General features: G+C 49.5%; 111 protein-coding genes, 1 pseudogene and 1 other annotated feature (2 of these 113 only partly in view). Of the genes and pseudogenes, 46 read left to right on the top strand and 66 right to left on the bottom strand.

Translation table 11 applies throughout. The features are described from left to right. From WBL83_RS10975 to ttcA, 3 genes are all read left to right on the top strand, one after another. Positions 1-1,042: the 3' portion of a DUF2235 domain-containing protein gene (locus WBL83_RS10975; protein ID WP_424589170.1), read on the top strand. The gene continues 155 nt to the left of window position 1, outside the view; the window shows 1,042 of its 1,197 coding nt (coding positions 156-1,197); its start codon lies off the left edge, out of view; it ends in the stop codon at positions 1,040-1,042. A gap of 129 nt (positions 1,043-1,171) precedes the next feature. Then, positions 1,172-1,462, top strand: coding sequence for a Bor family protein (locus WBL83_RS10970; protein ID WP_424589169.1), 291 nt, complete (start codon positions 1,172-1,174; stop codon positions 1,460-1,462). A gap of 431 nt (positions 1,463-1,893) precedes the next feature. Then, positions 1,894-2,829, top strand: a complete 936-nt coding sequence (gene ttcA, locus WBL83_RS10965) for a tRNA 2-thiocytidine(32) synthetase TtcA (protein ID WP_424589168.1) — start codon at positions 1,894-1,896, stop codon at positions 2,827-2,829. 40 nt (positions 2,830-2,869) lie between these two features. On the opposite strand, the gene WBL83_RS10960 is transcribed toward ttcA, so the two are convergent. Next, positions 2,870-3,016 carry a hypothetical protein gene (locus WBL83_RS10960; protein ID WP_424589167.1) on the bottom strand — a complete coding sequence of 49 codons (147 nt, stop codon included), beginning with the start codon at positions 3,014-3,016 and terminating at the stop codon, positions 2,870-2,872. 284 nt (positions 3,017-3,300) lie between these two features. After that, entirely contained in the window at positions 3,301-4,284 is a 984-nt protein-coding gene (gene zntB, locus WBL83_RS10955; RefSeq protein ID WP_424589166.1) for a zinc transporter ZntB, read from the bottom strand. A 217-nt stretch (positions 4,285-4,501) separates the two neighbouring features. Here zntB and WBL83_RS10950 point away from each other — a divergent pair, with 217 nt between their 5' ends. Next, positions 4,502-5,596, top strand: coding sequence for a GGDEF domain-containing protein (locus WBL83_RS10950; RefSeq protein ID WP_424589373.1), 1,095 nt, complete (start codon positions 4,502-4,504; stop codon positions 5,594-5,596). Then, positions 5,529-5,702, top strand: a complete 174-nt coding sequence (locus tag WBL83_RS10945) for a YoaK family small membrane protein (RefSeq protein WP_424589165.1) — start codon at positions 5,529-5,531, stop codon at positions 5,700-5,702. The genes WBL83_RS10950 and WBL83_RS10945 overlap by 68 nt, the downstream gene beginning before the upstream one ends. Positions 5,703-5,781: 79 nt before the next feature. On the opposite strand, the gene WBL83_RS10940 is transcribed toward WBL83_RS10945, so the two are convergent. Next, complete coding sequence (locus WBL83_RS10940) at positions 5,782-7,401, bottom strand: peptide ABC transporter substrate-binding protein (protein ID WP_424589164.1); 1,620 nt, start codon at positions 7,399-7,401, stop codon at positions 5,782-5,784. Between the two features lie 300 nt (positions 7,402-7,701). On the opposite strand from WBL83_RS10940, the gene mpaA reads away from it, so the two are divergent. After that, positions 7,702-8,409 (top strand): murein tripeptide amidase MpaA, encoded by a 708-nt coding sequence (mpaA, locus tag WBL83_RS10935; RefSeq protein WP_424589163.1) that lies wholly within the window; start codon positions 7,702-7,704, stop codon positions 8,407-8,409. A 5-nt stretch (positions 8,410-8,414) separates the two neighbouring features. Here mpaA and ycjG read toward each other — a convergent pair whose 3' ends face one another. Further along, positions 8,415-9,380 carry an L-Ala-D/L-Glu epimerase gene (ycjG, locus tag WBL83_RS10930; protein WP_424589162.1) on the bottom strand — a complete coding sequence of 322 codons (966 nt, stop codon included), beginning with the start codon at positions 9,378-9,380 and terminating at the stop codon, positions 8,415-8,417. A gap of 141 nt (positions 9,381-9,521) precedes the next feature. Here ycjG and tpx point away from each other — a divergent pair, with 141 nt between their 5' ends. After that, positions 9,522-10,028, top strand: a complete 507-nt coding sequence (gene tpx / locus WBL83_RS10925; protein WP_424589161.1) for a thiol peroxidase — start codon at positions 9,522-9,524, stop codon at positions 10,026-10,028. A gap of 37 nt (positions 10,029-10,065) precedes the next feature. Here tpx and tyrR read toward each other — a convergent pair whose 3' ends face one another. The 3 genes from tyrR to WBL83_RS10910 all read right to left on the bottom strand — a co-directional run bounded on the left by tyrR (position 10,066) and on the right by WBL83_RS10910 (position 14,272). Further along, entirely contained in the window at positions 10,066-11,628 is a 1,563-nt protein-coding gene (gene tyrR / locus WBL83_RS10920; protein ID WP_424589160.1) for a transcriptional regulator TyrR, read from the bottom strand. Positions 11,629-11,816: 188 nt separating this feature from the next. Beyond that, positions 11,817-12,878 (bottom strand): TIGR01620 family protein, encoded by a 1,062-nt coding sequence (locus tag WBL83_RS10915; RefSeq protein ID WP_424589159.1) that lies wholly within the window; start codon positions 12,876-12,878, stop codon positions 11,817-11,819. Next, positions 12,875-14,272: a YcjX family protein gene (locus WBL83_RS10910; protein ID WP_424589158.1), complete on the bottom strand. Its 1,398-nt coding sequence runs from the start codon at positions 14,270-14,272 to the stop codon at positions 12,875-12,877. The genes WBL83_RS10915 and WBL83_RS10910 overlap by 4 nt, the downstream gene beginning before the upstream one ends. A gap of 182 nt (positions 14,273-14,454) precedes the next feature. Here WBL83_RS10910 and WBL83_RS10905 point away from each other — a divergent pair, with 182 nt between their 5' ends. Then, positions 14,455-15,465 carry a LacI family DNA-binding transcriptional regulator gene (locus tag WBL83_RS10905; protein WP_424589157.1) on the top strand — a complete coding sequence of 337 codons (1,011 nt, stop codon included), beginning with the start codon at positions 14,455-14,457 and terminating at the stop codon, positions 15,463-15,465. Between the two features lie 123 nt (positions 15,466-15,588). Here WBL83_RS10905 and WBL83_RS10900 read toward each other — a convergent pair whose 3' ends face one another. The 15 genes from WBL83_RS10900 to pspA form a co-directional block, all read right to left on the bottom strand. Then, a complete protein-coding gene (locus tag WBL83_RS10900) occupies positions 15,589-16,500 on the bottom strand; it encodes an OmpG family monomeric porin (RefSeq protein ID WP_424589156.1) in 912 nt (303 codons plus the stop codon). Positions 16,501-16,574: 74 nt separating this feature from the next. Next, positions 16,575-17,654 carry an ABC transporter ATP-binding protein gene (locus WBL83_RS10895; RefSeq protein WP_424589155.1) on the bottom strand — a complete coding sequence of 360 codons (1,080 nt, stop codon included), beginning with the start codon at positions 17,652-17,654 and terminating at the stop codon, positions 16,575-16,577. A gap of 15 nt (positions 17,655-17,669) precedes the next feature. Next, complete coding sequence (gene pgmB, locus WBL83_RS10890) at positions 17,670-18,347, bottom strand: beta-phosphoglucomutase (RefSeq protein WP_424589154.1); 678 nt, start codon at positions 18,345-18,347, stop codon at positions 17,670-17,672. Then, complete coding sequence (locus WBL83_RS10885) at positions 18,344-20,626, bottom strand: glycoside hydrolase family 65 protein (protein WP_424589153.1); 2,283 nt, start codon at positions 20,624-20,626, stop codon at positions 18,344-18,346. The genes pgmB and WBL83_RS10885 overlap by 4 nt, the downstream gene beginning before the upstream one ends. Further along, entirely contained in the window at positions 20,623-21,663 is a 1,041-nt protein-coding gene (locus tag WBL83_RS10880; protein WP_424589152.1) for a Gfo/Idh/MocA family protein, read from the bottom strand. The genes WBL83_RS10885 and WBL83_RS10880 overlap by 4 nt, the downstream gene beginning before the upstream one ends. Positions 21,664-21,676: 13 nt before the next feature. Beyond that, the gene (locus WBL83_RS10875) at positions 21,677-22,465 is read right to left on the bottom strand and encodes a sugar phosphate isomerase/epimerase family protein (RefSeq protein WP_424589151.1); all 789 of its coding nucleotides are present in this window, start codon (positions 22,463-22,465) and stop codon (positions 21,677-21,679) included. Between the two features lie 145 nt (positions 22,466-22,610). Next, positions 22,611-23,660 carry a zinc-dependent alcohol dehydrogenase gene (locus WBL83_RS10870; RefSeq protein ID WP_424589150.1) on the bottom strand — a complete coding sequence of 350 codons (1,050 nt, stop codon included), beginning with the start codon at positions 23,658-23,660 and terminating at the stop codon, positions 22,611-22,613. A 114-nt stretch (positions 23,661-23,774) separates the two neighbouring features. Continuing rightward, positions 23,775-24,620 (bottom strand): carbohydrate ABC transporter permease, encoded by an 846-nt coding sequence (locus WBL83_RS10865; protein WP_424589149.1) that lies wholly within the window; start codon positions 24,618-24,620, stop codon positions 23,775-23,777. After that, entirely contained in the window at positions 24,617-25,489 is an 873-nt protein-coding gene (locus WBL83_RS10860; protein ID WP_424589372.1) for a carbohydrate ABC transporter permease, read from the bottom strand. The genes WBL83_RS10865 and WBL83_RS10860 overlap by 4 nt, the downstream gene beginning before the upstream one ends. Before the next feature lie 20 nt (positions 25,490-25,509). Next, positions 25,510-26,802: an ABC transporter substrate-binding protein gene (locus WBL83_RS10855; RefSeq protein WP_424589148.1), complete on the bottom strand. Its 1,293-nt coding sequence runs from the start codon at positions 26,800-26,802 to the stop codon at positions 25,510-25,512. A gap of 15 nt (positions 26,803-26,817) precedes the next feature. Next, on the bottom strand, positions 26,818-28,503 hold the full coding sequence (locus WBL83_RS10850; RefSeq protein ID WP_424589147.1) for a sugar phosphorylase: 1,686 nt from the start codon (positions 28,501-28,503) through the stop codon (positions 26,818-26,820). A 189-nt stretch (positions 28,504-28,692) separates the two neighbouring features. After that, a complete protein-coding gene (pspD, locus tag WBL83_RS10845) occupies positions 28,693-28,923 on the bottom strand; it encodes a phage shock protein PspD (RefSeq protein ID WP_115628476.1) in 231 nt (76 codons plus the stop codon). A 148-nt stretch (positions 28,924-29,071) separates the two neighbouring features. Then, on the bottom strand, positions 29,072-29,431 hold the full coding sequence (pspC, locus tag WBL83_RS10840; protein WP_424589146.1) for an envelope stress response membrane protein PspC: 360 nt from the start codon (positions 29,429-29,431) through the stop codon (positions 29,072-29,074). After that, complete coding sequence (gene pspB, locus WBL83_RS10835) at positions 29,431-29,658, bottom strand: envelope stress response membrane protein PspB (protein ID WP_424589145.1); 228 nt, start codon at positions 29,656-29,658, stop codon at positions 29,431-29,433. Before pspB ends, pspC begins: the two co-directional genes overlap by 1 nt. A 61-nt stretch (positions 29,659-29,719) precedes the next feature. After that, positions 29,720-30,391 carry a phage shock protein PspA gene (gene pspA, locus WBL83_RS10830; RefSeq protein ID WP_424589144.1) on the bottom strand — a complete coding sequence of 224 codons (672 nt, stop codon included), beginning with the start codon at positions 30,389-30,391 and terminating at the stop codon, positions 29,720-29,722. A gap of 170 nt (positions 30,392-30,561) precedes the next feature. Here pspA and pspF point away from each other — a divergent pair, with 170 nt between their 5' ends. The 7 genes from pspF (at position 30,562) to sapF (ending at position 39,163) form a co-directional block, all read left to right on the top strand. After that, complete coding sequence (pspF, locus tag WBL83_RS10825; protein ID WP_424589143.1) at positions 30,562-31,560, top strand: phage shock protein operon transcriptional activator; 999 nt, start codon at positions 30,562-30,564, stop codon at positions 31,558-31,560. A gap of 215 nt (positions 31,561-31,775) precedes the next feature. Continuing rightward, positions 31,776-33,695 carry a tyrosine-protein phosphatase gene (locus WBL83_RS10820; protein ID WP_424589142.1) on the top strand — a complete coding sequence of 640 codons (1,920 nt, stop codon included), beginning with the start codon at positions 31,776-31,778 and terminating at the stop codon, positions 33,693-33,695. A gap of 178 nt (positions 33,696-33,873) precedes the next feature. Then, complete coding sequence (sapA, locus tag WBL83_RS10815) at positions 33,874-35,526, top strand: ABC transporter substrate-binding protein SapA (RefSeq protein ID WP_424589141.1); 1,653 nt, start codon at positions 33,874-33,876, stop codon at positions 35,524-35,526. After that, on the top strand, positions 35,523-36,488 hold the full coding sequence (sapB, locus tag WBL83_RS10810) for a putrescine export ABC transporter permease SapB (protein WP_424589140.1): 966 nt from the start codon (positions 35,523-35,525) through the stop codon (positions 36,486-36,488). The genes sapA and sapB overlap by 4 nt, the downstream gene beginning before the upstream one ends. Next, positions 36,475-37,365, top strand: coding sequence for a putrescine export ABC transporter permease SapC (sapC, locus tag WBL83_RS10805; protein WP_424589139.1), 891 nt, complete (start codon positions 36,475-36,477; stop codon positions 37,363-37,365). The genes sapB and sapC overlap by 14 nt, the downstream gene beginning before the upstream one ends. Then, positions 37,365-38,357 carry a putrescine export ABC transporter ATP-binding protein SapD gene (gene sapD / locus WBL83_RS10800; RefSeq protein WP_424589138.1) on the top strand — a complete coding sequence of 331 codons (993 nt, stop codon included), beginning with the start codon at positions 37,365-37,367 and terminating at the stop codon, positions 38,355-38,357. Before sapC ends, sapD begins: the two co-directional genes overlap by 1 nt. Further along, positions 38,357-39,163 (top strand): putrescine export ABC transporter ATP-binding protein SapF, encoded by an 807-nt coding sequence (gene sapF / locus WBL83_RS10795; protein WP_424589137.1) that lies wholly within the window; start codon positions 38,357-38,359, stop codon positions 39,161-39,163. The genes sapD and sapF overlap by 1 nt, the downstream gene beginning before the upstream one ends. Positions 39,164-39,211: 48 nt before the next feature. Here sapF and WBL83_RS10790 read toward each other — a convergent pair whose 3' ends face one another. Continuing rightward, positions 39,212-39,622, bottom strand: a complete 411-nt coding sequence (locus tag WBL83_RS10790; protein ID WP_424589136.1) for an SRPBCC domain-containing protein — start codon at positions 39,620-39,622, stop codon at positions 39,212-39,214. Between the two features lie 247 nt (positions 39,623-39,869). Here WBL83_RS10790 and fabI point away from each other — a divergent pair, with 247 nt between their 5' ends. From fabI to WBL83_RS10770, 4 genes are all read left to right on the top strand, one after another. Further along, complete coding sequence (gene fabI, locus WBL83_RS10785; RefSeq protein WP_064546403.1) at positions 39,870-40,661, top strand: enoyl-ACP reductase FabI; 792 nt, start codon at positions 39,870-39,872, stop codon at positions 40,659-40,661. Positions 40,662-40,934: 273 nt separating this feature from the next. Continuing rightward, the gene (locus tag WBL83_RS10780) at positions 40,935-42,092 is read left to right on the top strand and encodes a CMD domain-containing protein (protein WP_424589135.1); all 1,158 of its coding nucleotides are present in this window, start codon (positions 40,935-40,937) and stop codon (positions 42,090-42,092) included. 101 nt (positions 42,093-42,193) lie between these two features. Further along, a complete protein-coding gene (locus WBL83_RS10775; protein WP_424589134.1) occupies positions 42,194-44,128 on the top strand; it encodes an exoribonuclease II in 1,935 nt (644 codons plus the stop codon). Positions 44,129-44,423: 295 nt separating this feature from the next. Continuing rightward, a complete protein-coding gene (locus WBL83_RS10770; RefSeq protein WP_424589133.1) occupies positions 44,424-45,950 on the top strand; it encodes a sensor domain-containing diguanylate cyclase in 1,527 nt (508 codons plus the stop codon). Positions 45,951-46,136: 186 nt separating this feature from the next. Here the strand turns inward: WBL83_RS10770 and WBL83_RS10765 are convergent, their stop codons facing one another. The 3 genes from WBL83_RS10765 to WBL83_RS10755 all read right to left on the bottom strand — a co-directional run bounded on the left by WBL83_RS10765 (position 46,137) and on the right by WBL83_RS10755 (position 48,398). Further along, positions 46,137-47,411 carry a Y-family DNA polymerase gene (locus WBL83_RS10765; RefSeq protein ID WP_424589132.1) on the bottom strand — a complete coding sequence of 425 codons (1,275 nt, stop codon included), beginning with the start codon at positions 47,409-47,411 and terminating at the stop codon, positions 46,137-46,139. A gap of 2 nt (positions 47,412-47,413) precedes the next feature. Continuing rightward, positions 47,414-47,833, bottom strand: a complete 420-nt coding sequence (locus WBL83_RS10760; protein ID WP_424589131.1) for a translesion error-prone DNA polymerase V autoproteolytic subunit — start codon at positions 47,831-47,833, stop codon at positions 47,414-47,416. A gap of 217 nt (positions 47,834-48,050) precedes the next feature. Beyond that, complete coding sequence (locus WBL83_RS10755; RefSeq protein ID WP_424589130.1) at positions 48,051-48,398, bottom strand: hypothetical protein; 348 nt, start codon at positions 48,396-48,398, stop codon at positions 48,051-48,053. A gap of 249 nt (positions 48,399-48,647) precedes the next feature. Here WBL83_RS10755 and WBL83_RS10750 point away from each other — a divergent pair, with 249 nt between their 5' ends. After that, a complete protein-coding gene (locus WBL83_RS10750; protein WP_424589129.1) occupies positions 48,648-49,322 on the top strand; it encodes an SOS response-associated peptidase family protein in 675 nt (224 codons plus the stop codon). A gap of 53 nt (positions 49,323-49,375) precedes the next feature. Here the strand turns inward: WBL83_RS10750 and WBL83_RS10745 are convergent, their stop codons facing one another. The 4 genes and pseudogenes from WBL83_RS10745 to WBL83_RS10730 all read right to left on the bottom strand — a co-directional run bounded on the left by WBL83_RS10745 (position 49,376) and on the right by WBL83_RS10730 (position 51,680). Continuing rightward, complete coding sequence (locus WBL83_RS10745) at positions 49,376-49,768, bottom strand: cell envelope integrity TolA C-terminal domain-containing protein (RefSeq protein ID WP_424589128.1); 393 nt, start codon at positions 49,766-49,768, stop codon at positions 49,376-49,378. A gap of 178 nt (positions 49,769-49,946) precedes the next feature. Continuing rightward, entirely contained in the window at positions 49,947-50,510 is a 564-nt protein-coding gene (locus WBL83_RS10740) for a hypothetical protein (protein WP_424589127.1), read from the bottom strand. A 682-nt stretch (positions 50,511-51,192) separates the two neighbouring features. Then, positions 51,193-51,447 (bottom strand): annotated as a pseudogene (locus WBL83_RS10735) (DUF2213 domain-containing protein); the annotation flags it as partial. Positions 51,448-51,512: 65 nt separating this feature from the next. After that, on the bottom strand, positions 51,513-51,680 hold the full coding sequence (locus WBL83_RS10730) for a hypothetical protein (RefSeq protein ID WP_424589126.1): 168 nt from the start codon (positions 51,678-51,680) through the stop codon (positions 51,513-51,515). Positions 51,681-52,067: 387 nt separating this feature from the next. Between WBL83_RS10730 and WBL83_RS10725 the strand changes: the two genes are divergently transcribed. From WBL83_RS10725 to pdeR, 3 genes are all read left to right on the top strand, one after another. Then, on the top strand, positions 52,068-52,250 hold the full coding sequence (locus tag WBL83_RS10725) for a type II toxin-antitoxin system HicA family toxin (protein WP_424589125.1): 183 nt from the start codon (positions 52,068-52,070) through the stop codon (positions 52,248-52,250). A gap of 45 nt (positions 52,251-52,295) precedes the next feature. Beyond that, positions 52,296-52,727, top strand: coding sequence for a hypothetical protein (locus WBL83_RS10720; RefSeq protein ID WP_424589124.1), 432 nt, complete (start codon positions 52,296-52,298; stop codon positions 52,725-52,727). A 741-nt stretch (positions 52,728-53,468) separates the two neighbouring features. Then, entirely contained in the window at positions 53,469-55,460 is a 1,992-nt protein-coding gene (gene pdeR, locus WBL83_RS10715; RefSeq protein WP_424589123.1) for a cyclic di-GMP phosphodiesterase, read from the top strand. 50 nt (positions 55,461-55,510) lie between these two features. Here pdeR and WBL83_RS10710 read toward each other — a convergent pair whose 3' ends face one another. Continuing rightward, positions 55,511-55,894 carry a carboxymuconolactone decarboxylase family protein gene (locus WBL83_RS10710; protein WP_424589122.1) on the bottom strand — a complete coding sequence of 128 codons (384 nt, stop codon included), beginning with the start codon at positions 55,892-55,894 and terminating at the stop codon, positions 55,511-55,513. Positions 55,895-55,980: 86 nt separating this feature from the next. Here WBL83_RS10710 and WBL83_RS10705 point away from each other — a divergent pair, with 86 nt between their 5' ends. Continuing rightward, entirely contained in the window at positions 55,981-56,892 is a 912-nt protein-coding gene (locus tag WBL83_RS10705) for a LysR family transcriptional regulator (protein ID WP_424589121.1), read from the top strand. Positions 56,893-56,980: 88 nt separating this feature from the next. Here the strand turns inward: WBL83_RS10705 and WBL83_RS10700 are convergent, their stop codons facing one another. Next, positions 56,981-57,850, bottom strand: coding sequence for a crotonase/enoyl-CoA hydratase family protein (locus tag WBL83_RS10700; RefSeq protein ID WP_424589120.1), 870 nt, complete (start codon positions 57,848-57,850; stop codon positions 56,981-56,983). Positions 57,851-58,069: 219 nt separating this feature from the next. Here WBL83_RS10700 and WBL83_RS10695 point away from each other — a divergent pair, with 219 nt between their 5' ends. After that, complete coding sequence (locus WBL83_RS10695; RefSeq protein ID WP_424589119.1) at positions 58,070-58,252, top strand: hypothetical protein; 183 nt, start codon at positions 58,070-58,072, stop codon at positions 58,250-58,252. A gap of 28 nt (positions 58,253-58,280) precedes the next feature. Here WBL83_RS10695 and fsa read toward each other — a convergent pair whose 3' ends face one another. Then, positions 58,281-58,943 (bottom strand): fructose-6-phosphate aldolase, encoded by a 663-nt coding sequence (gene fsa, locus WBL83_RS10690; protein ID WP_424589118.1) that lies wholly within the window; start codon positions 58,941-58,943, stop codon positions 58,281-58,283. A gap of 132 nt (positions 58,944-59,075) precedes the next feature. Between fsa and WBL83_RS10685 the strand changes: the two genes are divergently transcribed. From WBL83_RS10685 to osmB, 4 genes are all read left to right on the top strand, one after another. Then, the gene (locus WBL83_RS10685; RefSeq protein WP_424589117.1) at positions 59,076-59,975 is read left to right on the top strand and encodes a glycyl-radical enzyme activating protein; all 900 of its coding nucleotides are present in this window, start codon (positions 59,076-59,078) and stop codon (positions 59,973-59,975) included. Between the two features lie 4 nt (positions 59,976-59,979). After that, on the top strand, positions 59,980-62,412 hold the full coding sequence (locus tag WBL83_RS10680) for a formate C-acetyltransferase/glycerol dehydratase family glycyl radical enzyme (protein ID WP_424589116.1): 2,433 nt from the start codon (positions 59,980-59,982) through the stop codon (positions 62,410-62,412). 43 nt (positions 62,413-62,455) lie between these two features. Continuing rightward, complete coding sequence (locus WBL83_RS10675; protein ID WP_424589115.1) at positions 62,456-63,214, top strand: DNA-binding transcriptional regulator YciT; 759 nt, start codon at positions 62,456-62,458, stop codon at positions 63,212-63,214. Between the two features lie 264 nt (positions 63,215-63,478). Next, positions 63,479-63,697 (top strand): osmotically-inducible lipoprotein OsmB, encoded by a 219-nt coding sequence (gene osmB, locus WBL83_RS10670; protein ID WP_424589114.1) that lies wholly within the window; start codon positions 63,479-63,481, stop codon positions 63,695-63,697. A gap of 131 nt (positions 63,698-63,828) precedes the next feature. Here osmB and yciH read toward each other — a convergent pair whose 3' ends face one another. From yciH to pgpB, 5 genes are all read right to left on the bottom strand, one after another. Next, on the bottom strand, positions 63,829-64,155 hold the full coding sequence (gene yciH / locus WBL83_RS10665) for a stress response translation initiation inhibitor YciH (RefSeq protein ID WP_424589371.1): 327 nt from the start codon (positions 64,153-64,155) through the stop codon (positions 63,829-63,831). Then, a complete protein-coding gene (pyrF, locus tag WBL83_RS10660; protein ID WP_424589113.1) occupies positions 64,155-64,892 on the bottom strand; it encodes an orotidine-5'-phosphate decarboxylase in 738 nt (245 codons plus the stop codon). Before pyrF ends, yciH begins: the two co-directional genes overlap by 1 nt. Positions 64,893-65,097: 205 nt before the next feature. Then, on the bottom strand, positions 65,098-66,267 hold the full coding sequence (gene lapB / locus WBL83_RS10655; protein WP_424589112.1) for a lipopolysaccharide assembly protein LapB: 1,170 nt from the start codon (positions 66,265-66,267) through the stop codon (positions 65,098-65,100). A 6-nt stretch (positions 66,268-66,273) separates the two neighbouring features. Continuing rightward, the gene (locus WBL83_RS10650; protein ID WP_424589111.1) at positions 66,274-66,579 is read right to left on the bottom strand and encodes a LapA family protein; all 306 of its coding nucleotides are present in this window, start codon (positions 66,577-66,579) and stop codon (positions 66,274-66,276) included. A gap of 171 nt (positions 66,580-66,750) precedes the next feature. Then, positions 66,751-67,515: a phosphatidylglycerophosphatase B gene (gene pgpB, locus WBL83_RS10645; RefSeq protein ID WP_424589110.1), complete on the bottom strand. Its 765-nt coding sequence runs from the start codon at positions 67,513-67,515 to the stop codon at positions 66,751-66,753. A 208-nt stretch (positions 67,516-67,723) separates the two neighbouring features. On the opposite strand from pgpB, the gene ribA reads away from it, so the two are divergent. Then, positions 67,724-68,317 carry a GTP cyclohydrolase II gene (gene ribA, locus WBL83_RS10640; RefSeq protein WP_424589109.1) on the top strand — a complete coding sequence of 198 codons (594 nt, stop codon included), beginning with the start codon at positions 67,724-67,726 and terminating at the stop codon, positions 68,315-68,317. Positions 68,318-68,353: 36 nt separating this feature from the next. Here ribA and acnA read toward each other — a convergent pair whose 3' ends face one another. The 6 genes from acnA to topA all read right to left on the bottom strand — a co-directional run bounded on the left by acnA (position 68,354) and on the right by topA (position 75,896). After that, complete coding sequence (acnA, locus tag WBL83_RS10635) at positions 68,354-71,029, bottom strand: aconitate hydratase AcnA (RefSeq protein WP_424589108.1); 2,676 nt, start codon at positions 71,027-71,029, stop codon at positions 68,354-68,356. A gap of 179 nt (positions 71,030-71,208) precedes the next feature. Beyond that, positions 71,209-71,307, bottom strand: a complete 99-nt coding sequence (gene ymiC, locus WBL83_RS10630; RefSeq protein ID WP_424589107.1) for a small membrane protein YmiC — start codon at positions 71,305-71,307, stop codon at positions 71,209-71,211. Positions 71,308-71,479: 172 nt separating this feature from the next. Continuing rightward, the gene (locus WBL83_RS10625; protein WP_424589106.1) at positions 71,480-71,650 is read right to left on the bottom strand and encodes a hypothetical protein; all 171 of its coding nucleotides are present in this window, start codon (positions 71,648-71,650) and stop codon (positions 71,480-71,482) included. A 2-nt stretch (positions 71,651-71,652) separates the two neighbouring features. Continuing rightward, on the bottom strand, positions 71,653-71,781 hold the full coding sequence (locus WBL83_RS10620) for a YmiA family putative membrane protein (protein ID WP_424589105.1): 129 nt from the start codon (positions 71,779-71,781) through the stop codon (positions 71,653-71,655). Between the two features lie 351 nt (positions 71,782-72,132). Beyond that, positions 72,133-73,107 (bottom strand): HTH-type transcriptional regulator CysB, encoded by a 975-nt coding sequence (gene cysB / locus WBL83_RS10615; RefSeq protein WP_064546360.1) that lies wholly within the window; start codon positions 73,105-73,107, stop codon positions 72,133-72,135. Between the two features lie 191 nt (positions 73,108-73,298). After that, positions 73,299-75,896 (bottom strand): type I DNA topoisomerase, encoded by a 2,598-nt coding sequence (gene topA, locus WBL83_RS10610; RefSeq protein ID WP_424589104.1) that lies wholly within the window; start codon positions 75,894-75,896, stop codon positions 73,299-73,301. Between the two features lie 400 nt (positions 75,897-76,296). On the opposite strand from topA, the gene WBL83_RS10605 reads away from it, so the two are divergent. Then, the gene (locus WBL83_RS10605; protein WP_183269380.1) at positions 76,297-76,548 is read left to right on the top strand and encodes a YciN family protein; all 252 of its coding nucleotides are present in this window, start codon (positions 76,297-76,299) and stop codon (positions 76,546-76,548) included. A 51-nt stretch (positions 76,549-76,599) separates the two neighbouring features. On the opposite strand, the gene sohB is transcribed toward WBL83_RS10605, so the two are convergent. Further along, complete coding sequence (sohB, locus tag WBL83_RS10600; RefSeq protein ID WP_424589103.1) at positions 76,600-77,649, bottom strand: protease SohB; 1,050 nt, start codon at positions 77,647-77,649, stop codon at positions 76,600-76,602. 271 nt (positions 77,650-77,920) lie between these two features. Between sohB and WBL83_RS10595 the strand changes: the two genes are divergently transcribed. Together WBL83_RS10595 and cobO are read left to right on the top strand one after the other, a co-directional pair. Next, the gene (locus WBL83_RS10595) at positions 77,921-78,682 is read left to right on the top strand and encodes a YciK family oxidoreductase (protein WP_424589102.1); all 762 of its coding nucleotides are present in this window, start codon (positions 77,921-77,923) and stop codon (positions 78,680-78,682) included. Beyond that, positions 78,679-79,269 carry a cob(I)yrinic acid a,c-diamide adenosyltransferase gene (gene cobO, locus WBL83_RS10590; protein WP_424589101.1) on the top strand — a complete coding sequence of 197 codons (591 nt, stop codon included), beginning with the start codon at positions 78,679-78,681 and terminating at the stop codon, positions 79,267-79,269. Before WBL83_RS10595 ends, cobO begins: the two co-directional genes overlap by 4 nt. Before the next feature lie 31 nt (positions 79,270-79,300). Here the strand turns inward: cobO and rluB are convergent, their stop codons facing one another. The 3 genes from rluB to rnm all read right to left on the bottom strand — a co-directional run bounded on the left by rluB (position 79,301) and on the right by rnm (position 81,920). Further along, positions 79,301-80,179, bottom strand: a complete 879-nt coding sequence (gene rluB, locus WBL83_RS10585) for a 23S rRNA pseudouridine(2605) synthase RluB (RefSeq protein ID WP_424589100.1) — start codon at positions 80,177-80,179, stop codon at positions 79,301-79,303. A 94-nt stretch (positions 80,180-80,273) separates the two neighbouring features. After that, a complete protein-coding gene (locus tag WBL83_RS10580) occupies positions 80,274-80,894 on the bottom strand; it encodes an L-threonylcarbamoyladenylate synthase (protein WP_424589099.1) in 621 nt (206 codons plus the stop codon). 153 nt (positions 80,895-81,047) lie between these two features. Further along, positions 81,048-81,920 carry an RNase RNM gene (rnm, locus tag WBL83_RS10575; protein WP_424589370.1) on the bottom strand — a complete coding sequence of 291 codons (873 nt, stop codon included), beginning with the start codon at positions 81,918-81,920 and terminating at the stop codon, positions 81,048-81,050. A gap of 138 nt (positions 81,921-82,058) precedes the next feature. After that, positions 82,059-82,154 (top strand) — a sequence feature (Trp leader region). 22 nt (positions 82,155-82,176) lie between these two features. Here rnm and WBL83_RS10570 point away from each other — a divergent pair. Genes WBL83_RS10570 through trpA form a run of 5 tightly spaced genes read left to right on the top strand, consistent with a single transcriptional unit; the run spans position 82,177 to position 88,709 of the window. Next, positions 82,177-83,739, top strand: a complete 1,563-nt coding sequence (locus tag WBL83_RS10570) for an anthranilate synthase component 1 (RefSeq protein WP_424589098.1) — start codon at positions 82,177-82,179, stop codon at positions 83,737-83,739. After that, the gene (gene trpD / locus WBL83_RS10565; RefSeq protein WP_424589097.1) at positions 83,739-85,334 is read left to right on the top strand and encodes a bifunctional anthranilate synthase glutamate amidotransferase component TrpG/anthranilate phosphoribosyltransferase TrpD; all 1,596 of its coding nucleotides are present in this window, start codon (positions 83,739-83,741) and stop codon (positions 85,332-85,334) included. The genes WBL83_RS10570 and trpD overlap by 1 nt, the downstream gene beginning before the upstream one ends. A 3-nt stretch (positions 85,335-85,337) precedes the next feature. Beyond that, positions 85,338-86,699, top strand: a complete 1,362-nt coding sequence (gene trpCF, locus WBL83_RS10560) for a bifunctional indole-3-glycerol-phosphate synthase TrpC/phosphoribosylanthranilate isomerase TrpF (RefSeq protein ID WP_424589096.1) — start codon at positions 85,338-85,340, stop codon at positions 86,697-86,699. Between the two features lie 7 nt (positions 86,700-86,706). Further along, the gene (gene trpB, locus WBL83_RS10555; RefSeq protein ID WP_424589369.1) at positions 86,707-87,900 is read left to right on the top strand and encodes a tryptophan synthase subunit beta; all 1,194 of its coding nucleotides are present in this window, start codon (positions 86,707-86,709) and stop codon (positions 87,898-87,900) included. Next, positions 87,900-88,709 carry a tryptophan synthase subunit alpha gene (gene trpA, locus WBL83_RS10550; protein ID WP_424589095.1) on the top strand — a complete coding sequence of 270 codons (810 nt, stop codon included), beginning with the start codon at positions 87,900-87,902 and terminating at the stop codon, positions 88,707-88,709. The genes trpB and trpA overlap by 1 nt, the downstream gene beginning before the upstream one ends. A gap of 635 nt (positions 88,710-89,344) precedes the next feature. On the opposite strand, the gene ompW is transcribed toward trpA, so the two are convergent. Then, a complete protein-coding gene (gene ompW, locus WBL83_RS10545; RefSeq protein WP_424589094.1) occupies positions 89,345-89,977 on the bottom strand; it encodes an outer membrane protein OmpW in 633 nt (210 codons plus the stop codon). A gap of 335 nt (positions 89,978-90,312) precedes the next feature. Beyond that, positions 90,313-91,209: a LysR family transcriptional regulator gene (locus tag WBL83_RS10540; RefSeq protein ID WP_424589093.1), complete on the bottom strand. Its 897-nt coding sequence runs from the start codon at positions 91,207-91,209 to the stop codon at positions 90,313-90,315. 117 nt (positions 91,210-91,326) lie between these two features. On the opposite strand from WBL83_RS10540, the gene WBL83_RS10535 reads away from it, so the two are divergent. The 3 genes from WBL83_RS10535 (at position 91,327) to WBL83_RS10525 (ending at position 94,347) form a co-directional block, all read left to right on the top strand. Then, on the top strand, positions 91,327-92,808 hold the full coding sequence (locus WBL83_RS10535; protein ID WP_424589092.1) for a UbiD family decarboxylase: 1,482 nt from the start codon (positions 91,327-91,329) through the stop codon (positions 92,806-92,808). Between the two features lie 198 nt (positions 92,809-93,006). After that, positions 93,007-93,750, top strand: coding sequence for a YciC family protein (locus WBL83_RS10530; protein WP_424589091.1), 744 nt, complete (start codon positions 93,007-93,009; stop codon positions 93,748-93,750). A 60-nt stretch (positions 93,751-93,810) separates the two neighbouring features. Beyond that, entirely contained in the window at positions 93,811-94,347 is a 537-nt protein-coding gene (locus WBL83_RS10525) for a septation protein A (RefSeq protein ID WP_424589090.1), read from the top strand. Positions 94,348-94,442: 95 nt separating this feature from the next. Here WBL83_RS10525 and WBL83_RS10520 read toward each other — a convergent pair whose 3' ends face one another. After that, positions 94,443-94,916, bottom strand: a complete 474-nt coding sequence (locus WBL83_RS10520; RefSeq protein ID WP_424589089.1) for a hypothetical protein — start codon at positions 94,914-94,916, stop codon at positions 94,443-94,445. A 107-nt stretch (positions 94,917-95,023) separates the two neighbouring features. Here WBL83_RS10520 and yciA point away from each other — a divergent pair, with 107 nt between their 5' ends. Continuing rightward, entirely contained in the window at positions 95,024-95,416 is a 393-nt protein-coding gene (yciA, locus tag WBL83_RS10515) for an acyl-CoA thioester hydrolase YciA (protein ID WP_424589088.1), read from the top strand. Between the two features lie 56 nt (positions 95,417-95,472). Here yciA and WBL83_RS10510 read toward each other — a convergent pair whose 3' ends face one another. The 6 genes from WBL83_RS10510 to WBL83_RS10485 form a co-directional block, all read right to left on the bottom strand. Next, positions 95,473-96,108 carry a helix-turn-helix transcriptional regulator gene (locus WBL83_RS10510; RefSeq protein ID WP_424589087.1) on the bottom strand — a complete coding sequence of 212 codons (636 nt, stop codon included), beginning with the start codon at positions 96,106-96,108 and terminating at the stop codon, positions 95,473-95,475. A gap of 151 nt (positions 96,109-96,259) precedes the next feature. Beyond that, the gene (locus tag WBL83_RS10505; protein WP_424589086.1) at positions 96,260-96,781 is read right to left on the bottom strand and encodes a fimbrial protein; all 522 of its coding nucleotides are present in this window, start codon (positions 96,779-96,781) and stop codon (positions 96,260-96,262) included. 56 nt (positions 96,782-96,837) lie between these two features. Continuing rightward, the gene (locus WBL83_RS10500) at positions 96,838-97,902 is read right to left on the bottom strand and encodes a fimbrial protein (RefSeq protein WP_424589085.1); all 1,065 of its coding nucleotides are present in this window, start codon (positions 97,900-97,902) and stop codon (positions 96,838-96,840) included. 27 nt (positions 97,903-97,929) lie between these two features. Continuing rightward, positions 97,930-100,443, bottom strand: coding sequence for a fimbria/pilus outer membrane usher protein (locus tag WBL83_RS10495; RefSeq protein ID WP_424589368.1), 2,514 nt, complete (start codon positions 100,441-100,443; stop codon positions 97,930-97,932). A 177-nt stretch (positions 100,444-100,620) separates the two neighbouring features. Beyond that, positions 100,621-101,298 carry a fimbrial biogenesis chaperone gene (locus WBL83_RS10490; protein WP_424589084.1) on the bottom strand — a complete coding sequence of 226 codons (678 nt, stop codon included), beginning with the start codon at positions 101,296-101,298 and terminating at the stop codon, positions 100,621-100,623. An 88-nt stretch (positions 101,299-101,386) separates the two neighbouring features. Further along, on the bottom strand, positions 101,387-101,914 hold the full coding sequence (locus WBL83_RS10485; RefSeq protein ID WP_424589083.1) for a fimbrial protein: 528 nt from the start codon (positions 101,912-101,914) through the stop codon (positions 101,387-101,389). 413 nt (positions 101,915-102,327) lie between these two features. Between WBL83_RS10485 and WBL83_RS10480 the strand changes: the two genes are divergently transcribed. Then, the gene (locus WBL83_RS10480) at positions 102,328-102,987 is read left to right on the top strand and encodes a helix-turn-helix domain-containing protein (protein WP_424589082.1); all 660 of its coding nucleotides are present in this window, start codon (positions 102,328-102,330) and stop codon (positions 102,985-102,987) included. A 136-nt stretch (positions 102,988-103,123) separates the two neighbouring features. Continuing rightward, complete coding sequence (locus WBL83_RS10475) at positions 103,124-103,738, top strand: helix-turn-helix domain-containing protein (protein ID WP_424589081.1); 615 nt, start codon at positions 103,124-103,126, stop codon at positions 103,736-103,738. Positions 103,739-103,809: 71 nt separating this feature from the next. On the opposite strand, the gene WBL83_RS10470 is transcribed toward WBL83_RS10475, so the two are convergent. The 6 genes from WBL83_RS10470 to WBL83_RS10445 all read right to left on the bottom strand — a co-directional run bounded on the left by WBL83_RS10470 (position 103,810) and on the right by WBL83_RS10445 (position 109,853). Beyond that, positions 103,810-104,385 (bottom strand): LuxR C-terminal-related transcriptional regulator, encoded by a 576-nt coding sequence (locus tag WBL83_RS10470; RefSeq protein ID WP_424589080.1) that lies wholly within the window; start codon positions 104,383-104,385, stop codon positions 103,810-103,812. An 89-nt stretch (positions 104,386-104,474) separates the two neighbouring features. Next, positions 104,475-104,996, bottom strand: a complete 522-nt coding sequence (locus WBL83_RS10465; RefSeq protein WP_424589079.1) for a fimbrial protein — start codon at positions 104,994-104,996, stop codon at positions 104,475-104,477. A gap of 13 nt (positions 104,997-105,009) precedes the next feature. Beyond that, positions 105,010-105,960 carry a fimbrial protein gene (locus WBL83_RS10460; protein WP_424589078.1) on the bottom strand — a complete coding sequence of 317 codons (951 nt, stop codon included), beginning with the start codon at positions 105,958-105,960 and terminating at the stop codon, positions 105,010-105,012. Between the two features lie 10 nt (positions 105,961-105,970). Further along, positions 105,971-108,505, bottom strand: a complete 2,535-nt coding sequence (locus tag WBL83_RS10455; RefSeq protein ID WP_424589077.1) for a fimbria/pilus outer membrane usher protein — start codon at positions 108,503-108,505, stop codon at positions 105,971-105,973. Positions 108,506-108,585: 80 nt separating this feature from the next. Then, positions 108,586-109,263, bottom strand: coding sequence for a fimbrial biogenesis chaperone (locus WBL83_RS10450; RefSeq protein WP_424589076.1), 678 nt, complete (start codon positions 109,261-109,263; stop codon positions 108,586-108,588). Between the two features lie 59 nt (positions 109,264-109,322). Beyond that, a complete protein-coding gene (locus tag WBL83_RS10445; protein WP_424589075.1) occupies positions 109,323-109,853 on the bottom strand; it encodes a fimbrial protein in 531 nt (176 codons plus the stop codon). A 407-nt stretch (positions 109,854-110,260) separates the two neighbouring features. Between WBL83_RS10445 and WBL83_RS10440 the strand changes: the two genes are divergently transcribed. Beyond that, positions 110,261-110,926 carry a helix-turn-helix domain-containing protein gene (locus WBL83_RS10440; RefSeq protein ID WP_424589074.1) on the top strand — a complete coding sequence of 222 codons (666 nt, stop codon included), beginning with the start codon at positions 110,261-110,263 and terminating at the stop codon, positions 110,924-110,926. Positions 110,927-111,058: 132 nt separating this feature from the next. Further along, on the top strand, positions 111,059-111,700 hold the full coding sequence (locus tag WBL83_RS10435) for a helix-turn-helix domain-containing protein (RefSeq protein ID WP_424589073.1): 642 nt from the start codon (positions 111,059-111,061) through the stop codon (positions 111,698-111,700). Between the two features lie 7 nt (positions 111,701-111,707). Here WBL83_RS10435 and dcp read toward each other — a convergent pair whose 3' ends face one another. From dcp to xdhB, 3 genes are all read right to left on the bottom strand, one after another. After that, positions 111,708-113,753, bottom strand: coding sequence for a peptidyl-dipeptidase Dcp (gene dcp / locus WBL83_RS10430; protein ID WP_424589072.1), 2,046 nt, complete (start codon positions 113,751-113,753; stop codon positions 111,708-111,710). Positions 113,754-114,020: 267 nt separating this feature from the next. Then, complete coding sequence (gene xdhC / locus WBL83_RS10425) at positions 114,021-114,794, bottom strand: xanthine dehydrogenase accessory protein XdhC (RefSeq protein ID WP_424589071.1); 774 nt, start codon at positions 114,792-114,794, stop codon at positions 114,021-114,023. Beyond that, positions 114,791-115,343, bottom strand: the end of a protein-coding gene (xdhB, locus tag WBL83_RS10420) for a xanthine dehydrogenase molybdopterin binding subunit (protein WP_424589070.1). It continues 1,793 nt past the right edge of the window; 553 of the gene's 2,346 nt are visible here — the last part of the coding sequence; its start codon lies off the right edge, out of view; its stop codon occupies positions 114,791-114,793. The genes xdhC and xdhB overlap by 4 nt, the downstream gene beginning before the upstream one ends.

Genomic DNA, 115,343 nt, shown 5'->3' with positions numbered 1-115,343 from the left:
GCAGGAAAAAATCGCCAAAACAAAATCTGGCGATGTTTATCAGGTGAGTAAATATCTGCATGGGGTCGGTGACTCTAATAACTGGCTAGAAAAAATACTGGGTGGCGTTTTCGGCGCAGGCATGGTTGAACGTATCGTGCGCGGTTATACCTTTATCAGCAGAAATTACCAAAAAGGAGACAAGATCTATCTGATTGGTTTTAGCCGCGGCGCGTATACGGTGCGAGCGCTTGCGGGCATGATTGGTAAATGTGGACTGCTGGATGCCACACAATACGACCTGAGCAATGATAAACAGGAAGCCTATCGACTTGGCACTGCCGTATGGAGAAGCTATCGGGAACATTCTGATGTGGATAGCAGTTTGTTGAATAAAATCATTCGTGATGCGCCCTACTTTCTGCACGATAAAATCGATCCTAAGAAGATGCTCTATTTTGTTCCCGTAGAAGCTGTGGCTGTCTGGGAAACCGTTGGGGCTTTAGGTATCCCCAGATATATGAATGATGAGCGCGTTGACGTTTATCGTTTTACTGATACCCGCCTCGGCGAACACGTGAAATATGGCAGACAGGCATTAGCCATTGATGAAATGCGGCGGGACTTTACCCCGACCTATTGGGATCAAAGAAAGAATATCGTCCAGGTGCTATTCCCCGGTATTCATGCTGATGTCGGTGGTGGTTATAGCAACGTGAATAATGGTAATGGTTTATCCAATGGTGCGTATTTATGGCTGCGGGATGAGCTGGTTAATCTGGGTTTAAAAATCCAGCCTGCCAACTGGGTGTCTGACTTCTGTGGGCAAATCCATTGCGAGTGGTACAAGATTAAGTATCCACTTGGAGTGCGTAAGTTTAAACGACCTGCATCGGCTGATCTGGCCATCCATCATTCAGCCATTTCCCGAATTAACCATCCTGACCCGTTACCTGTTCAGGACAGTAAAGGCCAATGGGGCATGCAAATTTATCGTCCGGCGTCGCTGATGCCATTTTTTGATAGCCAGTGGAAACCTGCAGCCGATATTTTCATTATATAGCGAGTAACCGCTGCTAAACGGTAGTGAAACGAGTGCGCGAAAATTCTCATATACACACGGTCAGGACTTCACAATCTTTTATTACAGTGCGAAGCTACGCGCAGTTCACATATAATAAATAGGGTTGTTATGAAAAAGTTAATGATGGCAGTTGTAGCAGCAGTGGCGTTATCAGGTTGTGCACAGCAAACCTTTTCAGTTAACAAAGATATTGCTGAAACTCCAAAACAAATCACGACGCATCACTTCTTTGTCAGCGGAATTGGCCAGGCTAAAACGGTTGATGCGGCAGCGGTGTGCGGTGGTGCTGATAAAGTGGTTCGTACCGAAGTTCAACAGACCTTTACCGATGGTCTTCTGAGTTTTGTGACTTTTGGTATTTATACCCCACGTGACGCACGCGTGTACTGCTCTAAATAAGTCATGTTGCCGGTGTCATTCACCGGCATTTCATTTACTACGATCAACAAATTAAAAATAGCCGTCCAGAATGACACCGCCAGACAATTATCCGATTTGCGTGACAACTCGATTCTCAAAAATATGGGCATTCAAATTAGCCAGCGTCACTCTGGTTATTCTGCTGCTCGTATGGCTAATGCTGCTTATTGATACCTGCGATCTTCCAGTACACCTTTCCACTTTCCTTGATAAAATTTAAGCGGCTGACTGAAGTTCCCAAATGAAGGGGTAAGGAAAACCGTGCTGCGGATGATGTGCCGACTCATTTGAAACGGCTTTTACTGCAATTCGTGCTGACATTCGTCGCCGCAATCCGTACCATACACGCCTCACCAACGTTGCTGGCCATGCCCCTGTGGTGCCCCTTTTAGAGTTAGAGTGCCAATTAAATGCAAGACACACAAGAAGTTACCAAGAAAGAGCAATACAACCTCAATAAATTACAGAAGCGCCTGCGTCGTAACGTGGGTGAAGCGATTGCTGATTACAATATGATTGAAGAAGGCGACCGCATCATGGTCTGCCTTTCTGGCGGCAAAGACAGCTACACCATGCTGGAAATTCTGCGCAATTTGCAGCAGAGCGCGCCAATCAACTTCAGCCTGGTTGCGGTTAACCTCGATCAGAAACAACCGGGGTTCCCAGAGCATATTCTGCCGCAATATCTGGAAAGCATTGGCGTTGAGTACAAAATCGTCGAAGAAAATACCTACAGCATTGTGAAAGATAAGATCCCTGAGGGCAAAACCACCTGTTCTCTGTGCTCTCGTTTACGCCGTGGCATTCTTTATCGCACAGCGACAGAGCTTGGCGCGACGAAAATCGCACTGGGTCATCACCGCGACGATATCCTCCAGACGCTGTTCCTCAACATGTTCTATGGCGGCAAGATGAAAGGCATGCCACCAAAACTGATGAGCGATGACGGCAAGCATATCGTGATTCGTCCGCTGGCTTATTGCCGCGAAAAAGACATTGAGCGTTTTGCTACTGCGCGCGAATACCCAATTATTCCGTGTAACTTGTGTGGATCGCAGCCGAACCTGCAACGTCAGGTGATTGGCGATATGCTGCGTGACTGGGATAAGCGCTATCCTGGCCGCATCGAAACCATGTTCAGCGCGATGCAAAACGTGGTGCCTTCGCACATGTGCGATACCGAACTGTTTGATTTCGCTGGCATTAAACACGGTGCAGAAGTTGTAGATGGCGGTGATTTAGCCTTTGACCGTGAAGAGTTGCCCATGCAGCCTGCAGGCTGGCAGCCAGAAGAAGATGACAACGAAGCGCCTTTGCAACGCCTCGATATTCTCGAAATCAAATAATCTTCGCATCCCTCTCTCAGACATTGAGAGAGGGAATCACCTACCTGAACGGCGGTGGATCAATAATCGGTTTTGGATCGGGGTCTACCGGGTCGGGAAGCGGTTGCGGTCTTGGAATCGGGTCTGGAACGGGTGCCGGTTCGCTCGGAAACGGATCACTCATCATTACGCGTCGATATACAGTCATTAATGCCTCCTGTAATACTCCCTTGAACATGTTCTTTAAGCATAGACCCGTCATCGTCCAAATTGCAGACAAAAAAAAGCCGACTTATAGTCGGCTCGTACGAATCAATTGTGCTATGCAGTAATTCTAAAAAAGGAAGTAAGACAATATGGAGCGCAACGCCCATCGCTTGACGTTGCATTCACCTGCGAGAGAGATATTGCCTTGAACCGACGTTCCATTTATTGACCTCGCTCAATTATCGCCGCCTTTTTTACTCCTGACACTGCATGAAATATGAAATTTTACAACCATTTACTACGATGTAACCACCAGGCAACACCGCCTATAAGAACCACCAACATGATGCAGAACATACTGAAACCAAAATGCCAGCCGCCGCCTGGGATACCGCCTAAATTCACGCCAAATAACCCGGTCAAAAATGTGCTGGGCAAAAAGACCATCGCCATCAATGACATGGTATAAGTGCGACGCCCCATTGCTTCTTGCATCACCTGCGCGATTTCATCGGTCATCACGGCGGTTCGGGCGATACAGGCATCGATCTCATCCAGCCCGCGCCCTAACCGGTCAGAAATATCCTGCATACGGCGGCGATGATCGTCGGTCATCCACGGTAAACGTTCGCTGGCAAGCCGCGCATAAACGTCACGCTGTGGTGCCATATAACGGCGCATCACGATGAGTTGCTTACGCAATAATGCGAGATAACCACGCGGCGGGATTTGCTGGTCCAGCAGGTTATCCTCAAGGTCGATGATTTTATCGTGCAGCTGTTCGATAAACTCACTGGCATGATCGGTCAACGCATCACACACATCCACCAGCCACGAACCGCTGTCGGTTGGGCCTGCGCCTTCTTTAAGATCGTTGACCACATCATCCAGAGCCAGCACCTGGCGCTGACGGGTTGAGACAATCAGCCGCTCATCGATATACAAACGCATGGCGACAAGTTGGTCCGGGCGTTCATCCGTGCTGCCGTTAATGCAGCGCAGCGTAATGAGCGTCCCCTCGCCTACACGCGACACACGCGGGCGTAAACTTTCCCCCGCCAGTGCATCACGCGCATAATTGGGCAGGACTGACGTTGTCGCAAGCCAGTTGGCACTGTCTCGATGGGTATAATTCAGATGCAACCAGGCAGGATGCTCAGCATCAATGGTGTCGTTATCCTCGATGGCATCAACACCGCCTTTACCATCCAACTGCCAGGCAAATACGGCATCCGGCACAATTAACTGATTTCCCTTGATGGTTTCCACAGCATTTCTCCACGTGCGACCATAATTCTGTTGTCAGTCTAGCCGTGTTCTTTTGTTATGTAACTCGGAAAAATAGGCAAACACGCTGAATTTGCTGGATAAAAAATGTTACATTTCTGTTGGTTTGTTAAATACAGTAATGCCATAGCGGCATACGGAGAATGAATTGCAAGAAAGACGTAAGGCTACCCCAGAAATAGACTTTCGCCTTAAGACCATGCGAAGCCGCGCGATAACCGTGAGTGGCCCATGGTTTCTATGGATTAACCTATTGTTCTGCCTTTTTATTTTAGGCCGTCACTATTTTACACCAGTACTGCCCATCGCTCGTATTACGCAGGCATTCCCAGAACTTGAAACAATCATGGGATTGATTCTCGCCATTGCATCGTCCGGTATTTTCATTTTGCGTATGGCATACGACCAGCAGGCGGAATGGCTGAGTAAATTCCTGCACGGCACCTTGCTGTGCATCAGCGCATTATGGGTCGGCTGTTTTTACATCCTGCTGGCCAGTGGCGATTCGCGCATTGTCTTTCCCTTCGCGGCATTACTGATTTTCACCGCGCTGATATCACTCTATTTTGACGGTCGCGTTCTGCTGAGTTTCACCCTGCCGATTTGGGTGGTGATTCTGGTGTGCAATTTTGTTTATCCGTCTGAACTGACGATGCTCAATGCGGTGCTTTACGTACTGCTGGCGAGTCTCTTTGAATCCGGACGCAGGATTTTACGCGGTTGGTTTGTGCTGGCTATTCATCGCGAGCAAGAAAATAGAGAGCTGATTAAACAGTTACAGAACCTGGCCAATCATGACCCGCTGACCGGGCTTGCCAACCGTCGTGCTTTCCATTTGCTGCTGGATAAAGCGTTACAACGTCACGAACAGTGCAACACGGCAGTGTCGATGATTATGCTGGATGTCGACTACTTCAAAAAATACAACGATCATTACGGTCATCAGGCGGGTGATGAATGTCTGGTGAAAATCGCAGAATGCCTTGAGGGAGCGACCCGGTCGTCACAGGATGTGGCGGCGCGTTTTGGCGGAGAAGAGTTTATTATGTTGCTGCCTGATGCCAACGAGCAGCAGGCTATTGAAGTGGCAAAACGGATACAGCAAAACATCGAGGCGCTGGCAATACACCACGCAGCGTCGCCGGTCGCACCTTATGTGACCCTAAGCCTGGGCATCACAAGTTTGATGCCTGGGATCACGGCAACGCGATTTATCGCGCAGGCTGATGCCGCGCTGTATTCAGCTAAAGAAGCGGGCCGCAATCAGTGGCAAATTTTTCAAACTGACAAATGAGATAAAAATGAAGATTGGTGTTCTGTTTCCTATTGCAATCATTGTTGCCGCGATTGTCTTCATCACCTGGTTTATTGTCGGCGGCTACGCTACATCTCCTTCCTGATAAGCATTTTACACACGCTAATCCGCCCTGTTGTTTGGGCGGATTAGCGTGGCTTCTTTCCTATTAGTGCGTTTCGATATTAGTGCGCTTCGATGTACATGGTACGGCTGTAGGCGACATCTTCCGGGTTATTAATCGGATAACCTTTCAACCATGGTTTGATTAAACGACCGTTGGTGTACTGATAAATCGGCGCGATCGGTGCCTGATCCTGAATGATTTTCTCGGCCTGGTTGTAGTCTTTATTACGCGCGGCATCCGTTGTTTCCTGGCTTGCCTGCTGCAGAATTTTGTCGTATTCCGGTGAGTTGAAGCGCGAGATATTACCGCTGTGAGTTGAAGTTAACAGCGACAGGAAGGTGGACGGTTCGTTGTAATCCCCGACCCACGACGCGCGAATCACATCGAAATTACCGGTATTACGGCTGTCGATATAGGTTTTCCACTCCTGGTTTTGCAGCTTCACATCCACACCCAGATTCTTCTTCCACATCGATGCTACTGCGATTGCAATCTTCTGATGGTTTTCCGAGGTGTTATACAGCAGCGTCAGATTAAGCGGTTTGTTGGGGCCATAACCGGCGGCTCGCAACAAGGTTTTCGCCTGGGCGTTAGCCTCTTCCTGGCTCATCTGCTCAAACGGAGATGTCTCGGGTTTAAAACCGGCAGTCACATCAGGGGTAAAGCGCCATGCGGGTTTCTCACCCGTTCCCAACACTTTATCCGCCATGATGTGGCGGTCAATGGACATGCTCAACGCCAGGCGCACGCGCGCATCCGCGGTTGGCCCTTTCTGCGTATTGAACGCGTAATAATAGGTGCCTAACTGCGGCGGGGTATAAACCTGGCCTGGAATGTCTTTGAGCAGTTTTTGATAGAGATTTTTCGGGAATGATTCGGTGATATCGATATCCCCGGCCAGGTAGCGTTTTGTCGCCGACGACTCCTGATTAATCGGAACAAATGTGACTTCCGTTATCACCGTCTTGCTGTTATTCCAGTAATTTTTGTTCTGCACCGCCACCAGTTTTTCGTTCACCACGCGATCCTTCAACGCGTACGCACCATTCCCTACCAGATTTCCCGGTTTGGTCCAGTCGTTACCGAATTTCTCAACCACCGCTTTTGGTACTGGATAGAACGAGAAGTTGGCGGTCAAATTGGGGAAGTAAGGCACCGGCTTATCTAATTGCACGCGCAATGTTCTGGCATCGACTGCGGTCACGCCCAACTTATCTGCGGGCATTTTCCCATCAATAATGGCCTGCGCATTGTTGATGCCAGCCAGTGCGGCAAACCAGGCAAATGGCGAAGTGTTTTTCGGATCAACCAAACGTTGCCAGCTATAAACGAAATCTTGTGCGGTGACCGGCGTTCCATCTGACCAACGCGCGTCATTACGTAAAGTAAACGTCCAGGTGCGGTTGTCATTGCTTTGCCATTTGGTTGCCACGCCAGGCTCTAACTGCCCCTTTTCATTTTGATTAACCAAACCTTCAAACAAATCGCGAATCACCTGAATTTCTGGCAAACCCACGGCTTTTACCGGATCCAGAGAAGCGGGTTCATCTTTGATATGACGCACCAGACTTTGGTCTGCAGCAAGTTTTGTCCCGGCAGGAACATCTGCGGCCCAGGAATGGGAAATAAGGCTGGCGGCAGCTAACGCGCAGCAAGTAGTCAAAAAACGCTTTTTCATTGTTTACCCTTATGAATAATTTTGATTGGGATAGCACTACGCTCGCGCCAGGGATAGACAAACAATGTAGCGCAATCAACTGTTTTGCCAATAACAAAAATAAATTACGTGATGAAAATCCCCTCTCAGCCGTAACACCGTTAGTTTAAGAACGAGATTTTGGCGATCTCTGCACCACAACACAGTTATCAGTCTGATGAATTTCACCACCGCGCTGACATAAGATTGTTTCAGATGAGTTTTTTTTAAATCACTGCTATTACTATCAACAATAAAAATCAAAGCGCTTTAAGGAACACTATGTCAGGCCACCGTCCACGGTCACAACGCGGCCATTTGCCTCACGGCTCCGAACGTTATGGGAAATCTGTTTTTGGCGCCCCGCTTATCTGGTTCCCGGCGACACCCAGCGAACAGCGCAGCGGTTTGATCATTGCAGGAACCCATGGCGATGAAAATGCGGCGATGGTCGCACTGTCCTGCGCGTTACGCACACTCGAGCCGGAACACCGCCGACACCATGTGATCCTTGCGGTGAACCCGGATGGTTGTCAGCTTGGTTTACGTGCCAATGCCAACGGCGTTGATTTAAATCGCAATTTCCCTGCGGCGAACTGGAAATCAGGCGAGACGGTTTATCGCTGGAACAGCAGCGCGGATGAACGTGATGTGGTGTTGTCCACTGGCAAAAAACCAGGCTCAGAGCCTGAAACGGCCGCCCTTTGCCAGTTGATTCATAGTTTGCAACCCGCATGGGTTGTCTCGTTCCATGATCCATTGGGATGTATTGAGGATCCCGATAACTCCCCACTGGGCGCATGGCTTGCCAAAGAGTTTGAGTTACCGCTGGTGACCAGTGTGGGATACGAAACGCCGGGTTCTTTTGGGAGCTGGTGCGCAGATTTGGATTTGCCATGCATTACCGCAGAATTCCCGCCCATCTCAGCTGACGAAGCGAGTGAGCGGTATCTGCATGCCATGATGGGTCTTTTACACTGGCGGAAGTAAAGTTATCAGGGATAAAGCTTGCCGGTTTCGAAGTGCAAACCCGGAGTGACATCCACTGCCAGCCAGGTTGGCCCGTCGAGATCAGCAAAACGCACCTTAGCTGCCAGCGGTAACGCGGCAGCTATCGCTCGCGAAGTACACAACATGCAGCCCAGCATCACATCAAATCCTTGCTCACGAGCCGCTTGCGTGAGTGCCAGCGCTTCCGTTAAGCCGCCAGTTTTATCCAGTTTCACATTGATCATGTCATAACGCCCTTTTAGCTCCACCAGGCTTTCGCGGGTGTGGCAGCTTTCATCGGCACAAATAGGCAACGGATGGATAAAGTTCGCCAGCGTGCTGTCCTGCCCGGCAGGTAAAGGTTGCTCAAGCATCGCCACATTCAGATCGGCCAACAGCTGGCAACGCGCCGCCAGCCCATCGCTATGCCACGCTTCGTTAGCATCCACAATTAGCACCGCCTCCGGCACTGCGGCACGAATCGCCACCATACGCTCGGTGATTAATCGATCATCAATTTTCACCTTTAGCAAGCGCGCGCCCTTATCCCACAATAATTTCGCTGCCACCGCCATTTGCTCAGGCTCCGCAATACTCACGGTCTGCGCAGTGGTGATTAACTCTGGCAGTTCAACACCGGCGGTATACGCCAGAGTTCGCTGACTGCGCCGGGCGGCTAAATCCCATAATGCGCTGTCGACGGCATTTCGCGCCGCACCCGCCGGGAGCAGTTCTTGTAATTGCTCACGCGTTAACGCCTTTTCGAGCTCGGGAATAATCGTCGTGATTTGTGCGAGTACCGACGCCACGCTTTCGCCATAACGCGGATACGGCGTGCACTCGCCCACGGCTTTAATACCATCTTCTTCAAGCTCTACCACCACAACGACAGCTTCGCTACGGGTGCCGCGAGAAATCACGAACGGTGTGTGTAGAGGCCATGCTTCTTGATAAACCTTAACTGTTCTCATTGTTTTTCCAGTGCGCCAGGTCATTGGCTGAGTATAGCCAGAGAACACTTTCACTTGCAGTATCAGTTTTTTATATTCAGACGAGGAATACTGACATACACTGTTCGCGGCGTTAATTATATGTAAAAAGGAAAATCAAACATGTCACAAATCGTTCATTTCCAGGGCAACCCTGTAGCGGTTGCAGGTCAGATCCCACAAGCTGGCAACAAAGCTGAAGCTTTTACTCTGGTAGCAAAAGATCTCTCTGATGTTGCACTGAGCCAGTTCGATGGAAAACGTAAAGTACTGAACATTTTCCCAAGCATCGATACCGGCGTATGTGCCGCTTCCGTGCGCAAATTCAACCAACTGGCTACTGAGATGGATAACACTGTTGTTCTGTGTGTTTCTGCCGATTTGCCATTTGCACAGTCTCGCTTCTGCGGCGCTGAAGGCCTGAGCAACGTGATTACGCTGTCTACTCTGCGTAACCCGGAATTCCAGCAGGCATATGGCGTGGGTATTGCTGAAGGCGCACTGAAAGGCCTGACTGCCCGTGCAGTTGTCGTGCTGAATGAAAATAATGAAGTGGTATTCAGCCAGTTAGTAAATGAAATTACTAACGAGCCAGATTATGCCGCAGCACTGGAAGCCCTTCAGGCTTAAGTGTGAATGCCCCCGAAAACCGGGGGCATTATTGTTATTACTCTTCTGTTTTTCTCTGGCTCAATCCATATTCACGCAATTTATTCGCAATCGCGGTATGCGAAACGCCGAGACGTTTTGCCAGCTTACGTGTACTTGGATAAGTGCGATAAAGCTGTGTTAAGACTGAACGCTCAAAGCGGCTGGTAATATCATCCAGCGAACCTTCCATCGCCTCTTCCCCCACCACCAAACTCGCGGTATCGAAATCAGGCAGTAGAATGTCTTGTGGACGAAGTTCATAACCTTCTAACTGCGTTAATGCGCGATAGATCGCATTTTTTAACTGCCGCACGTTGCCCGGCCAGCCGTAACGCGTGAGCACATTGCTCAAATCATTAGCCAGTTTAGGACGCGGCACCCCTTGCTCATCGGCGAATCGCGCCACAAACAGCTCAGTCAACGGCATGATGTCTTGCGGCCTGTCACGCAGCGGCGGCAGATTCAGTGTCAGGACGTTCAGGCGATAATAGAGATCTTCGCGGAACTCCCCTTTTTGCACCATCTCAATCAGGTTCTTCTGTGTGGCGCAAATCACGCGCACATCGACATGCACTTCATGTTCTTCACCCACGCGACGGAATGTTCCATCATTGAGGAAACGCAGTAATTTGGTCTGCATGCGCGGTGACATTTCGCCAATTTCATCCAGCAGAACGGAACCGCCGTTCGCCTGTTCGAAGAAGCCTTTTTTACCTTCCACGGCGTTAGCATAGGCACCTGGCGCATGACCAAACAGCTCGCTTTCAACCACGTCATCTGGCATCGAACCGCAATTGAGCGCCAGATAAGGTTTTTGCGCACGCGGGCTACCCAGATGGCAGGCATGAGCCAGCAGATCTTTACCGGTGCCGGTATCGCCCACAATCAGCAGCGGTGCGTTGAGCATCGCCAGTTTATGAGCCTGATCGACCACGTGGCGCATTTTCGGGCTGACAGCCACAATCTGGCTGAAAGCACTGACATCGGTATTAGAGAGATTTTGCAGCTGGCGACCCATGCGCACGGTGGAACGCAGCATCATGACTGCACCAACCAGCGACGTGCCATCGTTTTCGTTATCCAGATGAACCGGCGTGATTTCCATCAGGAAATTCTGCCCGTTAATCACCACATGTTCGGTATGTGACTCAACCGGCTCACTTTCAAGCCAGCGCATAAAGTTAAAACCGCTGACCAGGCTTGCTGCGTTATGGTTTCGCAGTTTGTCTTCGTTTTGCCCAAACAGGGCGCAGCTTGCCGGGTTCGCCATTTCAACTTTGCTTTTCATATCCAGCGAAAGGACAGGCTCTGGCAGCGCTTCAAGTAAAGCACTGAGCGCGCGGTGTTCACGTTCAGATGGCATCCACGGCACGGTACGTACGTCCGTCACCCCAGGAATACGGCGGATCTCAGCCATTAAGCTGCTGAACGTGTCAAAATCGAGGGTAGAAAAATTCAGGTAAATTCGCCCAATTGGATCAATTTCGATACCTCGCAAATCGATACTACGCAGCACTAGTAAATCAAGTAATTCTCGGGTCAGACCAAGGCGGTCCTCGCAAAAGACTTCCAGACGCATGGAGATGTCCTTCAATTGCAATAAGCGGAGTCATTGGGTGTGCCAATAATACTCCAGTCATATGTGGTGTGTCAGGAAAAGTTGACAGATATATGCAGTATTGCGGCGTAGGTCATGTTGGATGTCGTCACACTGATATGACCTACGAAAAACCACCGCAGGCCATTAGTGTAGCAACATCCACCAGTTTATTTGGATTGAACAGATGATTTACTCATCGCATCTTTGAGTTGAACCAGCAGTTGTTTACGGAAATCACCGAGTCGCGGTTTATCACCGTCAATCCACGGCAACGGCCGGCAGAGTTCCATCGCCTTGATACCCAAACGTGCGGTCAAGAGTCCTGCGCCAACGCCTTGTGCTGCGCGCGTGGAAAGTCGTGCCGCCAGATCCTGGCCAATCCAGTCCATACCGACTTCACGCACCAGTTCACTGGCACCCGCAAAAGCGATATTCAATAGCACCAGACGGAACAAGCGGATGCGGCTGAAATAACCCAGTTCGATACCGTACAACGTGGCGATGCGGTTAATCAGACGCAAGTTTCGCCAGGCGATAAACGCCATGTCTACCAGCGCCAGTGGGCTGACCGCAATCATTAAGGTCGACTCAGCAGCCGAACGGCTAATCTCCCGCCGCGCCTGGTTATCAAGAACGGGCTGCACCAGATGCGCGTACAGCTCAACCACTTCGCGATCGTTTTGCGTCTCGTGGATTGCCGCATACCAGCGTTGCAGTGCAGGATGGCCTTGATCAAGCCCGGCCTGACGCGCCAGTTTTTCACAAAATGCCCGGCCTTTTCCCATTCCGTGGCTATGCATCAAATCACGGGCTTCGTCGCGCTCTTCTGCTCGCTGGCGCAAGCGCCATAAACGTCGCCATTCAGTGGCTACCGAACCGACACCGGCGGCGATGATCAATCCGCCCGCTATTCCCCCGCCGAGTGCTATCCAGTCTTGCGTCACATAGGCGTTATGCGTCCATTGAATACCTTGCGCCACCACGCTGACACCAAAAAGCCCAAGCCCAACCTGAACCATACGCCGCCACAGGCTGCGTTTCGGATGTAATGCAGCTTCAATCACCGCTTCGGCTTGACCTTCGTCTTCCACTTCGTCGAGCGAGTTTAAGGCTGGAGTAAACTTTTCCGCTTCAGGTTCGCTAAAAGCGTGGGCTGCTTTAAAGCTCGGTTCTTTATCCACATCCAGTGGTTGCGCGAAATCGACACGCGGTTTTAATGGTTCGTTCATCGCAATTTATCCCCAATTAAAAACTCCAGTGCCGCGTCCATCCGAATGTGCGGCATTGGCCGATCGACATCCATGACTTGCGGGCGGAACTGTTCAAACTGAAAACCTTGTTTCTCCCAGAAGGTGCTGCCAGGTAAACGAGCCGGAACCTCGCCAGGATAAACCGTCAGCGGTACGCCATCACTCAAACGGTTACCGCGCAGCGCCGGAATTTGTTCTCCTTTCACATCAACCAGCCCGCTTTGCGTGGCCTGCACCGACGCCAGTCCCATGCAGTCCATGTCGATACCTTCGAACGCGGCATTTTGCCAGGCGTCCTGCACCAGTTGCTGAAGCAGCGCCACCATATTGGCATGCTGATCTACCGTGACGTGGTCAGCCTTGGTCGCGGCGAACAACAGCTTGTCGATAACCGGTGAAAACAGGCGACGGAACAAGGTGCGCTGGCCGTAATGGAAACTTTGCATCAGTTGCGTCAGTGCCAGACGCATATCGTTGAAGGCTTGCGGGCCGCTATTGAGCGGTTGCAGGCAATCCACGAGGACAATTTGCCGGTCGAAACGCAGGAAGTGATTTTTATAAAAACCCTTCACTACCTTTTCACAGTAGTAATCAAAACGTGCACGCAGCATGCCGATATTGGTAGTTTTATCGGCCTGAGCCAGTTTCGACTCCCCAACGGCATCCACATCTGGCCACGGGAAAAATTGCAGCGCTGGCGCACCCCCCATATCACCGGGTAACACAAAGCGGCCAGGCTGGATAAAGTGCAAACCTTCACGTTTACAGCGCAACAGATAGTCCGTCCAGGCTTCTGAAATCGCGGCAAGACGGTTTTCATCTGCGGGCGCAAGCGGATCCAATCCTTCGCATAATTTGCGCCATTGCGCTGACCATTCCGCACGATCGCCCTGCAATAGCCCCGTCATTTGACGTGACCAACTCAGGTAGTTTTGCGCCAGCATCGGCAAATCCAGCAGCCATTCACCTGGGTAGTCAACAATCTCCAGATATAAGGTCGAAGTATCTTTGAAATGGCGTAACAGCGAATCGTTCGAGCGATAACGCAGCGCAAGACGCATTTCGCTAACACCCCGCGTCGGCGTCGGCCAACTCGGCGGTGAGCCATAAAGCTGCGCCAGCCCTTCATCATAAGTAAAACGCTGGATACCTAAATCACGCTGCGGCACGCGTTTTACGCCAAGCAGACGTTCTTCGCGCACCGCGCTCAGTAACGGCAAACGCGCGCCGTTATGTACGCTCAGCAATTGATTCACCATCGCGGTGATAAATGCCGTCTTGCCGCTGCGGCTTAACCCGGTGACGGCAAGACGTAAATGTCTGTCCACGCCACGGTTCATCAGGGCATTTATTTCATTCTTGATTCTGTTCATATGCGTCCTGGTTGCACCTGTACGAAACTGTTATGGGGTAAGTAATGGGGGTAACTGGAGATAAATCAAAGGTAATGGCTCAATTTTACACCCTTTTTACACAGACACATCGCCAATAGACAGTGCGTTATACGTTCAGTAATATGCGTTATCTTTTGGCGCAGAACAGGACCGGTTCAGTCATGTCGCCCACCATTTATGATATTGCTCGTTTGGCGAATGTTTCCAAATCTACCGTATCGCGCGTATTAAATAAGCAGACTAATATTTCCCCGGAAGCGCTCGAGCGGGTTTTAAAAGCGATTGAAGAGCTGAATTACCAGCCTAATAAATTAGCCCGAGCCCTCACATCCTCGGGTTTTGACGCAATTATGGTTATCTCAACGCGCTCGACAAAGACCACGGCGGGAAATCCATTCTTCTCAGAAGTTCTGCATGCCATTACAGCGCGAGCGGAACAGGAAGGTTTTGACGTCATTTTGCAGACGTCTAAAAACAGCAAAGAAGACCTACAGAAGTGTGTCAGTAAAATTAAACAAAAAATGATTAAAGGCATTATTATGCTCAGTTCCCCTACTGACGAATCATTTTTTGAAGAGTTAGATCAGTACGCTATTCCGGTGGTGGTTATTGGAAAAGTGGATGGTGAGTTCAGGCATGTTTGTTCGGTGGATACCGATAATTATCACGACAGCATTGCGCTGACCGAAACATTACTGAATAAAGGTCATCGTAAAATAGCCTGCCTGCATGCACCACTCGATTATCATGTATCGGTAGACCGGCTCGCAGGATTTAAAGATTGCCTGAAAGAACACGACATCAACCTGCCGCAAGAGTGGATTGTGGATGGGGGTTATACCAATGAGACGGCACTTGAGGCTGCGCAAAAACTATTAAGTGCGCCAGAGTTACCTGAAGCGATATTTGCCACAGACAGTCTTAAATTAATGAGTATTTATCGTATTGCTCATGAAAAAGGCATCGCTATTCCGCAGCAACTTTCGGTAGTCGGTTACAGCAATGACATGCTGAGTTTTTTACTTTCACCCCCGCCGGGGGGAATTGAAGTGCCAACGCTGCAATTAGGCACGGCGGGCAGCGCCCTGTTATTTGATAAAATAACAGGGAAAATGGCTCCAGGCAGAACGATCATTCCAACCGTGATTACGTTGACTGACTCGATTACGTAAGCCTCTTCACAGGTTGGATAAGCGCAGCGTCATCTGACACCACTGGCGTAAATGGTGGATGACGCTATCGCTTACCCCCTACAAAACCAAATGGCAAACCTAATGCGACACAACGGGTGGGACTCAGAACCCGTAATTCACGCCAATCCCGGCATAGTGGAATTTGTCATCTGCACCTTCATCATGGTGTTCCCACTCGTAGGCGTATTCCAGCGTCATTGAAAGGCCATTCTGGAAATCATAGGCGTACAGCATGCCGAGGCGATTATAGTCGTGATCTTCGCGGTCAATATCGTCTGACCAGTCCCAGTTTGACCAGCGATCCAGACCGAGACGGGTGTAGGGTGTCAGCGTGGTATTGCCTAGTGAAATCGGCACGTAAGCGCGTATTTCCTGGGTTGAAAATTCGCCGTTATTTTTATCGCTGTCGGTATTAAATCCGCGCTCTAAATAGTAATTTGTACGTAACGAAACGGTTTCATTAATTTTCCAGGTAAACCCGGTTTCCGTTTCGACACGGCTGTCAGAATAACCTGTTTGGTCTAGATCGTTGTCAAAGCGGTAATACGCCAACCAGCCACTGAAACTCCAGTCATTGTTAATATTGATATTCCAGTCTGGCTGGAATTTGTAGCGTTGCGTATTAGCCGTTCCGTTATTTGAACCGTCATCATTTTTGAAATGATAACCATAATTACGAATGCCGCCAGTGAAACCCAGAGAACCTTTTTCGTTATCAATAAATTGATAGCGGATGTCCATTTCCGGGCGATTAAAATAGGTGCCGCGTGTAAAGTTGCTGTAGTCTGCTGAACCTTCCTGATACATGGTCAATGCTATTGTCCATGCTCCGTAACTGGCATTGAAGTAAACAGAAGGTTCGTATAAACCATCTTTATCATCCGCCTGCCCTTCAACGTTTTCAATTTCGTACATTGCGCCAATGTTATAATGCCACGCGTTGTCATCCGCTGCTTGTACGCAAGCCGTTCCTGCACAGGCGGCCAGCACCGTGCATTGCATCAGTTTTTTCATTGTGATGATCCTTGTCAAATATCAACTTAAGAAAATACCGGGAAGTCTATTCCCGGTGGGGTACAAAGTTTTAATTAGCTAATAGCGCATTCCGTTTCAGCATCAAAGAAATGGCTTTTGTTCATATCGAATGCGATTTTTATATTTTGAGCTGCCCGATAATCAACATCTGCACTGGCACGTAATGTCAGTTCATGCCCTCCGACTGTGGCGTACAACATAAACTCCGCACCGGTAAGTTCAGCCACAGTAATATGTGCATCAATTCCTTCACCTTGCGTTACTGCAATAATATCCTCCGGGCGAATACCTAATATCACTGGCTGATGCTGATAATTCCCGGCACACATAGCGGCATATTTATTGGCTGGAATCGGCAGTTTGAGTGTTTCCGTGACAAAACAACCGTTATCCAGCGTGCCACGAATAAAGTTCATCGATGGTGAACCGATAAATCCGGCGACAAACATATTTGCCGGATGGTTATAAACGGTTTTAGGCGCTCCCACCTGTTGGATAATTCCATCTTTCATGATCACAATACGTGTCGCCATTGTCATGGCCTCGGTCTGATCATGAGTGACATAAATCATGGTGGTATTTAACTTCTGATGCAGCTTGCTGATTTCTGCGCGCATCTGCACCCGTAGCCTTGCATCGAGGTTTGAAAGCGGTTCATCCATCAGGAAAACGCCCGCTTCCCGAACAATGGCTCGGCCAAGCGCCACACGCTGGCGCTGCCCGCCGGATAAGGCCGCCGGTTTGCGATCGAGATACGTTTTCAGCCCAAGAATGGACGCCGCCCACTGCACTCGTTCATCAATGACTTTGGTGTCCAGCTTCTGCATTTTCAGGCCAAACGCCATGTTGTCGTAGACCGACATATGCGGATAAAGCGCATAGTTCTGGAAAACCATCGCAATGCCGCGAGATTTTGCCGGCACATCATTCATGCAGACCCCGTCAATCAGCAGTTCTCCCCCGCTAATTTCTTCAAGCCCGGCAATCATGCGCAAGGTCGTTGATTTTCCACACCCTGAAGGCCCAACAAATACGATGAATTCTTTATCTTCAATTTCCAGTGTGAAATCTTTCACCACATGAACGTGGTTGTTATAAATCTTCTGAATGTGCTGCAACGAGAGTTGTGCCATCACTTGTTCCTTTTCTCACACAACATGTGCGCTGTGTTGGGTTAACCAGAATGTTTGCAGAAGCGGCCAGCTCAATTCCCCCGTTGAAGGCAGAAGCAAATCGGCGTGTTCAAGCTGTTTACCAATTCCCACCGAAAGCATGCCGCTTGCGTTAATCGCCTCGATACCCGCCTGTGCATCTTCAATACCGATACAGTGCACGGCACATACACCAAGCCCTGCACAGGCAGCGAGGAAAATTTCTGGATGGGGTTTTGAATGCTGGATTTGGCTGGCATCGGCGCAAAAGTCGAACTGTTCCTGAAGTCCCAACGCCTCAAGAATGCGCGGAGCGTTAAGCGATACAGAAGCCAGACCAACAGGCACGTTATTGCGATGGAGTTCTTCGAGTAACTCCGCAATACCCGGCAACACTGAATCAGGTTTTAACTGCTGCAAAGAGGCAACGTAGAGTGCGTTTTTGCGCGCAGCGAGTCTGATTCGCTCCTGCTGGTCAACATGCTGCTCAACCCCACCGACGCACAAAATTCGCGCCAGAGAGTCCATCCGGCTGATGCCTTTGAGCTGTTCATTAATCTGCTCGTCGATTTCGATACCAATCTCACTGGCGACTCGCTGCCAGGCGAGGAAATGCAGATGAGCGGTATCGGTAATCACGCCGTCTAAATCGAAAATCACCGCCTTAGGTTTCATTGCACAGCCCCTTTCGTGGTACCGCTCCCATGTGCGGGCGTGAAAAACCCGGCTAATGAAACGGTTTCGCCCCCAACAATAGAGAGACATTTATCCGCAACCCAGATTTCCAGCGGTTCATCTGATGACGTGGAAAGCGTCACGTGCTGGTGAGTGATCGTCAAATGAATGTGTACGCCTCGCCAGATAAACGGCAGCGATATGGATTGCCACGCCACGGGTAAACGTGGGTTCAGACGCAATTGGCCTTGTTCAACGGTGAGTCCGGCAAACCCCTGCACCGCCCCCAGCCAGATAGCCCCTGTTGCCGCAGCGTGAATACCGTCATCGCAACTGTGTGGATCGTCACCGAGATCGATAAGACAAGCCTGCTGCCAGAATTGATAAGCCTGTTCCAGGCGGCCACAACGCGCTGCAATCACTCCATGAATGGCTTTGCTGAGCGATGAGTCATGAATGGTGCGAGGCTCGTAATAGTCGAGATTAGCCTGCAGTTGCGCGGGAGAAAACAGCCACGGCAACATGTAAGTCAGCATCACCACATCGGCCTGTTTAAGGATCTGCATCTCGTTGACTTCAGCGCGCGAATAGTCGAGCAAAATCGCCTGAGTCCCCTGCTGAGCTTTGTAGTGCGTGAGATCGAGAGTCGGTTTACTCAGGAAACTATCGTCCTGGGCAATCAGGTTTTCAGGACTGGCTACGGGCAGCCAAATACGCTCAAGGAAATCATCGGCCTGACAGACGAAATCTGCGTCATGAATAGCGAATTGCTGCAAGTAATGCTTTGCGCGCTCGACATTGTGCCAGGCCAGATAGTTGGTATACGCATTGTTATCAATGTGTTCGGTGTACTCGTCCGGGCCGATAACATCGTGGAGTTCCAGCCTTCCGTTGATCTCTACAGCACGGCTAATCCAGAATCGCGCGGTTTCCAGTAACAGAGTCAGACCGCGTTCTCGCATAAATGTGTCATCGCGGGTGACCTGGTAATACGCATCCACCGCCCAGGCGATATCCGCCACAAGATGATGTTCAGCCAACGCCGACGCGACCTTCTGGCGTAAACCCGTGCGAATATTGATTGCCGCAAACTCGGGCGTTTCTTCCTCGCCAGACCACGCGCTTTCCCATGGGAATAATGCCCCCTGGAAACCATTTTTCTTCGCCTTTGCCTGCGCGCCAGGAAGATTGTGCCAGCGATAGCTCAATAACTGACGAGCGATCCCGGGCTGTGTGAGCATATGGAATGGTAACAGGAAGACTTCGGTATCCCAGAAGATGTGCCCTTTATAACCTTCCCCCGTCAGCCCTTTGGCCGCAATACTGCATCGCTCGCTGTGTGTCGGCGTCATGGCAAATTGATGATAGAGCGCGAAATCCAGTGCATGTTGATCCTCTGGATCCTCACTTTCGACCACAACGCGACTTTTTTGCCACCAGGAATCCCATTCTCTGGAAGATTCAGCCAGTAGTTGCTCGTAGCCTCGTTCAACGCACTGCACCAGCTTATTCAGCACCTGTTCGCTACAACTTTCAGCGTGATAATCTGCATCCAGTGAACTGGCAATCCAGTTAGTTTTTACCATTATAAAGGCGTCGCCTTTGGCGACTTTACCGCTGCAGTGCTGCGTCAGACGGCGATTCTTTGCATAGAAGCTGCTGCATGCGTTTGTTGGCAGTGCGCAAAAACTGCTGATGACCACTTCGTTGCTACCATCCAGCGTACGGTAACAGCCTTGCAGATAGCGTTGTTCGAATACCCGGACGCTGGTTTCATCCAGATGCTGGCGGCCAGAGTTAGTTTGCGTGGCGTCGATGCCGGTGCTGATTGTCACATTCGCATCATCATCAAGCGGCGTAATCGCAATCCGTGAACACAGCAACGAATGTTGTGCTGCGGATAAAAATCTTTGGCATTCAATCTGGTAACGCTTCTTGTTTGGCGCAAGCCACACAAGGCTACGGCGCAATTCCCCACAGCTAAAATCCAGATGGCGCTGGTAATCAACAATCGTGCCCGAAAGCAGCGTAAACAGTTCACCATCCAGTTCAATACGCATGTGCAGAACGTCCGGGAGATTCACCAGTTCTGTTGATTCCGCAGACGAACTCCGGTGGTAGAAACCGGCCAGATACATGCCACGAGTCTGCTCGGTGTAGGCTTCTTCATGACAGGCTCGCAACCCCAGATAACCGTTGCCCGCAGCCATCAGCGTGGCAAATTTATTCAGCGTATGGGGGTTGAATTGCGCTTCTTTCAGTCGCGTTAGAGTGCTCATAAATCGATGCTCGCTCCTGATTCCGCCGCGCAGTAGATTGCCGCGACCAGTTGCTGAATAAGATAGCCCTGCTCCGCATCAGCAATGCTGACGGGTGCACCAAGTACATGATCAATAAAGGCCTTCATGCTTTTGAAATGACGGTTATCATCTGCGGCCTCTCTTTGTGACAACGTCACCAATCGACCTGCATCATCCTGATAAATATGCGCCGGGAATAACGTCGCCCCGGCGTTATCCCCACAAAACTGCACGTTCATCACCGACTGTTGCTCAATATTCAGTGCAAAAGACGTTTCCAGGCGCAAAATACCGCCGTTATGAAACTCGATGGTGGCAAACAATGCATCTTCTACGGTGTAGGTTTTCGGGTCCCATTCGCCGAACTGGCCGTTATGTTTACGCGTGCCCAGTTTCTGAAATGAATGTGCCGACACGCGCCGAACAGCCGGAAAACCGAGTACATACATCGCCGCATCCAGCATATGAATGCCGATGTCGATTAACGGACCTCCACCCTGCAACTCTTTATTGGTGAAGACACCCCAGCCCGGAACCCCGCAGCGGCGCAATGCTTTCGCGTTGGTGACATAAATTTCACCAAGAGTGCCGGCGACTACTTGCTCACGCAGTAATTGGGTATCGGCCGCAAAACGGTGATGGAAATCATATGCCAGCACTTTTCCCGCAAGGCGCGCCGCATCACGCATTTCTGCCGCCTGCTCTGGCGACATGGCGGGTGGTTTTTCACACATAACATGGCAGCCGTTTTTCAACGCCTGCATCACATGCTGATGGTGGAAACGGTTTGGCGTGCAGACACTGACGATGTCGGGCTGGCACTGGCGAAGCATTTCCTCCATATCGTTAAACGCATACGGAATGCCCAGCCTGTCTGCAAATGACTGCGCGCGTTCAGTGTGGCTGTCCACGACAGCCACCATTTCAAGTTCATCCCGTGTCAGGTAATACGACGCATGTACGGTTTCCGCGACCTGCCCGGCACCGATAATTGCCACCCTGAGTTTTCGACTCATCTCACGTTGCCTCTTAGCAGGTACGCAAAAAATTCAGCGATTGCAGATAAGCCGCCGCCGGATCTTCAGCACGAATACGCCCTTCGTAGACGATGAACCCGTCATAGCCATCAGCACGAAGTTGCTCAAAGTGTTTTTTGAAATCGATGCTGCCGCTACCTGGCTGGTAACGATGGTTATCAGCAATATGTACGTGTCCAAGCAGATCGCGGTTGGCATGAAACGCCGTACTGATATCGTCTTCTTCAATATTCATGTGATAGAAGTCGCCGATAATTTGCGTGTGTTTGAGCTGATTTTCTTCGATATAAGAACGAGCATCCGCGAGGGTGTTGATCATATGATCCTGATAGCGGTTGAGCGGTTCCAGATAAACGGTGGTCCCGGTACGCGCTGTGACTTCATCGAGGAAACGCAGTGAATCACTGACGGCTTTACGATCCCCCGCCTGGCTGCGTGGTGAGTTCATTGGGGGTAACCGGTAAGTAAACATTCCCCAGGCTGCGGGGACTACAATGCCTTTCCCCCCCACTTCTGCGAGCGCTTCGAGAATACGCGCAATTTGTTGCAAGCCATTCAGACGGCGTTCTTCAATAAAATCGCCAATCCAGCCATCGTAGCCGCCACAAGCCGTGGTCACGGGTAACCCGGTTTCAGCAATTGCTGCTTTTACTGCCTGAACGTTTTCCACCAAGAGCTTGCCGTCGATTTCAAAACCGTCGAAGCCCATCGCTTTAATATATTTAAACTTTTCCAGAATATCTGCCGGGAAAAACGCCTGATTTTGAGTACCAATTTTCATGTTTTAAATCCTTAAAATGTTTCCCTACGTGTTTCGGGGGTGCAGGAAGGCGGCAAGAGAGTAAATCCCCCGGAGCTTACTCAAGTAAGTGACTGGGGGGCACGAACGCAGCCAACACACCTGCAACCTGAAAGACGACGGTAAATTAGAAAGTCACGCCCATCTTGATGCTCAAGTCAGGGTGCTGATCGACATATTTCATATAGCTCTCTGCGCTCTCATGGAAGGGCACAACGGGGTCAATCAGGTCTTCGCAATTCAGATAACCGTTCATCAGCAATTCCCAACAGGTTTCTTCAATACGTTTACGATCCCAGCGCGGGTAGTCCGGATTCGGTTCGCTGCTGCCACGGGAGAAGATTATTTTGGCGTTGTTGAAATGCGCCTCGCGCCCCAGATTGAAATCGTGGAACGGTTTAGCGAATGCGACGTAAGAGATGGTGCCGCCGTAAGCGATACCGCGCAGTGCGGCTTGCAGCGCCTGATCGTTACCACTGGTTTCGATGATGACGTCCGCGCCCAGCTTGTGAGTGATTTTTTTGATTTCCAGCCCGACGTCGGTGCCGATTGGGTTAAAGCAAAAATCTGCACCATGTTTCCTGGCGATTTCACAGCGATGTTCGATAGGATCGACACCGATAACCATGGATGCGCCTGCTTTCTTCGCCAGTTGAACGGCAATCTGACCGATGGCCCCCAACCCAACAACCACGACAAAATCTCCTACGCGCACATTGCCGTCACGCACGCCACTCATGGCGAACTGCGCCGGATCGTAGCAAACAGCGTTCTTCCAGCTCGCGCCGGCTGGCATTTTGCGCAGCTTGTAGTTGTTAAGCGCATTGGTAATAAAGGTTTCCTGCAACGGGCCGTAGGTGCAGACCTGGTCGCCGATTTGGTATTCAGTCACCTCTGTCCCGAGCTCGATGATTTCACCCACCACCATATTACCGAGCTGGAATTTACCGAATTCAATGCCGCGCGCGGCACCTTCTGCACGCGGTACAAACAGGTTCCACTCGGTGTTGAACTCTTCATCGATAAATGGGCTGGCCGCGCGGAAATCCACCACTTCCGTGCCATGCTTTGGTGCGCCGAATGCGACCTTAATTTTTACTTCATGAGCCTGTACCGGGCGATCTTCATATTCCACTAACTGGGCTACGCGCGGTGCGCTTGCGATTAACTTCTTCATTGCTCAACTCCAATGTTTAAATTTTGTGGGGGATGACGCTGCGCTTATCCACCCTACTAAGGCTACATATGATTTTCGTAGGTCGGATAAGCGCAAGCGCCATCCGACAAGTGTTCAACCTTTAACGCCACCCGCGGTCAGGCCACTTTTGATAAAGCGCTCGGAAAGTGCGTACATCACCACCACTGGCAGTGCGGTTACCAGCGAAGCCGCCATCATTCTTCCCCACACGTAATCCGGTGTGCTAAACAGCGTGCTTAACCCTACTGGCAGCGTGAAGTTTGCAGAGCTGGAGAGGAAAATTGAGGCAAAGAGATAGTCGTTCCACGCCACCATAAAGCAGTAGACGAACACTGAAACCAGTCCGGAAATCGCCAGCGGTACGGTGATATAAAAGATGATTTGCAGGCGGTTTAAACCGTCCATCATCGCCGCCTCTTCAATCTCATCGGGAATGGTGTCGAAGTAGCTTTTCAGCATGAAGACCGCGGTGGGCAGAGTCTGGGTAACCATGGTGATAATCAGTGCCAGTTCGGTGTCGTAAATCCCCAGTGCGGTAATGATTTTGAACAGGGGAACTACCAGCAAAATGCCGGAAAACATGTATACCGCATAGAAACTGGCGTTGATGGTCATGCGCCCTTTGAAGCGCAGTTTGGAGAGTGCATACGCGCCGAGAATGCCAATCAACACCGCAATTCCCGACGAAATCAGCGACACCACCAGGCTATTTTTGAAATACGTTAAAAACGGGAAAATAGTCGGGTTAAAAATGTCGATGTAGTGCTGCAAGGTCCACTCTTGCGGGAAGATGGTCGGATGTAGCGAAATCGCTTCTTTCGGGCTTTTAAATGAGGTCATCAGCATCACGAAGAACGGGAAAAGCGTGACCACCAGGAAGAGTGCCAGCCCACAGTAAAAGCCCGCGCGCCCTAACAATTTACGGTTATTTGCAGTCATTTGAGGTTCACCCGTTTTCTGGTCAGCAGGATCACTGCGAAGATGATGACGAACAGCACCACTGATATCGCGGCTGCTTTACCTAAGTCATTAAAGGCAAAGGCCGTTTTATAGAGATAGACGCCGAGAATGTTGACTTTGGTAGTCAATAGCCAGACATCGGCAAACATGTAGAACATCCAGATGGTGCGCAGCGTGATGACGGTCGCCAGCACCGGCATAATTGCCGGGAGGGTGACAATTTTGAATTTCTGCCAACCGTTCGCGCCGTCCATTTCAGCCGCCTCGTACAACGATTTATCGATAGTCTGTAAAATCGCCAGGAACGAGATAAATGCATACGGGAAGTAACGCCAGACGGCGAAAAGCACCACCAGGAAGAAACTGCTGCCAGGGTTGTCAAACCACAACGGTGCTTCGTCAAACATGTGTAGCACGTCCACGCCAAGGTAGTTCACGATCCCGTACCCGCTGTTGAACATGTATTTCCATGCAAATACCAACGAGATAGATGGCGTAACATAAGAAAGGATCACCAGTGAACGGGCCGTTTTGCGTAAACGAAATTCGCGGTTGAAAAACAGCGCTACGCCCAGCCCTAAACCCGTACTGCCCAGCACGACCAACGCGGTGTACCAGAAAGTGGTCCATAACGATTGCCAGAACGCTGCTTCGCTGAGGATATTGATGTAGTTTTCCAGCCCGATAAACCGCGAGCTGATGTTGGGGTTAAGCGGCAAGCGCAGAAAACTGATTTCGATGTTCGATAGCATCGGCCATGCCACTAATCCCCCCAGCAACACCAAGCTGGGGGCAAGCAACATCATGGCAAATGGCATATCAGAGCGGCCTGAGAACCACTTTTTCATCATGACTTATCCTGTAGGGTTCAGTGCTGCTTCATCAATTCGACAATGCGCTGTTGGCTGTTATCTAACGCCGGAACAGTGGCTTGCTTGCCGACCGTTACCTGGTTGACCATTTCACTTAAAATTGCGGAACCAGTGATATCGCCCATACGGGTAAAGTTTTTCTCCCCCACCGAACCAAACACCTGCACGTTGGGGAACTGGGCAATCAACTCGGCAGGCAAATCGCCGAAGGCTTTAATCACTTCGTTATTCTTGTAGCTATCGGTTTGTACTACCGCTTTGGTGACAGGTAACGCAGCGCCCGGAGACATCAAAACCCAATCGGCAGAGTTCTGAGCTTTTTCCATGTAGGAGACAAATTTCTGTGCCGCTTCTGTCTCTTCTTTGCTTTGGCCAGAAGTGATCGTCAGCGAGGTGATCATGCCGTACACCGCCGGGGATTTTTCTGTCGGTACCACGAAGCCGAGATCCTGTGGCGAACCGTCTTTATAGAAAGCAGGCAGAATGTAGGTGGAATAGACCGCCATTGGCGTGGTGCCATTCATGAAGGCGTCTTTGATTTCCATAACATCGTTGGAGCCCGGCATGGTGTACTGCGCGAGATCGCGATAATAGTTGAGCGAAGCCAGCATTGCTGGGGAGTTAACGGTGACTTTACCGTTGGCATCAAATACGTTTGCCCCGTTAGAGAGCGCAAATTGAGAGAAGGTTTGCTCCGTCATGACGCTTTCTGCGGTCGGTAAGGCAATGCCGTATTTCTTACTGGCACTGTTATTCATGGTGCGCGCCGCATTCAACAACTCCGTCCAGTTTTTCGGCTCACTCACCCCGGCCTTCGCCAGTGCGGATTTGCGATACCAGATACCGCCAAGCCAGGCACTGATGGGTGCGCCGGTGTAGGCGTTACCATCTTCAGTGCGCACCACGCGCAAAATGCCGTCATAGAAACTGTTTTCACCCACGCCTGAGATCACCGTTTTAATGGCGTCGCGGTCGATCAATTGCTCTTTATCCATGACTTTGGCGTAATCGTGGCTGACTTCGATAACTTCTGGCAATGAGCCAGAACGAGCCAGGGTGATCACTTTGGTGTTATAGGCATCCTCTTCAACAGGCACCTGTTTCACCGTGATTTGCGGGTTTTCCTGGGAGAAACGTTCAATCAATTTGCTGATAACGGCCTGGCGTTCCTGCTCTACTGACGAATGCATAAATTCAATCGTGATGTGTTGCGGATCGTCCTGTTTACAACCTGAGAGCAAAGCAGTGGCTACCAATGCTGTTAACAGCATTGTTTTTGATGTTTTCATGGTTATTCCCTTATATTAATAGCTAAGCCATAACACCTGGTAAGATTGCATTTCGTATGTTGCCTTTCCATTAATTTTCAGACCCGTCATTAAGTCCTCAAAATTATATTCAGGCAAAGTGACTGACTGCGTTTTATCTCTCATGTTAAACAAAGCGAGAATACGACTGCCATTTTCTGCGGTTCTTTTAATCTCTAACAGGCTGTCATTAATACTTTGCGTTTCAAAAGTGCTATCAGGATGGAATGCAGGCTGTTTTTTACGAACATTAATCAGGTGCGATAATTTTTGGTATACCTGCTCACGCAATGTATTTTCACCACGCAACTGGCTTTCAATTTCATCCAGCTCATACTTTTGACGGTTAATCGCCCGGTTATATCCGAGTTTTTCGACGCCAGCATAGTCGTTACGTGAACCAAGAATACTTTGCACATAAATAGCAGGCACACCCGGGAAGGAGAGTAAAATGGCATGAGCAAGAATAAAGCGAGCCAATCTTTCTTCATCACTGCTATCACGGCGATTAAGTGCATCCATATAGGTGACATTTATTTCATACGGACTACGCGTACCATCTGGATTATTTTTCCAGTTTACCAGCGCCCCTTCATCCTGGAGGTTATTCACCAGCTGTAAAATATCTTCCTCTGGCAATATCCCGCGCAACGGGTTGAGGCCAATACCATCATGCGATGCGAGGAAGTTAAACCAGGTCGTGTTGCCATGATTATCATCACCCAACGAATTGGCCCATTGGCTTAATACCCGGGCAGAACCGGTATGAATGGCATGGAGCACCAGCGGCGGTAGCGGGAACTGATACACCATCTGCGCTTCGTCATGACCGTTACCGAGATAGGAAATATTGTCCTGGTGCGGAACGTTAGTCTCGGTGATCAATACAGTTCCAGGTGCGACTTCATCGACCACGGCACGGAACAGCTTCACCAGTTGATGGGTTTTCTCAAGGTGAATACAGCGTGTTCCAGGGGTTTTCCACATGTAGCCCACGGCATCGAGACGAATATAATCCGCACCCTCTTTCAGATAGTGAAGCAACACATCGACCATCGCCAATAGCACCTGCGGGTTGGCAAAGTTTAGGTCGATTTGATCGTCACTGAAGGTGGTCCAAATATATTCTTGCGAACCATTTGCCAGTGTGAATGGCGAAAGTAAGGGTAACGCTCGCGGACGAGTGACAGCAGATAAATCAGTATTCGGATCGACCGAAATAAAGAAATTCTGATAATCAGGATTTCCCGCCAGATAGCCCTTAAACCAATTGCTTTTTGCCGATATATGATTACAAACAAAATCGAACATAAGCCGTGTTGATTTATTTAATTGCCTGATATCTTGCCAGTCACCACACTCAGGGCTGACCTGATGATAATCAATAACTGAGAAACCGTCATCAGACGACCATGGGTAAAAAGGCAATAAATGGATATGAGAGAATGTCTTATTTAGCCACTCATTATAAAAACCACTGAGGGTTTTTAAGGTTTTTTCATTTTTATGGTGAAATTGATCGGCGTAGGTAATTAACACCACATCAGTTTCATCCCATCCCTGCTTTCGCTTTTGCAGATGCCGACCTTTGCCCTGCCCGACCTTAGAAATAAATGCCTGCATGACAGATTCATCTAACTGACTGTCGTAAACGGATGAGAGCAATTCTATAATTTTTTTCATTTTGATTTTCCATGGGAGCGGTACCACGGAAAGCGAGACTACTCCCGGTTTATTTTTCTGTCAACGCAGTGGGAACTGAAGATTAATATTTGTGAGGTAACGCAAATTAAAATGAAACAGCAGAGGATGGAAAGGTAGAGAGGGGGAATGTTCCGCTCAAAAAAGAGCGGAACAGGCAGGCAAGGAGAATTACTTCACTGACGGGCTGCTGTAACGCGCTGAAACTTTGCGCAAAACTTTTGCCATCATGGGTTCAAGAATCAGTGCCAGCAGCATTTTCAGCGGGCGACGCGCTACAGATTTAACTGCCCAACCCGCGACGCCTGCGGGGCCATAACGCAGAGCCGTCAGCAGCACTAATTTGCCAACGATTTTCAGGCCTGGCTTCGCTTTGTTTGCAGCCGTCTGGAATTTGGACATGAAACCTCCGGTGAAACGGTTAAGGATATTAGGACAAAGCCTTTTCCCAGGTCGGATAAGCGTAGCGTCATCCGACAATTCGCGGAAAATGGTGGATGACGCTATCGCTTATCCACCCTACAACCCCCCCATCACTCTTTATCGAGCATTAAAGCTGGCGGAAACGGCTACGTAACGTGAAGGTATCAGAGGTTATATAGCGTTCCATGGAACGCAATCGCTGCTCACCCGCCGCTAATTCAGCATCGACTTCATCGAGCAAATCACGGCTGGTAGGTTGCGGCTTTACCTGATCAGCACCCGCAGGCATCGGATCAAGGATAAAAGTCAGTGCGATGTAGGCCACCATGACAAAAAAGAACAGGCCAAAAATCATCGCTAAAAAGGTAATGAGGCGTACCAGTTTCACTGGGACATCAAGGTATTGTGCAATACCTGCACACACCCCTTTCACCATCCCTTTTTCAGGGATACGCCACAATTTACGACCGGAAAATGAATTCACCATTATTTGTCTCTCCAGTTCGGATGTTCTGCATCCAGGATCTGCTCCAGCGCCTGAATACGTTCACGCATACGGCGTGCTTCGTCAGTCAGTTGTGCCAATCGCTGTTGTTCGCCCTGAGAAAGTTGCCCGCCATTTTCAGCGCGATTGTTGTAATGCAACCACAACCAGATGGGGGCGACAAACAACACAAAAATCGTTAACGGGATGGCAATAAAAAGCGCGCTCATGTGTACTCCTTACAAGTCTGGCACGACTGCGGCATTGCCGGGCAACGCCGCAGTGTGTTAATTATCCACGATCCTGGGTGTTCATTTTAGCTTTCAGCGCAGCCAGTTGTTCGCTGATTTCGTCATCTGCTTTCAGCTCTGCAAATTCTGTCGCGAGGCTTTTTTGTTTGCCGAAACCGTGGCTTTCCGCTTCAGACTCCATCTGATCAATACGGCGCTCGAAGGATTCAAATCGAGCCATCGCTTCGTCGATTTTGCCGCTGTCTAACTGACGACGCACATCACGTGAAGACGATGCCGCCTGATGACGCAGCGTGAGTGCTTGCTGGCGCGCGCGGGTTTCGCTGAGTTTGTTCTCAAGCTCGCCGATCTCTTTTTTCATACGCGCCAGAGTTTCATCGACATGCACCACTTCATCGTCCAGGGTGGCGATCAGGTCGGTCATTTTTTGTTTTTCAATCAATGCCGCACGTGCCAGATCTTCTTTATCTTTACGCAGTGCCAGCTCCGCTTTTTCCTGCCATTCGGCTTGCTGAGCGGTAGCCAGTTCTACACGGCGGGAAAGCTGTTTCTTTTCAGCCAACGCACGAGCCGATGTGGAGCGGACTTCAACCAGTGTGTCTTCCATTTCCTGAATCATCAGGCGTACCAGCTTCTGCGGATCTTCTGCTTTCTCAAGCAGTGAGTTGATGTTGGCATTCACGATGTCGGCAAAACGAGAAAAAATACCCATAATTCAATCCTCTTTAGTCATTATTTCAGGTGCCTGGCACCCTGCACAAAATACTTTCACGAAAACACTTTGCAAGCGGTGTGCCAACTTTTTATTTGTTTGATTTTAAAGAGAATGATTAAATTTGACTCATCTTGCATAACGGTTATAGTGGTTAAATTCACTAACTATTGGTTAATTTAATCATGGTAGATAGCAAAGATAACCTGATTGGCGAGGCAAACAGTTTTCTCGAAGTGCTGGAGCAAGTCTCGCGGCTGGCTCCCCTCGAAAAGCCCGTGTTAGTGATTGGCGAGCGCGGGACAGGTAAGGAGCTGATTGCTAACCGCCTTCACTTTTTGTCACGTCGTTGGCAAGGACCTTTTATTTCTCTTAACTGCGCAGCACTGAACGATAATCTGCTGGACTCCGAGCTTTTTGGCCATGAAGCCGGTGCCTTTACTGGCGCACAAAAACGCCATCCGGGGCGCTTTGAACGTGCCGATGGCGGCACGCTGTTTCTGGATGAACTGGCGACCGCGCCGATGATGGTGCAAGAAAAATTATTGCGCGTGGTGGAATACGGCGAGCTTGAACGTGTCGGTGGTAGCCAGCCGTTACAAGTGAATGTGCGTCTGGTTTGCGCGACCAACGCAGATCTGCCAAAACTTGCAGAAGAAGGGAAATTCCGCGCTGACTTGCTCGACCGCCTGGCATTTGATGTCGTCACACTGCCCCCCTTACGCGAGCGCCAGCCCGATATCATGTTGATGGCTGAGCATTTTGCGATTCAGATGTGTCGCGAGCTACAACTCCCGTTGTTCCCGGGTTTTACCGAAGACGCGCAGCAAACTCTGCTGAACTACGCCTGGCCGGGGAATATCCGCGAATTAAAAAACGTGGTGGAACGTTCAGTTTATCGCCATGGCACTAGCGACGAGCCGGTTGACGACGTCATTCTTGACCCGTTTGCACGGAAACCTGCACCTTCGGTGCCGCGTGAGGAATACCACCAGACTTTACCGATGGATCTACGTACCTGGCAAAACGAGCAAGAGAAAGCGCTGGTGGAACAAAGCCTGAAACAGGCGAAATACAGCCAACGTAAAGCCGCGGACCTGCTCGGGCTGACATACCATCAGTTACGCGCATTGCTTAAAAAACATCAGGTTGTGCAGACCGGGGAATAATAAAAATTAATGGCTGGCATCTCCCGCCAGCCATTATCTTTATCCTTTCGAAATATCCAAACGACTCACCTTCCCTCTCTGTTTCTCTGCTTTCAAAGAACTTTGTCAGCGCTTAATTAGCCTGCTTATCACTCCTTCGCTGAAGTTGAAACAAATCCTTAACAAAGTATCCCTACAATCAGCGCCGCTTCGTTTAACTCATTTAAGGATTGCTTTTGAAACTCACAAAAACCTACGCAGCAACAATTGTTTATCTCTTGTGCTGTGGCGCTCAGGCGGCCGATCTCACATTAAATACTCCGCGTTTGCAGGGCATGGATAATTTCCGTGATGTGGCAGGGACAACGACGGCCTATACCACCCGCAATGATGGCGTGATGCGTGAAGATGTGTTTTATCGTTCGAATGCGTTAACGCCGACGCCCGCCGATCTGGCCATTTTGAATACGTTGAATATCACCACCGTGGTGGATTTGCGTACCCCAGCAGAAATCGCCACCACACCCGATACCCTGCCTGGCGGCGCAAAATATATCAATGTCGACCTGATTGGTCAGTCCGGTAGCACCAGCAGCATTACCAGCTCACTGGCAGGAATGAATGCGGCAAGCGTGAATACCCTGATGGAAGACGGCGAGCGCAATTTCGTGACCAACAATTATGCACGTCAGGGGCTTTCGCAAGTGTTCCGGGAGCTGGCCGAAGCTGACGGTGCCGCTTTGTTCCACTGTACCGCTGGCAAAGACCGAACCGGCTGGACGGCAGCAATACTGCAATCAATAGCGGGCGTCGATTCCGCCACGATTATGCAAGATTACCTTGCCACCAATGAATATACCGCTGCCCGAATCAATGCCACCGTAGCAGCACTTCCGGCATCCATGGGCGAAACTTACCGCACGTTGATGGGGGTTCAGGCCAATTGGTTACAAGCGGGATTCGATCAAATTCTGATTAGCTATGGCAGCGTTGATAATTATTTGAAACAAGGTCTGGGTTTGGATCAGGCAACCCTTTATGTGCTTCGTGGGAAAATGGTGCGCTACGTGCAGCTACCCGGCCAGCAGTCCTTCAGCGGAAATGCCGCCGCAGGTGCTGCATTCCTGATAGCACTACAGGATTCCCCTCTTTCCGGGCGTTACACCGCTTATAACTATTTCCTGCAATCGGCCATCGACAGCGGTTCGCTGGGCGGCATGGAGAAGCGCATTGGTGGGCAAGTTCATGCGGATGCGCAAAGTTATCTGTTGCGTGGGGCCTCGCAAATCAATGACAAAATCGCCCCCTGGACCTCTGGCGATCAACTGGCAGTCGGTGATGCAACGGTCTGGATGAGCGGAATGGACGGTTATCTCGGCACTAATGGCAGTGACGCGCATAGCAGCAGTAATGAACATTCTGCGGGCGCAATTGTCGGCAGTACCTGGCGCCTGCACCAACAAGCATCGATAAACGGCGGCGTGGGCTACAGCCATGGGCAAGTCAGCAGCAATGGGGATGAAGTCAAAACCAACTCGACATTTATCACCCTCGGCGGCCGCTACGCGTTACACAATTTGCAAGATGGGCTGTACGGCAGCTTGCAGGGTAATGCTGGATATATTGATTACCAGAGCGATCGCCGCCCCGGTGAAGGTTTTGATACCGCCACAGGCGACAGCAGTGGTCAGTTCTATAGTGCACGGGCAAATATCGGTTGGCGGGTTCCGGGGGTTGTGACCTTTGATCCCAGCCTGGGTGTGCAAGTCACGCATCTGCATATGGACGATATTCAGGAAACCGGCAGCGAAGTGGCAATGGATGTGGATGGCAGCAACGAGACGCAAACCAGTCTCGTAAGCAATCTGGATATCAACCTGAAGCCATTCACACCGGGAAACTGGACGCTGATCCCAGGTCTGAATGTCGGTTATGAACGCTTACTCAGCGATGCACAATCCACTTCGCACGGTACGCTTTATGGCATCGGCATTGACCAGGTGTCGGCGTTTAACAGTGACAACCTGTATAAAGCAGGAATTAATCTGAGTGCAGCAACGGGCAATGTCACTCTTGGCGCAGGCGTCAATGTGCTGGCAGCAGACCACAGCAGCACCGGTTTTAACGCAATGATTAGCGCAAGCGTGGCATTCTGAGTCGCATAAATTCGGCCTTCTGTTCATCGATGGAAGGCCGTAACGCCGCAAAAAACAGCATTTCATTACCTTTTTTACTGGCATTGTTTATAAAAAAAGCAAAATAGCCTGACATATTTTGGGAAGGCTTCAAGAGTACGATACACTTTGCCTATCACCCGTGAAAACTCAAAAACTTATGCGCGCAATTGTATCTTCCCTGTTACTGGCAGTTAGCTGCCTGAGTGGCGTAGCTTTTGCTGCACCACCGGCGGCAACACCTGTCCCAAAGCCAGCAGATATCCGTAACAGCGGATTTGTTTATTGTGTCAGCGGTCAGGTCAACACCTTTAATCCGCAGATGGCGAGCGGCGGTTTGACGGTAGACACCCTTGCCGCACAGTTATATGACCGCTTATTAGACGTCGATCCTTATACTTATCGCCTGGTACCAGAGTTAGCTGAGAGCTGGGAAGTGCTGGATAACGGCGCTACTTACCGCTTCCATCTGCGCCCAAACGTTCAGTTCCAGACTACCCCCTGGTTTAAACCGACCCGCGCACTCAATGCCGATGATGTGGTGTTCAGCTTCCAGCGTGTTTTTAACCGCGACCATCCATGGCACAACGTCAACGGCGGCAATTACCCCTATTTTGACAGTCTTCAGTTCCCGGATTCGGTAAAAAGTATCCGTAAGCTGGACAGCAACACGGTTGAGTTCCGCCTTGAGAAACCCGATGCCTCGTTCCTGTGGCATATGGCGACGCATTACGCTTCAGTAATGTCTGCGGAATACGCCGCACAACTGACTAAATCCGATCGCAAAGAGATGATGGACCGCGAACCGGTGGGTACCGGCCCGTTCCAGATCAGCGAATATCGTTCCGGGCAATATATTCGCCTCGCGCGTCACCCTAAATTCTGGCGCGGCGTACCGTTAATGCCGCAAGTGGTGTTGGATTTGGGCTCAGGTGGTACCGGGCGTTTATCAAAGCTTATTACCGGCGAATGCGATGTGCTCGCCTATCCTGCCGCCAGTCAGTTGACGATTTTGCGTGATGACCCGCGCCTGCGTCTGACTTTGCGTCCGGGGATGAACATCGCTTATCTGGCATTCAATACCAATAAAGCGCCACTAAATAACCCGGAAGTACGCCATGCGCTGGCACTGGCGATTAACAACCAGCGCCTGATGCAGTCGATTTACTACGGCACCGCTGAAACTGCCGCTTCTATTTTGCCGCGCGCATCATGGGCCTATGACAGCGACTCCAAAATCACCGAATACAATCCCACCAAAGCTCGTCAGCAATTAAAAGCACTGGGGCTGAATAATCTGGAATTGCGCTTGTGGGTGCCAACCAGTTCGCAGGCGTGGAACCCAAGTCCGTTAAAAACTGCGGAACTTATCCAGGCGGATATGGCGCAAATTGGCGTGAAGGTGATTATCGTGCCGGTCGAAGGTCGCTTCCAGGAAGCGCGATTAATGGACATGAATCACGATCTGACCCTCGCGGGTTGGGCTACGGACAGTAATGACCCGGATAGCTTTTTCCGCCCGATGCTAAGTTGCGCGGCGATCCGTTCGCAGACCAACTATGCTCGCTGGTGTGATCCTAAATTTGATGAAGTGCTGCAAAAAGCGTTGTCTTCTCAGCAACTGGCGTCACGCATCGAGGCTTATCGCGAAGCGCAGGATATTCTGGCTGAACAGTTGCCGGTGCTGCCTCTGGCTTCCTCGCTGCGCCTGCAAGCCTATCGCTACGACATTAAAGGGCTGGTGCTAAGTCCATTTGGTAACGCATCGTTTGCGGGTGTTTCCCGTGAAAATGTTGAGGTGAAAAAACCATGATCATCTATACCTTGCGCCGCCTGCTGTTATTGCTGGTGACGTTGTTTTTTCTGACCTTTATTGGCTTTAGCCTCAACTACTTTACCCCGCACGCGCCATTACAAGGTGCGTCGCTGTGGAACGCTTGGGTGTTCTGGTTTGAGAGTATCCTGCACTGGGATTTCGGCGTTTCGAGTATTAATGGTCAGTCGATTAACGAACAGTTGAGTCTCGTATTCCCGGCGACGATGGAACTCTGTTTGCTGGCGTTTGGCCTGGCCCTGCTCATCGGTATCCCGGTGGGGATGCTGGCCGGCATCATGCATAACAAATGGCAGGATAAGCTTATCAGTGCGCTGGCGCTGGTCGGTTTTTCAATTCCGGTATTCTGGTTTGCGCTACTGCTGACGATGTTTTTCTCCCTGACGTTAGGCTGGTTGCCTGTCTCAGGACGTTTCGACTTGCTCTACGAAGTGAAGTCGGTAACCGGTTTTGCCCTGGTGGACGCGTGGTTGTCTGACTCGCCGTATCGTGACGAAATGATCCTGAGTGCCATACGCCATATGATTTTACCGGTCGCGACGCTTGCCGTGGCTCCTACTACTGAAGTGGTGCGCTTAATGCGCCTGAGCACCATTGATGTGTTCGACCAAAACTACATTAAAGCTGCGGCAACGCGTGGCTTATCACGCCTGACGATTCTCCATCGCCATGTGCTGCACAATGCGCTACCACCGGTTATTCCACGCCTGGGTTTGCAGTTTTCAACCATGTTAACTCTGGCGATGATCACCGAAGTGGTGTTCAGCTGGCCTGGGCTTGGACGCTGGCTTATTAATGCGATCCGTCAACAAGACTACACCGCCATTTCTGCGGGCGTCATGGTCATTGGTTCACTGGTTATCATCGTGAACGTTATCTCCGATATTTTGGGTGCTATGGCTAACCCACTGACACATAAGGAATGGTATGCCTTACGATAGCGTCTATCGCGAGAAGCGACCGCCGAGTACGCTGCGACTGACCTGGCGAAAATTTTACGGCGACACCACAGCAATGATTGGCCTGTATGGTTGCGGGGCACTGGTGCTGTTGTGTGTGTTTGGCAGTGTTTTTGCACCTTATGGTATCGATCAGCAATTCCTCGGTTATCAATTGTTGCCGCCGTCGTGGTCACGTTATGGCGATGTTTCGTTCTTCCTCGGGACGGATGACCTGGGGCGCGATGTATTAAGCCGCCTGTTAAGCGGTGCCGCGCCTACCGTCGGTGGTGCGTTTGTTGTGACGCTTGCCGCCGCCGTGTTCGGGATCATTCTGGGTGTCTTTGCGGGTTCCACACATGGCCTGCGATCGGCGGTGCTCAACCACATTCTGGATACGTTGTTATCGATTCCGACCCTATTGCTGGCAATTATCGTGGTGGCGTTTGTCGGGCCGCATCTGGTCCACGCCATGTTCGCGGTGTGGCTGGCGTTATTGCCACGCATGGTGCGTTCGGTCTACAGCGCCGTGCATGACGAGCTGGAAAAAGATTACGTGGTGGCCGCTCGTCTGGATGGCGCTTCCACGCTCAATATCCTGTGGTTTGCGGTGATGCCCAATACCGCCTCTATCCTGATTACTGAAATCACCCGCGCGCTGTCCATGGCGATTCTGGATATTGCAGCACTCGGTTTTCTCGATTTGGGCGCGCAGCTTCCGTCGCCTGAATGGGGCGCGATGTTGGGTGATGCACTTGAGCTGATTTATGTGGCGCCCTGGACCGTGATGCTGCCCGGCGTGGCTATAATGATCAGTGTGTTGCTGGTCAACTTGTTGGGCGATGGATTACGCCGCGCAATCAATGCGGGGGTGCAATAATGCCATTACTGGATATCCGAAATCTCACCATCGAATTTATGACTTCCGATGGTTGGGTCAAGGCCGTTGACCGCGTCAGTATGACACTCAACGAAGGGGAAATCCGCGGTCTGGTCGGCGAATCAGGTTCGGGTAAAAGCCTGATTGCGAAAGCCATTTGTGGCGTCACCAAAGACAACTGGCGTGTTACCGCTGACCGTATGCGGTTTGATGACATCGACCTGTTACGTCTGAGCGGACGAGAGCGCCGCCGTCTGGTTGGTCACAACGTTTCGATGATCTTCCAGGAGCCTCAATCGTGTCTTGACCCGTCAGAACGCGTCGGGCGCCAGCTGATGCAAAACATCCCTGGCTGGACGTTTAAAGGCCGTTGGTGGAAACGTTTTGGCTGGCGTAAACGCCGTGCCATCGAACTGTTGCACCGCGTGGGAATTAAAGACCATAAAGATGCGATGCGCAGTTATCCCTACGAACTGACGGACGGCGAGTGTCAGAAGGTGATGATCGCCATTGCGCTGGCAAACCAGCCGCGTTTGTTGATTGCCGATGAGCCGACAAACGCCATGGAGCCGACCACGCAATTGCAGATTTTCAAATTGCTGACCCGCCTGAATCAATACAACAACACCACGATTTTACTGATAAGCCATGACTTGCAGATGTTGAGCAAATGGGCGGACAGAATCAACGTCATGTATTGTGGGCAAACGGTGGAAAGTGCACCCAGCGAAGAACTGATCACCACCCCGCACCACCCTTATACGCAGGCGCTCATCCGTGCTATTCCTGACTTTGGTAGCTCAATGCCGCACAAAAGCCGCCTGAATACCATGCCAGGTGCCATCCCGTTGCTGGAACATTTGCCGATGGGGTGTCGACTCGGGCCACGTTGCCCTTATGCGCAACGTGAATGTATTGAAACGCCGCGTCTGACAGGGGCTAAAACACATTTATATGCCTGCCACTTCCCGCTGAATATGGAGAGTCAGTAATGGTCGAAACGCTACTCGAAGTGCGTAATTTAAGTAAAACGTTTCGTTACCGAACAGGCCTGTTTCGTCGTCAGCACGTTGACGCCGTAAAACCGTTGAGTTTCACCTTACGAGAAAAACAGACGCTGGCGATTATTGGTGAAAACGGCTCAGGTAAATCTACGCTGGCAAAAATGCTGGCGGGCATGGTGGAGCCGACTACGGGTGAAGTGGTGATTAACGACCATTTGCTGCACTACGGTGATTACACCTATCGTAGCCAGCATATTCGTATGATTTTCCAGGATCCCAGCACCTCGCTGAATCCTCGCCAACGTATTTCGCAGATCCTCGATTTCCCGCTGCGTCTTAACACCGACCTTGAGCCGGAAGCGCGTCAGAAGCAGATAATCGAGACGCTAAGAATGGTGGGATTGCTCCCGGATCACGCCAGCTATTATCCTCACATGCTCGCCCCGGGTCAGAAGCAACGTTTGGGTCTGGCCCGGGCATTAATTCTGCGTCCGAAGGTAATTATTGCCGATGAAGCGCTTGCGTCGCTGGATATGTCGATGCGTTCTCAGCTGATCAACCTGATGTTAGAACTTCAGGAAAAACAGGGTATTGCCTACATTTATGTGACTCAGCATATCGGTATGATGAAGCACATCAGCGATCAGGTGATGGTTCTGCATCAGGGCGAAGTGGTCGAACGTGGAAGCACGGCGGATGTGCTCGCCTCCCCGCTCCACGACTTGACCAAACGCCTGATTGCCAGCCATTTTGGCGAGGCACTGACCGCAGATGCGTGGCGCAAAGACCGGTAGTCGTTAACATCTCATTGCAGGGTGGATTAAGCTTTCCACCCTGCCAATTTACGGTAGCGCTTCAACATAACGTGCAAAATTCTCCAGAATCGCCTGCCAGCCGTTCTTTTGGTGCTCAACGGGATACTGGTCATCAGGGTCAAATTCCAGACGAACATCAACGCCCTTTTCTGCCGGTAGAAACTCGACCTTCGCCTCTCGTTCGCCAAACTTATATTCGATCAGTTCATACGGCACAATTCGGGTATAAACGCCTGCAAAATCAAAACCCATGCTGCCGTCTTTGGCTTCCATGCGAAATGAAAATGGCCCGCCTTCACGAAAATCGACAGCTGCGGTCGGCGTGTGCCAGTCAGGAGATGCGGTATTCCACTGCTTAATGGCTTCCGGATCGATATAAGCCTGCCAAACCTTCTCAACGGGCGCATCTACCCGCGTTGCGACATTGATCTTCATCATTACGCTCCACCAGTGAGTGAACAGGATTGAAAATTTCCTCCTAAAGCGTAGTACGTGAATCATGCTCTGGCTGTTCCGACCTCTGGCGATGGGATAACCAGTCAGGCGGGGTGGTAAAAATAAGGTGACACAACAGGCGCTGAGTGGGATATAATTTCACTTTCGTGTTGAAAAATTGTGACTAATCAATCGTAACCGAATGATTTTAAAGTCATAAAATAAGCAGAAACTATAAGGATTCAAAGCTATGGGTTTTCTTACCGGTAAGCGCATTCTGATCACTGGCGTCGCCAGTAAACTCTCCATTGCCTACGGTATCGCACAGGCGATGCACCGTGAAGGTGCTGAACTGGCTTTCACTTACCAGAATGAAAAACTGAAAGGCCGTGTTGAAGGCTTCGCAGCTGATCTGGGTTCAAGCCTGGTACTGCCGTGTGACGTGGCTGAAGATGCAAGCATCGATGCAATGTTTGCTGAGCTGGCTAAAACCTGGCCGAAGTTTGACGGTTTCGTTCACTCTATCGGTTTCGCACCAGGCGACCAGTTAGATGGCGACTACGTGAATGCGGTTACCCGTGAAGGCTTCAAAATCGCTCATGACATCAGCTCTTACAGCTTTGTTGCGATGGCAAAAGTTTGCCGCGAAATGCTCAATCCAGGTTCTGCTCTGCTGACTCTGTCTTACCTCGGTGCTGAGCGTGCAATCCCTAACTACAACGTGATGGGTCTGGCTAAAGCATCTCTGGAAGCTAACGTGCGCTATATGGCGAACGCGATGGGTCCTGAAGGTGTGCGTGTTAACGCCATCTCTGCTGGCCCAATCCGTACTCTGGCTGCGTCTGGCATCAAAGATTTCCGTAAAATGCTGTCACATTGCGAAGCGGTTACTCCGATTCGTCGTACTGTGACCATCGAAGATGTGGGTAACTCTGCAGCGTTCCTGTGTTCAGATCTGTCTGCCGGTGTTTCCGGTGAAGTTCTGCACGTTGACGGCGGTTTCAGCATCGCTGCAATGAACGAACTGGAACTGAAAGACTAATTCAGTTCTTTACGGGGTGGGCATCCGTCTGCCCCGTGACTACCACCTTTCTCCCCCCTTCTTTCCGCCCCTGTTTTTCCTTAGTTATACCTTTCCGATATTTATTATCACCGATCATTCTTTTGTCGCCTTCCATGCTTACGCCAGGATAAAGCAGCGAATCAGGCCGTCAGGGTTTTCTCCGGGCTTGTATACCCAAAATAATTCGAGTTGCCCCAACGCGCAGGCAACGTGAAGTATGAAGGGTATAAACTCTTTGACCAAGGAACAACCATGGAACAACGCCGCATCTCTGGCAAAGGCCACTGGTATCATGAGACTCAGTCCAGCCGCAGTGACGCCGTATTACCGCTCGTTCCCGAGGCCGCTTACCTCGAAGACCGTTTTTTACTCGATTTAGAATTGAGTGCTCAACAACGCGCATCTGAAGCTACATGGCTTTCTGTGGCGCGTGATGCCGCGAAATATTTGCTGCCTGAAACCAGCTCTGTCACCCGTTTACACACCCTAAGTTGTTATGACCGGCTAAGCACCGCACTGACGGTGGCGCAAGTGTATGGCGTGCAGCGGCTTTGTAACCATTACGCAGCCCGTCTGGCCCCACAACCCGGGCCTGACTCCTCACGGGAAAGTAATCGCCGTTTGACACAAATTACCCAGTACGCCCGCCAGTTGGCCAGCCAGCCCACCTTGATTGATGATGTTTCGCGCCAACAGCTCGATGAAGTCGCGCTTTCGGTGAATGATATGGTGACCTTTAACCAGTTGATCGGGTTTATCGGCTTTCAGGCGCGCGTGATTGCCATCTTTCAGGCGCTCCAGGGTTTACCTGTGCGTTGGCTGCCAGGTCTTGATACACAGCAGGACGCCAGCGCGGAGTTGTTCCTTGAGGGCGATAAAGTGTGGCAACCAGGCTTACCGCCTGTTGAACAACGTTATGCGAACACGGATCAGCTTGATGTGGTGAACCTGAGTCTGCCACAAAGCGTTTTAAGCCCGCTGGCCTGGCTGTTGGCACATGATGCTCAGCCGCTTTCTGTACTGAGTCACCTGACAACTCTGTTGCTCCCGGATGATGGCGTGACCCGTGACGATCGGGTACTGGTGAGTCTTCTGACGGCGCGCATTAACGGCAGTGTCAGTTGTTTTAGCGATGCGACGAAACAATGGCAGGGTGAAAGCAGTTTGCCCGAGGCGATACGCAATGGTGAACGCGCGTTACAGGCGTGGAGTCACAATCATCCGCGCGAGCGCGCCATTATTCAGGCGGTACGCGTATTAACTCGCGCACCAGGCAGTTTTAGTGCCGCCCAGCTTCAACCCTTGTTTGAACAGGGTTTTAGCCAGGATGATGCACTGCGACTGCTGGTGATTTCAGGATTATACGGTTGGTTGAATCGACTCAAAATCGGGCTGGGAAATGCCAGCTAGACATTGGATATCCCATGTTTTTACGCTAATCATCACTTGCTGCAAAGGGTGGTTTCGCGTAAAACTGTCAGCCGCTCTTTTGGCCACGAAAACTAAAAAATATGTTCCAGGATAACCCGCTGCTCGCGCAGCTTAAACAGCAACTGCATTCCCAAACTCCACGCGTTGAAGGCGTGGTGAAAGGCACGGAAAAAGGCTTTGGCTTCCTCGAAGTGGATGCTCAGAAAAGTTACTTTATTCCGCCACCGCAGATGAAAAAAGTGATGCATGGTGACCGCGTGAGCGCGGTGATTCATTCCGACAAGGATCGCGAAACCGCTGAGCCAGAAGAGCTTATCGAACCGTTCCTGAGCCGGTTTGTCGGCCGTGTACAACGTAAAGACGACCGCCTGTCTATCGTGCCGGATCATCCGTTACTGCGCGATGCGATTCAGTGTCGTGCCGATCGTAACGTGACGCACGATTTCCAGAATGGCGACTGGGCCGTTGCAGAAATGAAGCGCCACCCGCTTAAAGGCGACCGTGGTTTTTACGCTGAGTTGACGCAGTTCATCACCTTCGGCGACGACCACCTTGCGCCATGGTGGGTGACACTGTCACGCCACAATCTGGAGCGTGAAGCCCCTAACGGTGTTGCGACAGAAATGTTGGATGAAGGCCTGGTGCGCGAAGATTTAACCGCCCTGGATTTCGTCACCATTGATAGCGCCAGCACCGAAGATATGGATGATGCGCTGTTCGTCGAAGAGTTGGCGGACGGTAAGTTACAGCTGACCGTGGCGATTGCTGACCCTACTGCCTGGATTGCTGAAGGCAGCAAGCTTGACGATATTGCTAAAGTCCGCGCATTCACCAACTACCTGCCGGGCTTTAACATCCCGATGTTGCCGCGTGAACTGTCTGACGATTTGTGTTCATTACGTCCAAACGTCACACGCCCGGTAGTGGCTTGCCGCATGGTTATCGCGCAAGACGGCACGATTGACGCGCAAATTAACTTCTTCGTGGCCACCATCGAATCAAAAGCCAAGCTGGCTTATGACGATGTTTCTGATTGGCTGGAAGGAAAAGGCGACTGGCAGCCACCTGCTGAAGCCATTGCTAAGCAAATTCGCCTGCTGGAGCGCGTTTGCCTGAGCCGTGCTGACTGGCGTCGTACCCACGCATTGGTATTCAAAGACCGCCCTGATTATCGCTTTGTCCTGGGCGAAAAAGGCGAAGTGCTGGATATCGTCGCGGAGCCGCGCCGTATCGCGAACCGCATCGTTGAAGAATCAATGATTGCTGCCAACGTCTGCGCGGCTATCGTACTGCGTGAAAAACTCGGTTTCGGCATTTATAACGTCCATACCGGTTTTGATCCGGCGAACACCGAACAACTCGCCACGATGCTGCAAGGCCATGGCCTGGAAGTTGACGCGCAAGAAGTCCTGACCCTGAATGGTTTCTGCAAGTTGCGCCGCGAGCTGGATGCGCAGCCAACCGGTTTCCTCGACACCCGCATTCGTCGTTACCAGTCATTTGCTGAGATCAGCACCGAGCCAGGCCCACATTACGGTCTTGGCCTCGAAGCTTACGCGACCTGGACTTCACCGATTCGTAAATACGGCGATATGATCAACCATCGTCTGTTAAAAGCGATCATCAAAGGTGAAACCGCAGCCCGTCCGCAGGATGAAATTACCGTCCAAATGGCAGAACGTCGCCGCCTGAACCGGATGGCGGAACGTGATGTCGGTGACTGGTTGTATGCTCGCTTCCTGAAAGACAAAGCTGGAACGGATACCCGTTTTGCTGCTGAAATCATTGATGTCAGCCGTGGTGGAATGCGTGTTCGTCTGGTGGATAATGGCGCAGTTGCCTTTATCCCTGCCCCATTCCTGCACGCGGTGCGTGACGAAATGGTTTGCAGCCAGGAAAGTGGCACCGTGCAAATTAAAGGTGAAGTCGCCTTTAAAGTCACCGATGTGATTGATGTGACCATCGCAGAAGTGCGTATGGAAACGCGTAGCGTGATTGCTCGTCCAGCCATCTGACACTAAGTTTCAAAATCCTCTTAAAAAGCTGAACATGAGTTCAGCTTTTTTATGCTTGTTGTTCACGACTGCAAAACGAATAAGAGTGTGTAATTTTGCGCATAATTAAAACTGCGGAATTATAACGCGTGTTTATTTTCAATTAAGGGTAATATATCATCACTTAATTCAACCACATATGATTCCAGATAGATCAGTTCCATCAAACAATCTTATAATATCTCTTTAAACTTCTTATTAAGAGCTGAAACAATTTTAACAATAACACCTCAATGGATTTGGATTAATTGAGCAAATGAAAATAACTACAAACAAAGCCGTAACAATTTTAATGTTGATAATGCTTATACCTTTTATACTTATTTCAACTTGTACATTTTTCTACATTAGAAATAATACTGAGGAAAACTTTATTTCTACGATGACCCGTGTTACAGAAAACACATCTCAAGGAAGTATTGAACACCAGGTGAGTGAAATTAAATTCTTGCTACAATCCATCGTCGAAAGTCTTAGTGGTAATAACATTGATAACTATCTTTCTGCTCAACATACTGAAGTCAACAGCATCATCCCCTCGCTCATAAACTCAACTATATTTTTTAGAGCCGCGTTGATTTCAGACTTGAAGGGTCATTACCACTCTTACCCTGAAACAATAAAGCTCGTTAACTTCCACCCGATGGAAAGACCCTGGTATCCTAAGTGTGCAATAAAAGACGAGTTTTTCTTTTCCAAGCCTTATGTCTCATTAAATAAAAACCAGTATGACAGCGACACCAATAAATCCATCGCCGTCAGCATGAATATCTTTAACGAACAAGCCGTATTAAAAGGGAATGTCGCATTAAAACTCGATTTAAAGAGAATGAGTGAGATATTGCAACATAAAGTCATTCCTTTTCGCGGGCAGTTTAGAGTCGTGGCCAGAGATGGCAGTGTCATCATGCATGCCAATGCAAACGAGATTTTCACCAGTAGCGTCCCTCTCTCCTGGATAGAAAAAGCAACAGAGTTACATGGTTACTTTATCGATTATGACAGCGGAGTATATGTTTTTTATCGGACGTATAATAATCCTGACTGGATTGCATTCACAACGGTAAGTCTGGAGTCATACAACAACGTCTTACACTCTGCATTGCTACTGCTGTTTGCCACTATCGCTACCTGTATTATTATTTATCTGATTATCATGTTGTTGTGCAGGATTTATTTCAAACAATTACTCCATATGTTATTCATGAACATTCATGGAATTGAAATCCCCAAAGAGAGCGCAACCTTTGAGAATCTCACTTGTAGCATGCGACAGAAGCACAAGGAGAATGAAAAGGCGGAAAATATATCACTGACTGACAGCCTTACTCTGCTTGGCACTCGCAGAAAATTTGACCGTGATATCAAACAACTTATTGATAACAACACTTCATTCCATTTCGCCATCATTGACCTGGATAATTTTAAAACTATTAATGATACCTATGGTCACCATACTGGTGATTTAGTTTTAAAATTTGTGAGTCAGTCGGGTTTAGATGTGATTGCAAACCTTGGATCTCTTTATCGATTTGGCGGAGAAGAGATAACCGTGATTTTTCAGGCCTGTAGCTATGCAGAAAGTTATAACCATCTGGAGCAATGGAGGCTAACGGTCCAACAACGCAAATGGCGAGAAGATAACCTGCATGTCTCCTTCAGTTGCGGCCTGGCCACGTGGCTGGTGGGTGAAACCGCGGAACAGATCCTCGAGAAGGCAGACAAATTACTTTATATCGCTAAGCGTAAAGGTAAGAACTGCATCATACGGATTGAGGATTGATTGCTATCTGATTTTTTATTTTCCCATGACTGCGACTCGCCCAAAGCGGGCCGCAGTCATGACAAATAATCTCAGATGACTTTACTTCGACTGATAACGTCGGTATTCCTGCTGACAGGAAACCCAGCGGGAACATTCTTACTTTTAGCTTTTGCTTCCCCCCTTTAATTAACCCGATTAAATCCCTTACCTAACCTTCACCATCAGCAAATCAGACAAGCGAGTCGTATAGCGCGGAGACAACATTTCGCGCTTCATCTGCCATTGCTGTTGAATACCCTGCCCGGCAAAATAAAGCGCCCCTTTCCCATTCTTATGGTTGAGATGATCCAGCACTTCCATCAAGGCTGCGCTGTTCTTGCGCGGGGCATTGTCGTCAAAGAGATTGAGCTGAGCCACCCCCTGACTGAAAAAGTCGCCGAGCATAATTCCGGCCTTTTGATATCGGTGACCCTCTTTCCAGATTGCATCGAGGCAGCGCATCGCCGCCGCGATGATGTCACGCGTGTCCTGCGTGGGTGTAAGCAGCTTCACGGCGGCCTGATTCCCGTAGTACGGTTCATTCAGCGCAAAGGGACTGGTTTTGACGAAGGCAGAAATGTAACGGCAGTACTGATGCTCACGGCGAAGTTTTTCAGCACCACGTGAGGCGTAACTACAGATGGCCTGGCGCATGTGCTCGTATTCAGTGACGCGATCCCCGAATGAACGAGAACAAACAATTTCCTGTTTGGTCGGGGCAAACTCCTCGAGCGCAAGGCAGGGTTCGCCGCGCAATTCACGAACGGTGCGTTCAAGCACGACATTAAAGTGTTTACGGATAAAACGAATATCCGTGTCCGCAAGTTGTAATACGGTTTTTATACCCATCGCTTCAAGCTTTTTACTGATTCGCCGCCCCACCCCCCAGACTTCATCCACGGGGAAATAAGCCATCATTTTGCGTTGTCTTTCAACATTCGACATGTCCACAACACCACCCGTCTGCTGCTGCCATTTTTTTGCTGCATGATTAGCAAGCTTGGCTAAAGTCTTGGTTTGCGCGATCCCGACACCCACCGTCAAATGAGTGCGCAACAAAAGTGTGGCCCGAATCTCCCGACCAAAATCCTCCAGATCGCGACAGTTGCGAACGCCGGTCAGGTCAACGAAAGCCTCGTCAATTGAGTATATTTCACAGCGCGGCGACATCTCCTCAAGAGTCGTCATCACCCTGTCCGACATATCGGCGTAGAGTTCATAGTTCGAACTGAAGCAGACCACCCCACATCTGCGGAACAAATCCTTTTGTTTAAAATAGGGGGCTCCCATTGTGACGCCGATGTCTTTAGCTTCTGCGCTTCGGGCAATCACACAGCCGTCATTATTCGAAAGCACGACGACCGGTTTGCCCTTCAGGTCCGGACGGAAGGCGGTCTGACAACTCGCGTAAAATGAATTTACATCGACCAGAGCAAACATAATCAGCTCGTCGATTTGATGATGAAGGTCACCACACCAAAAATATCGAGCGTCTCTTCGCTACCGATGAGGATCGGCGAATAGGCGCTGTTCATTGGATTAAGCTGGACGGTGGGACGAAGCTGCAACCGTTTAACGGTAAACTCACCATCGACTGAAGCCACCACGATATCGTTATGCTCAGCAGCCCGGGAGCAATCAACAACCAGCAAATCCGTGTCGTTAATCCCCCCATCGATCATCGAGTCCCCCGCTGCGCGCACAAAGTATGTGGCCGTGGGATGCCTGACAACCAGGTCATGAATGTCTAAGCGTTGCTCGATATAGTCCTGTGCCGGGGACGGAAAGCCGCACTGCACCGGGTCGCTGAACAAAGGCAAAGTCATCACTTCTCGTAGCAATACCGGTTTAATAAGTTCCATTTGATACCCCCAATAAATACTGTATTTATATACAGTATATCTATCAATGGAACTGATCAAGCGAAGCGGTAACTCGGGCTGATGGTGTTTTGAGCAACCAGGATCAAAGGGCTTTATTGATGAAGGGATTACACGTTGTGTAAATTTTTCAGAATGGCTTCGGGGAGTATTCAGGCAACAGCCCGGCGGTATTGAGCTTCCAGTGTGAATACGACACTCAGAGCTTTAACTCGGGTACCAACGCATCCTCATTTTTCATACATAGTCTCCAGGCATTCCCTGGTGCGCCATTATCTAAAATTGACGACGTTCTGTACTCCACTGTGCGCAGATTTTCTGTGCCATCTGAAGCGGTAACCACATACTGGATGGTCGTCCAACGAACGTGGGTGGACATTCCCTGGGCTGCTAATTCGATGGTTTTATTTTTAACATCCTCTGCACATTGATGTGCGGCGGCATTGACACGTTGATATTTCTTTTCTTGCGGGGATAAATCGTTCTGGGTTGCGCAGCCCGTAAGAAGAATACCCGTTACAGCAATAACGCTCAGCTTTTTGAACATTCCTCATTCCTTATATGGCTAAAATCCCCCATGTAGAGGTATCACCATAATATTAGCCAATGTTCTCGCCTTTATTGAATAAATCCCACTATCGGGGTTAGCTCTCTCCCCCCGATAGCACTCAGCAAACCAGCGGACCTTGCCATGGTAAATAGCGGCAAATATTGGCTAATTTAATGCCACCAAATTTGCCCTCAAAATGTCAGTCATTTTGCCTCCATCTATACTTCAAGTTTACTGGAGGTGTGTATGTGCGGACGCTTCACTCAAATCCAATCCCGTGACGACTATCTAGAATTTCTTCTGGAAGAGGCCGGGCGCGATATTCCCTATGACCCCGAACCGATTGGTCGTTATAACGTCGCGCCGGGAACAAAAGTTCTCCTGTTGAACAATCGCGATGACTCTCTTCACCTTGATCCCGTAGTTTGGTCATACGCGCCTGGATGGTGGGATAAAGCTCCGTTAATAAATGCTCGGGTAGAAACGGCAGCTACCAGCCGAATGTTCAAATCGTTATGGAATCACGGACGGGCGATTGTGTTTGCTGATGGTTGGTATGAGTGGAAAAAGGAAGGAGATCAAAAGCAGCCGTACTATATCTACAGGAAAGATAAGAAGCCGCTTTTCTTCGCCGCTATTGGTAAGCAGCCGTTTGATATGGGGGATGAGGCAGAGGGATTTTTGGTTGTGACGGCGGCGGCCGATAAAGGCCTGGTTGATATTCACGACCGCCGACCATTGGTATTTGCACCTGAAGCGGCACTGGAATGGATGGATCCAGAGACTACCGGTGCACAAGCCAGCGAACTGGCCCATGAAGCGGCGGTACCAGCTGACGAATTTACCTGGCATCCGGTAACTCGAGCCGTGGGTAATGTGAAAAATCAGAGTACAGATTTAATCAGAAATATTGACCATTAATAACGGCTGTCAGCTGTCAGGGAGAAGCGGACATACTTATGATTATCTTGTGTCTAACCGCGCATATCAAAGCCGGACTTTTGAAAATCTCTATATACCTCCGGATTGGTGAATGCCGGGAATGTGGCTTTTAGGGCTGCTGACTTCACCGCTTCGCAATATGCTTTATTGCCGTTGCTAGTTGATATGTTTGAAGCCGTGCCATCCTGAGAAAATTCTATATGCAACCTGCATCTCTTCCCCTTCCAGCTTTGAGGATCAGCAAGTTTGGCATTTATTGCTGTGATGATTGCGCGCGCTTGCGCGCCCCATTCATCCTGATCATTCAGGCGACCAGAACTGCAATTACCTGTGGCCGTGGTTTTATGGCATCCGGAAGGATGTAACGGCACACAACCAGTTGCCAGGCTGGCCACAATTGCCAGCACGAAGATTATCTTTACCATTTCACGCGCTCCTACTAATGATTCGAATGCTGTTTCTGGTAGTGATGGGGGAGCTGTGGATCTGTAACTCGTTTCGCAATAGTTTATCAATAGAACGAATAGGAAATTACTCACACCACATAAAGAGATGACAGCAAACTGCGATTAGATACTTCCTTTGTAATAAATCATAGGTTCATCATTTTGTCGGCTCTACCGAATTTTTATTTTCAAAACTCTCGCAGTCACTTCTTGTTATAACGTAGGACATAAATTCTTTCTTATTAATATCCTTATGTACTAACTTCAAATTAAAATCATCATCAATAATAGTTCTGAAAAAATCTCCTTTATTACAAGCAGAAGGAAGAGTTTCTTCGAATGTTTCTCTTTTCACCTTATCTGGATCTTCACTAATCGCTTTGAGTTCTTTCGGATCAAGAGGTGCCGTTAATACCGTAGTAAGTACAATATCGTCGTCGACCCGGAGAATGCTCTCGATATAATTCCCATCATCAGCTTTATCCACACCCGATATTTTTTTATTGGCATCTTTAAGAATCATATCTATATGGTCATAGCGGGCCTGAGCCATCTTCAAAACCTGAACCATCACGCTGTTTTTAGACTCTTCCTGTTGTTTGGGTTCAACTACTTGTTCCTGATAAAGTCTGGTACCCATCTTGCCAAATGCCAACAGCGCCACCACCACGGTTATAACAATGTGCCACGTTGAAAACTTACTTTCGTTTTTACCTTCCATAGACTATCTCCTTATAAAATTGAGGAGATAAATTATCATAAAGCCCTACTCGCAAAAAACGTGAAAATACACTTTAAGAATTTGCCTCTTGATCGCACGACTAAATAACTGTTGTGCCTGAGATAATTACTAAGCCCAAATAATTCAGTTGGCAGAGAATGATACCCTGTCCGGCTAGATAACCGGACGATGGCCCTGCGGCACACACAATCGTCTTTGTTACTTTGCCAATAAATCACCACGTCATCCAGCACTTCGCCCTTTATCGCCTCGCCATCATCTGTAATGAATGCACTTCCCTGCATGCGCGCAAACTGAGAGGTTAGCTTTAACTATTTTCCTTTATTATGGAAAATAAGGGCATATTGCTTAGGTGTTATCAACCTAAGCGTGCCTTACCCCTGCAAAAAAACCATTCAGCGACAACACAACTACAATAATATTTCTTTATGACACTCTTGGATTTTCAGTGTTATTGTTGTCATCGTAATAAACTATTATGCACAGTCTTTTTTTAAATCGATAAATAGTGATAATGTCTACAGACAAAATTTGTGACTTTTACATTCACCTTCCAGCTCATACCACCATATTTTTACACTTGGATTTCAATCCGTATCAGGAATAAACTTCTGTATTGATAATTAGTGGGAGATATAACAAGTTTAACCTCTTTGACTTTCACCACCTGAACATCCCTGGCTGAGATGTGCTTGCCATCAATCTTCGGGTGACCAAACGGCAGCGGACTCCGCTCAAGAGACTTGTAGCTCTTTTCAATTTCTGCTGCCGGGTACAATATCCGGTTCATCACCATGTCATCGACAATTGACGTGACGCCGCGAACCACAATGTGTAGTTTGCCGTTGACGGTTTCAGTAGTGATGTTTGAAGCGGAGTTGATGACCGAGAGCACGTTTACGCAGGCGCATGACATGCTGAGTCCTCATTGGTGGATTTGAGGCAATAAAAAAGGCCGCCTGAGCAACCTTAATATTACTGCTATTTTTTACAGTAGCGCGTTTCAAAAAGCGCCTCGCCAAGCGAATCAATTTTGTACCGTTCAAACTCATCCGTTTCATCGGCTGCAAGAGCATCGAGTTGCTCCTCAGCGTCATCGGGTAACGGTATACTATTAATCAGCTCAACGGCTTTATCAAAGTTGCTCATCGTGCCTTATCCATTTCTTTCAACCTCGAGAGTAAAGGAGGCAAGAGTGTCCAACTTTGAAATAGTTTCGGCAGGCAATTCGCTTAACACTCCTTTGAGCATAAGGTAACACGCTTTATCTTCCGCATCTAAAGCCATCAAATGAACTCCAATTAATTAAAACCCTTAAAAATGGCTACTCGAAAGTGGCCTTTGTGATGGCAATATGAAATCGATTTGCAGTCTGTTTTATTTGAGATGCTCTAAAGCTAATTACCTGGGTTCCTGCAGTGCTACCTCCTGCTTTATTCAAAAAGCGCGCTTCAAGCGCCTTGCGCACAACATTTTTGTTATGTTTATAATCTTATATGTTACTATAATCACATTATCAACGAACAGGAGGATTCAGTGAAATACAGCGAGTTCCTTCGCTGGTTAATGTCCCAAGGGATCATGATTGAAAATGCAAAAGGTGGAGATTGTCACCGGAAAGCAACAATCAACGGAAGGATGTCAATATTCCCCTTCCACGGCTCCAAGGAGATTCCAGAGGGAACAAGAAAATCGATAATTAAGGACCTGGGGATTTAAGCCCCACCCTTTTCGACACTGAGTCCGTAAACGAAAAGAGGCTTTATGTTCAAATACGCAGCAGCAGTATCTTTCGATGAAGATACCGGGCAATACGAAATCAGTTTTCGTGACTTCGAGAATCTGCATTCAGTAGCTTTTACTGAAGACGATATCGAACTGGAAGCGCGGGATGCCTTAACCGGTATGATTGGCGAACTGATTGATTCGCGCATACCAATTAATGAGCCATCAAGCGCGAAGGAAGGTGAGATTGTTATACATCTTCCCGTTCTGACATGCCTGAAAGTCGCCCTGCACAATGCAATGATCAGCACCGGCACACGCAAAGCTGATTTAGCGCGGAAACTTAACCAGAAGGGTCCGCAGATTGACCGCCTTCTGGATGTCAGTCACGCATCGAAAGTAGAAACACTGGAACAGGCCTTATATCTCATGGGATATGAGGTTTCAGTGTCAGTATCTAAGCTCGTATAAACGCAAATCCCCCGGCGTGGACCAAGGCCAAAAGGTTGTTGCCACATTTTGCTGCGAGCGCCCTCGCTGGATATTGAACCTGTGGACAGGCGGCCCATTCAAGAAGTTGCACCAAGGAAGTGCCTGGTTGACGCTTAACACAACCAGATAATGACGCGATGCAGGCAATTACGATTAATGCCAGGCCAGATCCTTAATCTGTGGAACTTTACTGTTTACAGCGGACTCCGCCATGGGGAGTTAACGGGTCTGGCGTGGAAGGATGTAGAATTTGATAACGCAGAGGTAATATCAAAAGAACAATTACTCTGGCTAAACAATTCGGCTCTCCAAAAACCAGTGCTGGCGTCAGAACCGTCAAGTGACTCAAGCTCACACTTGACGCTCTCCACTGTCAAAAAAAACTCACGGACGATAAAAAACCAATTAATATAATATATTATCCCCGTGGTCATAAAAAAGCAGAAGAGCAACAGCTGAGATTTTGCTTTATGCCCTACCCGAATCAGGGTCGACAAAGCAGGCATTATTCTACAAACACTATTAATAGATCGTGGGAGCATGCAACCAGGTTGGATGTTAAACGTAAGGCTGAGTTAGTTTGCTCCAACCCTGCTCCCATCACAAAAAAATAAGATGAATTTTAAGCTCTGTTTTCAATAAGTTAGGAATACCCACTTTAATATTGCTAATATAAATATCAGACTGACACGATATGTCGGCCCCGGTTCAGGAGAGAGCATGAAAGACGATTTGGAGCAGAATGTGCTCTACCGTTATTTAGGGACAACCAGCCCATATTGGCGTTTGCCTGGCGATAGCAATGCGCTGCAATTAGCCGCCAGCGAAGATTCCGATGTAGGCCAGGTCATTGCATTAGATCCGGAGCAGGCTGAACAAATTCGCCAAATGACGGTGATTACGTCCAGCGTCACCATGTCAATTTCGTTGTTTGGCTGTGAAGTTTCTGTTCATCTGGTCGGACGCAAAGTATCAAAAAAGGAGTGGGCAGGCTCGGCCTCGGCCTGGAACGATACCCCTTCTGTTGCACGTGATCTCGTGCAAGGACTCTCTTTTGCAGAACAGGTGGTCTCTGAGGCGAACTCAGTTATCGTCATACTCGACCGGTTAGGCAATATTCAACGTTTTAACCGCCTGAGCGAAGAATATACCGGCCTAAAAGAACAGGAAGTTATTGGCCAAAACGTCTTTAAGTTATTTATGAGCCGCAGTGAAGCCGCCGCGTCCAAACGCAATATTAGTGGTTTCTTTCGCAACGGTAACTCCTATGAAGTTGAACGCTGGATAAAAACCCAGAAGGGCCAGCGGTTGTTTTTATTCCGCAATAAATTCGTCCACAGTGGCAGCGGCAAGAACGAAATCTATCTGATTTGTTCGGGCACTGACATTACCGAAGAACGCCGCGCACAAGAACGTCTGCGGGTACTGGCGAATACCGACACGATTACCGGCCTGCCCAATCGCAATGCCATCAATGACCTGATAACCGCCGCAATTGATAATCGTGGTGAAACGCAGGTGGGCATCGTTTATCTGGATCTCGATAACTTTAAAAAAGTGAACGATGCCTATGGGCATATGTTTGGCGATCAGTTGTTACAGGCAGTGTCGTTAGCGATTCTGAGTTGTCTGGATGACGGTCAGATTCTGGCGCGTCTTGGCGGTGATGAGTTTATTGTCCTGGCGACTGACACGTCGCAAGCCACCCTGGAAGCGATGTCGTCACGTATTTTGACGCGTCTGAAACAACCTTTCCGCATCGGCTTAATTGAAGTTTACACCGGCTGTTCATTAGGTATTTCGCTGGCTCCACAACATGGCGAAGATCGTGAAAGCGTGATTCGTAATGCGGATACCGCGATGTATACCGCCAAAGAGAGTGGCCGCGGTAAATTCTGCGTATTCTCACCAGAAATGAATCAGCGCGTCTTCGAATACTTGTGGCTCGATACCAACCTGCGTAAAGCGCTGGAAAACGATCAACTGGTGATTCACTATCAGCCGAAGCTGACCTGGCGCGGCGAAGTTCGTAGTCTGGAAGCATTAGTGCGCTGGCAATCACCTGAGCGTGGTTTGATTCCCCCACTCGACTTTATCTCCTACGCCGAAGAGTCCGGTCTGATTGTGCCGCTTGGCCGTTGGGTGATGTTAAGTGTGGTTCAACAGGTAGCGAAATGGCGCGATAAAGGCATCAATTTACGCGTCGCGGTGAACGTATCTGCGCGTCAGTTAGCCGACCAGACTATCTTTAGCGACCTGAAGCAAGCACTCAAAGATCTCAACTTTGAATACTGTCCGATTGATGTCGAACTGACCGAAAGCTGTTTGATTGAGAACGAAGAGCTCGCTCTTTCCGTGATTCAGCAGTTCAGTCGCCTTGGCGCTCAAGTGCATTTAGATGACTTCGGTACAGGTTATTCCTCACTTTCCCAACTCGCCCGCTTCCCGATTGATGCCATTAAGCTCGACCAGAGTTTCGTGCGCGATATTCATAAGCAGTCAGTTTCCCAATCGCTGGTGCGTGCCATCGTGGCGGTTGCGCAGGCGTTGAATTTGCAGGTGATTGCTGAAGGCGTGGAAAATCAAAAAGAAGATGCCTTCCTGACTAAAAATGGTGTCAACGAACGGCAAGGTTATCTGTTTGCGAAACCCATGCCCGCAGCGGTATTCGAGCGGTGGTTGAAACGGTATCAGGCAAGAACCGCACGTTAACAACTCATCAGGGTTAAGAGCCGTATCATCTCCCGATACGGCGCATCTCGTTAGTTTTGCCGAGCGGTTTGAGCGAAAACCTCTTTCGCGGCAAACAGCCCGTTGAGTGCGCAAGGGAAACCCGCGTACACCGCCATTTGCATAATCACTTCGACTATTTCCTGCTTCGTACAGCCAACATTTAACGCGCCATGGATATGCACTTTGAGCTGCGGCGTCGCATTTCCTAGCGCGGTCAATGCGGCAACCACTGCAATCTCCCTGGATTTCAAATCAAGCCCCGGGCGTGAGTAAATATCACCGAAGGGGAATTCAATCAGCAGCCGTGCAAAATCGGGTGCAATGTCGCTCAAGCTGTTAATGACGTTTTCACCTGCCTGCCCATTCACTTCTTTTAATTTCTCAAGGCCACGTAAATAGCGTTCGTTTTCCATTTCTAATCCTTTCTGTTGTGGGATAAACGCACTCTAAATTTTACAGCGCACGGTATCCAATACCCTTTTTGTGATACCTTTTCGGTATGAATGATTCCATCGATCTGCGACAACTTCGTTACTTCCTGGCGGTAAGCGAAGAGCTTAATTTCAGCCGGGCGGCATTACGTCTGCATATTTCACAACCGCCGTTAAGCAGGCAAATCCGTCAGTTGGAGGAGCAACTCGGTGTGCAGTTGTTTCTACGCAGTAAAACGGGAGTCTCGCTCACCGAAGCGGGTAACGCCTTCTTACCAGAAGTAAAACTCACGCTAAAGCAGGCGGAAAAAGCGATTAACGTTGCCCGCGCGGCGCGCAGTCTCAATGGCGGAAAGTTTGTTATTGGCTATACCACCGTGTTCGAGCACAGTGTGATCCCCGATGTCACTCAGGAGTTGCTGTCGCGATTTCCCGACTGGCAAATACTCTCCCGGGGAAACTACTCAGTTAATCTGGTGCGTGAAGTGAAAAACGGAACGATGGATGCCGCTTTTATTGGCCTGCACACAGATACACAAGGTTTGGCGGTTGAAAAAATCATTGATGATCCTTTAGTCGTGGCGTTACCGGCGGGTCATCGTCTTACGGCTAAACGCAGCATAAGTTTTGATGACCTTCGTGACGAGCCGATGTTCTGGTTCGAGCGGCGAATGAATCCGGGTTTTTATGACCACTGCCAGGCGTTTTTCCAACGCATTGATTTCAAAGTTAACGGGATTCCTGAGCCTGCAGATCATCACATCATGCTGGGGCTGATTGCTGAAGGGAAAGGTATCGCGTTGGTTCCCACATCACTGCAATGTATCAAACGGCAAGGTGTCGTTTTTCGGAAACTAAAAGAGGTGACAAACGGTTTGTCGATGGGAATTGCCATCGCCTGGTCCAGGCAAAATCCGTCACCTGTTTTGCCCACGTTTTTGGACAGGGTTCGGCAAGTATGTGACCGGCGCAATACATAATAAAGAAGACGCCATCCTTATCAGCAATGACGTCAACAAACGGCACTTATCGGTTATTTAAAACCGAGCTCGCAGCCGCATTTGAGCGTTAACTCGCCTTGCGCAATACCGTTGAGGTATGGCGATTTTGCAATTGCACCAGTCTTTCCATGTACGCAATATCTTTGGGTTCCAGGCAGAATGCCGCATCCACCCAGTCCTCCGTGATATCCATTAATTCCGAACGTGGTAACTGAAGCACACGCTGGCGGGCTCGCAACATAGCGCGTACGCCATTAAGCTTCGGCTGCAAGGTATCAATGAATGTACGAGTGGCAAGATAACCCTGACCCGGTTCAAATAACTCATCCACCAGACCAAATTGCTGGTGCCACTCAGCAGTGTGGGATTCACCTTTATAGATAAGTTCTTCAGCCAGTTTCATACCTGAGCGGCGTGCAACCAGCGAATACGCCCCCATTCCCGGGAACAGATTAAAGGCGATTTCAGGGAATCCCATGCGTGCATCCCGTTGTGCCAGTACAAAATGGTGCGCGAGCGCGGCTTCAAACCCTCCTCCTAATGCGCTGCCTTCCACCATTGCAAGGCTAATTGCCCCACTATCAAAACCTCGGGAAGCCGCGTGGACACAATCCACACAAGCACGCGCATAGGCACGAAGCGCTTCACGCCGCCCTTGCTGAATTGATTCAACAAAGAAGCCTAAATCGCCTCCCGTGTTATACATTCCCTGCACCAATGAACCGGTCACCCAAAAATCCACCACAAATCCCTCCTGCTGAACCAGATACCGAAGGTTCATAATTTCTTCGATCAGTTTGTGATTGAAGCAAGGGCGAGGTTGAGCTCGTAACATCATCCACACAGTGCGGCGTTCTGCTTCGTAATATCCCGACAATTGCGTGAATCGAGAAGTATCCGTGAACAATTTGCAGGTTGGCTGGTTAATTACTGTCATTATCTTATCCTCATGTTATGAAAGCGCGTTACACGCAGGATCAGACTAATCCACTACTGCTTTAGGATGAATGTAAGGAAGTATTTAATAATTAATACTTATATATTGTTCGATAATTGATTGATGGATAAGGCTAAAAAAGTGTGCTGCCACCTTCTCTTTTTGTGGCTTTTTAAGCATTATGAAAGCAACTTTTATTCAGAATAAACAGGATGCACTATGCCTTCAGTGGACCCTCTGCAACTCGCAAAGCGTATTGATACCGTGTTAGATATTTTAGTGGGAGGCGATCATGCGTCGGCCATTAATAACCTGGAAATTTTAAAAGCTGAATTGCTGAATATTGCCAACGGAAAAGAACAAAAAGAGAGCGACTTGAAAAAGTCGCCCTGGGAGATTTGATCTGTCGCCGGCGAAAACCGGCGCAGTTTTACAAGTTAAGTGAACCAAACGCCCCTTGCCAGTCCTTTTCGAAGGTTGCAATAGCAGCATTGACCGCAGGCGTTGTCAGCAGTTGTTCGGTGACATCGACCGGTAAAGTAATTGCTTCGCAACCCGCTAACAGGCAAGACATCGCCTGATGCGGCGTACGGAAACTGGCCGCCAGAACTTTAGATTGCGGCGCATGCAGCGTCAGCAATTGCTGTAAATCCTGTACCATCTGAATGCCATCACCGCCTTGCGCGTCCAGGCGGTTCACATACGGCGCGACATACTCAGCACCCGCCAGTGCTGCCAGTAGCCCTTGAGCCGCCCCATAAACTGCTGTCCCGAGGGTTGGAATGCCCAGCGCTTTCAATTGCTTCATGGCTGCCAGACCTTCTACCGTGGTAGGGACTTTCACCACCAGGCCAGGCACACGCTTCACCAACAATTCTGCTTCTTTCACCATCTCATCAGCTTGTGCGGCAATAACCTGAGCAAATAACTTGCCTTCACCACCCAGCGCATCCTGCAACGCTGGTAGCACTTCCCACAAGGAAATACCGGCTTTAGCCACAATCGATGGGTTGGTGGTCACGCCCTGCAAAGGCAAAACTCGCGCTAAACGCTTCACTGCGGCAACGTCAGCAGTATCTAAATACAGTTCCATAAGTTCTCCAGATCGGTCATCTATCTCATTGCCGACATCATAACGTCGCTGTCTGTTCTTTATCTGATCAAAATCAATAAAACTTTCATTCGAAAGTAATCTAATTTACGAACAGAAGATAAAGGCGGGCTTATGCTATTTAATATCCAACGTTATTCAACACATGATGGTCCAGGTATCCGCACCGTGGTGTTCCTGAAAGGCTGCTCCTTAGGTTGCCGCTGGTGCCAGAATCCTGAGAGCCGTGCACGCGGTCAGGATGTTCTGTTTGATGAACGTTTATGCCTTGCGGCTTGTGAGTTGTGCCCGCAAGTTGCCCCACATGCTATTTCTCGCGTGGATGATTCACTTATCATCGCCCGTGAAAAACTGGGCGCTGATGATCTCACTGCACTTACAGACTGCTGCCCAACTCAGGCATTGAGCGTGTGTGGCGAAACGCAAAGTGTTGAAGCCATCATGAAAACCGTGCTGCGTGATAAGCCCTTTTACGATCGCAGCGGCGGTGGCATTACGCTTTCCGGTGGCGAACCGTTTATGCAGCCTGAAGTGGCTCTACAACTGCTGAGAAAAAGCAAAGAAGCGGAGATTCATACTGCTGTCGAATCCTGCCTCCATGTGCCATGGAAATATATAGAACCGACGCTCGGACATCTCGATTTGCTGCTCGCCGATCTCAAGCATGTCGATGCGCAGCGTTTCAAGCAATGGACAGACGGCAGCGCCGAACGCGTCCTGGATAACTTCCGCAAGCTGGCTGCACGCAATGTCGACATGACGGTGCGCGTACCGCTTATCCCAGATTTTAATGCTGATGAGCAATCTATTCGTGCAATCAGTGATTTTGCCGCCGACGAAATAGGCGTGAAAGCGATTCATTTTTTGCCTTACCACACCTTAGGTATCAACAAATACAAACTCCTGAATATCCCGTATACGGCCGCGCACCAACCGCTTGATGCGCCAGAACTGCTGCAATTTGCCGAGCAGTACGCAAGCCAAAAAGGGATGACCGCCTGGATTAGAGGATAAACCGATGACACAACTGAACCTGAACACGTTAAGCCAACGCATAAAAGATCATAAAGAGGCGTTAATTCATATCGTTAAGCCGCCTGTTTGTACCGAACGTGCCCAACATTACACGGCGATTTATCAGCAACATCAGGACAAGCCTTTGCCTGTGCGCCGCGCCCTCGCCCTTGCCCACCATCTTGCTGAACGAACCATCTGGATTAAGCATGATGAGTTGATCGTCGGTAACCAGGCAAGCCATGTGCGCGGTGCACCATTCTTTCCTGAATATACTGTTGGCTGGATTGAGACCGAGATCGATGAACTGGGCGACCGTCCTGGCGCGGGCTTCTCGATTTCCGATGCCGACAAAGCAGTCATGCACGAAATTTGCCCGTGGTGGCGTGGACAAACCGTGCAGGATCGTTGCTACGGAATGTTTACCGACGAGCAGAAAGAGTTGCTGGCGAGCGGCATAATTAAAGCTGAAGGCAATATGACCTCAGGCGATGCGCATCTGGCGGTCAACTTCCCTTTGCTGCTGGAATTAGGGATTGATGGTTTACGTGCCAAAGTCGCCGAGCGCCGCTCACGTCTTCATCTCACCGACTGGGAAGATTTACACAAAGAACAATTCCTTAAAGCCATCGATATTACGTTTGTGGCATTAAGTGACCATATCCTGCGATATGCGGCTGTGGCTAAAGAAATGGCCAGCACCGAAAAACGTGTATCGCGTCGTGACGAATTGCTGGCCATTGCTGAAAACTGTGAAGTGATTGCCCATGACAAACCAACGTCATTCTGGCAGGCCTTGCAGTTAAGCTACTTTGTTCAGCTGGTATTGCAGATTGAATCTAACGGGCATTCCGTTTCGTTTGGTCGCCTCGACCAGTTCCTCTATCCATGGTATCGCCGCGATGTGGAATTAGAACAAACTCTGGGACGTGATCAGGCTATCGAATTGCTGCAAAGCTGCTGGCTGAAATTACTTGAAGTGAACAAAATTCGCTCCGGTTCCCACTCCAAAGCTTCCGCCGGTAGCCCGTTATACCAGAACGTGACGATTGGCGGCCAAACGCTGGTCAATGGTGAAGCGGTTGATGCGGTGAATCCACTCTCTTACGCCATTCTGGAGTCATGTGGACAGTTACGCTCCACACAACCAAACCTGAGCGTGCGCTATCACGCGGGTATGAGTAATGATTTCCTCGACGCCTGTGTTCAGGTGATCCGTTGTGGTTTCGGGATGCCTGCGTTTAATAACGATGAAATCGTTATTGATGAATTTATCAAGCTGGGAGTCAGCCGCGAAGATGCTTACGACTATGCCGCTATCGGTTGTATTGAAACCGCAGTGGGAGGTAAATGGGGTTATCGTTGCACCGGCATGAGCTTTATTAACTTCGCACGTGTGATGTTAGCGGCGCTGGAACATGGGCGTGATGCAACCAGCGGTAAAATCTTCCTGCCGCAGGAACATGCGCTGTCCACCGGCAATTTCACTCAGTTTGACCAGGTTATTGATGCCTGGGATACCCAGATTCGCTACTACACCCAGAAATCTATCGAAATCGAATGTGTTGTTGATACGGTTCTTGAAGAAAACGCCCACGATATTCTTTGCTCGGCGCTGGTCGATGACTGCATTGAGCGCGGTAAAAGCGTTAAGCAAGGCGGCGCAAAATATGACTGGGTTTCGGGTCTGCAAGTGGGTATTGCCAACCTGGGTAACAGTCTGGCCGCGGTGAAAAAACTCGTGTTCGAACAAGGCGCTATTGGCCAGCAGCAATTAGCCGAAGCACTGGCTAACGATTTCGACGGTTTGACCGGAGAGCAACTGCGCCAGCGTTTGATTAACAGCGCACCAAAATATGGTAATGATGACGATGAGGTCGATTTACTGCTGGCTCGGGCATACCAGACTTATATCGACGAGCTGAAGCAGTATCACAACACCCGCTTTGGCCGTGGCCCTATCGGCGGGACCTATTACGCAGGCACCTCTTCAATTTCAGCTAACGTTCCCTTTGGCGCAGCAACAATGGCCACACCGGATGGCCGTAAAGCTAAGACTCCGCTGGCAGAAGGCGCAAGCCCAGCTTCCGGTACCGATCGCCTGGGACCCACTGCGGTGATAAGTTCGGTGGGTAAATTGCCAACCAGTAAAATTTTGGGCGGCGTGTTACTGAACCAGAAACTGAATCCAGCGACTTTGGATAACCCGCGCGATCGTGAAAAGTTAATGATGATGTTGCGGACTTTCTTCGAGGCGCATAAAGGTTGGCACGTGCAATACAACATTGTTTCCCGTGAAACACTGTTAGATGCCAAACAACATCCTGATAAATATCGTGATCTGGTGGTGCGAGTAGCAGGTTATTCTGCTTTCTTTACCGCCTTATCTCCAGACGCTCAGGATGATATTATAGCGCGCACAGAACATACTCTTTGATAATCCAGGCGGCGCAGTACGCGCCGCCCAAAATTTGGCTGACATGAACTCCAGACAACAAATTATTTTACAGATGGTGATTGATCATGGTCGCATGAGTGTGACTGATCTCGCTAAAAAAACCGGTGTCTCAGAAGTGACTATTCGCCAGGATCTCAATCTTCTGGAGAAAAAAAGCTACCTGAAGCGTACACATGGCTATGCCGTTCCGCTGGATAGTGAAGATGTTGAAACGCGAATGATGAACAATTATTCGCTGAAACGACATCTCGCTGATTTTGCAGCGACTTTAGTCAACGATGGCGAAACAATTTTTATCGAAAATGGCAGTTGTAATGCACTGCTGGCCCGGGCACTGGCAGAGCAAAAAAAAATCACGCTGATCACCGTCAGCAGTTATATTGCTCACCTTCTGAAAGATACTGATTGTGAAGTGGTGTTGCTTGGCGGCATCTACCAGAAAAAAAGCGAAAGTATGGTTGGCCCTCTTACGCGTCAATTTATCCAGCAGGTGCATTTTAGCAAAGCGTTCATCGGCATTGACGGCTTCTTGCCAGAAACCGGATTTACGAGCCGTGACATGATGCGCGCCGATGTCGTGAATACTGTATTGCAAAAAGGCAGTGAAACCATTGTCCTGACGGACAGTACCAAATTTGGTGCGATGCACCCCTACACGTTGGGGCCAGGTTCATGCATTAATCGCGTGATCACCGATGACGGTCTAAACGAAACAACCGGGCAGCAACTGCGAGAGTCCGGCATTCAAGTCAACATTGTTAAACAATTTCCTCTCGCGTAATCCCTTTTTTGACTGCCTGCCCTCACGCAGGCGGTTCTCTTCTCAGAATTATCCTGAACATTCTTTAAGATTATTTACCTGTTGGAATTTCCCATTAAATTTAGAATGTTTATTAGCGGTATAACAGGAAGTGATAATTACCAAAATTATCTTTTAGGTCTTATATCGTCATGCAGTTTCACGGAACCTCTCTAAGTTGATTCAAACCCACTATACTTTTAGAGAGACTTATTTCCGTGAATCAACAATTCAGGAGAAAGTAATATGACCTTAAATAACAAAAAAATTACCACCGTTGTGCTGGCCTTGACCGTAGCTCTGTCCCTGAGCGCTTGTTCAAACATGTCAAAACGTGACCGTAACACCGCGATTGGCGCTGGTGCGGGTGCTGTTGGTGGTGCAGTCTTAACAGATGGTAGTGCACTGGGTACATTGGGCGGTGCTGCAGTAGGTGGTATTATCGGCCATCAGGTGACTAAATAAAGCTTGATGCCAGCAAAAGCGTGAATCGCTTTTACGAATTATAAAGATTTTATTTTTCAGGTCTGACTTTCAGCAGTCACAATAAAAGGCCACGGTGATTATACCGTGGCCTGATTATTTCAATATACGAATCAACCGCCTGCCAATTTAACTTTCATTCCTTTAGCTTCAAGCAGCGACTTTATCAGATCGCGCTTATCGCCCTGAATTTCAATAACACCCTCTTTTAGCGAACCACCACAGCCACATTTCTTTTTAAGCTCGGCCGCTAATGTTGCTAATTCTGCATCATCTGCATCAATGCCGGTAATCAGGCATACGCCCTTACCTTTGCGCCCGCTGGTCTGGCGTTGAATGCGCACCACACCATCCCCTTTTGGGCGAACAGGTGCGGCTTTAGGCTCATCGATGCGTCCACTCTCGGTCGAGTAAACTAAACGACTGTTATCGTCTTTCATCATGCCCCCTGCTGGAGTGATACACGGATATCACGCAGAGTTTGGGCAGGATCTGCAGATTGGGTGATCGGACGTCCAATCACCATAAAGTCCACACCCGCGGTTTGCGCTTGTTGTGGCGTCATGATGCGACGTTGGTCGCCAACTTCACTTCCAACCGGACGAATCCCCGGGGTGACTAATTTGAAATCCTGACCCAGTTCGCTTTTGAAGCGTACCGCTTCTTGTGCCGAACAAACCACACCATCCAGACCACAGTTCTGTGTCAATCGCGCCAGGCGTTCTGCATGTTCAGCAGGCGTTGACGTAATTCCGAGATCGGCCAGGTCACTGGCTTCCATGCTGGTCAGAACGGTGACCGCGATCAACAATGGCGCATCTTTGCCAAATGGCAGTAACGCTTCGCGTGCAGCGCTCATCATGCGCGCCCCACCGCTGGCATGCACGTTCACCATCCATACCCCGAGTTCTGCCGCAGCAGCGACGGCGTGCGCAGTGGTGTTTGGGATATCGTGAAATTTCAAATCGAGGAACACATCAAAGCCGCGTTGCTGAATATCATGCACCAGCTGCGGCCCAAACAGAGTAAACATCTCTTTGCCCACTTTCAGACGGCAATCACGCGGGTCAATCCGGTCAATGAAAGCTAAGGCTTTATCGCGATTATCGTAATCAAGTGCGACAACAATAGGAGAATCTGTGGCAACACGGGAGGAGGAGGATGCAGTTGAATTCATGGCTAAACCTTCTGATGTTGGGCAGCAATGCGGCGCAAGAGATAAACGGCAAGCATTCTACCCGCGGATGACACAAAGTTACAGTTGCCATTGCACCTTGCAAGGCACAAATGACGCGGTGTCGAGGCGTGGAGAGTGATATAAATCATAAGTATGTTGTAACTAAAGTATGGCGTTTTTTTTATAGATGGGCAGCCTTCAACCGTTATTGCCCATCTAACCCACGAATAGGTTTAATCGTCGACCAGGCCCGGCAAGACGGACAATGCCAGTACAGCGTAAAAGCGGTGAAGCCGCATTTCTGGCAGCGATAGCGGGGTTTGGTACGCACCTGTTCGCCAACCATGTCACGCAGCACCATCAGGCTCTCTTTCGCGCGCCCTTCTTCCGCTTCCTGTAAGTGGTAATCCATCAGACGATGGAACACACGCATGGTTGGGTGACGCTGGAGCTGGCGGTTGATATACACCTGCGCGACTTCAGAGCCCTCTTTATGCTCAAGGATCTCCGCAAGCATCAGTTCAGCACCCGCACCGGTGTTTTCTTCCACACAGCGTTTAAGGAAGATTTCCCACTCTTGCGGTTTGTCTAACTGCTGGTAGCAGGTTTGCAGCATTTCGAGCGTTTCACTGACTAGCTCGCTATCCTGGTCGATAACGCGCTGGAGCAATTCGACGGCTTTCGCGTATTCGTTACGCGCCATGAAGATACGACCCATCATGATAGAAACGCGGGCGCAATTTTTATCAGCCGCAGCACCCTTTTTAAGCAGTGACATGGCGCGATCAAGGTCATCACTGGCCATCAATTGCAGCGCTTGTTCGCAATAGAAATGGGCAATTTCAGTACGTTGTTTATCTTTCCCCAACTTAACAAGACGCTCGGCTACATCAATGGCTTTTTGCCAGTCACTGGTAGCCTGATGGATAAGCAGCAGCTGCTGCAATGCGCCAATGCGAAAGTCGGTTTCATCAATCAGTTGCGCGAACATATCTTCTGCGCGGTCATACAAACCGGCGGCCATGTAGTCACGGCCCAACTGTTGCACGGCCAGCAAGCGTTGCTCGTAAGTTAACGAGGCACTTTCCATTAATGACTGGTGGATACGAATGGCGCGGTCGACTTCACCACGAGAACGGAACAGATTACCCAGGGTGAGGTGAGCCTCAACGGTACTGGTATCCTCTTTGAGCATATCAAGGAAGAGATCTACCGCTTTATCTTGCTGGTTCGACAGCAAGAAGTTAACCCCCGCTACGTAGTCACGTGACAGGCGGTTCGCTTCTTGTTGCTTATCTTGATGCGCGCTTCTGCGTCCCATATACCAGCCGTAAGCGGCGGCGATAGGCAACAGCAGAAACAACAATTCCAGCATGGCAGGTTATTCCTTCACAGCCGGTACAGCCACTGCTATGGCGTCAGAATCCGTAGTAATTTGCTGCTCAAGGCGTTTGATCTTACGATCGGCGCGTGCCAGCGAAACACGCAAACGCAACCAAAACAGGCCACAGATAAGCCAGCCGAGCAAAAAACCGGCAGCAAAAAGAGTCGCCAGTAATGTGGAGACACGATATTCGCCTTGTGCCAACAGATAGTTGAAATTAACAACCTGATCGTTTTGCGCGCCCAGAGTGACAGAAATCACAAAAATCGCTAGCACCAGTAAGAAAATGAATAAATATTTCACATTACTTCCCGTCATGTGGTCTTACGCGACTATACCCCTTCAACGTGAAGGATGATGGGGATAATTTCAGCGCTAATGTTTTTCCAACTATATAAACTACCATTTCCCGGTTGCTCGTGGAATCCATTAGCGATGTTCAATTGATAAGAAATGGGGCTTAAATCAATAATCTCAAGCCTCAGCATCCCTTTCGGCTATTTCCTCATCTTCTTGTGGCGGTGGCGATAACGGACCGCACAGTTTCTGAGCAAGCCAGGTTGCCAATGTTATCAACACCCAGGAGATGAGCGTGGCCACGACTAAGTCACGTGGCCAGTGCATTCCGAGCACTAATCGGCTACCCATCACGCCCGTCGCCCATACTAATAACAAGGCAATCGTCCAGGTACGTCGACGAGGCCACAGCAGTCCGACACCTAATAATGCCCAGCTCGCAGCAAACATTGTATGCCCTGAAGGGAAGGCAAAACCGGTCTCTTTTTGCCAGTGTTGACGTAACCACCCTGGTATTTCCTGCTGGGACTCAAGCTGGTTTTTTACCAACTCGCTACGCTGCTTACGTTTTAAATTGTAGAACTCATCTGTCGGAATATGTTGAGTTTTTTCAAGCCATACCACGAAAGGACGAGGTTCTTGCACTTTATCTTTAATGACGGATTTAACGCCCTGCCCAACAAGAATAGCCGCGCCGAGTATCGCAAACAGCATTAATGCCGCTTTTAGGCGAAACCTCAGACACCATAAGAACCAGCCACATAGCAAAACATGGGTAATGATGCCCCAGGGCTGGGTCACGGTTTCCGTCACCCAATACATCATTTTGAGCCAACTCCCCTGCGCCCCCGGAACCCACTGCCAACCTGAGATCCATATGGCTAAAGGCATCACCAGCAGTAATCCTGCCCCCATTGTTGTTCGTTTTGCTATTGCTCGCATTGCTTATCCTTATGCTATTTGAATCTCAAGGATACCCGATAAACCGCACAGAAGGGAAAACAGGGCGTCTAACAACGCGTAAAACCAGGAGTCTGCCCAGTCAATTAGGCGAAGTGGTCGGCGTTGTGGCAAACTAAGCAGTAGAAATTAAACAAGCCAGTCAGCTGGCAGGCACCCAGAGTGCCACGATAAGTACCTGGAGAATCACATGCAGCTTAAACGTGTGGCAGAGGCCAAACTGCCAACCCCATGGGGCGATTTCCTGATGGTGGGCTTTGAAGAACTGGCAACCGGGCAAGACCACGTTGCTCTGGTTTTTGGTGATATTAACGGAAATGATTCTGTTCTTGCGCGTGTACATTCAGAGTGTCTGACGGGGGATGCCCTGTTCAGCCTGCGCTGCGACTGTGGCTTTCAGCTTGAAGCGGCGTTAAGCCAAATTGCCGAAGAAGGTCGTGGCGTGTTGTTGTATCACCGTCAGGAAGGTCGCAATATTGGTCTGCTTAATAAAATCCGCGCCTACGCCTTGCAAGACAAAGGCTACGACACGGTGGAAGCCAACCACCAACTCGGTTTTGCCGCCGATGAACGTGACTTCACTCTATGCGCCGATATGTTTAAGTTATTAGGTATTGATGCCGTTCGCTTGCTGACCAATAATCCACGCAAAGTGGAAATTCTTAGCGAAGCGGGAATTAACATCATTGAACGTGTGCCGTTGATCGTGGGTCGTAACCCGAAGAACGCACATTATCTGGATACGAAAGCGGCCAAAATGGGCCACTTGCTGTCTAAAGATTGAGTATTTTCCTCCCCCATTGCTGGGGGAGGATTTTCACTAATTGAGCATATTGCGTATCACATAATGCAAAATGCCGTCATTTTTGAAGTAGGTCAGTTCATTGCCAGTATCTATACGGCAACGACACGCAATCACCTCTTTGCGACCGTCCGCAAACGTCAGTGAAACAGGCACCGTAACGCCCGGTTTAAGGTCGTTCAGGCCGCTGATATCAATAAACTCCTCACCTGTCAGACCTAACGTTTTACGCGTCACACCTTCAGGGAACTCCAGTGGAAGAATACCCATACCAATCAGATTAGAACGGTGAATACGTTCGAAGGACTCCGCAATGACCACGCGAACGCCTAATAGACGTGGGCCTTTTGCTGCCCAGTCACGGCTGGAACCCGAGCCATATTCTTTCCCGGCAAATACCGCCAATGGAATACCTTTATCCCGATAACGCATCGCGGCATCATAAATCGAAATCACTTCGTCACCCGGCAGCATGCGCGTCATGCCACCTTCCACTCCCGGCACCATTTCGTTGCGGATGCGGATGTTGGCAAATGTCCCGCGCATCATCACTTCATGGTTACCACGACGCGAACCGTAGGAGTTAAACTCTTTACGTTCAACCCCATGATTTTGCAGATAACGTCCCGCTGGGCTGTCGGGTTTAATGCTCCCTGCCGGAGAGATGTGGTCAGTGGTGACGGAATCACCCAGCATTGCCAACACCCGCGCACCATGGATGTCCTGCAGCGGTTTTGGCGTGGCTTCCATATCATCAAAGAATGGAGACAGACGAATGTAGGTGGAGTCACTCTGCCAACCATAAGTATCTGAACGCGCTACTTCAATGTTGCGCCATTCCGGTGTGCCTTCGAAGACTTCCGCATACTCTTTGCGGAACATTGCGGTCGTCACTTGCTCAACGGCGCGGGCAATTTCCTGGCTACTCGGCCAAATATCTTTGAGATAAACCGGATCGCCCTTTTTATCATGTCCCAGCGGGTCGGTGGTCAGATTAACATTCATGTTCCCTGCCAGCGCATAAGCCACCACCAGCGGCGGTGAAGCAAGCCAGTTTGTTTTCACCAGCGGATGTATGCGTCCTTCAAAGTTACGGTTACCGGAAAGCACCGCGCCGACGGTGAGGTCGCCCTTCTTGATGGCTTGTTCAATAGGATCAGGCAGCGGGCCTGAGTTACCAATACAAGTCGTACAGCCATAACCCACCAGATTAAAACCAAGTGCGTCGAGATAAGGCGTTAATCCGGCTTTTGCCAGATAGTCAGAAACGACTTTGGAGCCCGGCGCTAAAGACGCTTTCACCCACGGCTGGCGTTTCAATCCTAACGTTACGGCTTTTTTGGCCAGTAGTCCGGCGGCCATCAGGACACTTGGGTTCGAGGTATTGGTGCAGGAGGTAATGGCGGAAATAACCACCGCACCATCTGGTAACTGATACTCATGCCCGGCCATCGTATAGTTAACCGGAGCCCGATCTTTATGCGTCGTATTGAGTTCGAGTTCGTTGCTCGCGTTAAACGCTTTCGGCACGTCACCCAGCGAGACACGGTCTTGCGGACGTTTTGGCCCAGCCAGACTTGCCTCGACCTCGTTCATATCCAGTGCCAGAGTGCTGGTAAACACCGGTTCATCCCCAGTATTTCGCCACATCCCCTGCACTTTCGCATAGGCTTCGACCAGTGCGATTTGCTCTTCGCTGCGCCCGCTCAGACGCATGTAATCCAGCGTTACGGCATCAATCGGGAAGAAACCACAGGTCGCGCCATATTCAGGCGCCATATTTGCAATAGTGGCACGGTCGGCCAGCGGTAAAGTGTCGAGGCCGTCACCATAAAATTCGACAAATTTTCCTACCACACCATGCTTACGCAGCATTTGCGTGACCGTGAGCACCAGGTCTGTCGCGGTAATGCCTTCACGCAACTTGCCATCAAGTTTAAAGCCCACGACATCCGGGATAAGCATGGAAACCGGTTGGCCTAACATGGCGGCTTCAGCTTCAATCCCCCCGACGCCCCAGCCTAATACGCCAAGGCCGTTTATCATCGTGGTATGCGAATCCGTCCCGACCAGCGTATCCGGATAGGCGACCAGCTCATCGCCCTGCATTTCGCTCCACACCGCTTTACCTAAATACTCCAGGTTAACCTGGTGGCAAATCCCGGTTCCTGGCGGCACCACACTAAAGCGGCTGAATGCCTGCTGGCCCCAGCGCAAGAAAACATAGCGTTCGTGGTTGCGTTCCATCTCGAGGCGTACGTTTTCCTCGAAAGCATCGTTATCACCGAAATGATCGACGGTTACGGAGTGGTCGATAACAAGATCGACGGGTGAAAGCGGATTAACTTTGGCGACATCGCCACCAAGACGTTTTACCGCCTCACGCATCGCGGCTAAATCCACGACGGCAGGTACACCGGTAAAATCCTGCATCAGTACACGTGCGGGGCGATAGGCAATTTCACGATCGGCATGGGCATTTTTCAGCCAGCCGGCCAACGCATGAATATCTTCTTGAGTAACGGAGTTTTCATCCTGCCAGCGCAGCAGGTTCTCAAGCAGAACTTTTAACGACTTGGGTAAACGGGTGATATCCCCAAGTTCCTTTGCAGCCAGCGGCAAACTGTAATAGTGATAGGTTTTATTCAGCGCCTGTAGAGTGTCCTTACTGGCCTCGCGTAGGGTTAACGACATAGCTCCTCCTTCAATTTCTTAGGATAGCGGTATCCCGGATGAAGATCAGGGACAGTATTAAAGATAACACAAAGATGTCGTAACGATTTGATAACAACCCGAATTGATAAATCAGAAGGTGTAAAGCAGAGGAATTGAGGGATTTACACCCCGGCAGCAGGCCAGGGTGTCAGGAATAATTAGTTTGCCAGCATCCAGACCATTTGCGCCCAAAAAACGAACGAAACGGTAAATACGCTCAGCCACGACCAGTACTTGACGCTACAGGGAATATTCATAAGCCACTCTCTTTTGGGATAACCACTTTAATAAAAACACCGGGACTGAGGACAAACTCAGTCTGGTTGGATATTGCTGTGTGTAGTGATTACTTAAGAGTGAGCGATTAGTCACAATTAATTAAAAAATGTGATTAACAGCAAGTTAAATAAAGGTGAACGAAAAGAATAATTATTGTTTTATATGATCGTCTGTTGAAAACAGTTCGATGAACTCTTTTTGTTGTTTAGTCAGTTGCCATGACTCCGGGATCTGAACGTCGTCAGACTTCGCTTCTTGCTGCGGTTTTTCATCTTGTTGACGTACAGTTTTCTGTGCTTGCATCTGTGTCAGGGACGTCATATTTACCCCCAATAAAGCCACGCTGCTAGCGCAACGACTAGCCAAAACAGGCCTGATACGAGAAATACCGCTACCCAGGCTTTACGTTTTAGCCCTGATTCCATCTGCGGTTCTTCACTTCCAGAAGGCATTGCTAACCTCATACAATCGGCACCACTTATTATAAACACCAGAACAATCGGTAAAATTAATCGTCTACTGGGATTAATCCTAAAGAAACTCTAGTACAAAAGCCAGAGAAATTGCGTACTCATTGCAGGAAAAGATTTAATCTTTTGACCTCAAATAAATAATTGAAAGATTAAATTTGCAGGGTGGTTAATTATTATCTACGTTTGTCTCTTAATTGAGACAGATTAACCACTTATTGTTCGTGGTTAATTAAAATCTGGCGGGATATTAATTATCAGGCGGATTGAAACATATTCTTAAGTGCAAATGAGAAGAGGTATCTTTCCACTGGGAAAAGATACCTGGAGATATTATTTCGCGGGTAACTTAATATCTTTAAACATCGCTTCAATATCTTCGTTAGAACGCAATGCTACGGCAGTATCAACAACATCACGCGTCAGATGTGGCGCGAAACGCTGAATGAAATCATACATGTAGCTGCGCAAGAAGGTGCTACGACGGAAACCAATTTTGGTGGTGCTGTGGCTGAAAACGCCCTGTGCTTCAATACGCACCAGATCCGGGTCTGAGACAGGATCCACCGCCATGCTGGCGATAACCCCCACCCCTAACCCTAAACGCACATACGTTTTAATCACGTCAGCATCGGTTGCCGTAAACACGATACGCGGCGTTAATCCGGCGCGATTAAATGCCGTGTCTAATTCGGAGCGCCCGGTAAAGCCAAAGGTGTACGTGACTAACGGATATTGCGCCAGCTCTTCAATGGAGACGGACTCTTTTGAGGCTAACGGATGGTCTGGGGTCACGACAATCGAACGGTTCCAGTGATAACACGGCAACATCACCAGGTCATCGTAAAGATGTAACGCTTCGGTCGCTATCGCAAAGTCAGCATTGCCCTTCGATACCGCTTCTGCAATTTGCGTCGGCGAACCCTGATGCATATGCAGCGATACGCGAGGATAGCGCTCAATAAACCCTTTAATCACATTAGGCAGTGCGTAACGCGCTTGTGTGTGGGTCGTGGCGACGTATAAAGAACCTTTGTCAGGCCAGGTGTGCTCACCGGCGACCGACTTAATCGCATCAACCTTAGACAGCACTTCACGGGCAATCCGGATTATCTCCTGCCCGGCAGGCGTTACTTGCGTCAGGTGTTTGCCGCTACGCGCAAAGATCTGAATACCCAGTTCGTCTTCCAACATACGAACTTGCTTACTGATCCCCGGTTGTGAAGTGTAAAGCCCTTCTGCCGTCGACGAGACGTTGAGGTTGTGATTGACCACCTCTACGATATAACGAAGTTGCTGTAGTTTCATGGCGTTCCATCCGCAGTAAAAACAGCCCCGACACAAACTACGGCGGGGATTCAGACAAGGTTAAATTCACTCCAGCCACTATATCAGTTATATCATCTATGTATAGTTTGAAAGAAAAAATAATAATCAGGTTATATAAGAAGATATAAAAAAGCCGGAGCACAGGCCCCGGCTTTTCATGTTAAAGAGAGTTACTTCTTCCCTTCAACCCACTTGCCATCCACAAAGAACGCAGACCAACCGGTCGCTTTGCCTTCTTTTTCGGAAGAAACATACTGCTGCTTCGTCTTACGGCTAAAGCGTACAACCGCTTTATTGCCTTCAGCATCTTGCTGCGGCGCATCAGCCAGATAACGCAGTTTTTCTGGCAGGCGGTCGCGGAAGCGGTAAAGCTCTTCAACCAGTGGCGCACGTGTTTCACGAGATTTAGGGAAAGTGTTTGCCGCAAGGAAAACACCCGCCGCGCCATCACGCAGAACAAAGTAAGCGTCAGACTTCTCGCATGGTAATTCTGGTAACGGAACCGGATCTTCCTTCGGAGGAGCCACATCGCCATTACGCAGGATCTTACGGGTATTTTTACAATCATCGTTGGTACATGCCATGTACTTACCGAAACGCCCCATTTTCAGGTGCATTTCAGAACCACATTTCTCACACTCAACGATTGGACCGTCATAACCTTTGATGCGGAACTCACCCTCTTCGATCTCGTAGCCATCACAGGTTGGGTTATTACCACAAACGTGAAGTTTACGTTTCGGATCAATCAGGTAGCTGTCCATCGCGGTACCGCATTTAGTACAGCGACGTTTCGCACGCAGTGCGTTAGTTTCCGCATCATCCCCTTCAAGGACGTTGAGAACTTCGTTTTCCGGCACCAGGTTAATGGTAGTTTTGCAGCGCTCTTTGACTGGCAATGCGTAGCCGGAGCAACCGAGGAACACGCCAGTACTGGCGGTACGGATACCCATTTGACGGCTACATGTTGGACAATCGATGCTGGTCAGAACCATTTGGTTTGGACGCATTCCGCCTTCTTCCGGATCCAGTTCAGCTTTACCAAGCTGTTCACTGAAATCGCTGAAGAAATTATCCAGCACCCCTTTCCACTCGGCTTGATTATTCGCCACCTGGTCAAGGCTGCTTTCCATCTGCGCGGTGAAATCGTAGTTCATCAGCTCGCGGAAGTTTTCTTCCAGGCGATCGGTAACAATTTCACCCATTTTTTCAGCGTAGAAACGGCGGTTTTCTACACGCACATAACCACGATCCTGGATGGTGGAAATGATCGATGCGTAGGTAGAAGGACGGCCAATGCCACGTTTTTCTAACTCTTTAACCAACGACGCTTCGCTAAAACGAGCCGGTGGTTTAGTAAAGTGCTGCCCTGGTACGACTTCAACCAGCGCCAGTTCTTCACCCTGCTCAACGGCAGGCAAGGTACGGTCTTCGTCGCCCTTACGCAGCGCAGGCATGACTTTAGTCCAGCCATCAAAACGCAGCGTACGGCCACGCGTTTTAAGGCGGAAATCACCCGCTTGTACCGTTAAGGTGGTGGAATCATATTGCGCTGGCGTCATCTGACAGGCAACAAACTGACGCCAGATCAGCTGGTACAGTTTTTGCGCGTCAGCTTCCATATCTTTGAGCGACTCGGCAACGACAACCACGTCAGAAGGACGAATCGCTTCGTGCGCTTCTTGCGAGTTTTCTTTGCTCGAGTACTGGTTCGCGGCAGCAGGAAGATATTTCTTACCGAAATTCTCTTCGATATAGCCACGCACCATACTCACTGCATCATGGCTCAAGTTAGTTGAGTCGGTACGCATGTAAGTGATGTGACCCGCTTCATACAGACGCTGAGCCATCATCATGGTTTTCTTCACACCAAAACCAAGACGAGTACTCGCAGCCTGCTGCAACGTGGAAGTAATAAACGGCGCACCAGGTTTACTGCTGGTCGGTTTATCTTCACGCTCAAGTACGGAGTAACGCGCTTTTTCCAGCTCGCTAACCGCTGACATGGTCTGCTCGCGGTTAACCGGACGGAAAGGTTTGTCTTTATGGTGGCTGACCTGAACCGGCAGGCTATCACCTTTCGGTGTGGTCAGATTCGCATCAACTTCCCAGTATTCTTCTGGAACGAACGCTTTAATTTCGCGTTCGCGGTCAACAACCAGACGCACCGCAACAGACTGTACGCGACCAGCAGATAAACCACGGGCAATCTTCTTCCACAGCAGAGGCGACACCATGTAACCCACGACGCGGTCCATAAAACGACGCGCTTGCTGTGCGTTAACACGGTCGATATTCAGTTCGCCCGGCTTTTCAAATGCCTGTTGAATGGCATTTTTAGTAATTTCGTTAAACACCACGCGGCTATAACGGGTGTCATCACCACCGATAACTTCCCGCAGGTGCCATGCAATGGCTTCCCCTTCGCGGTCAAGGTCGGTTGCGAGATAGATATGGTCGGCTTTTTCAGCCAGTGATTTCAGTTCTGAAACCACCTTTTCTTTACCAGGCAGCACTTCGTATTGTGCTTCCCAGTTGTGCCATGGATCGACACCCATACGGTTTACGAGCGCGCCGCGTTCATCCTTTTTGACCTTTTTGGTCCCTTTGGTGGAGGCGGAGTCAGCGCTCTTCTTGGTGGTTGATCCACTGGTCGGCAAATCGCGGATGTGACCGACGCTGGACTTAACCACGTAGTCATTACCGAGATATTTGTTGATCGTTTTGGCTTTTGCCGGGGACTCAACGATGACGAGAGCTTTACCCATATTCACCTTACCTAATGTAATTCTTCCAGGAAACATCGCACGTTAGTGACACCTTCCACTGGCGACTCGCTTTTCTATATTGCGACAGCGTCAATGGATATCAACTCTTTTTTATCACCAGCCAGATTGCGCCAACATGCGCAGGTGATTGAGATAACGAGTCTTTCACGACGGTGACATAGCACGACGTATGTTTGGTTGAATGTCAAGCAATTCCGTTGCCAGATTTGCGAAAGCGTCACACTCTACCTGATAAAATGAGTTAAGCAACTTTATTAGCATGCAACTTCGATTCCCGCCAGAACAGTAAACTGATTAATTCACCCGAGGTTTACAGGGAAATATTGCCCTTTGCAGTATAGCGGAAGTACACTACCGCCAGTTTTTAAAGGAGGAAATTATGAAACCAACCACTCAACCTATCGATAAACAATCGCTACTCGTTGAAGCCAACAAAGTCATCCGCGAACATGAAGACTTCATGCACGGAATGGAAGCAACGGACGTAGAGCAAAAAAACGGGGTGCTGGTGTTCAAAGGTGAATACTTCCTTGATGAGCAAGGCTTGCCGACCGGGAAAAGCACCGCGATTTTTAATATGTTTAAGCATCTTGCGCATGTATTTGCAGATAAATATCACCTGCAAGATTAAAGAAAAAAACGAGGCCAAATGGCCTCGTTTTTGTTTCCCGTTTTAACTGGCTTACAGCAGCGGTTTTTCACCACGTTGCCACCAGCGCATCAGCAGATTATCAACGCTATTAGCCGCGCTACCCGTAAAACGATCCATCATTTTTTTGCGGCGTGTGTAGTGAACGTTAATCACTTCATGGTTTTTCATCAGGCTGATCAGTAAATCATCACTGGTGCTTACCGCATCAATCAGGCCTTTCTCCAGCGCTTGCGTCCCGTACCAGTGCTCACCTGTCGCCACGGAATCAATATCCAGCGTTGGGCGCATGTCATGCACAAACTGTTTAAAAAGCAGATGCGTTTCGTTCAGATCCTCACGGAACTTCTCACGCCCCTGTTCAGTGTTTTCACCAAACAGCGTCAATGTGCGCTTGTACTGCCCGGCGGTATGAAGCTCTACATCTATATCATTACGTTTGAGCAGGCGGTGGAAGTTTGGCACCTGTGCGACGACGCCTATAGAACCAATAATAGAAAATGGTGCGGCAACAATTTTGTCTGCCACACACGCCATCATATACCCCCCGCTGGCGGCGACTTTATCCACCGCGACCGTCAGACGCACTTTGTTATCACGCAGCCGCTGTAATTGCGAAGCCGCAAGCCCATAACCATGCACTACACCACCCGGACTTTCCAGTCGCAGCAGGACTTCATCTTCAGGTTTCACCACGGCTAATACGGCAGTGATCTCTTCACGCAAGGAAGTCACTTCGTGGGCATCCATACTTCCTTTAAAATCCAGTACATAAAGCGTTGGTTTATCGGAAATAACCTTTTCACCCCGTTTCGCTCGTGCTTTAGCCTGTTTTGCTTCGAGTTTGTGTTTTTTCTTCTCAGCTTTATGCCAGATTTTTTGCTGGTGACTGTCGAGTCTTGCCACCTGCATTTCTTCCTGCATTTCCTGGTACTGTTCACTTAAATTAGTGAGATGTAACTCCCCACGCTGATGTTTTTTACGTCCAGCCACATTCACGATAATCGTGACAAGAATGCCAATAGCAGCCACGACAGTGACGATTTTTGCCAAAAACAGCCCATAGTTTGCAATTAGATCCACGCTTTCCGCCTTCCATTCAGAGCATTAAATATCTATCGCCCAGTGTAACCGAGCACTGATTCCACGTCTGCAACCAACTATAAATGCTGCGAGGCGCATTCCTGAACGTCTTTAGCAAAATGAAACTTTTGCAAAATGTTAATCAAAGGTATTGTCTCCTGTTGCCTGATTGAAATAACCAGCCCTTTCAGGCATAAAGCCTAAAGGCTACGTAAATCGAAGCATTTCTGAGAATTAAGACGCGAGCATTGCATCGCGCGAGGAGTTGAAAGTGCACTATCAACCGAAAACTGACTTACTACAAAATCGCATCATTTTAGTGACTGGTGCCACTGATGGCATCGGTCGTGAAGCCGCCTTAACCTATGCGCGTTATGGGGCAAGCCTGGTATTGCTAGGTCGTAATGAAGAAAAATTACGTACCACGGCCAATGAGATAAATACCCGCTACGGCTGCCAGTCGCATTGGTTCGTGCTGGATTTTGCCACCGCCACACATGAAGATTGTCAGCAGCTGGCACACAAACTGTCGGCGCTAATTCCGCGTCTGGATGGCGTTTTGCACAATGCAGGGATCCTCGGCGATATCCGGCCAATGGATGAGCAAGATCCGCAAACCTGGCAGAACGTCATGCAGGTAAATGTGAACGTCACCTTTTTCCTCACCCAGGCACTCCTTCCTTTATTACTGAAGTCAGATTCAGGATCACTGGTGTTTACCAGCTCCAGTGTCGGCCGTCAGGGACGTGCCGGCTGGGGAGCTTATGCGGTATCAAAATTCGCCACTGAAGGCATGGTGCAGGTGCTGGCAGAGGAATATAAGCAACAGAATCTACGCGTGAACTGCATTAATCCAGGCGGAACACGTACTGCAATGCGCGCCAGTGCATTCCCAACCGAAAACCCCGAAAAGCTGAAAACGCCACGGGATTTAATGCCGCTTTATTTATGGCTGATGGGTGATGATAGTCGCCGTAAAACAGGCATGAGCTTTGACGCGCAACCTAACCGCAAACCAGGAATTTCTGAATGAGTGATGATCGTTATCAACAACGCCAGCAGCGACAAAAAGAGAAAGTAGACGCACGTGTGGCGGCAGCACAAGAAGAACGCGGCATTTTGATTGTGTTTACCGGAAACGGGAAAGGCAAAACTACCGCCGCCTTTGGCACTGCATCCCGCGCGGTTGGGCACGGTAAAAAAGTGGGTGTGATCCAGTTTATCAAAGGCCAGTGGCCGAATGGGGAACGTAACTTACTTGAACCCATGGGTGTCGAATTTCAGGTGATGGCGACGGGGTTTACCTGGGATACACAAAATCGTGAAACCGATACCGCCGCCTGCATGGAAGTGTGGCAGCATGCGAAGCGTATGCTCGCAGATAGCTCCCTCGATATGGTTATCCTGGACGAAATCACCTATATGGTGGCCTACGATTACTTAGCGCTCGAAGAGGTGTTGGCAGCACTGACACAACGTCCTGAGAAACAGACAGTGATCGTGACCGGGCGCGGATGTCATCGGGATATTCTTGAAGTGGCTGATACGGTCAGCGAATTACGACCGGTTAAGCATGCCTTTGATGCGGGTGTTAAAGCGCAAATCGGTATCGATTATTAAACAAAACCCCTCAGCTGAGGGGTTTTAATTTTTAGCTACTGCGTCCACCGCGGCGACCGCCGCCAGTAACCTGGGTATGGCGTTTCACCGCACGGCGAATCTGGTTCGCTTTCATGCGACGACGGTCTTTTTCGACCGCGACTTTACTTTCTGTCTCTTCTGGCAACTCTACCAATTTACGCAGGTAGTTAGTTGGAGCCAGGTCGAGTTCAGTGTAACCACCACGCGGCAGGCCTTTTGGCAGCTGAATGTCACCGTAACGCACACGGATCAAGCGGCTAACCTGCACACCAACAGCTTCCCAAAGACGGCGCACTTCACGGTTGCGGCCTTCAGTTAGCGTCACGTTGTACCATTGGTTAATACCTTCACCACCGGTGAACTTAATGGTTTTAAATGCCGCAGGACCATCTTCAAGCTGAACGCCAAGCGCCAGTTGTTTCACTTTATCTTCGTCAATCTGACCGAATACACGTACCGCATATTCGCGTTCAACTTCACGGCTTGGGTGCATCAGACGGTTTGCCAGTTCACCATCAGTGGTGAAAAGCAGCAGGCCACAAGTATTCACATCCAGACGACCAACTGCAATCCAGCGCGCACCGCGCAGTTTTGGTAAACGGTCAAATACCGTTGGACGACCTTCAGGGTCATTACGTGTACACAATTCGCCTTCTGGCTTGTAGTACGCCAGTACGCGGCAAATCTGTTCTGCGGATTCTTTAATCGAGATCAGGTGACCATCGATACGAATTTTCAGGGCATGAGTCACTTCAACACGGTCGCCCAGTGTGGCTACTTTGCCATCCACACTAACGCGGCCTGCGGAAATAATGGTTTCAATTTCACGGCGTGAACCGTGGCCGGCGCGTGCCAGGACTTTTTGTAACTTTTCGCTCTTATCGCTCATTGAGCTTCCTCGGGTGTCGCCTTCACAGGCGTCGAATTGGGATAATGGGGCAATCGGCCCCATTTTAGGCCGGACAGTATAGCGGTAGATGCTCTTATAAGAAAGGTTTAGCGTCACCCACGCCTTCGCGGATAACTACCGGTGCATCTTCGGTTAAATCCACAACGGTTGTCGGTTGCTGGCCTAGATAGCCACCGTGGATAACCAAATCGACAACCTTCTCGAGACGGTCTTTGATTTCTTCCGGATCTGACTCGGTAAACTCGCTGCCCGGTAGCATCAGCGACGTCGACAACATCGGCTCGTCCAGAACTTCCAACAGCGCCAATGCTATCGGATTGGAAGGAACGCGCAAACCGATGGTTTTACGCTTTTCCTGCAATAAACGACGCGGGACTTCTTTGGTGCCTTTCAGAATAAAGGTGTAATTACCCGGCGTGTTATTTTTGATTAAGCGGAACGCCACGTTATCGACAAATGCGTAGGTCGACAGCTCCGATAAATCACGGCACATCAAAGTGAAATTATGCCCATCAGGCAATTGACGGATGCGGCAAATGCGTTCCATTGCCGATTTATCTTCGATTTTACAGCCCAACGCGTAACCCGAATCAGTGGGGTAAACAATCACACCGCCCTTGCGAACAATTTCAACCGCCTGGTTAATCAGACGCTGCTGGGGGTTGTCGGGATGAATATAGAAAAATTGACTCATACTGCCCTCTCTTTTGCGATGTGGCCGTCTACTCGTCATACTTCAAGTTGTAGGGGCGTTGGCTGCACTCGCTCACCCCAGTCACTTACCTAAGTAAGCTCCAGGGATTTACTCCTTTGCCGCCTACCTGCAACTTGAATTATTTAGAGTATGTTATTCCCAATTCTGCCAGACAGGTTCTACACCTGCCGGTAGCCAGAGCTTGCGCCCAAGCTCAATCCACGCACACGGCATATGGAAATCTGAACCCTGCGATGCCAGCAAATTAAACTGCTGAGCATAGCTGGCAAGTTGGGTGCGCTCATTTGGCGCTTGCTGACACTGTGCAACTTCCATGGCATCACCCCCCCTTTCGGCAAACTGCGTCAGCAATCTTTTCAGCCATTTAGCCGTCAGGTCATAACGGCCGGGATGCGCCAGAACCGCCTGCCCGCCACAATGATGAATTACATCAATAGCTTGTTCTATTGTACACCACTGTGGCGGAACGTAACCGGTTTTCCCTTTTGCGAGATATTTCTTAAACACGTCCGCCATGGTATTGGCTTTGCCACACTCCACCAGGAACCGCGCGAAATGCCCGCGAGTCACTTCCCCGCCGTTGGCCAGACGCATCGCGCCCTCAAGCGCTCCCGGGATATGGGCCTTTTCGAGTCGTTCAGCAATTAATGCCGCACGTTGTAAACGGCGCTCACTTTGCTGAGCCAGAAACGCGGTCAGGTCCGGATGATGTTCATCAACACCTAAGCCGACGATATGGATTTCATGGTTTTCCCACAGAGTGGAGATCTCCACCCCGCTGATTAAACGCAATGGCAACTGGAGACGTGATATCTCTTCCCTTGCCGCAGCAATTCCGGCTACTGTGTCATGGTCCGTGATTGCCAGGATACCAACACGCATATCCACAGCACGTTGTACCAGCGCCTCGGGTGTTAGCAGGCCATCTGACGCAGTGGTATGGCTATGTAAGTCGTAAATCACCGCAAGTGTTGGTTCGCTCAAAATGGCTCCGGGTGTGCTAATAAAAGAAAAACGCCGCTCATGATAACGATTTTATCGATAACTCAAAAACGCTATTGACTTTGATTCATCGAACTAGTTAACTAGTACGCAAGTTCACACGAGAAAGGTATCTGAAAAATGAAAGCGATAATCCGCATGCACAGCTGGTGGCGTACTTCCTGAAAACGGGCAGTGTCATCGCTATGGCTGTTATTCAGCCCAGATACCAGGCCCGCCCAAAGCGGGCTTTTTTTTGAACAAAATATGAGAGCAAAAAATGCAAACACAAAAACCAGCGCTCGAACTCCTGATTAATGACGCGCCGTATCGGGATAACCCGACTGCCGTTTTCCACCAGCTTTGCGGTGCTCGTCCGGCAACGTTATTGCTCGAGTCAGCGGATATCGACAGCAAAAACGATTTGAAAAGCCTGCTGTTAGTCGACAGCGCGCTGCGTATTACCGCCCTGGGTGACACCGTCACTATTCAGGCACTTTCTGCGAATGGCGCATCGCTGCTTCCTCTACTTGATGCTGCACTGCCAGCTGGTGTTGATAATCAACACTCTCCACAGGGTCGTGTGCTGCGTTTCCCGGTGGTGAGCTCGCTACTGGATGAAGATGCGCGTCTGTGTTCACTGTCGGTATTTGACGCTTTCCGTTTGATGCAGGAACTGGTCACCGTGCCGGTAAACGAGCGCGAAGCGATGTTCTTCGGTGGCCTGTTTGCCTATGACCTGGTAGCAGGATTTGAAGATTTACCTAATCTGGTGCAAGACAATCGTTGTCCTGACTACTGTTTCTATCTGGCTGAAACGCTGCTGGTGATTGACCATCAGAAAAAACACACCCGCATTCAGGCAAGTTTGTTCACGCCATCAGCCACTGAAAAGCAGCGTTTGATTCAGCGTACAGAACAACTGATCAAACAGATGGAGCAAGAGCCTGCTGCATTGCCGGTGCAAAAAGTTGAGCGCATGACCTGCGAGTGCAACCAGAGCGATGAAGAATTTGGTGACGTCGTGCGTAAAATGCAAAAAGCGATTCGCATTGGTGAGATTTTCCAGGTTGTTCCATCGCGTCGTTTTTCACTGCCTTGCCCTTCTCCACTCGCCGCGTATCAGACGCTGAAAAAGAGCAACCCAAGCCCGTACATGTTCTTTATGCAGGACAACGATTTCACCCTGTTTGGTGCGTCGCCGGAAAGCTCGCTCAAATATGACGCTGATTCCCGCCAGATAGAAATCTACCCGATTGCCGGGACTCGCCCACGTGGCCGCCGCGCCGACGGTTCTTTAGATCGCGATCTCGATAGTCGTATCGAACTGGAAATGCGTACTGACCATAAAGAGATGTCCGAACATCTGATGTTGGTTGACCTGGCCCGTAACGACCTGGCGCGTATCTGCACCCCTGGTAGCCGTTATGTTGCCGATCTGACGAAAGTCGACCGCTACTCCTTTGTGATGCACCTGGTTTCTCGCGTGGTGGGTGAACTGCGCCACGACCTTGATGTGCTGCACGCTTATCGCGCTTGTATGAATATGGGCACCCTGAGTGGCGCACCAAAAGTTCGTGCGATGCAACTGATTGCCAAAGCCGAAGGCGTTCGTCGTGGCAGTTACGGCGGTGCTGTGGGCTATTTCACTGCACATGGTGACCTGGATACCTGCATCGTCATCCGCTCCGCCTACGTTGAAAATGGCATAGCCACTGTTCAGGCTGGCGCAGGCGTAGTCCTGGACTCCGTGCCGCAGTCAGAAGCAGATGAAACCCGCAACAAAGCCCGCGCTGTACTGCGCGCCATTGCCACCGCGCATCACGCACAGGAGATTTTCTGATGGCTGACATTCTGCTACTCGATAATATCGACTCGTTCACCTACAACCTGGCCGATCAGCTGCGCGCCAATGGTCACAATGTCGTTATTTATCGTAATCACGTTCCTGCGCAGACCTTAATTGAACGTCTTGCCACCATGGACAACCCAGTGCTGATGCTTTCTCCAGGCCCTGGCGCGCCAAGTGAAGCGGGTTGTATGCCAGAGCTGCTCACCCGTATGCGCGGCAAATTACCCATTATTGGTATTTGTCTGGGCCACCAGGCGATTGTAGAAGCGTACGGCGGTTATGTCGGCCAGGCGGGTGAAATCCTGCACGGTAAAGCGTCGATTATTTCCCATGATGGCGAGGCGATGTTCGCGGGTTTACCTAACCCACTGCCGGTTGCGCGTTACCATTCTTTGGTCGGCAGCAACATCCCGGCAGGTTTGACCATTAATGCTCACTTTGATGGCATGGTGATGGCGGTGCGTCACGACGCTGACCGTGTATGTGGTTTCCAGTTCCACCCGGAATCTATCCTGACCACCCATGGCGCACGTCTGCTTGAGCAAACCCTCGACTGGGCGTTACTGAAATTAAAGCAGGCCAACACCCTGCAACCGATTCTCGACAAACTTTACCAGGCACAAACCCTGAGTCGTGAAGAAAGCCACCAGCTTTTTGCTGCGATCGTGCGTGGCGAGCTGAAACCAGAACAACTGGCGGCCGCGCTGGTCAGTATGAAAGTGCGTGGTGAACATCCAAATGAAATCGCCGGTGCAGCCACTGCATTGCTTGAAGCCGCAGCACCATTCCCAAGCCCGGACTACCCGTTTGCTGACATCGTCGGCACCGGCGGTGACGGCAGCAACAGTATCAATATCTCCACCGCCAGCGCATTTGTTGCCGCAGCGGTTGGGTTGAAAGTCGCCAAACACGGTAATCGCAGCGTTTCCAGTAAATCCGGTTCATCCGACTTACTTGCAGCCTTCGGCATTAATCTGGAAATGAGCGCAGATGCCTCACGTAAAGCCCTCGATGATTTGGGTGTTTGCTTCCTGTTCGCACCGAAATACCACACCGGTTTCCGCCATGCGATGCCTGTACGCCAGCAGTTAAAAACGCGCACGCTGTTCAACGTGCTGGGGCCATTGATTAACCCGGCGCATCCGCAAATGGCGCTGATTGGTGTCTACAGTGCAGAACTGGTGTTGCCCATTGCAGAAACGCTGCGGGTGCTGGGGTATAAACGCGCGGCGGTGGTACACAGCGGTGGGATGGATGAAGTCTCTCTGCATGCCACCACCCAGGTTGCGGAGCTGCACGATGGGGAAATCAAAAGTTATCAACTCGAAGCCGCAGACTTTGGTCTGCCTGCTTATCATCAGGATCAGCTGGCAGGTGGCACGCCGGAAGAAAACCGTGACATTCTCACCCGCCTGTTACAAGGTAAAGGAGAGACCGCTCATGAGTCTGCAGTCGCGGCAAACGTCGCTATGCTGATGCGTCTGCATGGGCAAGAAGATCTTAAAGTGAATGCACAACGAGTGCTGGAAGTGTTGCGCAGTGGCGCGGCATATGACCGGGTAACAGCACTGGCAGGAAGAGGATAAGTCATGCAGGAAACCGTATTAAAGAAGATCGTCGATGATAAGGCGATATGGGTTGAAGCACGCAAGCAACAGCAACCCCTGGCAAGTTTCCAGAACAACATTGTACCGGCAACACGCAATTTTTATCACGCACTGCAAGGGGCCCGCACCGCTTTCATTCTGGAGTGCAAAAAAGCCTCTCCGTCTAAGGGCGTGATTCGCGATGATTTCGATCCGGCTCGCATTGCGGGCGTGTACAAACACTATGCTTCCGCGATTTCCGTTTTGACTGACGAGAAATATTTTCAGGGCAGCTTTGATTTTCTGCCAATTGTGAGCGGCATCGTCACGCAACCAGTGTTATGCAAAGACTTTATTATCGACGCGTATCAGATTCTGCTGGCCCGTTTTTATCAGGCCGATGCTTGCCTGTTGATGCTGTCGGTGCTCGATGACGAGCAGTATCGCCAGCTGGCGGCTGTAGCACACAGCCTCAACATGGGCGTGTTGACCGAAGTCAGTAATGAAGAAGAGCTGGAACGTGCCATTGAGCTGAAAGCCAAAGTCGTTGGCATCAACAACCGCGACCTGCGTGATTTATCCATTGATCTTGATCGAACACGCCAGTTAGCGCCTCGTCTGGGCCACGGCGTGACGGTCATCAGCGAATCCGGTATCAGCAACTACGGCCAAATCCGCGAACTGAGCCATTTTGCCAACGGCTTCCTGATTGGTTCAGCCTTAATGAGCGAGGACGATTTGAATGCTGCGGTGCGTCGCGTCACATTGGGCAGTAATAAAGTCTGCGGCCTGACGCGTGGGCAAGATGCTCGCTCGGCATTTGAAGCCGGTGCGATTTATGGCGGCCTGATTTTTGTTCCTGAGTCACCGCGTTTTGTCAGCGATGAAACCGCCGCTTCCGTTATCGAGGTCGCAGCGCTGAAATATGTAGGCGTTTTCCGCGACACGGCGATTAACGAAGTGGTGCAAAAAGCCACGCAGTTCTCCCTATGCGCCGTGCAACTGCATGGTGAAGAAAATCAGGTGTACATCGACGAACTTCGCTCCGCCCTTCCCGAAAAAGTGCAAATCTGGAAAGCACTGAGCGTAAAAGAGAGTTTACCTGCGCGTGATTTAAACCACGTCGACAAGTACCTGTTCGATAACGGTCAGGGCGGCAGCGGGCAACGTTTCGACTGGTCACTGCTGGCAGGTCAGGATCTGGAGAATGTGATTCTGGCGGGAGGTTTGGGTGCAGATAACTGCGTCGAGGCCGCTAAAACAGGCTGCGCAGGTTTAGATTTCAACTCAGGTGTCGAAAGCGCACCGGGTATCAAAGATGCTAACAAGCTGGCTGCCGTCTTCCAGACGCTGCGGGCTTACTAAGGAAAATATCATGACTTTACTTAATCCCTATTTTGGTGAGTTTGGCGGTATGTATGTGCCGCAAATCCTGATGCCTGCACTGCGCCAGTTGGAAGAAGCGTTCGTTGCAGCTCAAAGCGATGCAGAATTTCAGGCGGAGTTTAACGATCTACTGAAAAACTACGCAGGCCGCCCAACGGCGCTGACTAAATGCAGAAACCTGACTGCTGGCACGAAAACGACGCTCTATTTAAAACGTGAAGATTTACTGCACGGCGGCGCGCACAAAACTAACCAGGTGCTCGGCCAGGCGTTGTTAGCCAAAAAAATGGGTAAAACCGAAATCATCGCAGAAACCGGCGCGGGTCAACACGGCGTGGCGTCAGCATTAGCCAGCGCCCTGCTCGGCCTGAAATGCCGTATCTATATGGGTGCCAAAGACGTTGAGCGCCAGTCGCCAAACGTCTTCCGAATGCGTCTGATGGGTGCAGAAGTGATCCCGGTACACAGCGGTTCCGCCACCTTGAAAGATGCGTGTAACGAAGCGCTGCGCGACTGGTCTGGCAGCTACGATACCGCACACTATATGCTCGGTACCGCAGCAGGCCCGCACCCGTTCCCGACGATTGTGCGTGAGTTCCAGCGCATGATTGGCGAAGAAACCAAAGCGCAGATCCTTGAAAAAGAAGGCCGTCTGCCCGATGCAGTTATCGCCTGTGTGGGCGGTGGTTCCAATGCTATCGGCATGTTTGCTGATTTCATCGATGAAACCAACGTGGGTCTGATTGGTGTTGAACCGGCGGGTCACGGTATCGAAAGCGGTGAGCACGGTGCACCATTAAAACATGGTCGCGTGGGGATTTACTTCGGCATGAAATCGCCAATGATGCAAACCGACGAAGGCCAAATCGAAGAGTCCTATTCTATCTCTGCCGGTCTGGACTTCCCTTCTGTGGGGCCGCAGCATGCGCATCTTAACAGCATTGGCCGTGCGGAATATGTCTCGATTACCGATGACGAAGCACTGGAAGCGTTCAAAACGCTGTGCCGTAGTGAAGGGATTATCCCGGCGCTGGAATCTTCTCACGCCCTGGCGCACGCACTGAAAATGATCAAAGAAAATCCGGAAAAAGAACAACTGTTGGTGGTGAATCTCTCTGGCCGTGGTGACAAAGACATCTTCACTGTTCACGACATCCTTAAAGCACGAGGGGAAATTTAATGGAACGTTATCAACACGCATTTGAACAGTTACAAGCTCGCAAGGAAGGCGCTTTTGTTCCTTTTGTGACCCTTGGTGACCCGTCACCAGAACAGTCTTTAAAGATAATCGACACGCTGATTGAAGCCGGCGCTGACGCACTGGAACTGGGGATCCCTTTCTCCGACCCGCTCGCCGATGGCCCAACCATTCAGAACGCGGCATTGCGTGCATTTGCCGCAGGTGTGACACCAACACAGTGCTTTGAAATGCTGGCGGCAATCCGCCAGAAGCACCCGACTATTCCGATTGGTTTGCTGATGTACGCAAACCTGGTGTTTAGCCGCGGCATTGATGAGTTCTACGCGCTTTGCGCCAAAGTGGGTGTCGACTCCGTGCTGATTGCCGATGTCCCTGTCGAAGAGTCAGCGCCATTCCGTCTGGCAGCCATGCGTCACAACGTCGCCCCTATCTTCATTTGTCCACCGAATGCGGATGACGCGTTGCTGCGTGAAATCGCAACCCATGGCCGTGGATATACCTATCTGCTGTCGCGTGCGGGTGTGACCGGTGCCGAAACTCGCGCCCAGTTGCCACTGCATCATCTGGTCGAGAAGCTAACCGAGTTTGGTGCTGCGCCTTCTCTGCAAGGCTTTGGGATTTCCGAACCTTCGCAAGTTAAGGATGCGATTGACGCCGGTGCTGCGGGTGCCATTTCTGGTTCTGCCATCGTGAAGATTATTGAGAAGAACCTGGATAAACCTGATGTGATGCTCAGTGAGCTAAAAGCGTTTGTGCAGAGTTTGAAAGCCGCAACTATCGCCGCGTAAGTCCCATAAGGCCGGAGCCATTCCGGCCTTTTCTTCACAATTCATCCCGCCATGAAATAATTTCAGTTACGCGAAACCTCTCTTGATGGATATCGTGGTGTTCAGTGATTGGCGAACCTGTTCGTAGGTCGGATAAGCGCAGCGTCATCCGACACCTCTGATGTAAATGGTGGATGACGCTTACGCTTATCCACCCTACACAACCCGTTTGTCAGCCAGGCGACAAGGTCATATAAACAGCGATGTGCGGAGTAAAAGAGGCAAAAGCTGGCCGAATAATATACCTGTTCGTAGGTCGGATAAGCGCAGCGTCATCCGACACCTCTGATGTAAATGGTGGATGACGCTTACGCTTATCCACCCTACAAAACCCGTTTGTCAGCCAGGCGACAAGGTCATATAAACAGCGATATGCGGAGTAAAAGAGGCAAAAGCAGGCCGAATAATATACCTGTTCGTAGGTCGGATAAGCGCAGCGTCATCCGACACCTCTGATGTAAATGGTGGATGACGCTTACGCTTATCCACCCTACAAAACCCGTTTTCAGCCAGGCGACAAGGTCATATAAACAGCGATGTGCGGAGTAAAAGAGGCAAAAGCTGGCCGAATAATGACCAGCTTTGACATAAGACATTTAGAAGCGATAACCCGCTGAGAACATAAACACCCATGGATCGATGCGCGTATTGATGTTCTGCTGCTCGCCACCTGCTTTAAACTTCACTTCGGTGTCGATATCAATGTACCAGACGGACATATTCAGCAACCAGTTATCGTTGACCATATAATCCAGCCCGACCTGGCCTGCCGCACCCCATGAATCTTTGACACTCAGATCGCTTAGACCCGCGTCTTTCCCGGTCTGATTAAAATCGGTATCAAAGAAGGTGGTGTAGTTGATGCCCGCACCAATGTAGGGGCGAACTTTGCTTTTCGCATCGCCAAAGTACCACTGCGCCATCAATGTTGGAGGCAGTTGACGTACCGTCGCTAAGTCCCCAGTTGCGCCTAACCCGACGCGATGACGGAATGGTGTCGCAGCCAGCAGTTCGATACCGATGTTATCCGTCACCATATAATCAAATGTCAGTCCCAGCTGGGTGTTGTTACTGACGCTAAAGCCGCCCATCCCAAGCACGCTGTCAGAACCTTCCGTTGGACGCACGGTTGCCGAACCCGCACGCATGAAGAACTCACCTTGTTGATGTGCCAGCGCTTCGCCTGACAAACAGGTTAATGCGAGTAACGCCACAGACAGTTTTTTCATAGCCCTCTCCTTGTGTTACCCGAAATAATTCGAGGCGCATTGAGGCAGCAACGCATCGAGTCCCCCTGTCACTTACCTGTGTAAATGGCTGGGGTGAACGAGGCAGCCAACAAAAATGCGGCTTGATGTATGACGGGTATATGGTCTTTTTATAAGCGGGCTGAATATACTCATTTTTGAGTACAATGTGATCTAGTATCGATCACACTTAACTGGCTAATTTAACATTTAATGATCTGGATTAATTTTTCTGCATTTTGCTTAAACGGGTATTTTGATGCACTAAAGGTTCCGATACAGAGCCATCAGTCCAGAATGGAAACAGGTGCGAAACTCTAAAGTGTGGACTGAAACGGATATCCTTCGGAGAGGATTTCCATCAATTCTGGTATGTAAGGAGTGACGGTCATTTTCACCATCGCGGGGAAGAATATCTGCGGTGCGGGGAATATTTCCACCACGTGACATCGAGTTAACTGCGTGGGATTCACCTCTGAGGCTGGCAGCAGAGTCGCCGCCTCAAAGCCCGCTTCCAGCCAGTCAAGAATGGCGCCGGGTTGAGTGATCTGCATAATCACATTCGGCATAACGCCGCCATTACGAAAAAGCTCCAGCAGAATTTCATAGGTGCCCGTGTCTCTTGCACGGTGGAGCAAAATTAGCGGGAAATTTGCCAGTTCGAGAAAAGGTAAAGCACTGTCTGGTAACGTGGGCAGGAGTTTTTTACTGATCACCGCTACCAGTTTGACCGGCTCAAAAGCCACAATGTCATACCCTTCAGTGCAATAAGGCCTTTGAATTAATGCCACATCCAGCATCCCATCGTTGAGTTTTTCTTCAAGATGGCTGGAATCCAGCACGGAAATATTCAGCTCAACATTCGGATGTGCGCGGTGTAAAGCCAGCAAAAGCGGTTGAAACCAGCGCTGAAAGAGATGGCTTAATCCAATCCGAAGAACTTTCCCATCCTTACTGTTTATCTGTCGTGTTTCAAGCGCAGCATCTTCTACCTGACGCAGGATTTCGCAGGCTCTTCTGTAGAGGTGATATCCCGCCTGGGTAGGTTCAATACGGCTGCCGTTGCGTTCAAAAAGAGTGACATCGAGTTCCTCTTCCAACTCCCGAATGCGTTTACTGAGCGGCGGCTGTGCCATGTTCAGCATTTTGGCAGCCTGAGTGATTGATCCATGCTCAACAACCTTACAGAAATAACGCAACCTTTTGAGATCCATCCTTTCCTACCCTCACCTTTTTGATCTGGACCTTATCACTAAAACGGTATTACTCCCCAGAGATTGTCTGGGTATATGGTTTGTCCAGCTAAATCAATGAACAGGAAAATCATCAAGATGACAACTAAACCTGCAGTGTATGACCTGCGCTCGGCGCTGGAGCTTTTGAAGACTTTACCGGGCGAATATGTTGAAACCGACACCGAAGTTGATCCTCACGCGGAACTGTCGGGTGTTTACCGTTATGTTGGGGCCGGCGGTACATGTCTGCGTCCAACAAAGAAAAATGGCCCGGCTATGGTATTCCATAAAATTAAGGGATTCAGTGATATTAGCGTCGCTATCGGCCTGAATGGTTCCAGAAAACGTGTCGGCGAATTTCTTAATTGCGATCCCAGAAAGTTAGGTTTTCTGCTGAAGGATTCCGTTAAGCACGCTATTGCTCCGGTTGAGATTGATGCGGAAAATGCGGTGTGTCAGGAGGTCATTCACCTGGCATCCGATGCGGATTTTGATCTTCGTAAACTCCTGCCAGCACCGACGAATACCGAAGAAGATGCCGGGCCGTATATCACCATGGGCCTGTGTTATGCCTCCGATCCTGACACCCGTGAGTCAGACATTACCATTCACCGTCTCTGTGTTCAGAGCAAAGATGAACTGACAATGTGGCTAACGCCTGGCCGCCATATCGATGCATTCCGGATGAAAGCTGAAAGCGCCGGTCAGCCGCTGCCCATCTCTATCAGCATTGGCGTTGATCCCGCAATCGAAGTGGCTGCCTGTTTTGAGCCCCCGACCACTCCGCTTGGTTTTAATGAATTAAGTATCGCTGGCGCATTACGCGGTCATCCGGTGGAAATGGTGCAATGCAAAACCATCAATGAGAAAGCCATCGCTCACGCGGAAATCGTCATTGAAGGTGAACTCCTGCCAGATGTGCGCATGCAGGAAGACATCAACACTCAGACGGGGAAAGCCATGCCAGAGTTTCCAGGTTACACCGGGGAAGCAAAAGCGGCCATTCCCGTTATTAAAGTGAAAGCCGTTACCCATCGGCATAACCCAATCTGGCGGACCACAATCGGGCCTGGCGAAGAACACGTAAACATGGCGGGGATCCCGACGGAAGCAAGCATCCTCGATCTGGTTGACCGTGCTATGCCCGGCAAATTACTGAATGTTTTTGCCCACTCTGCAGGCGGTGGGAAATTACTGGCGGTCATGCAGTTTAAAAAAGCAGCGGCAGTGGATGAAGGCTGCCAGCGGCAGGCAGCCTTACTGGCATTCTCGGCGTTCCCTGAACTCAAGCATGTCATCCTGGTGGATGAGGACGTGGACATTTTTGATAGCGATGATGTGCTGTGGGCCATGCAAACCCGTTATCAGGGGGATGTCGATACCGTGTTTATTCCTGGCGTACGCTGTCATCCGCTGGATCCGTCCCAGGTTCCTGAATACAGCCCTTCGATTTTACAGGAAGGAATGTCGTGTAAGACGATTTTCGATTGCACCGTACCGTTCCATTTGAAGGCACATTTTGAACGGTCGAAGTTTATGGATGTGGAGGTAAAACGCTTCCTGCCAGACTTCGAATGATATTTGGCAAAACTCTTTTAAAGCAGGCTGTTGCTGCAATGGCCTGCCACATGGTGGATAAAACAACAAACCCACTCCAGATCAATTTTTCTTGCTGACAGTAACTTACGTAAGGCTTACATCTTGTCGGTGTCACAACTCTTCATCCAGTGTACAATTGGGCGCTGATTTTTTACCGCGCAACACCAAGGAGAGTGCATGTCTATCACGGCGGGTTCTGTGTACCGTGACACGGGGAATTTTCTACGCAATCAGTTTGTTACTGTCTTACTGATCGCGTTACTTTGTGCTTTTATTTCGGTTGTGATTGGTCACGCCTTTTCACCCAGCGACGAACAAATGTCTATCCTTAGTGAAGGAGACAATTTATCGAATAGCGTTGGGCTGTTTGACCTTGTGCAGAACATGACACCTGAGCAGCAGCAAATGTTACTCCGGGCCTCTGCGGCTTCGACATTTTCTGGCCTGATCGGCAATGCTATCCTTGCAGGTAGCGTGCTGGTGCTAATCCAGATGGTGAGTGCCGGACAACGTGTGAGTGCGCTTCGTGCCATTGGCACTTCAGCTCCCGTGTTGCCCAAAATCTTTATTCTGATGTTCCTGACCACTTTCCTGGTGCAGATTGGCATCATGTTGATTGTGGTGCCGGGCGTGCTGTTAGCGATTTTGCTTTCATTCGCACCGATTATGGTTGTTCAGGATAAAGCGGGCGTCTTCCAGTCAATGCGCAGCAGTATGCGTCTTGCCTGGTCAAATATGCGCCTTGTGGCACCGGCTGTGATTAGCTGGTTGCTGGCGAAGACCGCTCTGCTGATGCTGGCATCATCATTTGCGGCGCTATCCCCCTCTATTGGCGCGGTGATAGCAAATACCATAAGCAATCTGATTTCCGCAGTATTGCTTATCTATTTATTCCGTTTGTATATGCTGGTTCGCCAATAACATTCACCTCGTCCTGAGCAGTAAAATTTATTGCTCAGGCGTCATTTTACGGAACAGATTATGAAGCAGTTTCTCGACTTCCTGCCCCTGATTGTCTTCTTCGCCTTCTACAAAATGTACGACATCTATGTGGCTTCTGGCGCACTGATCGTCGCAACCGGTTTTGCGCTGATCTACAGCTGGTATAAATTCCGCAAGCTGGAAAAGATGGCGTTGATTACTTTCCTGATGGTTGCCGTGTTCGGCGGCCTGACACTGTTCTTCCATAATGATGAGTTTATAAAATGGAAAGTGACGGTAATTTACGGGCTGTTTGCTGTCGCGTTGCTGATTAGCCAGTTTGTGATGGGCAAACCATTGATTCAACGAATGTTAGGCAAGGAAATCTCGCTGCCTGAACACGTCTGGTCGCGCCTGAACATCGCGTGGGCGCTGTTCTTTATCGCCTGTGGTGCGCTGAATATTTACGTCGCGTTCTGGTTACCACAGAACGTTTGGGTGAACTTTAAAGTGTTCGGCCTGACAGCGGCCACTCTGGTATTTACCCTGTTGAGTGGCGTATACATCTATAAGCACATGCCGCAAGAAGAGAAGTAAGTCTCCGGCTTCACGGCAAAAAAAAGCACACGCTGATTTCTCAATCAACCGTGTGCTTTTTTATTACATCTGATTCCGTCTCGCCGCTTGTTAAATCACACGGACTTATCAACGCTGGTATTCGAACCCGACGTGAGAATACGCACCTTGTCACCCTTGTTGAAAGTTAGCGAACCGTTGTAGTCCTGCACAACCTGAATCACCTGCCCGCTGTCGGTCTTAATCGTCAAATTTACTGTCTGCGCACTTTGCTGGCGCTCCTGACGATTGCGTGAGGCTTCTACCCCAGCGACAGCTCCGGTCGCCGTCATGATTGTCTTCCCTGATCCCCCGCCAAACTGATTACCGATTGCAGCACCTGCGGCACCTGCTGCCATGGTACGCAGCGGATGGGAACGACTCTGGCTGCTAATGATAGTGCTCTGTTGAACCACACCATATTCCACCAGGGTTTTGGTCCCCGCGAAACTGGATTGACTCGTTAACGCGAACAGACTGAGAGCGATAAGTAGATATTTCTTCATGTTGAGAGCTGTGTAGTTTTCTGGTGGCATGATTCTGCCAGCCATAAAACAAACCCCTTAAGACATTAATGCTACTTACAGAGCCTTACACGTATTAAACTAACGTCAGAGACAACAAAGCAAAGATGATTTAAATCTATTCGGGAAGACAAATGATCCAACAAGACACTCCTTCAGGGGAACTGGTATTACGCACCATGGCAATGCCTGCTGATACCAACGCCAACGGCGATATTTTTGGTGGCTGGTTGATGTCGCAAATGGACATGGGTGGCGCAATTCAGGCGAAAGAGATCGCAAAAGGTCGCGTAGTCACGGTTCGTGTCGACGGCATGACGTTTCTCAAGCCGGTCGCCGTGGGTGATGTAGTGTGTTGCTATGCAAAATGTGTCAAACGCGGAACCAGCTCCATTACCATTAACGTGGAAGTCTGGGTGAAAAAGGTCTCTTCCGAGCCTATCGGCCAGCGTTACAAAGCGACAGAGGCCATTTTTATTTATGTCGCTGTGGATACAGAAGGCAAGCCGCGCCCTATTCCGAACTAAAACTATTAGTAACGCTATTCGTGATAAAAAATGCGCCATCCGGCGCATTTTTTTCATTATAAACATCTATCCATAAACATGTTTATTGGTGGATTATGCGATTTCAGGTTTTTAAGAAACTGCAATAACTCACAGTCGGTACTCAGATTAAATTTACTCATCATTAAGCGCTTATGCGCGCTGACTGTTTTGACATGAATTTCGAGTAATTTTGCGATGTCAATAATGTCATACCCCCGCAGCAAATGCTTGGCAATGGTAACTTGCTGCGGTGTTAACGTGCGATATTTGCATTTCAGACATTTTTTTCTATTTAACGGTTTAGCGTTTTCAGCGTTATCTTTCCATGCCTGAATAACCTGTTCACGCGCAGTGCTTAATGGCTCTGCGCGGTTGATAAAAACGATATTCTTAATACACAGCGGTAGTTCATTATGATGGGGAGATTCATCACCATCATAGATACCAATAATCACACCAGGCTTCACGCGATGTTTTAACAACGGCTGGCAGACATACTCAGCGCCAGCCACAAAGCTTTTTACAATAATATCGACTTGGGTGGCATTTGTCCTGTTCAGTGAATTGATCTGTACAGGCTCAGTTTGTTCTTCGAGAAATATTTCTTTAAGAAAGATTTCCATTCCGTTCCGATACAGTGAATCCGAATCATCAATGGCGATATTTAACATTCTGGACCTCACAAACTAAAAAATCATTAGCGAAGCCGTTTACTAGCCTCATTAGTGCATCAGATAATTGAATAAAACCATCACCGGAAAATATCCATTTTCACGGTGATGATTGAGTGGAAACTTAAAGTATCAAACGCCTGAAATAATATTAGTTATAGGTAAATGTGACGCTAACCACCGATGCGATAGTCCCGGTGGATGCATTACCTTTAGACCAGACGCGGCTTTGTAAAGGGAATGCCGCGGTGTTATCGCTGGCACGTGGAATGGTCATTGTCATGGTATTACCTAAAGACGTATGGGCGGCGTTATTACTTTGTAATTCCACGGCGACGTTACTGGCAGTACCCGTGTTGGTATATAAACGGGTCAGGTCGGTAGTATCCCCGGTGCCGCTAAAGGTGGCAATCACGTTAGTGGTGCTGGCTGGGCAGTTTTTCATCCCGATGGTAAACGGCACCCACGCACTGGTAGTGCCGGCGGTGGCTAAATTCGCCGCCTGCAAGTCCTGGCCCAGGTCAATGTTAACGGTGCTACTGCCGTCAACCTGGCATGGAGAAGCCACGATTTTGCCCGAAATATTAATGGTCACATCAGCGGCTTGTGTTGCAGCTGTTAATGCCAGCGAAGTGAGTGCCGTAATAATACCAACTTTTAATTTTGCATTCATATTTATCATCCTTATTTATTATTAGGGAGTTATCCCTTTCGCTATATCAGAAACAATCAGTTATAGACAATCGTGGCAAAAGCAACAGAACTGACATTACCTTCAACAACTGAGCTATTTAACGCATAATAACGAGCAGTAAACTGTGGTGTGATATTTCCATTAACCACACCCAAACCAATATAATTCCCTGTGCCGAGCGGGACAGCATTATTGTTTCTCAGTATCTGGATGCCAACGCTACTGCCGGTAGTGGCATCGGTATTTTTGAATACCGCATTCGTGGTGTCGACCACATTGCCACTAAATGCGAGAGAAATATTTGTTGCTGTAAGGCATGTCACACTAAGATTAAAGTTCTTGTCACCTACCGTATCACCCATTTTTAAGAGACTGCTTTTATTAGCAGGCAGCAATGCAACGGGCACAACAGATGTTGCCGTACATGATGGACTGACTGGTTGAACTATAATAGGAGATGACAGGCGAAAATAAATAGGTGTGTACCCTGATGCCTGCGATGTCATTCTTGCAATATCTTGCGCTGGAAAAGTCCCGCCCATAATAGGGCCTGTTTTTACCAACTGCATAGTCAACGACCCCGGCTGAAGAGTAGTCGCGGAACTACTATACTGATTTCTTGTTATTGGAAACCAGTCGTTCCATGTAGTATCATCAAAGTTAAAATGCACACGATATGATATTCCTGCAATCCCTGTAGGATAGAGATTTCCATTAGGGATACCTACCCCGGTAATATCCCATACAATTGCACTACTTTCCGAAAAGTTACAGGTTGGAGTCATTCCCCATGAAAGACTTGAAGTTCCTATAACGGTACCCACGGCCACTGTGGGATTAATATTTATAGAGGCGGGGGGGGTCATGTAGTATACAGCAGGACATCCTGGCCCTACCGCTGCTTGTGCATATTTCGCACAAGCAAATTGCAAACAAATGGCAACCACCAGCATTTGCCCCCACAAAAAACAATATTCCGATATTGTTTTTTTGTAATGCGGGTTCTCGCCTAAGCGATATTGAAATAATTTTCTGATGCTCATTGAAATATCTCTCGAATATGTTGCCGGATAATGTTCGCCATTGAATTGGCTATTCAATGGCGCTCCATTTGCAAATTACGTTACTTAGCGGCACTGGCCGTTGGCTGTCTTAACACCAGCATTAGCCGTCGTTGGTTTACCAAGGCTATAACTCACCTGGCACTGTTCTTGCGCGCCGCTGCCCCATTTCACCAGTAGTGCGCCGCTGTCTGCGAGGCCAGTCAGGTAAACCTGCCCTGCATCACCGACGATAAAGCCTTGCCCACCTTTTTGTGCCTGGTCGGTGACCATGGCGCCGAACGGTACCGGTGCACCACCTGCACGTAAAATTGTCATCAAGGCACGCTGGCCGACGCTGGCATTAAAGCTTGCCAGCACCACTGCCCCGCGAGTTGGCACCACGTTCTGGTTGTTAAGCGTTAAGTCCACATCATCCGGCAGGGATTGGGTATCAAGCTGTACCGAGTTTCGGCGGTATGGGCTGGTGTACGGCACAATCGCATAGCCACGCCAGTCGGTTTTCACGCCTGTCTGGCTGGTGATGCCAATGCCGCTGGCACCTGGTGCCTGGACTAATGCAATGGTCTCACCCAGCGGTTGGCCGAAGGTCACGCCGTTTTCGTGGGCTACAATACCGCCCTGCAAGCCGTAGTTCAGGCGCTCGGAGTTACGGTCATAGGCGTAACCGCCGTTCACTTCGCCGTAAGTGCCACGGTAATCCGCACTCAGGTTGCCGGTATAACCGCCGCCCTGGCTGCCATAACCCTGCTGTACGCCCCAGTTCAGGTTGTTCCCCTCAAGCGCAGTGCCGTTCAGGCCCACGGTATTGGTGGTGTTGCCGTGTTTACTGGTGTTCAGGTTGTAGCTGGCGTAGGTGCTCGACATTGAATTTGGCATAAATATGCTCATCGGCACGTTGATATTTAAGCTAAATATCTGGTCTTTATTGTACACACGCCCGTTACCCGCACCGTTGTTGTTGCTGGCGGTGGAGTTTTCGTTATAGCTGTAATTCAGGCCATAACTGATGCTTTTGAATGTGTTGTTATAGCCCGCGCCAATCGAGCGCATGGTACGGTCACTGTTCCAGTAATCCTCGCTCACCCAACTCAGTGACATGGTACCCAGCCCCTGGGTCAGATCCTGGCTAATGGTTAGCTCGCTGCGGTTACGGCGGCGGTCCATCTGCCAATGGCTGTTGTCATCCCGGTAGGTATCCAGGACTTCCTGCAGGCCGTAGTAGCCATTGGTTGAGTAGCGATAACCTGCAATGGCAAAGTTAGTCCCGGTCTGAACGATATTTTTGCTGTAACGCACGCGCCACGACTGGCCGCTGTCTTTCGGCATATCCTGCAGGGTGGACCACGCCTGGGTCACATCCGTTGACAGTGCACCAAAGTCACCGAGGTTTTTACCCAGGCCGAACGCCAGTGACTGATAGTGGCTTGCGAACTGGCCACCACCATAAATGGTAAAGCCTGCCGGCAGGCCGTAAATCGCTGTCCCCTGGCTGAATGGCGTTTCATCAACGCTGCCGTCATAGGAACGATACTGCCCGCCCGTGATGCTGTATTTCAGGCGACCTTCACGCTGCAATACCGGCAGAGAGGCAAACGGAACCACCAGCAATTGCTCGCTGCCATCCGCTTCTTTAATAGTCACATACAGGTCACCGGAACCGCCGGTAGGGTACATATCGTTAATTTCAAACGCGCCCGGCGCAACATAGCTCTGATAAATGATGTAACCGTTCTGGCGGATAATCACCTGCGCGTTGGTACGGGCAATACCGCGCACTAATGGGGCATAGCCTTTCATGCTGTCAGGCAGCATATCGTCGTCAGACGCTAACTGGCCCCCACGAAACGGAACGCTGTCGAATACGTCCGACGGCGAACTGCTATCGCCCAACACCAACTGGCTTTTCAACGCAATAATGCTGCGGGCGGCATAGGTATAAACCGTATCCCACTTGTCCTGGCCATTACTGTCCCGGCTCCAGGTCGTGTAGTTACGCAAACGCCATGGCCCGATGTTGATACCCGGACGCAGGTTGGCGTACTGGCTGTCGCTGTCACTTCCGCCACCGCTGCGGGCATAGTTGTTTGCGCCGCTCAGGTTGTAGTTCAGCAACATGGCTGGAATACCGTTGTCCCATTGCGATTCAGGAACATAGCCGCGCGCGCTCTGTGATACTGCCATCTGCGGAATACTCAGCAACAGTTGCTGGCCGCTGAAACGAAACTCTGCTTTGGCCTGCGCAATGGCATTGAGGTTGGCACACTGAGCGTTTTTATCGCCCAGAGCCGGAAACAGCTCGGTCTTCACCCCCATCTCATTGAGTTGGGCCACGCTCAGGCACGGCTGCAGGCTCTCTTTGCCGTCCGGATCTTTTTGCAGAGTAAATTTAACGTCGCGCGTGTCTTTCAGATCGTCATTCAGATAGATATCAACACGATAAACCCCGGGAGGCTGGCCGCCGCCGTCTTCAAAAACGGACAGATCCGTAGTGCCCTGGTTCGCTGCATCCACTTCCAGCAATGCCGGGTTAAATACATCCCGCGCCTCAGCGCTGAATGACATTCCTCCCAACAGCATCAGATGCCCGGCAATCAGATACGCCAGTTTACTGATTCTTGGTGCGGGCATATTCCAGGCCTGACTTAATCTATTTTTCATCCATTAACTCCCTGCCCGTCGATTGCAAAGGCAACCTGGCAAACTGATAAAACATCGGTCTGTTTTTTTGCTGTTTTGTTGTGGAATTGCTGCTCGTTACATTGAACCTTTGTGTTCTGGCCCGACCGCACCGTAATCACTAATAACTTTCCAACCCACGCTGCCACCGCTAACTCCTGCTGGCATCGCAAAACTTGCCGTACTGCCAGGGGCGACATAAGTCACGTTCTTGACTTGTTTGCCCGCCACGGTGATTTCCATAAAGCTGATATAAAACGGTGTCGGGTTGCTAACCTGCACCTGGTCTCCACTGCGCTGCCATTTCAGTTTGTCCGCCATGTCTTCAGGCGAACCCTTCAGACCCTGTGGGCGGTAAATAAGCTTGATGCGGCTTTTGATAGCGATTTGTAGTGTGTTCTGGTTCTCTTTGGCTTCGCCGGCAGGAATGGCCTTGATGTTCATCCAGTAGAGCGACTCGCGGTCATTCGGCAAATTTCCCCCCGCACGTACCACGCGCAGCACGTTTTCCTGCTGACCATCAAGACGGAACAAAGGAGGAGTGACCATAAAGGGGGCTTTCTCAGCGCCACCGCCAGTGGTCTCTACCCAGGTCTGGATCAGGTAAGGCACTGTGTCCGGGTTTTTGACGCTCAGTGAAGACTCCTTCTTGCCACCGTCATAAATCAGGCGCGTACCACCAATCACCACACCGGCATGGGTCATACCGGAAGTCACTAACAATGCTGCCAGCAGAGAACCCGTGAAAATTTTCATAACTTGTTCCTGTATAAGGAGGTAAAAAAATGGCCGGCATATATACCGCCGGCCAGTAACATAAATTCAAACCCTTGCGGGTAAAGACTTAGTTGTAGATAACGCTGAAGTTAGCAGTTGCGTTAGCTGGACCTGGGGTAACAGTTGAAGACACAGCTTTATAACGTGCTACGAACGGCAGGTTATTCATGGTGCTACCAGAAGTCAGGCTGTAAGCCGCAGAGTTCTGGAACAGAGGCAGTACGCCAGCAGCATCAGAAATCTGTACACCTACGCCAGATGCCACACCAGTATCCTGAGTCAGTTTCAGAACGCTGTTGTCACCGTTCAGTGCAGTGCCGTCGAACTTGATGCTGGCGGTAGCAACTGTGACTGGGCAGTTAGTCAACTGGATTTTGAATTCAGTAGCCGCTGCCAGGGAGTTGTTAGTTGTGAACTCAGATTTAGCAACTTTGCCCAGGTTAACAGTCAGTGGGTTAGCAACGGTATTGACAACGTCACAACCTGCATCGATGATTTCACCCGTGAAATTAACCTGGCCTGCAGCAGCAAATGCGTTAGCAGCAGACAGAACAGCAGTAGCAGCGATAGCCATAGCAATTAAATTCTTTTTCATCATAATTTCCTTTATTTGGTTATTTGGTGCCGACGCTTTAGGCAAAAACAACCCCTGACCAAAACTGATCAAATAATTATTTTAGCAATCGGACTTTCCATTAATTAAATATAATTTAGACACGCACTAGCATTGCCAATGGATTTATTAATCCATTTTCAATCGCATTAATAAATTCAGAACGCCTGTTTTCTACAAACCTGCATTCAGATCAAAAAACGCATTTTCTGGCAATTGGCCGTTTTGTTGTCGACGGCAATTTTCATTAATTCCCGCATTAAACTCAAGGTATTTCTCGGTCTACATTTAGACCGAGAAAGCGATACTAAAAATTGTGATGGCGTTGCCATAATGTTCTCCGTAATACCAAGCATCATCTAAGAAGCATCTGCTAAAAAACGGAGTCGCCACCTATGCACACGATAGAAAAACCAATAAATCCAATGGATTACCAAACCAAAAATGACAAACCCACTACTCATATAGAGAAGTTGGTAAATTGTTTTTTGCCCTACGCAAATACATTTGAAACAAATAATAAACAAATTTTTAACTTTAGCGATCGTAATGAAAACACTATATTTATCCTTCTAAAAGGAAGTATTTCGCTATATCGCAAGCATGACAATATGATTCTTAACTCAGAATCAGCACCGTTTATTTTTGGAATGAGCCAACAAAGCACCTCACCAGAATACCTCTTTTTGCGTACACAGGAGCCTTGTCTGGTCGGCACGCTTTCTCTAAAAGAGGCGCATCATTTAATAGGTGAAAATAAACTTTGGGAAAGTCTCGCTAAATTATTGATTTACACTATCGCGCGCGTATATGCGCATTGTGCAAAAATCTCACAACTTTCGGCTTATGAAATTATCCGATATCAACTGCTTGATCTGATGAATGAAAGCGCAGAAATACGTGAAAAAATAACCGCGGCAAATTACATCATTACCCGCACATTTTTATCTCGTAGCGGCACCATGCGAATCCTGGCTGAATTGAGATCAGGCAACTATATTACTATGGAGAAAGGGATTTTGCAGAGCATCAACCACCTGCCTTTAAAGTACTAACCCACTGAATTTGGCTGAAACATTTGGTTGAACATTTGCGTTAACAGGCTGAGGCCCTGAATGAAAGTTGTATGCTATATTTTTAGAAATACTGCGTCATAGCACCGGCTTTTTACACCAGGTTTGAGGGTTAAATGTGAATAAGAGTGAAAGATTCTCACTTTATACTGAAGAGTTCATTCACAAATTGAGCCCGTTTGTCACCTATCAGATTTATCCTGCAGGGTACATATGCCCTTTCGTCTCTAACGGAGCGCGAATCTGTTACCTTGTTCGCTCAGGTAGCATCTCTATTTATCGAGCTGATGAGGTCTTGGTTGGAGGATGGCATTCTCCATGTATTATTGGATTGGTGCAGTATGAGGAAGCTGCTTCGATTTATTTTCAAACAAATGAGCCATGTGAAATAGCAGTAACGAGCCGTGAAGAGGTTTTTAGCATTATCGAGGAACATGGGTTGTGGCAGCTTCTCTCGATACATATGGAGTTTGTTTCCGACAGGTTGCTGCATTACGCCAGTTTGATTAATGCTCCCACTGCCTACGAGATCATTCGCAAACAGCTGCTAACGCTGATCGACGAACCTGACTCACTCAGGGAGTCTATCACCGCAGAGAAGTATATACGGATTAAAACGCACCTCTCGCGCAGTGGCGTGATGCGTATTCTTTCTGCGTTAAAAGCCGGTGAGTATATTGTGATAGAGGATGGGATACTGAAGGAAATTCGCCATTTACCGGCAAAATATTAATTGCGGAAGATCGTGTGCATGAAATTTGAACATAAAAAAACCGGGCTTTCACCCGGTTGTGTTTGAAAAGATCAGCTAAATAAATGCACCGGTGGATTATGCGTTTTCAGGTTTTTAAGAAAATGCAGTAACTCGCAATCGGAACTAAGATTAAATTTACTCATCATCAGGCGCTTATGGGCGCTGACCGTTTTAACATGAATTTCGAGTAATTTTGCGATGTCAATAATGTCATACCCCCGCAGCAAATGCTTACCAATGGTAACTTGCTGTGGTGTTAACGTGCGATATTTGCATTTCAGACATTTTTTGCTATTTAACGGTTTAGCGTTTTCACCGTTATCTTTCCACGCCTGAATAACCTGTTCACGCGCTGTATTTAATGGCTCTGATCGGTTGATAAACACGATATTCTTAATACACAGCGGCAGTTCATTATGATGGGGAGATGCATCACCATCATAGATACCAATAATCACCCCAGGCTTCATGCGATGTTTTAACATCGGCTGGCAGACATACTCAGCGCCAGCCACAAAGCTTTTTACGATGATATCGGCCTGGGTGGCATTTGTCCTGTTCAGTGAATTAATCTGAACAGGCTCATGTTGTTCTTCGAGAAATATTTCTTTAAGAAAGATTTCCATTCCGTTCCGATACAGTGAATCCGAATCATCAATGGCAATATTTAACATCTTTTCATTTCTCAGAATGCTACTTAACCTAAAATATGTTTTTACTGGTAAGTAAATACAACGCTTACTGCAGCATTAAACGTTCCACCCGTCGCATTCTCAGCGGGGCTGAATATCCTCGCAGAAAGCGGGAATATTGCCTGGCGCGTTGAATTATCAACGTTCACTGTCATTTGGCTGGCATTACCGTAAATAACCGAATGGTCAGTATTTGTCATCTGCAAGGCGCTATTCACCCCTGTGCCGAGATTCTTAAATGCTGTCGGGTCGTTACTGTCAACATCACCGCTAAACGTTGCCGTTGCGGAACGGGTGGCAGCTGGACACTGAGTTAATAAAAGCTGGAAGTCCTTCCACACCGGATTCCCACCGGGCTGATTAAGGTTGTTTGAAAATGCCTGCCCCAAATCAACTTGTTTCGAGACAGTATCGGTATCGACCACACACGGAGTTGGCACCACGCGGCCAGTCACGCCAATATTAACCAGGTCGGCAGCGCTGGACATACCGGCATAACACAATGCTGTGCCCGAGAGTATCAGAGCAGCAATGGTCTTTTTCATGATAATTACCGCCCTATTGATAGGTTAATTGTAGCGTGGCACTGGTGCTCGCATCACCAACTGTTACCGATGCTTTTGTCTGAATATAACGTGCCTTCAGAGGGAAGGTTTCCACACCACCCGGAGAAACTTTCAGTGCGATTCTATTATTCAGTACTAAAGGCACATCGTTATAAAGAAGCTGGATCCCTAAACCGCTTGCAACATCACTGCCACCCTGATTATTGAGTGCTAATACACTGGCATCTGAACTATCAGGGTTTTGGGTACCATTTAATGAAACATTAATATTCGCACCGCCATCACAATCCAGACCAAGGTTTTGTGTGGAACTGACATCAGGAATAAAGCCAATAGTACTGCCAAACGTTGAAACCGGCACATCACCCAACGGGAAGACTAAATTAGGCGTTTTTATTGAACAGGCCACCTGCGTGACCGAACCACCCGACAACTGGATATCACGCATAATACCGCCATCGTCTACGAGTGATTGATGGCCAACCCTGCCTGGAGCAAAATTACCTGAGGTAATATCACCTACTTTATAAAGTCTTAGAACCTGAGGGTTTCCCGACCAGATATTGGTAATGGTTGCAGTAGTCATAGATAACGAATAAGTCGTCGGTGGATTTTGCATCGTCGATGTGCCACCGGTCATACCGACAATACTTATTCCTACGCCTGGAATATTAGTGTAATAAACATTGGGAATAGACGTTGCCACTCCGCCCATATAATCAAACTGCCCTATTGCTTTCCCGCCGACGGAAGAGAGGCAGGTAGCCTGAAGAACTTCGGCAGCTGCCGTGGGTACCGTGCCAATAAGCGCGCCTACCGGCGTGTCGCGCTGAACAATGATATTTCCGGCATCAACCACTGACAGCCAGGTATTCAGCGTCTGGCAAACTGCACCGGCCATACCAGAAAATAATAAGGTAATGATTAAAGCAAAATATTTCATAGCGAATTCCTTAATGACACACGGCATCAAGCTGCGTAACGGATGTATCATTTTTTGGTTCAGGCAATACCGTTTTAACCTGGCAGATTTGCGTGTCGTCATCACCCCATTTCACCGTGGAGTCGAGGTTATTACTCTGGCCAGTTAAATAAACCTGTCCGTTATCACCCACAATAAAGCCATGGTTATCAGCGTCTTTATTATTCATTGATAAAATGGCGCCAAATGGAACAGGTTCGCCATTGTTACGTTTCAGATTCAATAACAGCCTTTGCCCTACGCTCGCCTGATACACTGCGCGCACCACTGCCCCACGCGTCGGCACCACGGTTTTGGTGGTTAATTCCAGCTCCACGTTATCCGGCATACTTGCGGTATCAAAACTGATGTCGTTTTTACGGAATGGCGTCATATTGCTGACCACGGTGTAGCCGCGATAATCCGTTTTCACCCCATTCTGGTTCAACACCCCAACACCGGCAGCACCCGGTGCTTTCACTAACGCGATGGTTTCGCCGAAAGGCTGCGCCAGCGTAACGCCGTCACTGTGAGCTAACACACCACCGGATATTCCGTAGTTCACGCGCTGTGAATGCTCATCGTAGCTGTAGCCTGCGATCGCTTCGCCGTAGGTTCCCCGGTAGTCAGCGTTCATATTGCCGGTATAGCCGACATCGTCCGTTCCGTAGCCCTGCTGCACGTTCCAGCTCAGGGCGTTACCTGGTAACGCGATACCACTGACACCGACATTGTGGGTGGTATTGCCCTGTTTGCTGGTCGTCATGTTGTAGTTCGCCCAGCTGTTTGGCAGGAAGTTTGACAACGGCACGCTGATATTCAGGGAGACCAGTTGATCGTTGGTGTACATTTTCCCGCTATTGCTACCATTGGCCGTCGAGTTTTTACTCCATGTGTAATTCAGGCTGTAACTGACGCTGTTCCAGGCGTTGTTATAGCTCGCGCCATACGACTCCATGGTCTTGTTAATATTCCAGTAATCCTCGCGGATGGCCGACAGTGTCAGAGCGCCCATGGATTTACCCAGCGTCTGACTCAGGGTCATTTCTGCACGATTACGGCGGCGATCGTCTCTAAAGTCTGAATCGCTGTAGGTATCGAGTATTTCCTGCATGCTGTAGAAGCCGGAGGTGGAATATCGATAACCGGCAATGGCAAAGTTGGTGCCGGTATCCGTAAAGTTCTTGCTGTAGCGAACGCGCCATGACTGCCCGTCAGTTTTCAGACCGTCTTTGGGCGTTGACCAGCCTTGTGTCACATCCGTAGAAATCGCCCCAATATCGCCGAGGTTTTTACCCACCCCCAGTGCTATTGACTGGTATTTGCTCGCCTCCTGCAAACCACCATAAACCGTAAAGCCGTGTGGCAGACCATAAATTGCCGTGCCCTGCGCCAGCGGTGTTTTTTCCACACTGCTGCTGTACGAGCGGTATTGGCCGCCCGTCAGGCTGTATTTCAGTCGCCCTTCACGTTGCAGTACGGGTACGGAGGCGAAAGGCACAACCAGGTATTGTTCGCTGCCGTCGGCTTCTTTTATGGTGACAAACAGATCACCGGAGCCACCGGTCGGGTACATGTCGGTAATTTCAAAGGCGCCCGGTGCAACGTAGCTTTGATAAATAACATAACCGCCCTGGCGAATAATCACCTGCGCATTGGTACGCGCAATGCCACGTACCACAGGGGCGTAGCCTTTCAGGCTGTCGGGTAACATATCGTCATCAGAGGCAAGCTGACCGCCTCGGAACGGAATACTGTCGAACACATCAGAAGGTGTGGAGCTGTCGCCGAGCGTCATCTGGCTTTTCAAAGCAACGACATCACGCTGGGCGTAGGTGTAAACCGTATCCCATTTGTCTTTGCCGTCGCTGTCACGATTCCATGTGGTGTAGTTACGCAGACGCCATGCGCCGTAGTTGATGCCCGGACGCAGGTTGGCATACTGGCTGTTGGTGTTCTGACCATTACGCACGAAAGTGTTATTACCGCTTACGCTGTAGTTCAGTAGCAGCGCGTTAATACCTTCATCCCACAGCTCTGGCGCCACATAGCCGCGCGCCTGCGCGGAAAGTGCCGCCTGAGGAATGCTCAGCAGTAACTTCTGAGATGAAAATAAAAACTCCGCTGACGCCTGCGGAATAGCCGCAAGCCTGGCGCATTCCGCATCGACGTTTAATTCCGGGAACAGCGCTGTTTTTACACCGTAGCTTTGTAAAACACCGGCAGACAAACAAGGCTGAAGTTTTGCTTCTCCATTACCTTCTTTGACCATCTTAAAAGTAATATCCCGGGTGTCGACCAGCTGGTTGTTAATAACAACGTCAACACGATAAATACCGGCAGCCTGTTCGCCATCTTCAAAGGCCGCAAGATCGGCACCTTGTGAAGAGGGATTATTAACCTCGAGTAACGCCGGGTTAAAATAATCACGCGACTGTGCTGTTTCACTCATACCTGAACACGCCAGCGCGATACACCAGGCGAGATGGGTCGATCGTAATTGAAGACGATTGTTTGCTTTCATCATTAACTTCCTGCCTGTATATATCAGGCTATATCATTCTGGCCCGTACCACCCTGTACGCCCGGGAAGTATTTATTCGTTTATTAAATTGACGCGTTATGGGCTTCGCCGGTGCCGCCATAATCACTAATTAATTTAAAGCTCAGTGGTCCCGATGAAACACCCGCAGGCAGGTTAAAGCGTGCCGTACCGCCCGGTGCCACAAAGCTCACGTCCGGGACAGTTTTACCGCTAACCGTAATCTGGTTGAAATTCATGTAGTAATTCGTTGGGTTTGTCACCTGCACCTGGTTGCCGACTTTCTGCCAGGTCAGTTGATCCGCCACTTTTTCCGGTATATTTTTCTTTAACGCTTCCGGGCGGTAAATCAGTTTAATGCGGGTTTTTACCGCCACCTGAAGTGTATTTTCCTTTTTAGGAGCAGAAGGAATAGATTTAATATTTAACCAGTACAGCGACTCTTTATTATCCGGCAGACTCCCGGCTCGCACGATACGCAATATATTCTGTTGGCCGTTATCTAAACGAAACAGCGGCGGCGTGATAATAAAGGGAGCTTTCTCAGCGCCACCTGATTGGGTGTCAATCCATGACTGAATCAGATATGGCACAGAATCCGGATTATTGACGCTCAGTGAAGCTTCCTTTTTTCCGCCGTCATAAATCACCCGGGTTCCACCAATTACAACGCCTGCATTGGCTGCAGAAATAGCCGTACCGGCTATAACCAGGGCAACTAAAGTTTTGCTTACGATATTCATTTGATACCTCTGTAAAAAAAGGGCCGGGAAATCCGGCCCCTGTCATGTCAGTCTGATTATTAGTTATAAATAACAGAGAAGCTGGCTACAGAGTTTGCTGGACCAGCAGTCACTGTTGCAGCTGTTGATTTATACTGAGCGTAGAAATCCAGAACGTTGTCAGCAGTGTCAGTCAGGCTGTAGCGATAGCTGTTTTCGCCGTGCAGTGGCAGCTGAACTTTGTCTGCAGACATCAGGTTGATTGCAACACCAGTTGCGGCACCTGGAGTGGTGCTGTCGATAGCCAGCAGAGTAGAGTCAGCAATGACTGGCTGGCCGTCGAAACGCACGTGAGCGATTTTGATAGCTTCTGGGCAGTCTTTCAGCACGATTGAGAATTTCTTAGCCGCTGTCACAACACCCATTGCGGTGAATTCAGACTTATTGTATTCACCCAATGGAACAGTCTGGTTCTGGGAAGCGATGTCAACAGTACAAGCTGTATCCAGAATTACACCTGTGAAGTTCACGGTGCCTGCAGTTGCCATAGCATTAGAAGCAGATACAGCGGAGATAGCAGCAATTACAACAGCGAGTAAATTCTTTTTCATTACGTTTTCCTTTATATATATTTATATGACGTTTTATTCAGGCAACAGAAGCCCTGTTTATTATTGAGAAATAATAAAAAATATAACGCCTAGTTTTCCATGCATCATCATGTTATATGTACAGCGAAATGTGATATGCGAAGTAAAGTTGAGTTACTTCGTTAATATCTAATTCGATTTATCTGGTGTTAACCATGAAAACCGAATCTATATTAAAAATCAACTTTTGAAGTTCACATCATTTTGCTGCCTGAATCAATCTTCATCAAATCACACATTAAACTCAAGGTATTTTTCGGTGTAATTTTACACCGTAACATTTATTCACTTAATAAATCTTCTTAACCATAATGCAGCCGTAAATAGCAAAACCAGGAATGTTCCTGGTCACTAGAGAGATAATATAAATGTCTGTATCTGAACAACAAAATCCGTTTTTTACAGATGAAATTAGCATCTTGAACAAAAAGCCTTTAGCTGAAATTGAGTTATTGATCGCACATCTCAATCCTGTTTCTAACAAATTAGAAACAAAACCACGCCAAATTATTAACTATGTGGAAGACGAACAGCGCAAATGTTTTCTACTCCATAAAGGCAGTGTTTCGCTTTATCGAAATATTGATGGAATGGTATTAAATACAGAATCAGCTCCCTTTGTATTCGGCATGAGCACGCAACTCACCGAGCAAGAATATCTTTATATTCGTACCCACGATGAGTCTGAAGTTAGCTGGTTGCCGCTTGAGTTAGCCAATGAGATTATTGCTAATAACTGTTTGTGGGAATGTCTGGCCCGTTCATTAATATATACGGTTTCGAGGGTCTACGACCACTGCACTAAGATTTCGTCCCTTTCCTCTTATGACATCATACGTTATCAACTCTATGAGTTAATAAATGAAACTGAGGAAATCAGAAAGAGTGTCAGCATCGCTAACTATATACAAAGCCGGTCTTTTTTATCGCGCAGTAGCATTATGAAGATCCTGGCACAATTGAAAGCGGGAGGTTATATCGTGACAGAACGCGGGTGCCTGCTAAGTATCCACAATATCCCGTTAAAATATTAATGCATCACAACACATAGCGAATGAAGGCTATCCTATTGTAATATAATAATTTATCGTAACAAAGTTCAGTTACCTGATTGTTAGAAGTGTGCTAAATTTATAGCAATCATTTACAGCGTGAATAATGTCGATATGAAAGATTCTTCAGCGCAAGATTTTCCAACGTTTATCTACTCCCAGGCGACGTTTGATCTTATCGATTTACTTAGCCCACATGTTACGTTTGAAACGATTCCTGCGGGCCGTCGTCTTTACTACTGCGTTAACGGGGAGAACATGTGCTATGTCATTCTCTCCGGGACAATCAAAGTGGGAAGGGATATTGATAGTTTTGTTGTTTCTTCAATGCCGGTACCCAATATTGCGGGCATCAGCAATTTGCTACCTGAAACAACCGGGCTGTATATAGAAACCCTGAAAGAATCTGAAATTGCCACCCTCACCACGGCCTACGCCCAACAATTGATTGGTGAAACAAATTCCTGGCAACTCCTGGTCAATCACATTGCCAAAGTGACTGCCAACCTGTTTCACAACAATATCATTATGACCGCACCCTCAACCTATGAGGTTCTGCGTTTCCAGTTGATGGCATTGATGAATGAACCTGACAGCGTGCGGGAATCAACTTCAGCAGTAAAATACGTTCTCGAAAGAACCCGGCTGTCACGCAGCACGGTAATGAAAATGCTCGCACAATTAAAACAGGGCGGGTATATCCAACTTGATGATGGCATTCTCATCAAACTCAATAGCTTACCCGCCAAATATTAATCGGCTTTTAGTCTGCTAAACCCCGGTTTGCCAGCATTGGTTCGCTATACGGTGCATGCCCGCGCCACTGGTCATATAACGCTTTAAGATCCTGGCTATTACCCCGCGATAAAATGGCCTCGCGGAAACGCTGACCGTTTTGCGCGGTTAGCCCGCCCTGCTCCACAAACCATTGGTAACCATCATCGGCCAGCATTTGCGTCCAGATATAAGCGTAATAACCCGCCGCATAACCGCCGCCAAAAATATGCGCGAAATAGCTGCTGCGATAACGAGGCGGTACGGCCGCAAGTTTGATGTGCTCTTGCTCAAGTGCGTTCGCTTCAAACTGAGCCACGTTATCAACCGCACTTCCCGCAGGCATAGTGTGCCAGTTCATATCCAGCAAAGCGGCGGCGAGCAGTTCTGTCATGTCGTAGCCTTTATTAAACTGCGCCGCGCGGAATAACTTCTCTTTGAGCGCCTCAGGCATCGGTTCGCCCGTTTGGTAATGGCGAGCATAGCTGGCAAACACCTGCGGGTCGCGCGCCCAGTGCTCGTTAATTTGCGATGGGAACTCGACGAAATCGCGTGGCGTATTGGTGCCGGAAAGCGTGGCATAACGCTGAGTGGCAAACAGGCCATGTAAGGTGTGGCCGAACTCATGGAACAGCGTCACGACGTCGTCCCAGGAAATGAGTGCCGCTTCGCCAGATGCCGGTTTGTTGTAGTTGCAGACGTTGTAAATCACCGGATCGCTGGCAAGTAACGTGGATTGTTCAACAAAGTTGCCCATCCACGCCCCGCCGCCTTTGCTGTCGCGGGCGAAGAAGTCACCGTAGAACAGCGCCATACCGCGCCCGTCTTTATCGAAGATTTCCCAGACGCGCACATCATCGTGATAAACCGGAATATCAAAGCGCTCTACAAAATTCAGGCCGAAAAGCTTGCTCGCCGCCCAGAACACGCCGTTTGCCAGCACGTTATTCAGCTCGAAATAAGGTTTGATTTGCGCTTCATCGAGGTCGTATTTCGCATGACGAACTTGTTCGGCATAAAACGCCCAGTCCCAGGCCTCAGCTTTAAATCCGCCCTGCTGCGCGTCGATAACCTGCTGGATATCCGCCAGTTCACGCTGCGCACGCGCCGTTGCGGCAGGCACGATGTCACGCATAAATTGCAGCGCGACCTGCGGCGTTTGCGCCATCTGGTCGGCAATTTTCCAGGCAGCATAGTTCTCAAAGCCCAGCAGTTGAGCTTGTTCTGCACGCAGAATCGCCAGGCGCGCGACGATTGCGCGCGTATCGTGACCATCGTTTTGTTGAGTGCGATCCCAACCGGCTTTAAACAGTTTTTCACGCGTGGAGCGGTGGCTTAATGATTGCAGCGCAGGTTGTTGCGTGAAGTTAAGTAGCGCGATGACATATTTCCCTTCCAGCCCTTTCATGCTGGCAAGTTGCGCCGCCGCAGCAATTTCCGCAGGCGTTAACCCATCAAGATGTTCCACGTCATCCACCACCAGCCCAGCGGCTTTATTAGCGGCGTGCAGATGATTATTAAACTGGCTATTCAGCTGCGCGGCTTCTTTATTCAGCACCTTTAAACGCGCTTTTTTATCGTCGCTGAGTGTGGCACCCGCCAGTGTAAAACTCCGCCAGATGACTTCAATCAGCCGCACGGATTCTTCATCCAGACCAAGGGAATGGCGACGCTGGTAGACCTTATCTAAACGCGAAAACAACACGCTGTTCAGGCGCATTTCATCCGCTAACTCAGCCAGTTCTGCGGCAAATTCCTCATCGAGTTGTTGCAGATAATCGTTGGTATTCGCAGACGTCATGGCGAAGAAAACATTCGTCACTCGTCCCAGCATTTGTCCGGTTTTTTCCAGCGCCAGATACGTGTTCTCAAAGCTCGGTTCTGCGACGTTGTTAGTGAGTGCAGCGATCTCTTCGCGTTTAATACGTTTGGCTTCGTCAAACGCCGGACGATAGTGGCTGTCTTTGATGTCATCAAAATGGGGTGCCTGGTACGGCAATAAACTGATGCGATAGAACGGGTTTTCCGTTTGCATGTGGTGCTCCTGCTGAGGGCAAAGGGTAATTTGAGACGGTATCTGGTGGATGACGCTGCGCTTATCCACCCTACAACGCTGAAATATATCTGGTGGATGACGCGGCGCTTATCCACCCTACAACGCCGAAATGTCATTGGTGGATGACGCGGCGCTTATCCACCCTACAATGCCGAAATGTATTGGGTGGATGACGCGGCGCTTATCCCTCTACGAGGAAAGTTAAGTGATTGTAGGGCGGATAAGCGTATGCGTCATCCGCCACGCTCAACTCGCCGCCTGGTACACAGCAATTATCTCGGCGGCTATCGCCACGGCGATTTCTGCCGGGAGTTTACCCTTCACATCCGGCAGCCCCACCGGGCAGCGCAAGGTACTCAGTTGCTGCTGCGTGATCCCTTTCCCCGCAAGCCGATACTCAAAACGCTGGCGTTTGGTGTGCGAGCCAATCAGGCCGAGGTAGCGGTAGTCACCACGTTTAAGGATTGCTTCGGTTAACTCCAAATCACGCGGATGGCTGTGGGTCATGACAATAAAATAGCTCTGCGCGGGTGCGGCGTGTACGGCATCGAGCGGGTCTTCGGTTTGCAGCGTCGTCACCCCTTTTGGCGCGCTGGCAAACTGGTCAGGGCGTTCATCAACCCAGGTTATGTGACAGGGTAACGTTTTTAATAATGCCACCAGCGCTTGCCCGACGTGGCCTGCGCCAAAAACGGTAATCTGCGGTTGCGCCTGAATCAGCGGTTCAAAGAGCACCGTCGTCATCCCACCACAACACTGCCCAAGCCTTGCGCCAAGATTAAAATGCTCGCTATGCGGCAGCGTAATTTGCTTTTCCAGCATCTCACGCGCCATCGCAATCGCCTGATATTCCAGATGCCCACCGCCGATAGTCAGATAGGTGTGCTCGCGCCCGACAATCATCTTGGTACCACAGTTTCTCGGCACCGACCCTTTATCCGCCAGCAGCGTCAGCAGCACGCAAGGTTCGCGACGCTCACGCAACTGCATCAGAATGCTGATCCATTCATCGTCGTTCATGGCGCCTCCTGACAACCCCAGAATACGCGCTCCGGCGTGGCGGGCGCATCCAGCAGCGGGTGCTGGCGATAATCAGTGATACTGGCGACGGCATCCTGTAAGGCGCACCACACCGAAATTCCCAGCATAAATGGCGGTTCACCGACGGCTTTTGAGCGGTAAACCGTGTGCTGCGGATTGGCATGGTTTTCCAGCAGCTGCACCCGCAGGTCGGCTGGCGCATCGCTGATGGCCGGGATTTTGTAGCTCATCGGACTGTCAGTCAGTAACCGTCCTTTGTCATCCCACACTAACTCTTCGCAAGTCAGCCAGCCCGCGCCTTGCACGAAGCCGCCTTCAATTTGTCCGATGTCGAGTGCGGGATTCAGCGAATTGCCCACGTCATGCAGAATGTCGGTACGCAACAGGCGATATTCGCCGGTCAGGGTGTCGATGATGACTTCCGAACACGCCGCGCCGTATGAAAAGTAATAGAACGGTTGCCCGCGTCCTGCCGCGCGATCGTAATGAATACCGGGCACTTTATAGAAGCCGGTTGCGGAGAGCGGC

It is taken from the genome of Buttiauxella sp. (assembly GCF_049686335.1).
Lineage (GTDB): Bacteria > Pseudomonadota > Gammaproteobacteria > Enterobacterales > Enterobacteriaceae > Buttiauxella.
This window is presented reverse-complemented; position numbering and strand designations above follow the sequence as displayed.

Coding starts and splice junctions, on each gene's coding strand:
- WBL83_RS10625 (WP_424589106.1), bottom strand. CDS start 71,650: ATGACGTCCCTGACACAGATGCAAGCACAGAAAACTGTACGTCAACAA.
- WBL83_RS10490 (WP_424589084.1), bottom strand. CDS start 101,298: ATGAAAATTTTCACGGGTTCTCTGCTGGCAGCATTGTTAGTGACTTCC.
- WBL83_RS10970 (WP_424589169.1), top strand. CDS start 1,172: ATGAAAAAGTTAATGATGGCAGTTGTAGCAGCAGTGGCGTTATCAGGT.
- WBL83_RS10865 (WP_424589149.1), bottom strand. CDS start 24,620: ATGACTGCAAATAACCGTAAATTGTTAGGGCGCGCGGGCTTTTACTGT.
- pyrF (WP_424589113.1), bottom strand. CDS start 64,892: ATGAATTCAACTGCATCCTCCTCCTCCCGTGTTGCCACAGATTCTCCT.
- sapA (WP_424589141.1), top strand. CDS start 33,874: ATGCGCGCAATTGTATCTTCCCTGTTACTGGCAGTTAGCTGCCTGAGT.
- WBL83_RS10505 (WP_424589086.1), bottom strand. CDS start 96,781: ATGAATGCAAAATTAAAAGTTGGTATTATTACGGCACTCACTTCGCTG.
- WBL83_RS10880 (WP_424589152.1), bottom strand. CDS start 21,663: ATGAGTCGAAAACTCAGGGTGGCAATTATCGGTGCCGGGCAGGTCGCG.
- WBL83_RS10740 (WP_424589127.1), bottom strand. CDS start 50,510: ATGGAAGGTAAAAACGAAAGTAAGTTTTCAACGTGGCACATTGTTATA.
- pdeR (WP_424589123.1), top strand. CDS start 53,469: ATGAAAGACGATTTGGAGCAGAATGTGCTCTACCGTTATTTAGGGACA.
- WBL83_RS10535 (WP_424589092.1), top strand. CDS start 91,327: ATGACAACTAAACCTGCAGTGTATGACCTGCGCTCGGCGCTGGAGCTT.
- WBL83_RS10540 (WP_424589093.1), bottom strand. CDS start 91,209: ATGGATCTCAAAAGGTTGCGTTATTTCTGTAAGGTTGTTGAGCATGGA.
- fabI (WP_064546403.1), top strand. CDS start 39,870: ATGGGTTTTCTTACCGGTAAGCGCATTCTGATCACTGGCGTCGCCAGT.
- mpaA (WP_424589163.1), top strand. CDS start 7,702: ATGTCAGGCCACCGTCCACGGTCACAACGCGGCCATTTGCCTCACGGC.
- tyrR (WP_424589160.1), bottom strand. CDS start 11,628: ATGCGTCTGGAAGTCTTTTGCGAGGACCGCCTTGGTCTGACCCGAGAA.
- WBL83_RS10530 (WP_424589091.1), top strand. CDS start 93,007: ATGTCTATCACGGCGGGTTCTGTGTACCGTGACACGGGGAATTTTCTA.
- WBL83_RS10510 (WP_424589087.1), bottom strand. CDS start 96,108: ATGTTAAATATCGCCATTGATGATTCGGATTCACTGTATCGGAACGGA.
- WBL83_RS10680 (WP_424589116.1), top strand. CDS start 59,980: ATGACACAACTGAACCTGAACACGTTAAGCCAACGCATAAAAGATCAT.
- WBL83_RS10460 (WP_424589078.1), bottom strand. CDS start 105,960: ATGAAATATTTTGCTTTAATCATTACCTTATTATTTTCTGGTATGGCC.
- trpCF (WP_424589096.1), top strand. CDS start 85,338: ATGCAGGAAACCGTATTAAAGAAGATCGTCGATGATAAGGCGATATGG.
- pspB (WP_424589145.1), bottom strand. CDS start 29,658: ATGAGCGCGCTTTTTATTGCCATCCCGTTAACGATTTTTGTGTTGTTT.
- WBL83_RS10470 (WP_424589080.1), bottom strand. CDS start 104,385: ATGGAAATCTTTCTTAAAGAAATATTTCTCGAAGAACAACATGAGCCT.
- trpD (WP_424589097.1), top strand. CDS start 83,739: ATGGCTGACATTCTGCTACTCGATAATATCGACTCGTTCACCTACAAC.
- sapD (WP_424589138.1), top strand. CDS start 37,365: ATGCCATTACTGGATATCCGAAATCTCACCATCGAATTTATGACTTCC.
- cysB (WP_064546360.1), bottom strand. CDS start 73,107: ATGAAACTACAGCAACTTCGTTATATCGTAGAGGTGGTCAATCACAAC.
- fsa (WP_424589118.1), bottom strand. CDS start 58,943: ATGGAACTGTATTTAGATACTGCTGACGTTGCCGCAGTGAAGCGTTTA.
- WBL83_RS10875 (WP_424589151.1), bottom strand. CDS start 22,465: ATGAAAATTGGTACTCAAAATCAGGCGTTTTTCCCGGCAGATATTCTG.
- WBL83_RS10850 (WP_424589147.1), bottom strand. CDS start 28,503: ATGAAAAAAATTATAGAATTGCTCTCATCCGTTTACGACAGTCAGTTA.
- WBL83_RS10765 (WP_424589132.1), bottom strand. CDS start 47,411: ATGTTTGCTCTGGTCGATGTAAATTCATTTTACGCGAGTTGTCAGACC.
- pspD (WP_115628476.1), bottom strand. CDS start 28,923: ATGTCCAAATTCCAGACGGCTGCAAACAAAGCGAAGCCAGGCCTGAAA.
- WBL83_RS10620 (WP_424589105.1), bottom strand. CDS start 71,781: ATGCCTTCTGGAAGTGAAGAACCGCAGATGGAATCAGGGCTAAAACGT.
- WBL83_RS10580 (WP_424589099.1), bottom strand. CDS start 80,894: ATGAGTCAATTTTTCTATATTCATCCCGACAACCCCCAGCAGCGTCTG.
- lapB (WP_424589112.1), bottom strand. CDS start 66,267: ATGCTGGAATTGTTGTTTCTGCTGTTGCCTATCGCCGCCGCTTACGGC.
- osmB (WP_424589114.1), top strand. CDS start 63,479: ATGACCTTAAATAACAAAAAAATTACCACCGTTGTGCTGGCCTTGACC.
- WBL83_RS10700 (WP_424589120.1), bottom strand. CDS start 57,850: ATGACAGTAATTAACCAGCCAACCTGCAAATTGTTCACGGATACTTCT.
- WBL83_RS10440 (WP_424589074.1), top strand. CDS start 110,261: ATGTCTGTATCTGAACAACAAAATCCGTTTTTTACAGATGAAATTAGC.
- WBL83_RS10465 (WP_424589079.1), bottom strand. CDS start 104,996: ATGAAAAAGACCATTGCTGCTCTGATACTCTCGGGCACAGCATTGTGT.
- acnA (WP_424589108.1), bottom strand. CDS start 71,029: ATGTCGTTAACCCTACGCGAGGCCAGTAAGGACACTCTACAGGCGCTG.
- WBL83_RS10950 (WP_424589373.1), top strand. CDS start 4,502: ATGCGAAGCCGCGCGATAACCGTGAGTGGCCCATGGTTTCTATGGATT.
- WBL83_RS10915 (WP_424589159.1), bottom strand. CDS start 12,878: ATGAACGAACCATTAAAACCGCGTGTCGATTTCGCGCAACCACTGGAT.
- WBL83_RS10790 (WP_424589136.1), bottom strand. CDS start 39,622: ATGATGAAGATCAATGTCGCAACGCGGGTAGATGCGCCCGTTGAGAAG.
- dcp (WP_424589072.1), bottom strand. CDS start 113,753: ATGCAAACGGAAAACCCGTTCTATCGCATCAGTTTATTGCCGTACCAG.
- WBL83_RS10480 (WP_424589082.1), top strand. CDS start 102,328: ATGCACACGATAGAAAAACCAATAAATCCAATGGATTACCAAACCAAA.
- pgpB (WP_424589110.1), bottom strand. CDS start 67,515: ATGCGAGCAATAGCAAAACGAACAACAATGGGGGCAGGATTACTGCTG.
- WBL83_RS10885 (WP_424589153.1), bottom strand. CDS start 20,626: ATGAGCACTCTAACGCGACTGAAAGAAGCGCAATTCAACCCCCATACG.
- WBL83_RS10855 (WP_424589148.1), bottom strand. CDS start 26,802: ATGAAAACATCAAAAACAATGCTGTTAACAGCATTGGTAGCCACTGCT.
- WBL83_RS10685 (WP_424589117.1), top strand. CDS start 59,076: ATGCTATTTAATATCCAACGTTATTCAACACATGATGGTCCAGGTATC.
- pspA (WP_424589144.1), bottom strand. CDS start 30,391: ATGGGTATTTTTTCTCGTTTTGCCGACATCGTGAATGCCAACATCAAC.
- WBL83_RS10895 (WP_424589155.1), bottom strand. CDS start 17,654: ATGGCACAACTCTCGTTGCAGCACATTCAGAAGATTTATAACAACCAC.
- WBL83_RS10760 (WP_424589131.1), bottom strand. CDS start 47,833: ATGGAACTTATTAAACCGGTATTGCTACGAGAAGTGATGACTTTGCCT.
- trpA (WP_424589095.1), top strand. CDS start 87,900: ATGGAACGTTATCAACACGCATTTGAACAGTTACAAGCTCGCAAGGAA.
- WBL83_RS10695 (WP_424589119.1), top strand. CDS start 58,070: ATGCCTTCAGTGGACCCTCTGCAACTCGCAAAGCGTATTGATACCGTG.
- ycjG (WP_424589162.1), bottom strand. CDS start 9,380: ATGAGAACAGTTAAGGTTTATCAAGAAGCATGGCCTCTACACACACCG.
- WBL83_RS10495 (WP_424589368.1), bottom strand. CDS start 100,443: ATGCTGTTGGGAGGAATGTCATTCAGCGCTGAGGCGCGGGATGTATTT.
- ribA (WP_424589109.1), top strand. CDS start 67,724: ATGCAGCTTAAACGTGTGGCAGAGGCCAAACTGCCAACCCCATGGGGC.
- ompW (WP_424589094.1), bottom strand. CDS start 89,977: ATGAAAAAACTGTCTGTGGCGTTACTCGCATTAACCTGTTTGTCAGGC.
- WBL83_RS10910 (WP_424589158.1), bottom strand. CDS start 14,272: ATGAACAGAATCAAGAATGAAATAAATGCCCTGATGAACCGTGGCGTG.
- WBL83_RS10485 (WP_424589083.1), bottom strand. CDS start 101,914: ATGAAAAAGAATTTAATTGCTATGGCTATCGCTGCTACTGCTGTTCTG.
- WBL83_RS10945 (WP_424589165.1), top strand. CDS start 5,529: ATGCCGCGCTGTATTCAGCTAAAGAAGCGGGCCGCAATCAGTGGCAAA.
- WBL83_RS10455 (WP_424589077.1), bottom strand. CDS start 108,505: ATGATGAAAGCAAACAATCGTCTTCAATTACGATCGACCCATCTCGCC.
- topA (WP_424589104.1), bottom strand. CDS start 75,896: ATGGGTAAAGCTCTCGTCATCGTTGAGTCCCCGGCAAAAGCCAAAACG.
- WBL83_RS10940 (WP_424589164.1), bottom strand. CDS start 7,401: ATGAAAAAGCGTTTTTTGACTACTTGCTGCGCGTTAGCTGCCGCCAGC.
- WBL83_RS10570 (WP_424589098.1), top strand. CDS start 82,177: ATGCAAACACAAAAACCAGCGCTCGAACTCCTGATTAATGACGCGCCG.
- sapC (WP_424589139.1), top strand. CDS start 36,475: ATGCCTTACGATAGCGTCTATCGCGAGAAGCGACCGCCGAGTACGCTG.
- WBL83_RS10445 (WP_424589075.1), bottom strand. CDS start 109,853: ATGAAAAAGAATTTACTCGCTGTTGTAATTGCTGCTATCTCCGCTGTA.
- WBL83_RS10870 (WP_424589150.1), bottom strand. CDS start 23,660: ATGAAGAAGTTAATCGCAAGCGCACCGCGCGTAGCCCAGTTAGTGGAA.
- WBL83_RS10900 (WP_424589156.1), bottom strand. CDS start 16,500: ATGAAAAAACTGATGCAATGCACGGTGCTGGCCGCCTGTGCAGGAACG.
- WBL83_RS10710 (WP_424589122.1), bottom strand. CDS start 55,894: ATGGAAAACGAACGCTATTTACGTGGCCTTGAGAAATTAAAAGAAGTG.
- WBL83_RS10770 (WP_424589133.1), top strand. CDS start 44,424: ATGAAAATAACTACAAACAAAGCCGTAACAATTTTAATGTTGATAATG.
- yciA (WP_424589088.1), top strand. CDS start 95,024: ATGATCCAACAAGACACTCCTTCAGGGGAACTGGTATTACGCACCATG.
- pspC (WP_424589146.1), bottom strand. CDS start 29,431: ATGGTGAATTCATTTTCCGGTCGTAAATTGTGGCGTATCCCTGAAAAA.
- WBL83_RS10775 (WP_424589134.1), top strand. CDS start 42,194: ATGTTCCAGGATAACCCGCTGCTCGCGCAGCTTAAACAGCAACTGCAT.
- WBL83_RS10860 (WP_424589372.1), bottom strand. CDS start 25,489: ATGAAAAAGTGGTTCTCAGGCCGCTCTGATATGCCATTTGCCATGATG.
- WBL83_RS10905 (WP_424589157.1), top strand. CDS start 14,455: ATGTCGCCCACCATTTATGATATTGCTCGTTTGGCGAATGTTTCCAAA.
- sapB (WP_424589140.1), top strand. CDS start 35,523: ATGATCATCTATACCTTGCGCCGCCTGCTGTTATTGCTGGTGACGTTG.
- WBL83_RS10605 (WP_183269380.1), top strand. CDS start 76,297: ATGAAACCAACCACTCAACCTATCGATAAACAATCGCTACTCGTTGAA.
- WBL83_RS10705 (WP_424589121.1), top strand. CDS start 55,981: ATGAATGATTCCATCGATCTGCGACAACTTCGTTACTTCCTGGCGGTA.
- WBL83_RS10750 (WP_424589129.1), top strand. CDS start 48,648: ATGTGCGGACGCTTCACTCAAATCCAATCCCGTGACGACTATCTAGAA.
- rluB (WP_424589100.1), bottom strand. CDS start 80,179: ATGAGCGATAAGAGCGAAAAGTTACAAAAAGTCCTGGCACGCGCCGGC.
- xdhC (WP_424589071.1), bottom strand. CDS start 114,794: ATGAACGACGATGAATGGATCAGCATTCTGATGCAGTTGCGTGAGCGT.
- cobO (WP_424589101.1), top strand. CDS start 78,679: ATGAGTGATGATCGTTATCAACAACGCCAGCAGCGACAAAAAGAGAAA.
- WBL83_RS10720 (WP_424589124.1), top strand. CDS start 52,296: ATGTTCAAATACGCAGCAGCAGTATCTTTCGATGAAGATACCGGGCAA.
- WBL83_RS10520 (WP_424589089.1), bottom strand. CDS start 94,916: ATGGCTGGCAGAATCATGCCACCAGAAAACTACACAGCTCTCAACATG.
- pgmB (WP_424589154.1), bottom strand. CDS start 18,347: ATGAAACCTAAGGCGGTGATTTTCGATTTAGACGGCGTGATTACCGAT.
- WBL83_RS10780 (WP_424589135.1), top strand. CDS start 40,935: ATGGAACAACGCCGCATCTCTGGCAAAGGCCACTGGTATCATGAGACT.
- WBL83_RS10755 (WP_424589130.1), bottom strand. CDS start 48,398: ATGTTCAAAAAGCTGAGCGTTATTGCTGTAACGGGTATTCTTCTTACG.
- WBL83_RS10730 (WP_424589126.1), bottom strand. CDS start 51,680: ATGAGCAACTTTGATAAAGCCGTTGAGCTGATTAATAGTATACCGTTA.
- WBL83_RS10745 (WP_424589128.1), bottom strand. CDS start 49,768: ATGGTAAAGATAATCTTCGTGCTGGCAATTGTGGCCAGCCTGGCAACT.
- WBL83_RS10675 (WP_424589115.1), top strand. CDS start 62,456: ATGAACTCCAGACAACAAATTATTTTACAGATGGTGATTGATCATGGT.
- ttcA (WP_424589168.1), top strand. CDS start 1,894: ATGCAAGACACACAAGAAGTTACCAAGAAAGAGCAATACAACCTCAAT.
- yciH (WP_424589371.1), bottom strand. CDS start 64,155: ATGAAAGACGATAACAGTCGTTTAGTTTACTCGACCGAGAGTGGACGC.
- WBL83_RS10435 (WP_424589073.1), top strand. CDS start 111,059: ATGAAAGATTCTTCAGCGCAAGATTTTCCAACGTTTATCTACTCCCAG.
- ymiC (WP_424589107.1), bottom strand. CDS start 71,307: ATGAATATTCCCTGTAGCGTCAAGTACTGGTCGTGGCTGAGCGTATTT.
- sapF (WP_424589137.1), top strand. CDS start 38,357: ATGGTCGAAACGCTACTCGAAGTGCGTAATTTAAGTAAAACGTTTCGT.
- WBL83_RS10450 (WP_424589076.1), bottom strand. CDS start 109,263: ATGAATATCGTAAGCAAAACTTTAGTTGCCCTGGTTATAGCCGGTACG.
- WBL83_RS10525 (WP_424589090.1), top strand. CDS start 93,811: ATGAAGCAGTTTCTCGACTTCCTGCCCCTGATTGTCTTCTTCGCCTTC.
- WBL83_RS10960 (WP_424589167.1), bottom strand. CDS start 3,016: ATGACTGTATATCGACGCGTAATGATGAGTGATCCGTTTCCGAGCGAA.
- tpx (WP_424589161.1), top strand. CDS start 9,522: ATGTCACAAATCGTTCATTTCCAGGGCAACCCTGTAGCGGTTGCAGGT.